Here is a 113,182-nt window from a genome sequence, read left to right on the forward strand (position 1 = left end):
AGGCTGGTCATGATGCCCTCCATGGCCGGGCCGGGCAGCCGGTACGGGAGGGTGGTGGTGTCGATGGCGGCCGGGTCGAGCCGCATGCCCGCGAAGTGGCTCACCTCGCGAGGGGCCGGCGGCTCCTGTGCGCCGGGGTCCGCGCCGACCCGCTCCGGGTTCGCGCCTGAGGCTTTGAGCAGCTCTTCCAGCAGCCCGCGGCGGTAGAACGTCTCCATCGAGCCGGCGTTCAGGCCCCGCATCCCCAGCGGGAGCGCCTTCCACGGCGAGATCTTCTCCTGCTCGCGTTCCAGCACCAGGACCGAGCAGCGTGCCAGTGCCAACTCGCCGGCGAGGAACAGGCCCACCGGGCCCGCACCTGCGATCACCACGTCGTACATGTCGCGCCTAATTGGGCATCGACCTCGTCCTCACAGGCATCACCACGCTCCACGCGGGATCGCTCAGTCGTGGCGCGGAAGGCCCGACACCTCGTGGTCGGCGTGGAAGAGGATCTCCTTGACGAGGGAGCGGACGTGGGCGTCGCGGGCCCGATACACCACGCGGCGTCCTTCCCTGCGCGTCTGAACCAGTCCGCCGGAACGGAGCTTCGCCAGGTGCTGGGAGACCGAGGGGCGGGCCACGCCCAGGGTCGCGGCGAGGCTGCCGACGTCGTACTCACCGTGGGACAACAACCACATCAGCCGCAGCCGCGTGCCGTCGCTGAGCAGGCGGGACGCCTCCACCGCCGCGCTGATCTGCTCGTCGGTGGGCTGCTCGGGCGCGGCGCCGGGATGGGAGCCGTCGTCGGGTGCGTACATGACTACATATGCTCTCCCGCCGAGCCGCACCGGGCAAACAGAGCGTGCCCCTGGGCGGGTTACCGGTGGGTGAGCAGGGGCGCGTGGTGGTCGATCCCGTCCGGGCCGTCGGGGTCGGCGTGCACGGTGGCGGCCTTCAGCCTGGGCAGGTCGTGGATCAGCCGGTGCTCGGCCGCCACGGCCACGGCGTGCGCCTCGACCAGCGACAGCTCGTGGCCGACCTGGATGTCGACCTCGGCGCGCAGGGCGTGGCCGATCCAGCGCAGCCGTACCGTGCCGACGTGCCGGACACCGGGCACGCCGGCGAGAATGCGTTCGGCCCGCTCGACCAGCTTGGGGTCCACCGCGTCCATGAGGCGGTGGTAGATCTCGCGGGCGGCGTCGCGCAGCACGAACAGGATGGCGACGGTGATCAGCAGGCCCACGATCGGGTCGGCGACGGGGAAGCCGAGCGCGGCTCCGCCCGCGCCGAGGAGCACGGCCAGGGAGGTGAAGCCGTCGGTACGGGCGTGCAGGCCGTCGGCGACGAGAGCGGCGGAGCCGATCTCGCGGCCGACCTTGATCCGGTAGCGGGCGACGAGCTCGTTGCCCAGGAAGCCGACGAAACCGGCGCCGGCCACCCAGGCGAGTGCTTCGACGTTCTGCGGGTCGATGAGCCGTTTGACCGCTTCGTAGCCCGCGAGCCCGGCCGAGGCGGCGATGAGCAGCACGATGACGATGCCTGCCAGGTCCTCGGCCCGGCCGTAGCCGTAGGTGAAGCGGCGGGTGGCGACCCGGCGGCCGATCCAGAACGCGATGGCCAGCGGGACGGCGGTCAGTGCGTCGGCGAAGTTGTGCAGGGTGTCGCCGAGCAGCGCCACCGAGCCCGAGTAGGCGACGATGACCGCCTGTGCCGTGGCGGTGACCATGAGGGCCGCGAAGGAGAGGGCCAGCACCCGCATGCCGCGGGCGCTGGACTCCAGGGCCGCGTCCGTCTTGTCCGCGCTGTCGTGGCTGTGCGGGGTGAGCACCTGCTTGATCCCGCCCCACACCCGCCTGATGCCACGGTCATGCCCATGCCCGTGCCCGTGTCCATGCCCGTGCCCATGTTCGTGCCCGTGCTGATCCGACATATCCGCCCTTCCCGTCCGAATCGGACTATGGGCGGAGTATATGTAGTCATGTGCGCACGCGACAACGAATCAGGTGCCACCTATGCGCACCAGCACATGCCATGAACATGCAGGTCGGAATGACTCTCACTTCTGACAGAATCCTCGCGCCGGCAGTGCGGTCATGAAGAAAACTTTGAGCAGAATGATCAGAACGCTGACCTGCGGACACCTCGGAGTGAGAATCCGATCGTCAACACAAGATCGCGGGAGGTCAAGGCGGCTTTCCCGCCCGGGGCGCAATCCCTGCTCGGCATGAGCGAGGCGCGTACGCGGAGCGCCTTCCCATCGTGCCACCGGCCGGGATCGCGAACAACCATCCGTACCTACGACAGCGCCCCGACGACGCCGAGCAGCTAGTTGGCACACCCAGTAAGTTCCCCACCCTCACTGGGAGAGGTTCATGGACCCGCAGGATGAGTTCGATCTGCCGGAAGCCCGCTGGAATCGTTTACCAGAACCCGACACACCAGATCTTCCGGACACGTCGTGGAACGTCTTCCGGGACGTACCCAGACCTGAATCCCCGTGGCCGCGCCGCCTGGCGGTCGCTCTGTCGGTGGCCCTCGTGCTGCCCCTGGTCAACGCCATGCCCGCAGCGGCCGAGTCCCGATCGGCCCCGGCGGTGCAGAAGGAGACCCCGGTCAAGGGCACGAGCGTGCCGGTGCAACCGCCGCAGCCGGATCTCGTCGCCGAGCGGGTGTGGAAGGCGGCGCCGGCCGTCACCTGGCCCAAGCCGCAGAAGGCGGAGCTGAGCAGGAGCAAGGCGCCGGCCGGGTTCCCCGTGCAGGTGGCCGCGGACAAGAGCGGCAGCGACCCGGTGAGCGTGGAGCTGCTCGACACCGACCGCCTCGGCCTGGCGATGCGGGTGTCCCCGGGCCAGGGCGTCGCGGCGACCGCGAAGGCGGGGGACAAGAAGACCGAGCTGAAGATCGACTACTCCGGTTTCCGCTACGCCTACGGCGGCGACTACGGCGCCCGGCTCGGCGTGGTCAAGCTGGAGGAGTGCGCGCTCAAGTCGGCCACCGCCACGGCCGAGTGCCCGCAGCCGGAGCCGGTCAAGAGCAGCAACGACCCGAAGGCCGGCACGCTGAGCGCCGAGGTCGAGACCGGCGCCGTGTACGCGCTGGCCGCCGCCCCCTCCGGCCAGTCCGGCGACCACTCCGCCACCTCGCTCGGGCCCTCGGCCGAGTGGAGCGTCGGCACGCAGACCGGCGACTTCTCGTGGAGCTACGACCTGCGCACGCCCCCGTCGCTGGGCGGCGAGGAGCCGAACCTGTCGATCGGCTACTCCTCGCAGAGCGTGGACGGCCGTACCGCCTCCACCAACAACCAGGCGTCCTGGGTGGGCGAGGGTTTCGAGCTCGACCCGGGCGGCTACATCGAGCGCCGCTACAAGTCCTGCATGATCGACGGCAAGAAGACCGGCGACCTGTGCTGGGACCAGGACAACGCCGTCCTGTCACTCAACGGCTCGTCGATCGAGCTGATCAAGGACGGCACGTCCAAGCAGTGGCGGCCCAAGCGCGACGACGGCACCCGCATCGAAGCCCTCACCGGCGCCACCAACGGCGACAACAACGGTGAGTACTGGCGGGTCACCACCGCCGACGGCACCCAGTACACCTTCGGCCAGAACCGCCTGCCCGGCTGGGCCAGCGGCAAGGCCGAGACGAAGTCGGTGCAGACGGTGCCGGTGTTCGGCAACAACAGCGGTGAGCCGTGCTACAGCAGCACCCCGGCCAACGCCTGGTGCCAGCAGGGCTACCGGTGGAACCTCGACTACGAGGTCGACACGCACGGCAACGCCACCACGTACTGGTACGCCCAGGAGAAGAACTACTACGGCCGCAACAGCAAGCCCGAGCAGGGCACCGTGTACGACCGCTCCGCGTACCTGACCCGCATCGACTACGGCTACCTGGGCACCGAGCTGTTCACCAAGAACCCGGCGGCCAGGGTGCACTTCGAGACGGCCGAGCGCTGCCTGCCCAGCGGCACCGTCACCTGCGCGGCCGCCGAGCTGAAGAAGGAGACCGCGAGCCACTGGCCGGACGTCCCGTTCGACCAGATCTGCGACTCGGGCGTGAAGTGCACCGACCGGCTGGCGCCGACGTTCTTCACCCGCAAGCGGCTGACCAAGGTCACCACCCAGGTGCTCAACGCCGCAGGCCAGTACTACCCGGTGGACTCCTGGGCGCTGGCGCACCAGTTCCCCGCCACGGGTGACGGGCTGAGCCCGGCGCTGTGGCTGGCCTCCATCCAGCAGACCGGTCACGTGGGCGGCACGCTCACGCTGCCGAAGACCACGTTCAAGGGTGTGCAGCTGCCCAACCGGGTGGACGCCACCGAGGGCCGCGCGCCGCTGGTCAAGTGGCGCGTCCAGTCCGTCGACAACGGCACGGGCGGCGAGCTGCGGGTCAACTACAAGGCCGCCGAGTGCGCGGCCGGCGCGCTGCCCGCCGCCGACAAGAACACCAAGCTCTGCTTCCCGCAGCGCTGGGCCCCGCCGAACGAGGGGGAGGTCACCGACTGGTTCCACAAGTACGTGGTGGCGCAGACGGTCGAGGTCGACCGGGTGGCCGCCTCCCCGCACGTGGTCACCGACTACGAGTATCTGGGCGGTGCCGCCTGGCGCTACGCCGAGAACATCCTGGTCAAGCCCGCGCACCGTACGTGGTCGGACTTCCGCGGGTTCGACAGGGTGCGGGTGCGTCAGGGCGACGGTCAGGACACCAAGCGCACGCTGACGGAGTTCCGCTACTTCCGCGGCATGCACGGTGACAAGCAGGCCGACGGTTCCAAGCGCAGTGTGCAGGTCGAGGACTCCGAGGGCGTCAAGCTGGACGACCTCGACCAGTACTCGGGCTTCGAGCGCGAGGAGATGCTGTACGACGGCGACGGCGGCGCCCTGGTGAAGGCCGTCGTCGAGACGCCGTGGTCGCTCAAGACCGCCGAGTCCACCCAGGGCGGCGTCACCAAGGCCGCGTACGTGGTCGAGCCCGAATCCATGGTCAGCCGCACCGCGCTGCCCGGCGGCAAGTGGCGGCGTACCGGCGAGGCGCGTACGTACGACGCCAAGGGCCTGCTCATGACGGTCGAGGAGAAGGGTGACCTGGCCACCACGGGCGACGACAAGTGCACCCGCTACACCTACGCCCGCAACGACACGAGCTGGATGCTCGACTACACCAGCCGGGTCCAGAAGGTGGCCGCTCCCTGCACCACGTCCATGGCCAAGCTCGCCGACGAGGCGCTGATCTCGGACGAGCAGGTCCAGTACGACGGCAAGCCCTTCGGCCAGGCGCCGAGCAAGGGTGACGTGACCTCGGTGCAGCAGGTCGTCAACGCCGACGGCACCACGATCACCGACACCGCGCACACGTACGACGTCTACGGCCGCGAGACCAGCGAGACCGACACGGTCGGCACCAAGTCGGTGACCAGCTACACCCCGGCCACGGGCGCCCTGGCGACCGAGATCAAGGAGACCAACGACCTCGGCCACGTCGATCGCACATTCCTCGAACCGGCCTGGGGCGAGCCTGTCGCCGAGATCGACACCAACAACCGCCGCGTCGACATGGAGCACGACGCGCTCGGCCGGCTGACCAAGGTCTGGCAGGCAGACCGGAGCAAGGCCGGCGGGCAGTCGCCCAACACCGAGTTCTCCTACACGATGCGGGCCGACGGCCCCAGCGTCGTCACCACGAGGACGCTGCGCGCCGACGGCGGTTACACCGAGAGTTACGAGCTGTACGACGGTCTGATGCGCCAGCGTCAGACCCAGGAGCCGGCGCCGACGGACGATCAGACTCAGGACCCGGCGCTGCGTGACGGTCGTACGATCACCGACACCTTCTACAACTCCCAGGGGGAGGACTACAAGCAGAACACCGGCTACTTCGCCACGGGCGCGCCGTCCACCGCCCTGCTCGCGGTGGCGGACGCGGATGTGCCGAACCAGGTCGTGACGCTGTTCGACGGCGTGGGCGAGGCCCAGACCCAGCTGCTCAAGGCCAAGGGCGTGGAGAAGTACCGCGTCAGCTCCAAGGACGAGGGCGACCGGGTGCACGTGACGCCGCCGCCCGGTGGCACGGCCACCACCCGCATCGGCGACGCCGAGGACCGGCTGATCGAGCTGCGCCAGTACAAGGGCGCGACTCCGACCGGTGAGTACGAGTCCACCAAGTACACCTACGACCACGCGGGACGCCTGTCCACGGTCACCGACCCGGCGGGCAACGTCTGGAAACACCACTACGACTTCCGCGGCCGGGAGATCAAGACCGAGGACCCGGACAAGGGCGTCACGACGATGACGTACAACGACGCCGACGAGCTGGTCTCGACGACCGACTCGCGCGGCAAGACGCTCTGGTACGTCTACGACGCCCTGGGTCGTAAGACCGAGATGCGCGAAGGCTCGGCGACCGGCCCGCTGCTGGCCGAGTGGAAGTACGACGCGCTGGCCAAGGGCCACCAGAACGCCAGCATCCGGTACGTGGACGGGCAGGCGTACAAGGCGGAGATCAACGCCATCGACGCCGACTACCGCCCGCTGCGCGAGACCGTCACCATCCCCGAGCGTGAGGGCAAGCTGGCGGGCTCCTACCAGCTCAACACCCGCTACACGCTCGACGGCCAGGTGCAGTCGGTCAGCTTCCCGGCCGCCGGCGGGCTGGCCGAGGAGCAGGTCGTCTACAGCTACGACGGGCTGAGCCAGCCGGTCAAGGTCACGGGCCTGTCCACCTACGTGAACACGGCCCGCTACTCCAAGATGGGTGAGACCCTCCAGTACGAGCTGGGCGACAGCGGCAAGAAGACCTGGCTCACCTTCACCCACGACGAGTCCACCCGCAGGCTGACCAGCATGCGGCTGGACCGCGAGAACACGACCAAGACCGACCTGGACGTCAACTACAGCTACGACGCCGTCGGCAACATCACCAGGATCAACGACCGGGCGAACCAGGACACGCAGTGCTTCACCTATGACCACCTGCGCCGGATGACCGCGGCGTGGACGGCCACGGACGACTGCGCGACCGGCTCACCCCAGTCCGGCACGATCGGCGGCGTGGCCCCGTACGCGGTCAGCTACGCCTACGACGTCACCGGCAACCGGACGAAGGAGACCAAGCACGCCTGGGGCGGCGCCGCCGGTCAGGTGCGCGACTACACCTATCCCGCGGCGGGCGGCAAGCAGCCGCACGCGCTGAAGACCGTCGGGCAGGACCTGTTCGAGTACGACGCGGCGGGCAACACCACCAGGCGCAAGATCGGCGCCTCCGACCAGAGTCTGGTGTGGGACGCCGAAGGCAACCTGGAGTCGGTGACCGAGGCCGGCAAGGTCACCTCGTTCATCTACGACGCCGAGGGCGACCGGCTGATCCGCAAGACGCCCACGGACGCCACGCTCTACATCGACGACATGGAGTTGCGTCTCGACCTCGCCAAGAACACCGTCGAGCAGACCCGCTACTACACCATCGGCGACGACCCCATCGCGGTCCGTACCCCGGACAACCAGGTCTACTTCATGGCCAACGACCACCAGGGCACCGCGCAGGCCGCGGTGAACGCCGGCACCGGCGACCTGGCCGTCCGCAGGCAGACCCCGTTCGGCGAGGATCGCGGCGCCGCGCCACCCTGGTGGCCGGGGCAGCGCGGGTTCGTCGGCGGCACGAAGGACGCCTCGACCGGGCTCGTCAACCTGGGCGCCCGCGAGTACGACCCGAAGCTCGGCCGGTTCCTGTCGGTGGACCCGATCATCGACGACACCGATCCGCAGCAGCTCAACGCCTACGCCTACGCCAACAACAGCCCCGTCAGCATGAGTGACCCCGACGGGCAGTGGGTGTGGGTCGTGGTCGGCATCGGCGTCCGCGTCGGCGTCAAGTGGTGGCTGAAGAAGCAGGCCAAGAAGAAGGCGCGCGAGCTCGCGCTCAGGAAGGCCAGGGAGCTGGCCAGGAAGAAGGCGCTGGAGGAGGCCAAGAGGAAGGCCAGAGAGGAGGCCAAGAGGAAGGCCAAGGAGCTGGCCAGGAAGCGCGCGGCCGCCGAGGCCAGGCGCAAGCGGCTGGAGGCGGCCAAGAAGCGCGCGGCGGAGGCGAAGAAGCGGGCCCGCGAGGCCGTGCAGCGGCGCCGGGCGGCGGCCAAGGCCCGCCGGGAGGCGCGGAAGGCCGAACGCGAGGCGGCGGCCAAGCGCCGCGCGGCCAAGGCCGCCCGGGAGCGCAACCGCCGGGCCGGCCGGCTCCCCGCCGGCATCCGGGAGGCGCGCTCGCGTCCCGCCAGGCGGCCCACGAGCCATCGCTCCACCCAGCGGCAGTCACCGCCCAAGGCGAGCAGGCAGCCGGCACGGCCACGGCCGAGCCAGGTCTACCGCAACGACGGCAGCGTGCAGCCGACCCAGTCGTACACCGTGTACGGCAACGGCCGGATGTACCCGCAGGGCAGGCCACCGTCGAACCTGCCGAACGGCGGCGGCAGCGGCCAGGCCGAGCGGCAGATCTTCCGGCCCGACAAGATCGAGATGGAGGTCAACACCAGGCGAGGGGCCATGGGTCACCTGGGGATGCGTGGCGGGAAGCTGGGCGATGACATCGCCGACTTCTTCGACACCTTCCTGGGCGGCCTCGGCTGACCCCCATCTCGGAGCGACCGGCGCGGGACCTTCACGGTCCCGCGCCGGTGGCGCTCTCCGAGGAGACACCGACAGGCTGCAGATTACGCACGGTTGCACAGACGTGCGGCGTGCGTCATCCCACCGTGGTCACCTTGAACCGCCAGGTCCCGGTGCCCGGCGGGTTGATGACGTACGTGCACGGCCCCGGCGTGGTCCACGACGACCTGTACTTGGGCCGCTCCCGTTCGCAGTCGGCCTTCGTCGAGAAGGGCCCGACCCAGTAGGAGGCCGCGTGTGCCGGGCCGGAGAACATGACCGTGCCGATCGCCGCCGTCGCGATCGCGAGACCGACCACGCCGGTGCGGCGCCGGCCGGGCCGATGGATCACCATCATGGCCTCCGATTAATGTTGAGGATCCCGATGCGTAGCGAAGCATCCGGCGGTACACGGGCGGAATATCAGGCCATGTGCCGGCCATGTACCGAGGCCGGCGACCGCCACTACAGTTGAGGGAGTGGTCACTCGTACGAGCTCCGGCGGACGTCGTCAGTTCCTCACCCGTGAGATCGTCGTGGCGGCCGGACGCCGGGTCGCCGAGTCGGAGGGCGTCGACGGGCTGACCATCCGGCGGGTGGCCGCCGAGCTGGGCGCGGCCCCCATGGCGATCTACCGGCACGTCAAGGACAAGCAGGAGCTCGTCCTCGCGCTGCTGGACGACGTGGCGAAAGGGCTGCCGCCGCTCCCCGCGGACGGGGGCACGCCGCAGGAGCGGATCGTGGCCGCGTTCGCCGCCGTGGACGCCTACCTCGCCCGGCATGTGTGGGTCGTGGAGATCCTGCGGCAGGGCGAGCTCTTCGCGCCGCGCGCCGCCGCCCTGTTCGTGTGGACCCTCGACCGGTTCGCCGAGCTCGGTCTGGACGACCGCGAGGCGACCGAGGCGTACGCGAAACTGTGGTGGTACGTCCTCGGCCACCTGTGTTACCTGCCGGGAGTCGCTCCCGAGCGGCGCGCCGCGCGCGAGGAGCTGCTGGCCACCTCGGTCGCCGACCCGGAGCGGGCCCGCCGGGCCGTCCACGCCTTCGATCACCAGGCCGCCTTCGTGAGCGGGCTCCAGGCCCTGGTGCACGCGCTCGCGACCCGCTGATCACTTCTGCGTCGCCGTAACTATTTAGGTTTGCCTAATTTCTGTGTACTTTGTACGCATGACTCCTCCGAAGGCCGGGTGGACCCTGGCCGTCGTCTGCCTGGCCGCGGTCCTGCTCACCCTGGACATCACGATCGTCAACGTGGCCCTGCCCGAGATCGCGGGCGAACTGTCGGCCCGCCTGGACGGCCTGCAGTGGGCCATCAACGGCTACACGCTCGCGTTCGCCGCCCTGCTGCTCACCTCGGGATCGGTCTCCGACCGGACCGGCCGCCGCACCGTCTTCACCGCCGGGGTCGTTCTGTTCACCGTCGCCTCCGCCGCGTGCGGTGCGGCCTGGAACGCGGGCGCCCTGGTGGCCTTCCGCATCGCGCAGGGCGTGGGCGGCGCGATGGTCATGGGCACCGCGATGGCGCTCATCGCCGGCGCCTACCCGGCCGGCCGCGCCCGGCAGAGCGCGATCGGCGCCTTCTCCGCCGCCGGCGGCGCCGCGGCCGGGCTCGGGCCGCTGCTCGGCGGCCTGCTGGTGGACACGCTCGGCTGGCGCTGGATCTTCTGGATCAACGTGCCCGTCGGGCTGCTCGTGCTGGCCGGAGCGCTGCTGCGGCTGCGCGAGCCGGCCAGGGAGACGCCCGTAGGACGGATCGACGCGCTCGGCGCCGTGCTGGCCGTCGCCATGCTGTTCGCGCTCAACTACGCCCTGATCGCCGGTCCCGGGCAGGGCTGGGGCTCGCTCCCGACAGTGCTCACGCTGGTGGCCGGCCTGGTGCTGCTCGCGCTGTTCGTCGTGGTGCAGACCCGTCGCCCGTACGCCGTGCTGGACGTGCGGTTGTTCCGCGTGCCCTCGTTCACCGGTGCGGTGCTGCTGACGTTCCTGGCCAGGATCTGCAGCTTCGGCATCCTGCCGTACCTGATCCTGTGGTTGCAGGGCATGCTCGGCCACTCGCCGCTGGAGACCGGGCTGCGACTGCTGGCCCTGACGCTGCCCATCCTCGTCGTGGCCCCGTTGGCCGGACGGCTGGGGCAGCAGATCTCCGCCTCCCGCCTGATGGCCGCGGGCTTCGCCCTGATCATGGTGGCCTTCCTGCTGATGGCCAAGGTGGGCCCGGACAGCGACTGGTCGGTGGCGTTCCCCGGTCTGGTGCTGCTCGGCGTCGGCGGGGCGCTGGTCTTCCCGCCGCTGCTGGGCGTGACGCTGGACGTCGTGCCGCGTGAGCGGGCCGGGATGGCCTCGGGCCTGTCCAACACCTTCTTCCCGCTCGGCACCGCCACGGGGGTCGCCGCCTTCGGCGCGATCTTCACCGCGCGGATCGGCGCCGAACTCCCCGGCCAGGCCGCGGCGGTGGCCGGCGGCCGGTTCGACCGGGTCAGCGGGCCGGCCCTGGAGACGGCGAGGACCGCCTTCACCGGCGCGCTGTCCACGACCTGCCTGGTGGCGGCGGCCGCGGGCCTGGCCGGCGTGGCGATCTCGCTGCTCCTGATCCGCACCCACGACCTCGAACCCGAACCGGTGGCCGCGTGACGCCGCGTCCGTCGATGTCGTGTGCCAGGGCGTTTCGTCTATGCGCCGGCGGGTGGGGGACGGTGCTGTGCGAGCTTGGTGCCGTCGGAAACTGAGATGTCGTTCCGTGGGGGATCGATCGCAGGCGCCGATTCGGAAGACGCGTTCTCGTGGGCGGGTGGGATCTCGGACTGCCACCACGAGTTTTTGCGGGTGCTCACGGTGTAGTTCTCTTCGCCGTACAGGGATTCGTAGCGGATTTCCAGGTCGACGCGCTCCACGATGAGGTTCAGGAACGCGCTGTTCGCGGCCGGGTTGTAGTCGTCCACGGTCAGCAGGTAGTCGGTGAACCCGGGTGGGACGCCCATGCCGTCGGAGAGTGCGGACGCGCGTGGATAAGGCGCGATGTCCTTACGTAACTGGAGGAGGGGGCGGAGCGTGTGCCGATTGTGCAGGCGGGTGGCCTGAGCGGGCTCCGAGAGTTTCCCGGCGCGCCGGTAAATGCGTTGCGGGGCCGGAACGGGTGGGGCATGCTGGCCCGATCGAGCGGCGGGAAGCGCTGCCTGGACTAAGGAGGGCTGACGGATGGCCAACACCGTGCTGCGGCATGTCCGCATCAGTCTCACCTCTCTGTTCAGGAGCACTCCAGTTGTCTTCCGAGTACGAATTCTCTGACACCTACTCCGGCCCCGACCTCAGCCCGTCCGCGTACGCCGGTGACGATTCCCGGCCGGATCCGGCCGCGTCCTTCGTCTTCGCCTTCCATTCCGTCGACGAGGAATTGGGCCCCGATCAGCGGTGGTCCACCTGGCTGGACGTCGAGCGCAGTTGCCGCGGCCCGGAACCCCGCCCCTCGTGGGTGGTGACGGAACAGGCCGCGATCGACACCGAGCTCGGCATACTCAAGACCGGCAAGGAAGCCGACGTCTTCCTGCTGGAACGGGCCGTCGAAGCCATCGGTGACAGCCCGGCGAAGTCGTCGCTGCTGGCCGCGAAACGCTACCGCACCGAGGAACATCGCTCCTTCCACCGCAGCACGTCGTACGTCGAAGGCCGCCGTACCCGCAACAGTCGCGACAACCGGGCGGTGGCGAAGAAGACCTCGCACGGCCGCAGTGTCGCGGCCGGTCAATGGGCGTACGCCGAATGGGAGGCGCTCAACCGGTTGTGGCAGGCCGGCGTCCCGGTGCCGTATCCCGTGCAGGTGGACGGCATCGAGCTGCTGATGGAGTTCATCGACGACGGCGAGGGCGGCGCCGCGCCCCGGCTGGCCCAGGTCCGGCCGTCGAAGGAGCTGCTGGGCGTCTACTTCGAGCAGCTCCGCGACGGCATGCGGGAACTGGCGCGCGCGGGGCTCGCGCACGGCGACCTTTCGCCGTACAACGTGCTCGCGCAGGGCGAACGGATCGTGCTGATCGATCTGCCCCAGGTCGTCGACGTCGTGGGCAACCCGCAGGGCATGGACTTCCTGATGCGCGACTGCCACAACATGGCCACCTGGTTCACCAAGCGCGGGCTTGAGATCGACGAACACGAGCTGTTCGCCGATCTGCTCACGATGGTCCTCTGATCCGCGGCATTGCTCCGCTACTTGGTGGTACTTTATAGTGGTACATAGCGCCACAGAGTAGCGGAGCCCTGCGATGGACGATCTGACGGAGATGTTGAAAGGCACGCTGGAGGGCTGCGTGCTGCAGATCATCGGTGGTGAGGAGACCTACGGGTACGCCATCACGCGCCGGCTGAACGAGCTCGACTTCGCCGATGTCGTCTGGGAGTACGTCTCATCGCGCATCGACAAGCTCAGGGAAGGCGGGAAATGAACTTCTGGGAAACCATCACCGGCAGCGATATCACCAGGGAATGGACGGCGTTCGAAGCCAGGGCCGAGGCTTTGCCGGCCGGCCACAGGGCGGCGTGGGAGCAGATCAAGGCGCATCTCTCGGCCTACGGGGATTTCACCGGCCGCAACCTGATGCCGCTGTTCGACAACGCGCTCGGGCTGCTCGAAGAGACGGCGTCCGACGGGCTGAGCATTGACGAGGTGCTGGGCGACGACATCGGGGGCTTCTGCGCGGCGCTGGCCGGTGAGGAAAGGAGCCGGAGTCATCGCGACCGGTGGCGTGAGCAGTTGAACAGGAATGTCGCCAGGAAACTGGCCCGGTTGGGAGGCTGACGTGGGCATCCAGGACATCATCGAGGGCAAGAAGCAGTGGCGGGCGCATGTGGCGCGGGTGAAGGCGTTGCCGCCGGATTACCGGATCGTCTACAAGGAGATGCAGCGGTATTTCTTCAAGGTCGGGCCGGTCGACCTGGTCGAGGGGAATCTCCTTTCCGGGATCGTCGATTTCTTCGAGGAGGGCGCCGCGAGCGGCAAGGGAGTCCTGGAGCTCATCGGCACCGATGTCGCGGCCTTCTGCGACGGCCTGATCAAGGACACGCTCACGTACGCGGACCTTTATCAGCAGTCCATCGACCGCGCCACGGGCGACCGGTCGTGACGCGGCGGAGAGCGGATTTCCCTATGACAGCCGACGAGCCGGCGATTCAGGTGCACGGCCTGGAGAAATCGTTCAAGGAACTGCGGGTCTTACGCGGCGTGGACTTCGAGGTGGCGCGGGGCGGCATCTTCGCCCTGCTCGGCTCGAACGGAGCGGGCAAGACCACCGTGGTGAAAATCCTGTCCACCCTGCTCAAAGCCGACGCGGGCGCCGCCAGGGCGCACGGGTTCGACGTCGCCACGCAACCGCGGCACGTACGGGAGTCGATCAGCCTGACGGGCAGTTCGCCGCCGTTGACGAGATCCTCAGCGGGCGGGAGAACCTGGTGCTGGTCGCCCGGGCTCGACCCCCAGGCGCGCATCGAGGTGTGGCAGGCCGTCAGGGAACTCGCCGGCCGGGGCACGACGGTGCTGCTCACGACCCAGTACCTGGACGAGGCCGAACAACTCGCCGACCCACGATGAGCAAACATTTCTTCGGCGACACCGCCACGCTCGCAGGACGGTCCCTGCGCCACATCGCGCGCAGTCCGGACACCATCATCACGACCGCGATCATGCCGATCGCCATGATGCTGCTGTTCGTGTACGTGTTCGGCGGCGCGATCGACGTCGGATCGGCCTTGTACGTGAACTACCTGCTGCCCGGCATCCTGCTCATCACGGTCGCCTCGGGCATCGCCTACACCGCGTACCGGCTGTTCATGGACATGAGGGGCGGCATCTTCGAGCGCTTCCAGTCCATGCCGACCGCCCGATCGGCCGTGCTGTGGGCCCACGTGCTGACCTCGCTGGTCGCCAACCTGATCTCGCTCGTGGTGGTGACGCTCGTGGCCCTGCTCATGGGCTTCCGCTCGGGGGCGGGCGTGCTCGCGTGGCTGTCGGTCGCCGGTCTCCTGATCCTTTTCACGCTGGCGCTGACCTGGATCGCCGTCATCCCCGGCCTGTCGGCCAGGACCATGGAAGGGGCGAGCGCGTTCTCGTACCCGCTCATCTTCCTGCCGTTCCTCAGCTCGGCCTTCGTGCCCACCGCCACCATGCCCGGCCCGCTGCGCTTCTTCGCCGAGCACCAGCCGGTGACCGCCATCGTCAACGCCATCCGCGCCCTGTTCGCCGAGCAACCGGTCGGTGGCGAGCTCTGGATCGCGGTGGGCTGGTGCGCCGGCATCCTCGTCGTCGCGTACGCGCCATGCGCACGTACCGCCGCAGGATCTCCTGAACGGTTCCTGCGGCTGGATGGGATAGTGTGGACTATATAGTCCAAGCTATGGTGCTGGCGGTTCACCCGAAACCTTGTCACGCCTGGCAGGTCGAGGGAACCCGTCGCATCGCAAACCGCATCACCAGGAACGGGAGGCCACGATGACTTGGTCACTCGCAACCGAACCAGAGGGCGTCGTCGCGTCGCTCCTCGAGCGATTCAACTCCGGCGCGGCCGGCGCGATGATGGCCCTGTACGAGCCGGACGCCGTGCTCATCGCGAGAGACGGGCGCAGCGTCACCGGTCACAGTCAGATCGCCGCAGAACTCGAACGCGACATCGGTCTCGGCCTGCCGCTGCGGGCCGAGGCGCGCCACGTCTTCGTGTCCGGCGACATCGCGCAGATCGTGCTGGACTGGTCGATCGACGGAACGGGTCCCGACGGCGAGCCCGTGCACCTCGGGGGCTCGGCGAGCGACGTCGTGCACCGCGGCGCCGACGGGCACTGGCGCTACCTGATCGACAACGCGCTCGGGACGGCGGTCCGCCGGCCCGCCTGACGGGACACATGCCCGCCACCACTTCAGCTGGCGGGCATGTGGGGTAAATGGTCCAGTTCGTCAGAGCGGTCGCAGGATCGCCCTTGAGGGGCCGCTCGGCCCTACGGGCGTACGCGGATGATGGTCTTTCCCTTGGCCCGCTCGGCCGGGTTGAGGGCGGCGACGGCGTCGTCCAGCGGCGCGACGGTTCCGACCACCGTCCGCAGTCGCCCGTCCCGCACGCGCTGGGCGATCTCGCCGAGCTGGGCACGGTCGGACACGACGACGAAGTCGATCGCCAGGCCGTCGGCGGGCCGCGCCGGCGGCGGCCCGGCGATGCTGACCAGCGTTCCGCCGGCGCGGACGAGGCCCGCGGACCGCCGTGCGATGTCGCCGCCGATGACGTCGAAGACCAGGTCGACCCCGCCCACGTCCTCCAAGGTGTCGCTGCCGAGGTCGACGAACTCCTGGGCACCGAAGTCGAGCGCCGGCTTCCGGTCGGCGGCGCGTCCGGTGCCGATGACGTACGCGCCGGCCTCGCGGGCGAGCTGCGTCACCATGGAGCCGACCCCGCCGGCCGCGCCGTGGACGAGGACGCTCTGCCCCGCCTGGACGCGGCCGTGCTCGAACAGGCCCTGCCACGCGGTCAGGCCCGAGATCGGCAGGCTCGCGCCCACCGTGAAGTCGATGTCGCCCGGCAGCGGGGCGAGATCGCGTGCCTCGACCGCCGCGTATTCCGCCAGGGTGCCGTCACGGGTCCAGTCCGTGAGGCCGAACACCCGCTGGCCCACCGACAGCCCCGTTGTGCCGTAGCCGAGCGCGCTGACCACTCCGGCCAGCTCGTGGCCGGGGATCGACGGTGTCCGGTCCCGGCCGAGGCGGTCGGTCCACGTCGAGGGCCAGGTCAGCTCACCTGGCGTGAAGCCCGACGCGTGCACCTCCACCAGCACGTCGTTGATCGCCGCCTGGGGCTGGGGCCGCTCGGCCAGTGTCATCCCGGCCGTTCCCGCGGCCTCGTCAGTCACCACGATCGCCTTCATCCGGCGCCTCCCCGCATCCGGTCCTCACCGCCGTGCCGGCGGCGAGAACATTTGGACTATTTCGTCCATCATCGTATCAGGTCAAGAGCCTGGGGTCGGGTAATGGGTGCTCGGGTGGACTGACCGGTCCGTACGGTGGCCGTGATCGAACGAGGTAGCCTGGGAGTGTGAGCAGGCCGGAGAACGTACAGCCGGAGCGGAAGCTGACGGCCCGAGGGGCCAGCACCCGCGCGCGCATCGTGGCGGCCGCCGTCGAGCTGATGTACGTCAAGGGCGTCAACGCGACCACGCTGGACGACGTCCGGGCCGCAAGCAACACCAGCAAATCGCAGCTCTACAACCACTTCCCTGACAAGGAGGCGCTGGTCCGCGCCGTCGTCGCGTCGCGGGCCGAGCAGGTGCTTGAGCGTGAGCGCGGCAACCTGGAGCGGTTGAAATCGTTCCGGGGCCTGGTCCGCTGGCGTGACGCGCTGGTGCAGCGGAACGCGTTGCAGAACGGCGCCTACGGCTGTGCGCTCGGCTCCCTGGCCAGTGAACTCGCCGACCAGGACGACCAGGCCCGCGCCACGCTCGCCGAGTCCTTCGCGCAGTGGCAGGGGTTGCTCGCCGCCGGTCTGCGGCGCATGCGGGACAACGGGGTGCTCAAGCCGGACGCCGACCCGGAGCAGCTGGCTACGGGGCTGATGGCCGCGTTGCAGGGCGGATATCTGCTCGCGGAGACCGCGCATGACATCAAGCCCATGGAGATCGCTCTCGACATGGCGCTCGACCACGTGAAGTCCTACCTCACGGCGTGACGGCCCGCGTGAGCGGACGTTCCGCTGGGGGCGTCTTCCGCGTGCGCTCTTCCGGGTACGTCGGTGTTCTGTCGGATACGCCGGCGTTCCTCCGGACGCGTCGGCGCGCGGACCGGAGTCCGCGCGCCGCGAGAGGTCAGGCCGACGCCCGCTTCGGGAGCTTCCAGCCGGGACGAGGGAAGTGGCAGGTGTACCCGTTCGGATACTTCTGCAGGTAGTCCTGGTGCTCGGGCTCGGCCTCCCAGAAGTCGCCCGCCGGGGTGACCTCGGTGACGACCTTGCCGGGCCACAGGCCCGAGGCGTCGACGTCGGCGATCGTGTCCTCGGCGACCCGCTTCTGCTCGTCGTTCGTGTAGAAGATCGCCGAACGGTAGCTGGTGCCGATGTCGTTGCCCTGGCGGTTCTTCGTCGAGGGGTCGTGCACCTGGAAGAAGAACTCGAGCAGCGCGCGGAAGTCGGTCTGCTCGGTGTCGTAGACGACCTCGATGGACTCCGCGTGGGTGCCGTGGTTGCGGTAGGTGGCGTTCGGGACGTCACCGCCGCTGTAGCCGACGCGCGTCGACACGACGCCGGGCTGGTGGCGGAACAACTCCTCCATGCCCCAGAAGCAGCCGCCGGCGAGGATCGCCTTTTCGGTGGTCACGTCGTCTCCCTAGTTGTCGTCGGTGTCACTGGTGAACAGGGTGCGGTAATCGCCGTATCCCGGCCTTTCGCCGCATGGTCGGTGAACCAGGTGGAACACACCTGAACGTGCACGTAAAGACACTGCACACCCCCGATCTATTCCTGCGCACAGCAGCCGTGCGCGCCTCCTGCGCTTACGTCTGAGGTGCCGTCGCGAGGCCTGCGCCGGCGCGCGGCAGCCACATGACGAATCTTGCCCCACGCGGTGAGTCCTCGACCGTGAGGGTGCCACGGTGGGCCTGTGCGATGTCGCGCGAGATGGCCAGGCCGAGACCGCTCCCGCCGGGGTCGCGGCGGCGGCCGTCGTCCAGGCGGACGAACCGGTCGAAGACGCGCTCGCGCTGGGCGGGCGGGATGCCGGGCCCGTCGTCGGCCACCGTGACCGCGACCCCGTCGCGGGCCGGCTCGACGCTGACCTCCACGCCGGACTCGGCGTGCCGCAACGCGTTGGCGAGGAGGTTGTCCAGCACACGGATGAGCTGGATGCGGGAGCCGACGATCTCCAGCCCGGCGGGCGCGTCCACGTCGATCGGCACGGGCGAGATCTGCGCGCGCACCTCGGCGGCGACGAGCTCGCCGAGATCGACCTTCGCGGACGGCAGCGGATCGGCGGCCCGGAGCCGGGCGAGCACCAGCAGGTCGTTGACGATCGCCTCCAGCCGGCCGACCGTGGTCAACGCACTCCTGAGCGCGTCCCTGGCGTCGACGTCGTCCGGGTAGAGCAGCGCCTCCTCCAGTTGCGTGCGCATGCCGGCGATCGGGGTGCGCAGCTCGTGGCTCGTCGTGGAGGCGAACTGGCGCAACTGCTCCACCGCGCCCTCAAGCCGGTTGAGGGTGTGGTTGGCGGTGGTGGCGAGCCGGCTGATCTCGTCGTCGCCATGCGGTTCGGGCACGCGCAGGCTGAGGTCGCTCACCGTGATCTGCGAGATGCGGGCCCTGATCGCCTCGACGGGACGCAGCGCCCGCCCCACCAGCACCCATGCGGCCCAGGCGGCGGTCGCGGTGACCGCGACGATCCCGGCCGCGATGGCGTATTCGAGCTGATGGGTGGCCAGCAGGTCCGGCTCGGGGAGTCCGGCGTAGACGACACTCGCGTCCGGCGCCGGGGTCAGCCGGATGGCCTGCAACAGCACGCACCGACCGGTCTGCGGGCACTCGCGGTACGGCTGGAACCGGGCGTCCGGCGGCGGCCGGTGCCGGCTCAGCGGCACGGCCGTGGAGGCGTCGGAGCTGGAGTTCAGCACCCGGTTGTGGACGTCCACGACCTGGACGAGGCCGACGGGCGGGCCGGCCGGAATCGGCCGCGGCAGCTCGCCCTGGCGGGCGACCGGGCTCCACCTGCTCGCCACCTGCTCGGCCAGGCGGAAGGAGCTGGACTCGACGTGGGAACGGATCGCCAGGTCCAGGGTCGCGCCGAGCACCACGAGGATGGTGGTCGCGAACAGCCCCACGATGAGGGTGCACGAGGCCCGTACGGAGTGCAGCCGCGAGCCTGCCAGGCGGCGGCCGTCCGCGCTCGCCGGGGAACCCGCACCGGCCGGCGGCCGTCGAACCGGCGCCTGGCCGGCGTCCCGCGACCTCGTGCCGGCCGGGTCGGGCACCGGCCGGCACGTCTCCGTTCCAGCGGCTGTGCCGAGACTTCTGGCATCGCCGTTGTAGTCGGTGTCCGTGTCGTAGCTCATGACGATGTCCGCTCCTTCGCTGGAAGTGGCCCCGTGAACGGTGTGCCGTGGGCGTCGTCTCGATTTCGCTACTGGACTATATGGTCCTGTTTTCTGCCGTCCAAATCGATCGTCGGGCTCAACAGGCGGCCGTTCTCGTTCGGTCGGCCCCGGCGAAGGTCACGCCGAGCCCTTTCAGCGCAGTCACGACCTCAGCGTCGTCAGCGTCGTCGGCGTCGTCGGCGGCGGCGGCGGCCCACCACACATGGCCGTCGGGACGTACGAGGAGGACCGCGGCGGTCGTCCACGGCTGTTCGCCGGCGACCACGGAGATCCCCATCGCCGCCGCGAGAGCTCCGGCTTCCGCGCCCGGCGTGCCGAGCAGGACGGGACGGCCGGACTCCAGCAGCTCGAAGAGGCCCGGAACCCTCGTGCCGACCAGGGGATGCCCGGCCGCCGGGTACGCCACGTCCAGCGCGGACAGCTTGCGGGCCAGTGCCAGCGAGAATTCGGGCACCGTCGCGATCAGCCCGTTCAGCAGTGAGCGCAGGGCGGCGCCGTCCGGCGTGGTCGCGGTGATCAGCGCCGACTGGGCGAGCGTGTGCTCCGCGAGTTGCTCGCCGATCGGGTGGCGCTCGTCGTGGTAGCCGTCCAGCAGCGCGGGGTCCGCGTCGCCGCGGGCCACGGCGGCCAGCCGCCAGCCGAGGTTCATCGCGTCCTGCACGCCGACGTTGAGGCCGACGCCGCCCGCGGGCAGGTGCATGTGCGCCGCGTCCCCCGCGAGCAGGACCCGGCCCTCGCGGTACGTCCGCGCGACCCTCGTGGCGTTGCCGAACCGGGACAGCCAGCCGGGGTCGTGCATCCCGAAGTCGCTGCCCGCCACCCGGATCGTGGTCTCCCGCAGCGCCTCCAGCGTGAACGGGTCGGCCGCGCCGTTGTGGTGGGCGTCCACGCCGGCGATGCGGTGCCTGCCGCCGCGTACCGGAACGCTGATCAGGGCGCCGTGCTCGTTGTGGGCGCTGACCACGGCCGGATCCGTGAGACGCACCTCGCCGACGTACCCATAGGACGTCGTGTCCGTGCCGGGGAACGCGATGCCCGCCGCCTTGCGGACCGTGCTGCCCGCGCCGTCCGCGCCCACGACGTAACGCGCGGTGCGGGTGTACTCGCCGCGCGGCCCGGTCACGCGCAGGGTCACGCGCTCGTCGTCCTGGTCGAGCCCGGTGACGGCGTGGCCGCGCAGGATCCGCGCTCCCTTCCCGAGCGCGTGCTCCTCCAGCAGTTCCTCGGTGCGGACCTGGGGGATGGCGAGCATGAACGGGTACGGCGTGTCGAGCGCGCTGAAGTCGAGGCGGCTCTCCAGCATGCCGAAGTGCCATTTCGGCACCGGGACCCCTTCGTCGAGGAAGCGCCGGGCCAGGCCGCGCATGGCCAGCACCTCGATCGTGCGCGGATGGACGCCCAGGGCCTTCGAATGCGGGCTGCGTTCGGCCGCGCGTTCCAGAACTACGACCGAGACCCCCGCCAGCGCCAGCTCCGCCGCGACCCACAGACCGACAGGACCCGCGCCGACCACCACGACCGAATCGTCAATTGATTGTGTAGATTCACTATTCACAGTAGGGACTCTACAATGAATTGAGGAAGGTAAGATCCGGGCATGGGTGTGCGCGGCTACAAGTCACCGGTGCGGGCCAGGCATGCCGAGGACACGCGGCGATCCATCGTCGCGGCGGCGACGGCGCTGTTCGCCGAGCAGGGCTACGCCAGGACGAGCGTCGCCGCCATCGCGGCCGCCGCCGGAGTCGCCGTCAACACCGTCTACACCAGCGTCGGCAACAAGTCCGCGCTGATCATGGCGATGTCAGAGGACGGCGCCGCGGACGCCGTGGCCGTGGAGACCGAGCGCAGGATCGGCGCGTGCTCCGATCCGCGCGAGATCCTGCGCATCCTGGCCGAGGGCACCGGGCAGGTGCGCAGGCGCCGCCAGGACGCGCTGGCGATCCTGCTCGACAACAGGAACGCCGACCCGGACGTGGCCGCCGCGGCCGAGGTGGCGCTCCGCGCGGTGCGGGACAGACTCAAGGTCGCGGCCACCCGCCTGATCGCCGTCGGCGGCCTGCGGGAGGGCCTCACCGCCAAGCAGGTCGAGCAGACGTTGTGGTTCTACTTCGGCTTCGAGGCCTGGCGGACCGTCCGCGACTTCGGCTGGAGCTGGAAGGACGCGACGGACTGGCTCGCCGAGCAGGCCACACGCGCACTGCTGCCCGCCGACGGCTGACGGCTCGCGCCCGTGAAGGGCTGCCGACACCCTCACGTGAGCGCACGCCGAGATTCGCGGTATGCGAGGTCTTGGGGCCTGATTTGTCAGAACGATAGAGTCTGGCGGTGAAGCGGGGCCCGTGCCCGGGTTGAGGAGGGGATGTCCATCACGCCCTTGTCCCTGCCGCGGCCTCCCGTGCAGGCGCCGGAGTCCGGGCGAGACGCGCTGATCGTGTGCGAGAGCCTGGTGCGGATCTACCAGTCCGGGTCGGTCGAGGTGCAGGCGCTGCAGGGGCTGGACCTGGTCGTGGACGGCGGGGAGATGGTGGGCGTCGTCGGCGCGTCCGGGTCGGGGAAGTCGACGTTGCTGTCCATCCTGGCCGGGGTCGACGCGCCCACCGCCGGTCGGGTGCGGGTCGATCGGTGGAACCTCCTGGACATGTCGCGGGCCGATCGGGTCCGGTACCGGCGGCACACCGTGGGGCTGATCCGCCAGCAGACCGCCGCCAACCTCATCCCGTACCTGACCGCGCGCCAGATGGTCGACCTGCCGATGACGGCGGCCGGCACTCCCGGCCGGTTACGTCGCGAGCGCGCCGCCGAGCTGCTCGGCCTGCTCGGCGTCGCCGAGTGCGCCGAGCGGCGGCCCGCGCAGCTGTCCGGCGGGCAGCAGATGCGGGTGGCCATCGCGGTGGCCCTCGCCAACGAGCCCAGGGTGCTGTTGGCCGACGAGCCGACCGGGGAGCTGGACAGCGCCACGTCGGCCGCGGTCTTCGGGGTGTTGCGGGAGATCAACCGGCAGTTGGGCGTCACCGTCGTCGTCGTGACCCACGATCCCGCGGTCAGCGGTCAGGTGGAGCGGACGGTGGCGATTCGCGACGGGCGCACCAGCAGCGAGGTGCTGCGGCGTACCGCCACCGGGGACGACGGCGCGCAGCAGGTGATCGCTGAGGAGTACGCGGTGATGGACCGGGCGGGGCGGGTCCAGGTGCCGCGCGACTACCGGGAGGCGCTGGCGCTGACGCGACGGGTCCGGCTGGTGCTGGAGTCCGATCATGTTTCGATCCGTCCCGACGGCGGTGGGCCAGGATGACCGGTATGAGCGGCGAACCCCTGGTCAGGGTGCGGGGCGTGCATCGCCGGTTCGGCAGCGGTGCGACCGCCGTGCACGCGTTGCGGGACGTGACGTTCGAGCTCGCGGCCGGCACCATGACCGCCCTCGTCGGGCGGTCAGGCTCGGGCAAGACGACGCTGCTCAACGTCATCGGCGGCCTGGACCGCCCGGACTCCGGCACGGTCCTCGTCGACGGTACGGACGTCACGTCCCTCGACGAGGACGGCCTGTCCCTGTTACGGCGGGAGAAGGTCTCGTACGTCTTCCAGACCTTCGGCCTGATCCCGGTGCTGTCGGCCGCGGAGAACGTGGGCGCCCCGCTGCGGCTGGCCCGCGTACCGCCGGTGGAGCGGGAGCGGCGGGTCGCGCTGCTGCTGGAGCTGGTCGGACTGGCCGCCCACGCCGAGCAGCGGCCCGGTGAGCTGTCCGGCGGGCAGCAGCAGCGCGTGGCCATCGCGCGGGCGCTGGCCGCCTCGCCCCGGCTGCTGATCGCGGACGAGCCGACCGGGCAGCTCGACGCCGAGACCGGCCTGTCGGTGATGGCGCTGCTGCGCGGGGTGGTGGAGTCGGAGGGGGTGACGGCGCTGGTCTCCACACATGACCCGACGATGCTCGCGCTGGCGGATCGAGTGATCCGCATCAACGACGGGCGGCTCGACGACGATCTGGGGGCGCGGCCCGATGAACGCTCTGACGGGCGGCTGGACTTCACCGGCCGGGGCGACTCGTGAGTTGTGAGAGCCGCCCGTGCTGAGGCTGGTCGGCCGGCGCGCCCGTGCGCAATGGCCCCTGCTGGCAGCCCTCCTCGCCGTCGCCGTGGTCGGCCCCACGCTGCTCGGCACCTGCGCCCTTCTGCTCACCCGTACCGCCGAACAGGCGCTGGAGACCGCCGCCTCCCGCGCCACTCCCGACCAGATCGACGTCACCGCCTACACCGTCACCATCCGCGGCGAGCACGCCGGATCCGTCGCCGACGACATCCGCGCCGTGCTCACCTCGGCCCTCGCCCCGTTCGCGACGACGACGGCCGCGCGCGCGTCGTCCGTGATGCGGGCGTTTCCCGGCGCCGGTGCTCCGGCCGTGGCGTACCTGTCGGGGGTGGAGGACCTGCCGGCCCGCATCCAGCCGGCCGAAGGACGCCTGCCCAGGGCGGGTGCCGCGCGGGTGGAGTCGGTGGTCCTGGAGAGCACCGCGCGGCGGCTCGGCCTGACCGTCGGCAGCCGGGTCAGCCTCGGCAGGGAGCTGGCAGACGATCCCGACCAGGGGATCGAGGTGAGCGTGGTCGGGATCGTCCGCCCGCGGCCCGGGACCGGCTGGGAGCGTGACCCCCTCGCCGCCGCCGGCCACGATCCGGCCTATCGCGACGGCCGCTCCGCACAGCCGGTGCACGCGTACGGGCCGTTCATCGTCGACCTCGCCGATCTGCTCGGCGGCGGCTCCACCCTCGACCGGCTGGAGATCACCGCCCGCCCCGACCTGTCCGCCCCCGACCGCCGCGATCTCGACACCGTCACCCAGGCCGTGCTCGGCGCCGATCGCCGGTTGGGCGAGAAGCTCGGCGATCGGGTACGCATCCAGCGCGTCGCCTCCCGGCTGCCCGCGACGCTGCTGGCCGCGCACGATCAGCAGCGGGTCACCACGGCCGCCGTGCTCGCCGTCGCCGCCATCGGACTCGTCCTGACCGCCACAGCCCTCGCCCTCGCCGGCCGGCTCAGCGCCGGTGTGCGCGGCGACGAGACCGCCCTGCTGTCCGCGCTGGGCGTCGGCCGTGGTCAGCTCGCCGGCGCCGCGCTCGCCGAGGCCGGCGCCCTCGCCGTGCTCGCCGGCGCGGTCGCGATCCCGGCGTCGTCCGCCCTGCACGCCGGGCTGACCCGGCTGCCGCCCATGGCCGGGGCCGGCCTCGCCACGCCTTTCGGCGTGAACGCCGCACAGGTGCTGTCCGTGGCCGGCGGCGCGCTGGCGCTGGCGGCGGTGCTCGTCGTGCCCTCGCTGCGGACCGCCGCCACGGGGGTGCGCGGGCGGCGGGAACTGCTCGCCCGATCCGGTGCCGACCTGCTGCTCGTGGCCCTCGCCTGCGTCGGCTGGTGGCAGTTGCGCGACCAGCCGGCCGGTTCTGGTTCCCCGATCGACGCCGTACGGGTGCTCGCTCCCGCGCTGCTGCTCATCGCCGGATCGGCGGTGACGTTGCGCCTGGTGTGGCCCGCGTTGCGGGTCGTGGAACGGCTGGCCGCCCGGGCTCGCGGGCTGACGGTGCCGCTGGCCGCGTTCGAAGCCGCCCGCAGGCCACAGGCGGTCGCGGCGGGGCTGCTGATCGGGCTGGGCTGCGCGGCGGCCACGTACGGGATCGGGTTCGACGCCACCTGGCAGCGCTCGCAGCAGGACCAGGCCGATCTGTCGGTCGGCACCGATCTCGCGCTCACCCTCGCCGCGCCGGCCGCCGCCGGGCAGGGCCGGGAGATCGGCGCGGCCACCGGGGGAGAGGTGAGCCCCGCCACCGATCGGGGCATCGCGGTCGGGCAGTGGCTCGGCGGCGCCGGTGACCCGCCGCGGCTGATCGCCGTGGACACCACGCGGGCCGGAGCGCTGCTGCGCGGGCGGCTGAACGACGGCCGCACCTGGAACGCCGTCGGCGCCGCGCTCGCGCCGCCGGGGCGCGCCGGCGGTGTCCCCGTCCGGGCCGGAGCCGCGCTCTCCCTGATCGGGAGGGCGACCGGCGCGACGCCGCTCACCGTGACGCCCCGGCTGCTGCTGCAGGACGAGACCGGGCTGCGTACGCCATGCACCGGTGCGCCCGTTCCGCTCGACGGGAAGGCGCATCGGCTGCCGGACTGCGCGACGGCCGAAGGGCTCCGGCTGGTCGCGGTGTCGCTGCCGTTCGCGGTCGCGACGGGGAACGTAGGCACTGGCTACTCCGACGCGCTGGCCGAGCTCCCGTCCGGAGACAGCCGCGTCGCCGTGACCCTCACCGTGACGGGAACCGGCACCGGAACCGGCGCGGGACCCGGATCTGAGGCGTCGCCCTGGACCGCCACCTCGGCCGGGCCGGTCCCCGGTCAGCTCGGCACCCCCGCCGTCGCCGTGACCCCCACCTCCGCCGGCACCGAGCTCAAAATGACCACGACCGTCGCGCTGAAGGGCCCGCCGGACGCCGCCAGAACGCTGGTCGCCACCGCCTTCCCGGCTCCAGGGCCGGTGCCGGTCGCCGTCTCCGCCCGCTTCGCCGGTGAGGCGGGCGCCCGGCGCGGCTCCCGGCTCGACCTCACCGTCGGGCTCACCCCCGTCCAGGTCAGGGTGGTCGAGGTGCTGCCGGCCGTGCCGTCCGCTCCTGGCGCCGCGGCCGTCCTGGCCGACTTCGACGCCCTCTCCCGCGCCCTCGCCGTCACCGGCGACTTCGACGTGCCCGTGGACGCGTGGTGGGTCGGCCGTCCCGTCAGAGCCGACGTGGCCGAGCTCCGCCTCGGCGCCGTCACCACGCGCGCGTCCGAGACCGCCCGGCTCACCGGCGGCCCGTTGAAAGCCGGGCTGCCGGCCGTGCTCCGGCTGCTCGTACCGGCCGCGGTGCTGCTGATGCTCGCGGGGCTCGTGCTGCACGTGACGTTCGACCTGCGGGCCCGCGCCGTTGAGGTGGCGCGCCTGCGGGGTCTCGGGATGACTCGGCGCGAGATCCGTACCGTGCTGCTCGGCCAGCACGCCGGCATCCTGCTGCCGCTGCTCGCGGCGGGCGCGGTCGTCGGCGCGCTGGCCACCCGCGTCGTCGCGCCGCTGCTCGTCCGTTCCGACAGCGGCGCGGCCCCCGTGCCGGAGGTGCTGCCCGTCTGGCCGTGGGCCGCCGAGGTCGTCCTGCTCATCGGACTGCCGGCCGGGTGCGCGCTGGCGGTGAGCGCCGTGGTCGTGGTCCAGACCCGGCGCGCCGACGCCGCGTATCTGCGGGTGACGTCATGAGGATCCCGGCACCCCACTGGCCCAGCGTCGCCGGTCGCGCCCGCGCCGACGCCGGGCCGCTGCTCCTCGCCGCCGTCGTGGTGGCGGCCGTCACGCTGCTGGCCGGCGCGGTGCCGCCGCTCCTGTCCGCGACCGCCGACGCCCACGTACGGGAAACGGTCCGGGGGAACGGCGGCGACCTCCAGGTCCACAGCCGGATGGAAGCCGACGACGGGCCGAACGGCAGCCGCCTCCGGCACCCCCGCCTGGCCGAGGACGTCGACGACTTCATGGCCAGGGCGACGGACGAACTCGGCCCCGGCCTGCGCGCCGCCCTGCGCCCACCGGTCGCCACCGTCATCAGCCCCACTCTCAAGATCACCGATGGCAGCGTGCTGCGGACGTTCCAGCTCGCCTACGTGGCCCGCGCCGGCGGGCCCGGCGTGACCTGGACAGCGGGCGGCCCGCCCCGGCCCACCGCCTCCGAGACGGCGTCGGTGCCCTACGGCGCGCCGCCGTGGCCGGTGCAGGTGGGCCTGTCGGAGGCGGACGCCGCCGCGCTCAGGCTCCGTCCCGGCGCCCGCCTGCCGCTCGCCGACGAGCAGGGAAATGTCAAGACGGTCCAGGTCAGCGGCATCTTCCGGCCTCACGACAGCGCCGATCCCGCCTGGCGGGCGCTGCCCGCGCTGCTGAGCCCCGTCGCCGGCGCGGACGGCAGGGGCAGTACCCGGTTCGCCGGGCTGCTGTCCCGCGACTCACTGCCCGACGCCCGGCTCGCGTTCGGCCAGGACGAGTTGCGGCGTACGGTCCGGTTCACGCCCGACCCGTCGCGGCTCACCTGGGACGCGGTCCCGCCGGTCGCCGCGAAGGTGGTCGCGCTCAAGGCGGCCTCCGGCTCCTCCGGCGCCAGGGACGGCTCGCTGAAGTGGGAGACCCGGCTCGACAGTGTGCTGCGGACCGTGAGCTCGCAGGTCGAGGCCGCGTTCGCGCAGGCGTCCCTGCTGGTCGTGACGCTGCTGGCGGTCGCCGTCCTGGTCCTGCTGCTCGCCGCCGACCTGCTGGTGCGCCGCCGTGCCCGCGTCCTGGCCGCCGCCCGGCAGCGAGGGATGTCGCTGCCGGTGATCGGGGGCGAACTGCTGCTCGAATCGGTCGTGACGGCGCTGCCGGCCGCAGCGGCCGGGCTGGGTCTGGCCCGGGCGGTCGCGCCGGGGGTCTCCTGGGAGTGGATCGCGCCCGTGGTGGTCACGGCCGTCGCCGCCGGACCGGCGTTCGGGACGCTCACCGCCGCCCGCGCCACCCGTGATCGTCGCGTTCCGGCCAATCGGAGTGCGCGGCGGTGGCTGCGTGACACCGTACGGCTGCGGCGGGCCGCTCTGGAGGCCGGCGTGCTGGTGGCCGCGTCCGGCGCCCTTGTCGCTCTCCACCAGCGTGGGATCGGCGGGGGAGTGCTGGCCGCCGGCGCCCCCGCCCTCTGCGCGCTCGCGGGCGCGCTCCTGCTGGCGCGGGCACTGCCCCTCGCGCTGCGCTTCGCGCTCAAGCGGCTGCTGCGCTCGCGCCGGCCGCTGGCGGTCTTCGGGGCCGCGCGGGCGGCGGCGGCCTCGGGCCGGGTGCTGCCGCTGCTGGTGCTCGTGACCTCCGCGGCCCTGACCTCGTACGCGCTCACCTTCGCCGCCACCATGAGCTACGGGACCGCGGCCGTCGTCGGCCAGGGCACCGCGGCCGGGCCGCTGGCCACGGGCTTGCTCCGCTTGGCCTGGGTCTCGGCGGTGACGCTGCCGGCTCTGGGCCTGCTGGGACTCGCCCTCGGCACGGCGGCCGGCGCGCCGGAGCGCTGGCAGACCCTGACCCGGCTGCGCACTCTCGGCCTGCGGCCCCGCGAGGCCCGTTGGGTCGCCGCCGGAGAACTGCTGCCACCCGTGCTGCTCGCCGCCGTGGGCGGCCCGCTGCTCGGAGCGGTGCTCGCCCACCTGACGTTCGGCTCCCTCTCCCTGCACCAGCTCACCGGCACCGGCCCGGCCCCGGCAGCGCCCTGGTGGGGGCTCGGCCTGGTGGCGGTGGTGTTCCTGGCGGCGGTCGCCGTCGTGGTGCCGGTCGAGTCGGCGCTACGCCGCCGCCGACGCCTGAGCGAGGTGCTCCGCGCGGGCGACACCTGAGCCCTAGACCGCCGACGATGCCGTAGTTCAGCGGTGCGGCGGCAGAGATGTCATCGGGTGGTACGGGGTCTCGTCCAGGCGCTGATATGCGGCCTCGATCACGTTGTCGGCGTCGATGGACGCCTCAAGCAGCGTCATGCCCCGGTCGGTGCGCCTGGTCACGGCGCGTCGCCAGCGGTCGAGGTTCTCCCTGCTGAGTTCGAGGAACCGGCGGGCCGGGATCGACAGCGGGGAGGTCGAGGTGATGGCGTAGATCGCCCGTACGGTCAGCGGTTCGATCATGCGCAGGCTCGCCCCCCTGCGCCGGGCGTCCAGGGCCTGGCGCATCGGCAGGACGGCGGCCCCGGCGCCGGCGATGACCAGCGGGACCAGCCCGGCGGGTTCGCTGACGTCCACGACGACGGTGGACTCGACGCCGATGGAGTCGAGGTAGGCCCGCCCGAACCCCCGATCCACGATCATGGGCAGGCCGCCGAGCAGGGCGGCCGGCATCGGGTCGGGGAAGTCGGCGCGCCAGCTCGGCGGCAGCGCCAGCACGACCTCGCCCTCCCCGATGCGCACGCAGTCGATGCCCTGCCGGGACACCGGCGCGACCGCGTAGGCGAGCTCGGCCTCGCCCGACCTGATCAGGTGGACGATCTCGTCGGTGTCGCCGTCGTGCTGCTTGAGCCGGACCGTGAACCCGGGATGCTCGCGCCGGAAGTGGCCCACCCACGCGGCCAGGAAGTTGGCCGTCAGGGAGGTGGAGATCGCCAGGTCGACCCGTCCGCGTTCGAGCCCCCGGTACCCCTCGGCGACCTGGCGGGCATGGTGCAGGTCACGAACCACCTGGCGGGCCGGCCCGACGAGCGCCTCACCGGCCGGGGCGAGCACCAGCCCGCGCCCGACCCGGCGGAACAGTTCCACGCCGAGGTCGCTCTCCAGACGGCGGATGATCTGTGACAGGGACGGCTGTGCCAGGTAGAGCGCGGAGGCGGCCCGGGTGATGCTGCCCTGGTCGACAACGGCGAGAAAACATTCGAGCTCGCGGACGTTCATGGTGCGATCCAATGGGGGGCTCCCGCACCAGGTCAAGCGGTGTGCCAGCCGGGATCGTCCGAGTGGGCGCCGGCGCGGGGCACCGCCAGGTCCGCCTCGACGGTGACGCCGTCGAGGGTGAAGGGCAGCGAGGGCACGGTGAAGCGGTCGCCGTCCGGCCCGACCCCCGTGGTCAGAATTCCGCCGGCCAGCACGTCTTCCGCCCGCGCCACGTCCTGGTACGTGCGCACCTCCGCCGCGACGATGCCGTGCTCGGCCAGCAGCGCGAGGCACTCGTCCGTACGCAGGCCGCCGAGTGCCTCTGAGATCTCCGCCAGGAGCGCCTCCCGGTTGGCCACCCGGGCCGGGTTGCCGGCGAAACGGGGGTCGTCGAGCATCCACTTCCTGTCGATGAGCCGGCACAGCCGGGCGAAGTGCTCGGCGGTGTAGGCCGACAGGACGATGGTCCCGTCGGCGGTGCGGACGAGGTCGGCGGCCGGGGCCACGGTCGCCTGGCCGTTGCCCTTGCGCCGCGGCTCCTGCCCCGAGGCGTGCCATTCGCCCCACATCGCCGACTGAAGGTGGATCGCGGCCTCCAGCAGCGACACCTCGGCGACCCCGCCCTCACCGGTACGCTCCCGGCGCAGCAGCGCGGCGAGGACGACCTGGACGACCGCGTAGCTCGCGGCGACGTCGGCGATGGGGAAGCCGACCCGGAGCGGATCACCGCCGAGCTCGCCGTTGACCGACATCAGCCCGCTCTCGGCCTGCGCGGCGATGTCGAGACCGGCCCGCTGCGCCGAGGGCCCACGGGAGCTGAACCCGCGGATCGAGACGTACACGAGCCTGGGGTTGGCCGCTCGCAGGTCGTCGGCCCCGAGACCGAGGCGGGCCAGCGCGTCGGCCCGCAGGTTCTGCACGACGACGTCCGCCTCCGCGATCAGGCGCAGGGCGGTCTCCCTGTCGCCTGCCTGCTTGAGGTCGAGCACGATCGAGCGCTTGCCGCGGTTGTAGGCCAGGACGATGCCCTCGCCGTACGCGCCGATGCCGCGCGCCTGGTCGCCGGCCGGCGGCTCGATCTTGATGACCTCGGCGCCCAGGTCGGACAGCAGCTGGGTCGCCGCCGGCGCGGCGATGTAGTGGCCGAACTCGACGACGCGAACTCCCTCAAGAGGGGGGATCATGCCGCTCCTACTCTCCGGTGAAGACCGGTTTGCGCTTTTCCAGGAAGGCTTGGGCGGCCCGCCGCGCATCGCCACTGCGGGCACACTCGACCATACGGGGCACCTCTCGCCGCAGGTAATCGGGCAGCGTGGCCGATCCGGCGTCGGTCAGGTTCTCCTTGGCGTACCGCATCGCCTTCGGCGCCTGCGCGGCGAGCTTGCCGGCCAGCGCGCCGACCCTGGCCGCCAGATCGGCCGTGGTCTCGGTCACGAGCCCCAGGTCGGCCGCCTCGGACGCGGTGAGCTTGGCCGGGTCGAGCAGCAGCGCCCGCGCCCGGGCGCCGCCCACCGCGCGGGTCAGCAGCCAGGCGCTGCCCAGGTCGCCGGACACCCCGGCGCTGACGAACGCCGTGTTGAACACCGCCGTCCGCGCCGCGATCCGGAAGTCGGCGGCCAGCGCGAGGCTCAGCCCCGCCCCGGCGCAGGCGCCGTTGACGGCGGCGATCGTCGGCGCCGGGAAGTACGCGAGCGTCTCCACGATGGCCGAGGCCCGGCGCAGGCGTTCGCGGTCGTCGGCCACCGAACGTCCGCGCAGCGTCCGCGTCTCCTGGTCCTGGGCGTTGTCCGAGCCGACCCGCGCGAGGTCGGCGCCGACGCAGAAGTCGGCGCCGGCGCCCGTGACGACCAGGACGCGCAGGTCCTTCTCCGCGCCGGCCCGCTCGATGGCGGCGAGGAGGTCCTGCACGAGTGGCCAGGAGATCGCGTTGCGGCGCTCGGGCCGGTTGAGGGTCAGCGTGCCGATGCCGTCGCGGAGCTGGAACAGCACGGTTCCCGTGCCGATCGCCGTCGCGCTCATCGGGGCAGGCCCAGCAGGTCGCGGGCGATGATCGTACGCTGGATCTGGGCGGTGCCGCCGGCGATCCGCTGGCCGCGTACGTGGAGGTGCCGCCAGCGGAGATGCCCGCTCTCAGAGTCGGTGCGAGGCCGGTCGGGATGCCCGTCGTCGGACTCGCCGGGATGCTCGCCGCCGGGCTCGGTGCTCAGGTGGCCGTCCACGCCGAGGACGTCGGCGCCCAGGTCGGCTATCGCCAGTCTGGTCCGTGACCACAGCAGCTTGGTGACCGAGGCGTCGGCGCCCAGGTCCTGCCCCCGGGCCGTACGGCTCATCGCGTCGTAGCCGCGGACGCGGAGCAGCTCCAGGTCGGCCCGGCAGCGGGCGATCCCGGCCCGGACCCGCGGATGTTCGATGGCCGGACGGCCGTCCTTGCGGATGCGCCTGGCCGCGGCGATCACGTCGTCGAGCTCGTGGCCGAACTCCACGTACTGGCTGATCGGGGAGGCGTTCCGCTCCACCGAGAGCAGATACCGGGCCACGGCCCAGCCGTCGCCGATCCGGCCGACCACGTTGCCCTCGACGGGCACGCGTACCTCGTCGAAGAACTCTTCGCCGAACTCGTACGAGCCGGACATCTGCCGGATCGGGCGCACGCGCACCCCCGGCAACGTCAGGTCGATCAGCAGGAAGGTGATGCCGCGCCGCCGTTCCGCCGCCGGGTCGGTGCGGACCAGCGCGAACATCGCGTCGGCGTGGCGCGCCAGCGTGGTCCAGGTCTTCTGGCCGGAGACCACGAAGGCGTCGCCGTCGCGCCGGGCGGCGGTCGAGAGGCCGGCCAGGTCGCTGCCGCTCTCCGGCTCGGAGAACCCCTGGCACCAGATCGTCTCGCCGGACAGGACGCGCGGCAGGATCGTGCGTTTCTGCGCGTCAGTGCCGTAGCGCAGCAGCGTCGGGCCGAGCAGCGCGGTGCCGAGGTAGGTCAGGCCGAGGAACGGGCCGATCGGCGCCCGGGCCCGCGCCATTTCCTCGTCGTGCACCGCCCTGATCTCGTGATCGGCCCCGCGCCCGCCGTACTCGGCCGGCCAGTCGACACCGGCGAAGCCGTGCTCGAACCGGTCCTTCTCCCAGCGCCGCCGCAGCTCCAGGGACTCCTCGCTCCCGTCGAGGCCGATCCAGAAACCCGGCTCGCGCCACGCCGCCGGCACGGACTCCGCCAGCCATCGACGGATCTCCCGCCGGAACCGCTCCGCCGCCGGCGAGTATCGAAGATCCATGCCGTGCACCACTCCTCGTCCGATCCGGCCCTGTCGCCCGCCCATCCTGAGCCCATCCTGAGCACCGTCGTTCTGGAGCGTCAAAGAGCAAAACCCATGACCGACTCATTGGGAAACGCAATGAGTCGGGGTGAATTCACGTCTTTGACGTACTTCACACCTGCACGGTGAACTGTGTGCCATTCGCGAAAGTGGACCGGTGACATGGACTTCAGCCTCAGCGAGGAGCAGGTGGCGATGGGCGGCGCCGTACGGCGCTGGCTCGATCGCCATCTGGACCTGGCGAGCGTGGCGCGGTACGCCGACACGCCCGCGGCGGGCTTCGACGCCGGGCTGCGACGCGCGGCGGCGGATCTCGGCTGGCTCGGGGTGACGGCCGCGCAGTCGGACGGCGGGCTCGGGCTCGGGCTGCTCGACCTCGCCGTGGTCGCCGAGGCGCTGGGGGCCGGGCTCGCGCCGGCGGGCGTCGGAACGGCCATGGCCGCCTGCGACGTCGTCGCGACCTCGATCGATCCGGAGCAGCGGCGCCGCTGGCTCGCGCCGATGGTCGCGGGCGACCTGGTCGGCGCGACCGCCCTGCGCGCTCCGGGCGGCTCGTGGGACCGCGCCGGCATCGCCGTCACCGTGACCGGCGGCGGCCTGCTCAACGGGGACGCCGGCATCGTCAACCATGCCGAGGACGCCGATCTCCTGCTGGTCGCGGCCACGACGGCGGCAGGACCGGCCGTGTTCGTCGCGGCGGCCGGGCATCCCGGGGTGTCGATCCGCGCGGTCGAGACCGTCGACCGGACCGTGCGCGCCGCCCGGGTGACCCTGGCCGACGTACCGGCCGAGCCGCTGCGCTGGGCGAACGACGACGTCTTCGAGAACGTCGTCCGGCGGCTGACCGTGCTGGTGAGCGCGGACCTCGTCGGCGCCGCGGGCACGGCGATGCGGATCACTCTCGACCACCTCCGTGCGCGCCGGCAGTTCGGCCGGGCGATCGGGAGCTTCCAGGCGATCCAGCACGAGCTGGCCGAGCTGTACGTCGACTGGACGACGATCACCCAGGCGTTGTGGTACACCGCCCACGCCCACGACACCGGGCGCGGCGACGCGACGCTGATGACGTCGGTGGTCAAGAGCCGCGCCGCCGACCTGGCCCGCCGGATGTCCGCCGCTTTGGTGCAGTTCCACGGCGCGATGGGCTTCACCTGGGAGCACAGCGCGCACCTGTTCTTCAAACGGCTGCACAGAGACGCCCACGACTTCGGCGACGACGGCTGGCACGACCCGATCATCGCCACGGCCGCCATCGGGCCGGGAACCCGTCCTCCCCAGTCCCTCCCAGGAGGTGCCCCATGAGTGTTGTTCCGCCAGGCGGCCGTGCCGCGTTGCCCGCGCTCCTCGCGGCCGTCGTCCTCGCCCTCGCGGCGTGCGCCGCGCCCGCTGCCCAGGGCGGCTATCCGACCAGGAACGTCCAGCTCATCGTGCCCTATCCGGCCGGCAGCGCCATCGACGCGACGGCCCGCGCGCTGGTCGAGATCGTCAACGGCGAGGGCAAGCTCGGCCGGCGCGTCCAGGTGGTGAACAGGGAGGGCGGCGCGGGCGCGGTCGGCACCACGGCGACGCTCAGCGCCAAACCGGACGGGCACACGATCGGCCTCGTGCCGGACGGCCCGCTGACGCTGCTCCCGCGGACCGAGAAGGTCTCCTACGACCCGGTGGCGATCTCGGTGATCAGCGAGGTCACCACGTCGCCGGTGCTGTTCGTGGTGCCGGGCGACTCGCCGTACAAGAGCGTCGCCGATCTGGTCACGGCCGCCAAGGCCAAGCCCGGAGCCGTCACGATCGCCGAGGGGCCGCTCAACTACGCCATCCCGGCCGGGAAGTTCGAGCAGCTCACGGGTACGCGGTTCAAGCACGTCAAGTTCGACGGCGACCAGGCCACCGTCACGGCCCTGATCGGCGGCAACGTCGAGGTGGGCGTCATGCAGCTGGCCGGCGGGATGGCGCAGCTGAAGGCGGGCAAACTGCGCGCGCTGGCCATCGCCTCCGCCGAGCCCATCGAGCTCGCCCCCGAGATCAAGACCTTCAAGCAGCAGGACGTCGCTCTGGAGTGGGAGGCGTACAACGTGGTGATCGCGCCGAAGGGACTGCCCGGCGACGCCCAGCAGAAGCTGAACGAGGTGTTCGGCGCGGCCGTCAAGAGCCCGAAGTTCGCCGAGGCGGCGCGGAAGCTCGGGCTGGTCGTCAGCGGGGCCGACGGTGAGACGGCCAAGGCGCGGCTGGCCAAGAAGACCGCTGAGGCGGCGAACCTGGTCACGGTGAAATGAGAAGATCGGGTCTTGTGCGAGAGAGCGCCAAGCCGGAGGTGATCGTCGCCGGCTCGCTGCTGGCGCTGGGTCTGCTGTACGGCGCGCTCGCCCTCGGTGAGGGCCTGGGGACGATGGCGGACACCGGGGCGGGCTTCTTCCCCTTGATCGTCGCGCTCGTGCTGGCCGTCGCCGGTGTCGTCGTCCTGGTCCAGAGCCGGCGGCGGACGCCGGGCGACGTCACCGCGCCGGGCGCCGGCGACGTCACCTCACCGGGAGGCGGTGATGTCAGCGTGGAGGACGGGGGCGACGGCGAGGTGCGCTGGTGGCGGATCGCCGGTGTGCTGGCCGCCGCCCTGCTGGTGCCGGCGGTGGGTGACACCGTGGGGATGGTCGTGACGTTGTCGATCTCCTTGGTCCTGATGGCCAAGATCATGGGGGTCTCCCGGTGGAGCAGCGCCGTGCTCTTCGGCCTCGCCTTCGGCGCGGCCACCTGGCTGATCTTCGTTCGCTGGCTGGCCGTCCCGCTGCCGAGCGGCACGCTCGGCCTGTTCTGACCCGGCCTGATGTGAACGGAAGGACGCCCCGTGGGTGACGCGATCGACAACCTCGGCGCGGGCTTCGCCACCTTCGCCGATCCGGCCTACCTCGTCCTCGCGCTGGTCGGCGTGGTGCTCGGTACGGTGGTCGGCGTGCTGCCCGGCATCGGGCCGATCGGCGCGATGTCGGTCCTGCTCGGGATGACCACGCAACTGGGCCCCACAGGATCGCTGATCCTGTTCGCCGGCATCTATTTCGGCTCCACGTACGGCGGGTCGACGACCTCGATCCTGCTCAACGTGCCCGGTGAGGCGTCGTCGGTGGTCACGGCGCTCGACGGCCACGCGATGACGAAACGGGGCAGAGCAGGGCCGGCACTGACGATCGCGGCGGTCTCCTCGTTCCTGGCGGGCACCATCGCCATCTTCGGTCTCATGATGTCGGCGCCGTGGCTGAGCGGGCTCGCGGTCAAGCTCGGTCCGCCCGAGTACCTGGCGCTGTGCGTCGCGGGACTCCTGCTGCTGGCGGCGCTCGCCGAAGGCTCCGCCGCGAAGGCGATCGTGATGATCTGTGCCGGCCTGGCGATCGGCACGGTCGGGATCGACCCGGCCGGCGGCCAGTTGCGGTTCACCATGGGGTCCGACGCCCTGGCCGAGGGCTTCAGCTTCATCGCCCTGGTCATGGGGGTCTTCGGCGTGGCGGAGGCGCTCACGATGGTCGGCCGGCACCGGCGCCCCGAGCCGGTCAAGGCCCCACGGCTCAGGGAGCTGCTGCCCAGCGGGGAGGAGTCCCGGCGGGCGGCTCCCGCGGCGGTGCGCGGCTCGGTGATCGGCTTCCTGCTGGGCCTGGTGCCAGGACCGGCCGCCGTACTGTCGACGTTCGCCTCGTACGTCACCGAGCGGAAGATCTCCAAGGACCCCGGCCGGTTCGGCAAGGGCGCGGTCGAGGGGGTGGCCGGTCCGGAGGCGGCCAACAACGCGGCGGCGGGCGCGGCGTTCGTCCCGCTGCTGGCGCTCGGGATCCCGTTCGCGCCGACCATAGCGCTCGTGCTCGCCGCGCTGCTGCTCAACGGCATCGTACCGGGGCCGACGTTCGTCGCGGACCAGCCCGAGCTGTTCTGGACCGTCATCGCCGCGATGTACATCGCCAACCTGATGCTGCTGGTGCTCAACCTTCCGCTGGTGGGGATCTTCACCCGCCTGCTGTCGATCCCGCCGCAGGCGTTGATGCCGTTCGTGATCGGGCTGTGCGTCGTGGGCGTGTACGCCGAGAACAACTCGATGTTCGACGTCGTGGTCATGCTGGTCGCGGGGCTGCTCGGCTTCGTGCTGCGCCGGGCCGGGTACAGCATGGCGCCCTTCGTGCTGGCCGTGGTCCTCCAGCCCACGCTCGAAGTCTCGCTGCGCCAGACTCTGGCCTTCTCCGACGGAAATGCCGGGTACGTGCTCGGCCGGCCTGTCACGATGGTGATCCTCGGTCTCGTCGTCCTGGCCGTGGCCCTGTCGGTACGGCGAGCGTTCCGCGCGCGGCGAGCCGTGAGCCCACGCCCCGGCCGGGTCCCGGATGAAGAAAGGGCGTCATGACTCAGCAAGCGGGATGGTCCGGTTTCGGCGGGGATGGCTGGGCCGATCTCGCGGCGATCCGGGCCCGGCTGGCGGCGGGCGCCGACCCCGGCTCGGGTGTCTACGCCTTCGGCGGTTACGAGGGGAGACCGCTGCACTTCGCGGCCGAGTGGGGCACTCCTGAGACGGTGGCCGAGCTGGCCCGTCACGTCGCCGACGTCGATGCCGAGTTCGACGACAGGACCGCGCTGTGGACGGCCGTGTTCGCCCATCGCCTGGACCACGCCCGTGCCCTGGTCGCGGCCGGGGCGGATCCGTGGCGGCCGATGATGGCCGGATGGTCTCCCGGACGGCTCGCCCTCGCCGGTCCGGCACCCGGCCTGTTCCCGTTCCCCGCCGGTCACCCGGGCCTGACCTCCGATGAGGCCGCGAAGGTCGCGGAGGCGCGACGGCTGATCGCCGCGCTGGCGGATGTCGGCGAGGACTACATGGGCGTGGCCTGCGTGGCGGAGCTCACCGCGGCCGAGGCCGTGCGGCGGCTGGAGGCCCGGCCGGCCGACGCCGCCGCCGTCGAGGCGGCCCTGGCCGATCCCTGGGCCGATCACGATGCCCACCTGGGGATCGTCGGCATCACCGATGTGCCCGGCGGATGCGTCATCACCCAGCCCTGGGGAGACGTCCCCTCTACCCCAGAAGTGACCGTGCCGCTGTCCGTGGGAACGATCTGCCACAGCTTGTTCGCCAACCCCAAGAGCGGTAACCAGGGGCTGGTGAGCCGCGACGGAGCGATCGAGGACTCCGACACCTCCCCCGGCGGCGGCCACCCCGGTGGACACCTGACGGCCGCCGAAATCCTCACCGAATACCTCTACCAGGGCGAGGCCGTGGCCTATCTGTGCGTCATGGCGGGACTGCGCCCGGATGACGCCCGGGCCGTCGCCGGCCCGCCGGATCTGTGGATACGCCTGCCGGACCGCTGAGGCCGAGCCCATGATCGCGCCCGTCAGCGCCGCCCGCGGAAGGCGTCGGCGGCGGACCCGTCGACGGTCGTCAACTGGGCGTGGACCTGGTCGAAGGCGGACGGATCGAGGTCGCGCAGCAGGGCACGGGCGTGCCGCCACTGCTCGCCGGCGGCCGGGCGGTCGCCCGCGAGGTGGTGGCAGGCTCCCAGGTGCGCGAGCGTGCTGGCCTCGCCGTACGAGTCGCCGAGCTCCCTGAACACGTCGAGGGCCTGACGGTAACAGGGAATGGCCCCGGCGGGGTCGCCCTGCTGGAGGCGGAGGTCGGCGAGACATGACCACGTGTGCGCCTCGTAGGGGCGGTTGCCGAGCTTCTGGTGCCGGACCAGGGCCTGCTCGCACAGGTCGAGGGCCTGACCATGGTCTCCCAGGCGCCCGTGGTACCAGCCGAGGTCGGTGAGCGCGACGGCCTGCCCGACCTCGTCGCCCAGTCGTTCGAAGAGGTCGTGGGCGCGGCGGGCGGCATCGAGCGCGTCGGCCTCCCGTCCCTGGAAGCCGTACACGAGATCACGGAAGTAGTGCGTCCACGCCTGGCCGGAGGGGACGTCCTGTTCCAGGGCGGCGTCGAGGTGGTGGTGGGCGTCGTCGAAGCGGCCCAGGTCGGCCAGCGCGGCGGCCAGGTTGCGGCACGCGCGCGCCTCCTCCACCGGGTCGCCCAGCCGCCGGGCAGCAGCGACGGCGGCCCGCTGGGTCTCGGCCCGGTCGTGCCAGCGTCCCCGCCGGTGCAGGAAGACGAACAACGCCCCCGCCAGCCGGCAGACCTGCCGGTCGAGCCCCAGGCCGGCGGCCAGGTCGAGGGCGGCGAGCAGGGCGGGGCGCTCGTTCTCGAACCAGGCCATCGCCGCGTCCGTCCCGGCGAAGCCCGTCACGCTGACGCCAGGGCGGGGCGCGGCGAGGGCGATGGTCTCGGTGCGCCCGTGCAGGTGCCCCGCGGCGGCGAACGCGGACTGGACGTAGTGGTCCACGACGCGGTGTCGTGCGGCGTCCCGGTCGTCGTCGCGGGCCGCGCAGAGTTCGGCGGCGTACGCGCGCAGCAGGTCGTGGCACGCGTACCGGCCCGGGGTGTGCTCGGTGAGCAGGTTGGCGCGGGTCAGCTCCGCCAGCGGCGCCCGTACCCGCTCGACCGGGACGCCCATCAGGCTGGCGGCGGCGTCCGGCGTGCACTCCGGACCGGGATGCAGCCCGGCGACCAGCCGGAACGTCCGGGCCGCCGCCTCGTCCGTGAGCGTCTCGTACGACCAGGAGAAGATCGCCCGTACGTCGACGGCACGGTCGAGTGCGCCGAGGGCGTCTCCGAACTCGGCGGCGAGCGCGCTCAGCGGATGCGCCGGATGGATCGCGGCGCGGGCGGCGACGACGGCCAGCGCCAGCGGCAGCCCGGCACAGCGACGGACGATCTCCTCGACGGCTTCGGGCTCGGCCGCGATCCGGTCGTGGCCGAGCCGGGCGGCCAGCAGCCGCCTCGAGTCCTCGGGAGACAGCAGGTCGACGGTGAGCGGATACGCCCCGTACGTCATCACCAGCCCGGTGAGGTGATCGCGGCTGGTCACCACGACCAGGCAGCCGGGCGCCCCGGGCAGCAGCGGGGCCACCTGGGCGGCGTCGCGGGCGTTGTCGAGCAGCACCAGCATGCGCCGCCCGGCCAGCAGGCTGCGGTAGAGCCCCGCCTGCGCGGCCGGACTGTCCGGCATCCGGTGCGGCGGCACCCGCAGCGCGTCGAGGAGCTCGCGGACGGCCGCCGCCGGGTGTACGGCCTCCTGTGATGGGTCGTATCCGCGCAGGTCGATGTAGAGCTGGCCGTCCGGGAAACGATCGGCGACCCGGTGCGTCCAGTGCACGGCGAGCGTCGTCTTCCCGACCCCGGCCGTACCGGCGATCACCACGATCGAAGGCGACCGTGTCCCGTCCGACTGGGGGAGCAGTGCGTCGAGCGCCGTCAGCTCGGCCTCGCGTGCCGCGAACCCGGCGACCGCGGCGGGAAGTTGCCGGGGAACCGCGCGGGGGACGGGCGGGGCGTCGCCGGTGAGCAGGCGGGCATGCACCTGCCGCAGCTCGGGGCTGGGATCGGCGCCGAGTTCCGCGGCCAGCCGGCGCCGGATCGTCTCGTACCGTTCCAGCGCCTCGGCGGGACGGCCGGCCGATTCCAGGGCCCGGAGCAGCCGTACCCAGAGAGATTCCCGCAGCGGATGCCGCTCGGCCAGATCGGCCAGGTCGGTCAGGACCTGACCTGATCCTGCCGCGAGGTCCAGGTCGATCCGCCGCTCCAGCGCGGTCAGGTACCGCTCCTGCAGAGCCGGGCCCACCGACCGCTCCAGCCAGTCCGAACGGATCCCGTCGAACGGAGTGCCGCGCCACAGCGCCAGCGCGGCGGCCAGCCGGGATCGCTCGGCCGCCGGATCCGCCGCCGCCTCGTCGAGCAGGCGGCCGAAGCGGAGCGCGTCCACCCGATCGGGGTCGGCCGTCAGCAGGTAGCCGCCCGGCCGGGCCTCGATCAGCCGCTCGCCGGCGGTGCCCAGGGCGCGGCGCAGCCGCTTGACGTTCGTCCGGACGTTGGCCCCCGGGCTCCCACCCGCGCCCGTGCCTGTGCCCCACACCGCGAGCGCCAGCCGGTCCGTGCCGACCGTACGGCCCGCCGACATCGCCAGCACGGCCAGCAACGCGCGCAACCGCCCGGCCGGGAGCTCGACCGGCCGCCCGTCGACCGCGACCCGCAGCGGCCCGAGCAGCTCGACGGTGACCACGCGGTGCGCCTCCTTGCCTGGCCGGCGATGAGTTTCACCAGAGTGACACAACTCTGCCACTCCCGGTCCGCCAAGCTGGTGATCATCCCGAACGGGGGAACTCCATGACACGGCAACCACTTTGAGAGGGACAGGCCATGAGCAAGGTCATCGCGGGGATCTCGATGTCATTGGACGGGTTCGTCACCGGGCCTGACGTCACCAGGGAACACCAGCTGGGCGAGGGCGGCGAGGCGCTGCACCAATGGCTGCACGACCCGCACCAGCTCGACAGCGAACTGCTGGCCGGGATGCGCGACGGCGCGGGCGCGATCCTGATGGGCCGGCGCTCCTACGACCTGGCCGGGGGCGACGGCGGATGGGGTGACGGCGGCCCCGCCGGCCAGGTGCCGTGCTTCGTGCTCACCCACAAGCCGCCGGCTCCCGAGACGGTCCGGGCGCCGTCGGTCTTCACCTTCGTCACCGGCGGCATCCACGACGCGGTGGAGCGGGCCAGGGCCGTGGCGGGGGACAAGGTGACCGCCGTCCACGGCGCCAGCGCCGCGCAGCAGTGCCTCGCCGCCGGTCTGCTGGACGAGATCCAGATCCACCTGGCGCCGGTGCTGCTCGGGAGCGGCACCCGGCTGTTCGAGCGGGCGGGAGGACCGTTCCGGCTGGAACGCGTCCAGGTGGTCGACTCCCCGAACGTCACCCACCTGCGCTTCAAGGTGATCCGCTGACGGCGTCCCCGGAGATGCGCTTCAGGGTGATCCGCTGACGGCGTCCCCGGACTCGTGGATCAGCTGCGCTTCATGGTGTTTCGCTGACGGCGTCGCCGGACTCGTGGAGCAGGTGCGCTCGGCGGAGCACGTCGATCTGCGCGGGGTTGTAGAGCGCCCTGAGGGCGTGACCGGCGGCCCGCCGCGCCGCCTCGGCCTGGCCCGGCGTACCGGCGCGCGGCTCCAGCGTCACGCCGTGCTCGGTGGCGCCCGGGACGAGGAAGGGCGCGAGCCGCTCGGCGAGGGCCTGCCGGGTGGCCTCGTCGGCGTCTTCCCGCAGGTCGCGGAACGCCTCGTCGAGCTCGTCGTTCGGGTGCGCCGCGAGCGTCCCGCGCAGGGCCTCCATCGACTCGTCCGAGAAGAGCTGGGCGTAGATCGTCAGCAGGGCGCGGTCGTTGTCGCGCAGGTCCTGGGCGAGGCCGCTGAAGCCGGTCGGCACCTCCGGTGACGCGCCCGGTTGCGCCAGGGCGGCCAGCTCCCGCCGGATGTTCTCCAGTCGCCGGACCGTCGCCTCCAGCTCGGCGTCCACGGTACGGAAGACCGCGGCCAGCCCTTCGCCGCTCGTGCCCATCTCGGCCACCTGAGCGAGCGGCACACCGAGCCCGGTCAGGCGCTTGATCTGCAGCAGGCGGGTCAGGTGGTGCACCTCGTAGCGCTTGTAGCCGTTGGACCCGCGCTCGGGCTCGTCGAGCAGCCCGATCTGGTGGTAGTAGCGCACCGTCTTCACGGTGGTGCCCGCCAGGTCGGCGATCTCGCGTGTGCTCCAGGTCATGGGGTCCTCACCTCGTCGTCCCGCGCCCCGTTCCAGGTCGTCCTTCGTGTACGTCGTTCGCGCGCCCAGACCAGGGCGACCATGGCGACGTTGACGGCGGCGAGGATCAGCAGGGCCGCGTCACCGGTGTCGGTGGACCGGTCGATGGTGTAGCCCTCGCCGTCCGCCATCAGCGTGTTGACGCTGGAGAACAGGACGTTGTTGGCGATGTGGAACGCGGCCGGCGCCTCGATGCCGCGGCTGATGATCGCCATCAGCCCCGTGGCGACGCCGATGAAAGTGTAGTAGCCGAACAGCCAGGGGTCGCTGGAGCCGTGTGCGAGCGCGAAGGCCAGGCTGGAGACCACCAGGCCGACGGCCAGGGCCGGGCGGACCGCGCGTACCCAGGAGGCGGCAGCGGGCAGCGCGGCGGCGCGGAACATCAACTCCTCGCCGACGGACTGGATCGGGGTGCTCAGCAGGGTGATCACCAGCATGAGGATCGTCGTCCCTGAGACACCGAACGCGACCCAGCCAGGGGACTCGGGGGCGACCAGCGCCACCACCCCGATGCCGGCGACCACCAGCAGGGCCGCGCCGAGCAGATACCGCACCAGGCGCCGAACGTCGAACGCCCGCGGCGAGCTGATCAGGCGGCGCCACGGCACCTTCGCCAGCCGCGCCAGCAGCAGGATCGCGACCACGCCCGAGATGCCCACGCTCAGGTTGACAGCCAGCAGCTTCAGCGGGGTGAAGGTGGCGGACATCGGATCGTCACTGCCCTCGATGACGCCCACGACCTGGTACAGCAGGATCTGCAGGAGCAGCATCACGACCGGCGGCACGAGGAGGACGACCAGCGGCCGCCACCAGCTCATGCGCACGTGGGCGCCGAACGGCCGGGAGTCGTCCAGCCCCGGCCCGCGACGTCCGGACACCGGGTCACCGAACAGCCGGGAGTCGTCGAGGCGCGGCCCGCGACGTCCGGCTGCGGGGTCGCCGGGCTGGTGCGGTGAGCTCGGGTGCGCGGGCGTGGCCGGGGTCTGGCCGGATCCTGGCACGGACATCGGGGTCCTCCTGGGTCGAGACGGTCGTTCCACGCCCCAGCGAACACCGTGCCCTGGGGGCACACTCAAGCCCGTGCCCTGCCTTCCCGCGCCGCGCCCGCCTCAGGGCAGCACGGCGATGGCGTCGACCTCGACCAGGTAGCCCGGCGCGGCCAGCGAGGTGACCCCGATCCAGGTGCTGGGTTGCTGGATCTCGACGCCCAGCGTCGCGGCCGCCCGCTCGCGCCCGGCGACGAACTGCCCGGCCTTGGCCTCGTCGAGGTCCACGATGTACACGGTGACCTTTGGCGAGCTCGGCGAGCATCGCGCCGCCGAGCGTGTACATCAATGACCGACCTTCGCCGGAAATTCCTGACATCAGGCAAAACCATGCCTTGGGGTCAGGGCCAACCCGGCCCGGCAAAGCGCCCACGACCCCGGAGAGCTCAGCGCGGCCCGGGGACGGATCGGTCCTTGCTCATGCGCAGGATCAGGTCGACGGCGTGCTCCGAGTGGGAACCCGGGGTCAGGATTTCCTGGAGGAGCAGGCCGCGGATCGCGGCGATGGTGACGGTGGCCGTGGTCAGCGCCTCCTCGGCCTCAAGCCCTTCGCGTTCCGCCAGTGAGGCCAGCATCCTGGTCAGGTCGTCGAGCGAGTCGATGAACTCGCGAAAATCCTCCGGCCGGTACGCGGCCAGCCCCACGACGTGGAAGAAGCCCCGGACCCGCGACAACTGCTCGGGCCGGGTGTACGTACGCCAGATCGCCACCACGAACTCGTCGAAGGTCCCCTGCCGGGCCGCGGCGAAAAGGGCCTCGTTGTCGCGGGAGCGCTGGGCCTTGAGCATGGCCGCCAGAACGCCAGGAAGCGACCCGAAGTGGTAGCGCAGCAGGGCGTGGCTGGTGTCGATTCGGGCGGCGATCTCGCGCAGCGACACCTCCGGTGAGGGAAGGGCCTGGTCGAAGGCGTCGAGGAGCCGGGCAAGGAGACGCTCGCGGGCGTCGCCTCTGCGTTCCGAGCTTGACAGGATCACTCCCACAGTTTATCCATTGGAAAAGATTGCCGGCGGCGGTCAGGGGTGCTTCAGTCCATGGTCGCAGCCGGTTCGCGACGGCGGAGGGAAACGGCTGGTGGGACGTTTGCAGGTGGTCGGCGCGATGGTCGCGGACGGGTCGGGGCACGATCCCGTGAAGGTCGGGGTCACCGTCGAAGACGGGCGGATCAGCCGGCTCGGCGGCTCCTCCACCGGACCAGGCGAGCGCCTTGATGCCGAGGGGCTGACGATGACGCCCGGTCTGATCGACGCGCACGTACACCTGGGTCTGTCGAGCCCGATCGAGCCGCAGTTCTCGTTCCGGATCAGTGCCGCCGAGATCGCGGCGGACATCTTCGCCACGGCCGGCGCGGCGCTCGACGGCGGCTTCACCACTGTCAGGGACACCGGCGGGATCGACGGCGGCGTCGTCACCACGATCGCGAAGGGCAAGGTCAGGGGGCCGCGCGTCCTGTCGTGCGGACCTGTGCAGTGCCAGATCGGCGGGCACGGCTACTACGGAGCCGAGTGGGAACCCACCGAGCTGTGGAGCAACCACCACATTCCGGGTCTGAGCGCCCTGTCGATGATGTCGGGCAACGCGGACGAGCTGCGCGGCAACGTACGCGAGGCATTCCGCCGCGGAGCCACGTTCCTGAAGCTCTGCGTGACCGGCGGAGTGGTGAGCGCTCACGACCACCTGACCGACACCCAGTTCACCGTGGAGGAGATCGCCGTCGCCGTCCAGGAAGCCGCGGCGCGGGGCACCTACGTGACGGTGCACGCCCACAACAACCAGGGCATCCGTAACGCGGTCGAGGCCGGGGCGCGCTGTGTCGAGCACGGCACCGACCTCGACGAGGCCACGGCCACCCTGATGGCCACGCATGGGGTCGCCCTGGTGCCCACGTTCGCCGTCGTCGAGCGGCTGCTGCACGATCCCGCGGAGGCCGGCCTCGGCGAGTCGGCCCGTGAACGGGTGCTGGGCGTCCGGGAGCGGATGGCGGGGGCCCTCGCCGTCGCCAAGGAGGCCGGCGTGCGGGTCGGGCTGGGTTCCGACCTCATCGGCCCGGCGCAGGACCGCCGGGGCGAGGAGCTCACGTTGCGCGCGGAGCTGGAGACGTCGATGGAAGCCCTTGTGGCGGCCACCAAGACCAACGCCGAGATCCTCGGCCTGGCGGACGAGGTGGGGGTCATCGCGCCCGGCATGCGCGCGGACTTCGTGCTCTGGAACGGCGACCCGCTCGAAGACCCGAAGCTCTTCGCCGACCCCGCCGCCGCCGTCCTCGTCGTCCAGGCCGGCCGCATCGTGAAGGACCTGCGATGACCGCCATGTGGCAGGGCTGCCTCGCCGACACGGACTACTTCGAGCTGCGTTCCGGCGGCGGGCACGACTACGGCGTCTGGGTCACCACGCCACCCGGCTACGACCCCGCCACGACGCCGGCGCCCGCCGTCTACGTGATGGACGGCAACTGGGCGGTGGGCATGACGGCTCCGCTCATCGTCACCCAGCTGGACCCCATGGAGCAGATCCAGCCGTACGTCCAGGTCAGCGTCGGCTACGCGGGCGAGGAAGCGCAGCACTGGGCCCGGCTGCGCAACAGAGACCTCGTGCCACCCGGCGAGCCCGTCGCCCCGGAGCTGATCGAGGCCGTGGAGAAGGGGTTCCAGGCGGGCGCGATGACCCGCGAGGCGGCCGACGCCTACCTCGCCGAATTGCGCGACACCCAGGCCGATGCGTTCCTCGGCTTCCTCACCACGGAGCTGCACCCGCGGATCGAACGCGACTACGGTACGGCCGCGACCGGCCACGGCCTCTTCGGCTACTCCTACGGCGGTCTTTTCAGCCTCTACACCTGGCTCTCCGGCTGCACGCTGTTCGAGAGCGTCGGAGCGGGCAGCCCCGGTGTGGCCGGTGCGGACAGCCAGGTCTTCGCCCAGCTCGACGAGATGGGGGAGAGCGAGCGCGCGGCCAGGCTGCACGTGACCTTCAACGCCCGCGAGCTGCTCGGCGACCTGGCCGTCTACCAGAGCATCACGAAGAACACGGCCACCCTCCTGCACCGCCTCACCTCACGCGGCGGCGCCGTCACCAGCGCGATCCTGGACGAAACGCACGTGACCGGTCTGCAGGCGTCATTCCTCAGCTACCTGCGGACCTGCCGTGCCCGGTGAACGGCTGCGCCGTGAGACCGGGCGGCTCCATCAGACCGGGCGGCCCCATCAGTGCGGCCAGGGGGCGGTGCCGCCGTCGACGCCGAGGGTCATGCCGGTGACGTAGCTCGCGCGGTCGCTGAGCAGCCAGGCGGCCGCTTCGGCGATCTCGTCAGGTTGCCCGGGGCGGCCCAGGGCGGCGAGGGCGCTCAGGCGTTCGACGATGCCCGGGTCGCGCTGCTGCCAGCCGACCATCATCTCAGTCATCGTGGCGCCGGGCGCGATGGCGTTGACGCGGATACCGTCCCGGCCGTACTCGGCGGCGGCGGCCCTGCTCATGGCGATGACGGCGGCCTTCGTCGCGCCGTACACGCTCTGCCCGGCGGCGCCGAACGTGCCGCCGATGCTGCTGACGTTGACGATCGAACCGCCGCCGGCGCCCTCTGCGGTCATCGCCCGCAATTCGGCGCGCATCGCCAGCCACACGCCCTTGAAGTTGACCTCGGCGACGGCGTCGAAGGTCTCGTCGGTGACGTCGGCCAGCCGGCCGCCGCCCTGGCTGCGGCCGGCGTTGTTGAGGGCGCCGTCGAGGCGGCCCCACCGCTCGACCGCCGCCGCGACGGCTCGGCTCAGGTCGTCGGCGTCGGTGGTGTCGGCCTGGACGGCGAGGACGTCGCCGCCGTCTCCGGCGATGCGCTCCGCGACCTGCTCGAGTTCGGCTTTGCGGCGGGCGGTGATGACGACGTGCGCGCCTTCGCGGGCGAACAGGTGCGCGGCGGACGCGCCGATGCCGGACGAGGCGCCGGTGATGAGGATGGTCTTGCCTTTGAGCAGGTCGGTCATCGGGGTCGCTCCCTGGGAAGTGGATTCCTTCTCACCGTGGGCCGGGCCGAGAAGGGGAGGGGTCGCGTACGTCGTCCGCGATGAGCGCGTGGATGAGCGCGTCGCGGACGACGGCGGACGTCCTGTCGTTGCCGGGGTCGCCGGGGTCGCCGGCGATCTTGAGTGCCACGCCCCGGAGGGCCGCGCGGAGCGCGCTCGTCGCGAGCGCCGCGGTGATCCCGGGACGGAGGGCGCCGGCTCGTTCGAGCTCGTCGAAACCGGCGCGCAGCAGGGCGCCGCTCCGTTCGAACTGGCTCGGCGGCGGGCCCGACGCCGGGTACATCGCGGGGTAGAGCCCCGGGTAGGCGCGCGCGAAGGCGATGTGCGCGTCCCATCCCGCGGCGACCCGGGCCCGCGGGTCCCCGTCATCGGGCGCGGCGGCGTCCTTGCGGTGGAAGTACTCCTCGAACGCCGCGTCGACCACCGCGCGGATCAGTCCCGCGCGGTCGCCGAAGTGGTGGTAGAGCGAGGGGGCCTGCACGCCTGCGGCGGTGCAGACCGCACGGGTCGTGACCGCGTCGGCGCCGTCGCGCCTGGCGATCTCGAACGCCGCGGCGAGCAGTCCGGCGCGGACGTCGGCGGCTGGGTTCTGTAGCATCGCTATAACTATAGCGCCGCTACATGCGGGTGTGCGCCGGGTGGGGAGGAGGTCAGGCGGTCGGGTCGGAGCCGAGTGCGAGGTCCAGCAGGTCGCCGAGCTGGTCGAGCTGCTCCTCCGTGAGGTTTCCGAACGACGCGTCCAGGACTCCGTCGGCGAGTCTCTGGCCGGCCGCGAGCAGTCGTTCTCCCTCGTCGGTGAGCCGGTGCCGCACCGCTCGGCCAGGTCCCGGTATCCGCTCGATCAGGCCTCGACTCGCCATCCGGGTCGCGAGCGACCCGAAGGACTGGTCGGTCTGGAACGTCAGCACCGCGAGGTCGTGCAGCGAGGCGTCCGGGTTGCGGGCGAGGTGCCGCAGCGTGTCCCACTGCACCAGGGAGATGCCGAGTGGCGCCAAGGCCCGGCTGAGCGCTCGATGGTGGCGGTGCTGCAAGCGCTTGACGGCGAGGCCGACGTCGCCGGGACGGTGTCGCATGCATGGCAGCCTATCCCACCGAAGTCAGTTTACTTATATAAGGAAGCTGATATAAAGTTCTTTAGGTAAGCAACCTGACTCGCTTAGGAGCGACCATGCCCTCCACCCCCGCGGCCGGCAGCCTCCGTACCGACGTCCACGCCATCGAGACCAGCGCGGGAGCGGTCGAGCTCACCGTGCGGGACCATGACCGCACCCGGCCGTTCCTGCTGCTGCACGGGGGTGGTGGCGTGGCGTCGATGGCCGGTTTCGCCGGTCTGCTCGCCGAACGCACCCGCTCGCGCGTCCTGCTGCCCACGCACCCCGGGTTCGGTGGCACGCCGAAAGCCGCCGGGCTCACCGGGGTCGGCGCGCTGGCCCAGGCGTACGTGGCGCTGCTCGACCGGCTCGACCTCGCCGACGTCACCGTGATCGGCAACTCCTTCGGTGGCTGGCTCGCGGCCGAGATCGCCCTGCTGGACAGCCCGCGCGTCAGCGGCGCGGTGCTGATTGACGCGATCGGCATCGAGGTCGAGGGGCATCCGCAGGCCGACATCAGGGGATTGTCCCTGCCCGAGATCCAGCAACTCTCGTTCCACGACCCGAGCAAGGCGCCGCGACCGCCGGCCACCGATGCCCCCGGACCGCGCGAGGCGTCGCAGCCGCCGGCCACCGGCACCACCGGTCCGAGTCCGGACGTGCAGGCTCTGGTCGGTTACGCCGGGCCCGCCATGGCCGACCCCACCCTCGCCGGGCGGCTCGGCCAGATGACGATCCCCGTGCACGTCGTGTGGGGCGAGAGCGACCGCATCGTCACCCCGGACTACGGCAAGGCGCTCGCCGCCGCGATCCCGGGGGCGACCTTCACCCTGCTTCCTCGCACCGGTCACCTTCCCCAGGTCGAGTCACCCGAGGAACTGCTCGGCACGCTGCTCGACCTCGGCGACCGCTGAACCTCCGTGAAACACCTCCGCCGTCAGCGCTGTCCGTACATCGAACGGTGGCGGAACCACAGGCGCCAGCCGGCCCCGTTCCGCGCGCCGGCCTGCTCGGCGACGATCCGGCGGGCCTGGTCGAGAGCTTCGTCGTCGAGGCCGGCGTAGAAGTCGTCCAGCGGCCCGGAGGTGGTGCAGTAGTCCCACACGGTGTCGAAGTCCGGGACGTCGATCATGTAGTCCGTCACCTGCGTGTACGCCGAGGCGAATCCGGCCCGCCGCAGCCCGGCGGACAGGACGTGGGCCGAGGCGCGTGAGCGAACCCGTTCGCGGATGTCCGGCAGCCCGGCGGCCTCCAGCGAGCCTGCGATGCCCTCGGCGACGGCGACTCCGCACCGCATGTACGGATTGTCGACGGCGTCGCTCCACATCGCGAAGGCGTAGCCGGCCCCCGGCCGCAGCACGCGTGCCAGCTCCGCCGCGCCATGGTCCATGTCGCCGAAGAGCAGGGCCCCCAGCCGCGAGATCGCGCCGTCGAAGGACGCGGTGGCGAAGGACAGATCGTGCATGTCCATCGTCTCGAACGACACGTTGTCCAGTCGCGCGACGCGGGCGCGGTCTTCGGCGAGTTCGAGTGAGGCCGGGTCGGAGTCGACCCCGACGACGGTGGCCTTGGGGTGGGTGCGGGCCACGTACAGGGCCGGTTCGCCAATTCCGCAGCACAGGTCGAGGATGCGCGCGCCGTCCGCGACCGGCCCCAGGTGATCGGCGAGGTTCATGGTCATCGGTTCGAGGTAGCGCAGGCGAGCCTCGTGCTGGGCGATGAGGCTGGTGTTCTCCGGATTGAAGGAGGTCACGGGGCGACCGCCTGCCGGAGGGAGCCGAGCCGCGGCACGGCGATCGAACAGGGGGTGGCTTGGCTCATCATCACACTCACAGGCTGCGTCGGTCGCGCTGGGAACTTTCTCGGACGCGAGCATAACCAGTCGTACGGGAGCCTTTGTTCCTCCTCCGTCGCGCCGACGGAAACCGGCGGATGGCCCGCGCAGGCGGGTCGCCCGTGGCCGCTCCAGCAGGGAACCCACGCCCGCGATCTACCTGAATCCGTACCCGCGACCACTCGTCCTTCCCCGGCCTTTGCCCGGCTTGGTACAGCATTGGCCGAATCCAAACCATCGATCTCTAGTAACCCCACGCTGCGTCGCTAGGTTGGGTTGCAGGGGATGACACATGCTGAGGCGAAGACCCGAATGGTCGGTGCGGACCAGGCTCACCTTGCTGGCGACACTGGTGATGACGCTGCTGTGCGCGGGCTTCAGCGCGCTGATCCTGACGAACGTCCACACCGAGCGGACGAACGAACGCAGCCGCCGCAGCCACGACGCGAACATGCGCGCGATCACCCTCCTCGCCCGTGGCGAGCTGTCTCCGGTGCATGCCGAGCGGGGAGTCGCCGCCCTCCAGATGATCGACCCGGCGGGCCGGATCGTGTCGGCGAGCCCGAACCTGCCGAGAGGGTCACCGATGGCCACGTTCGCCCCGATAGCCGGACGCATGGGACGGACGGAGACGCTGTGCGACATGCCCGTCTCCCCCGGCGACTGCATGCTCGTCTCCGCCACGATCGCCCCCAGGCACGACGGCAACTGGATCGGCTACGCCGCCGCCCCGGCCCACCCCTGGTACGTCAGCGGCCGGCTCCTGTCCGGGGTGCTGACCGGGTCCGTGCTGCTGATCGGGTTCACCGCGGCCGGCGCGTACCGGATCGTCGGCCGGGCGCTCAAACCGGTCGACACCATCCGCGCCCAGCTCTCCAAGATCACCTCGACCGACCTCGGGCACCGCGTACCCGTGCCCGGACCTCGCGACGAGATCCACGACCTGGTGTGCGCCGTGAACCAGACCCTGGACCTGCTGGAGGCGGCCCTGCAGCGGGAACGCCGATTCACCTCCGACGCCTCGCACGACCTGCGCAGCCCCATCACCGCCATGCGCGCGCAGATGGAGGAGGCGCTGCTGCATCCCGACGAGGCCGACTGGCCCGTCACCGTCACCAGCACGCTGGACAGTCTGCAGCGGCTGCAGGCCATCGTGGCGGATCTGCTGACCCTCTCCCGCCTGGAGGCCGGCTGCGCCGCCGCCTTCAAGCCGCTGGACCTGAGCGACCTGGTCACCTATGAACTGGACCACCGCCGCCGGCCGCTGACCATCACCCGCGACCTTGAGCCGGCCATGGTGCACGGCGCCCCCATCGAGCTCATCCGCCTGCTCACCAACCTGCTGGACAACGCCGAACGCCACGCCGCCGCCACGGTGACCGTCTCAGTGCGTGCCGAGGACGGGCAGGCCGTGCTGACGGTGACCGACGACGGCCCCGGCATCGCCGACGGCCAGCGCGAGCGGGTGTTCCAGCGCTTCGTCCGGCTCGACGACGCCCGCCTCAAGGACATCAACGGCACCGGGCTCGGGCTGCCGATCGCCCGCCAGATCGCCGAACAACACGGCGGTACCCTGACCGTCGAGGACTGCGAGCAGGGCGCACGCTTCGTCGCCCGCATCCCGCTGTGTCACGCTCAGGTGTAGCCGTGAGCCCGGTGGTCGCACTGCTGATCAGGAGCACCACCACCATGAACCACAGGCTGACGGTCAGTTGCACGCGTTCCCTGGGCGAGGTGTAGTCGGCGGCCAGGTCGTCGTAGGCGAAGATCCAGCCGAGAGCACCGAGGATCATCAGGCTTCCGACCCACGGTGCGACGGAGGGCAGCAGAGCGAGAGACATGACGGCAGCGGGCTCAGGAGTCGGGGGAAGTAGACCTGCACGACTCCGATGACGATCGTCACAACCAACTGATCGTGCTTAAGTCCACCGCGCCAGCGTGCCGCCGACCACCTCGACCGCCGCCGCCACGAGATCGTCCACGACGGTGCAGGCGGGAGTGTCGCCCCAGCTCTGCCCGGTGGCCCGGCCGTCGCCGGTGCGGACCAGGATCGGACGGACGCCGGCGGCGCGCGCGGCCGCGATGTCCGAGGACCGGTCACCGATCAGGAAACTTCCGGACAGGTCGAGGTTCAGTTCGGCGGCCGCGCGTCTGATCATGGCCGGGCTGGGCTTCGGCGGGTCACCCACGTTGTACCGGTCGGACACCGCACGTTCCCCGGCCACCGGACTGCTGTAGATCGCATCGACGGCGACGCCTTCGTCGGCCAGCAGCTCCGACAGCCGATCGTGCACCTCGTCGAGGGTGCCCGGCTCCGCGTAGCCGAGGCCGACGCAGGACTGGTTCGTCACGACGATCAGGGCGTAACCGTGGTCGCGCAGCAGCCGGAGCGCGGGCGCCGCGGCCGGCAGCAGGTGCATCGCCTCCGGGCCGTGCCTGTACGTCGGAAGCGTGTTGATGCACCCGTCCCGATCGAGGAACACCGCCTTCCTGGCGGATGCGTCACGCGCGAGATCGACCTGGGTGTGCCGGACCGCGCCGGCGCGATCGCCGTCGAGCGTGAGGTCGAAGATCCGGTACGAGTGCGGATGCTCGACGAGCGCCGGCGTGACGCTGAACGTGGTCGATCCGATCTTGGCCGGTTCGGCCCCCGGGTGGTAGTGCCCGGACAGCGACAGGACGACCCGGCCGGAGCCGCTGGTCCGCCGCTGGAGCTCTTCGCCCTCCGCGTACGTGTGCGGATAGCCGTCGTCCAGCCGCGGCGTGATGACGAAGTGCTGCAGATGGACCTGCGGACGCGGGCCCGGGTCGAGCAACGACGAGTCGAACCGCTCCCTTTCGGTCAGGCTGCGACGCGGCACGTTGCCGGAAGACTCGCGATCCCAGAAGCTGACGAAACGCAGCCCTCCGACATCACGGACGAAGGGGCCGGATCCCAGTTCCTCGGCGTGGACGCGGTAGCTGTCGTGATTGCCGGGCACGGCGATCCACGCCATGCCGCAGTCGTCCAGCATCCGCCGGACGAGGCGATAGTCCGCTCGTACGCGCTGCCAGACCTGCCGGTCCCGGGCGGTGTCGCGCTCGGGACCGAACAGGTATCCGGGAACGTCCACCACGTCACCGGTGATCGCGACCACGTCCGCGCCACGACCGCGGGCGTCGCCGAGCGCGGCGGCCAGCAGCTCGGGAGCCGTACGGCCGCGCCGAGCCGGCAGCGCGGGGTGGCCGGGGATATGGCTTCTGAGGTGAATGTTGGTGATGTGGGCGATGCGCATCGGGGGATGCTTCTCCTGTTCCTGCCGGCGCGTGACGTGAAAAGGTGACGTGAAGGGCCGGTGCATGTCGCATGACGTCGGCTGGCGTCGGTGGGATCAAGCCGCCGGGCGGGCCGTCGAGCTCCGGATTATGAGCTCGGCAGGAAGCTCCCGATGCGGTCGCTCGATCTCGTCCCCGTTCAGGGCCCCGATCAGCATCGTCGCCGCCTGCCGGCCGATCTCGAACCGATCGACCGCGATCGTCGTCAGGGCCGGCGCGAGCAGATGGGAGGTCGGCAGATCGTCATGACCGACCACGCTGAGATCGCGGGGGATCCACCCGGCCTCGGCCGCGGCGTCGTAGACGTAGTGCGCCAGCAGGTCGCTGTCGGTGATGACGGCGGTCGGACGGTCGGTCTTCGCGAGTGCGCGGACCACTCGCCCGATCGTCTCGTCGGCGGTGCTGCCGGCGATGACTTGGGGCGGCAGCCCCGCGGCCTTCATCATCCGGCGGAACAACGACACCCGCTCCGAGGCCGACGACAGCCCCGCGTTGGCGAGCAGGCCGATCCGGCGATGCCCGAGCCCGAGCAGATGGTCGACGGTCGACGGCTCGACCCGGCCCGCGATCGGCGTGAACGCCACCAACGCCCAGCTGCCGGTCAGCGATGTCGCGGTGTACGCGAACACCGTCCGAGGCGGCGGGTTCGGCTACAGCGCGAACGTCACCTTCAGACGGGAGCCCCAACGCTGACACCTCCAGGGCAGCGGATCGGCCGCGTGCGGGCAGGGTGAGCGATCGACGCGCTGTCCGCGCCGGATCGCTCTGCCAGGGACTACGGCCGGCCGCGGGCTCTACCAGCACTCGTCGGTATGCCGGAAAATGTCCGCCATGGGGTCTTCGTTGATTTTGGCCAGTCTGCCGTTCGCCATCGGCATCGTCATGCTCGGTCTGGGCCTCAGCCTCACCGTGGACGACTTCAGACGGGTGGGCCGGTATCCGAAGGCGGCCGTGGTCGCGTTGCTGTGCCAGGTCGTGCTGCTGCCGGCGATCTGCTTCGGCCTGGTGCTCGCCTTCCGGCTGCCGCCGGAGGCGGCGGTCGGGATGTTGCTGGTCGCGGCGTCGCCCGGTGGCCCCGCGGCCAATCTCTTCAGCCACCTGTTCGGCGGGAACGTCGCGCTGAACGTCACGCTCACCGCGATCAACTCGGTGCTGGCCGTGGTCGCGCTGCCGGTCGTGGTGAACCTCTCGGCCGGGTTCTTCCTGCCCGACGGGGCCGCCATCGGGCTGCAGTTCGACAAGATCCTTCAGGTCTTCTCGATGGTGGTCGTGCCGGTCGCGATCGGGATGCTCGTACGCGGGCGGGCGCCGGGGCTGGCGCGGCGGCTCAACCTGCCCGTCCGGGTGCTGTCGATCGTGGTGCTGGCCGCGGTCATCTACGCCGTGCTGTACGCGGAGCGGGACAATCTTTTCGGCTATTTCGTCGCGGTCGGGCTGGCCGCGCTGGCCTTCAACATCGTGAGCCTGCTGGTCGGCTATGGCGTGCCCCGCCTGGCCGGGGTCGATCACCGCGCGGCGACCGCGGCCGGGTTCGAGATCGGCATCCACAACACCGGTCTCGCCATCACGATCGCGCTGAGCCCGACGCTGCTGAACAGCGCCGAGATGGCCGTCCCCGGCGCGGTGTACGGCATCATCATGTTCTTCACGGCGACCGGGTTCGGCTGGTTGATCAGCCGCCGGCGCGGGGCGCAGGCCGACCGATCCGTCACGCCCGTCCGGCAGCCGACGTGACCGGGCCCGCCCACCCCGTCCGGCCCGGCGGCGAAGGCCCGGCCGGGGCCGGTTCGCTGCGGCTCCAGGTCCTCGGCCCGCTGCGGCTGTGGCGTGACGGCGCCGAGCTGGATGCCGGACCACGGCAGCAGGCGCAGGTGCTGGCCCTGCTCCTGGCCCGTGCCGGCCATCCGGTCAGCACGGGGGAGCTGATCGACCTGATCTGGGCGGACGACGCTCCAGCCAGCGCGCTCAACCTCATCCAGAAGTACGTCGGCGCCCTGCGACGCATGCTCGAACCCGGGGTCGCCGCCCGGGCGGCCGGTTCGTACCTGCACCACCGGGGCAACGCGTACGTGTTCAGCGCCGCCCCCGGCACGCTGGACCTCGCCACGTTCAGAGAACTCCGCGAAACCGCCCAGAGCGCCCTCGCCCAGCAGGCTCACACGGTGGCGCTCGACCACTACGTCGAAGCGATCGGCCTCTGGCGTGGCCCCGCCGGGGACGGACTGTCCTTCGGGCCGGCGGCGACCCCGATCCTGGCCGCCCTCGACGACGAGTTCTACGAAGCCTGTGTGGCGGCGGCCGACCTGGCCGTGGCGTCCCGCCGGCCGGAGCGGGTGATCCCGTCGTTGCAGCTCGCCGCGTCGATGGCGCCGTTCCACGAACCCGTGCACGCCGCTCTCGTCACCGCGCTCGGCGCCGCCGGACGGCAGGCGGAGGCGCTGGCGGCGTTCCACGCGGTCCGCGACCGCCTCGCCGAGGAACTCGGCATCGACCCCGGCCTCGCGCTGCGGGCCGCGCACCTCCGGGTGCTGACGCAGACCCCGGCGCCGCCGGTGGTGACGAGCACGAGCAGTCAGGACGACCGAGGATCGGCGAGGCAGACGGCCGGCCTGGTCGGCCGGAGCGAGGAGCTCGCCGTGTTGCGGCAGGCCATCGAGGCGGCGCTGACCGGCCGCACCGGGCTCGCCATCGTCGAAGGCGAGCCTGGCTCGGGCAAGACGCGCCTGCTGGAAGAGGCCACCGCCGGTCGGCATGACGCTTTCGTCGTCTGGGCTTCCTGCCTGGAAGGCGACGGAACGCCGTCGATGTGGCCATGGGAGCAGGCGCTCACCGTCGTCCTCGACAGCCTGCCCGCGTTGACGCGCGAGAAGTGGCTGGCCAGCGAGCTCGGCCGCCTGCTCGAAGCGCGCGACGACGACGCCGCGCCGCCGCTCTCCGGCGGCCGCGCCCAGTTCCGCCTGTTCGAGCAGGTGGTCACCTTCATCGGGCAGGTCTCGGCGGAACGGCCCGTGCTGCTCGTCCTGGACGATCTGCAGTGGATCGACGCCACCTCGCTCCAGCTGTTCAACCACCTGGCGAGCCGGCTGCCCGCCGGCACCGCGATCATCGGCGCCCTCCGCGACCGCGCGCCCGCACCCGGACCAGGCCTCTCGCGGGCGCTGGCCGCCGCGAGCCGGCTGCCCCATCACTACAGGATCCACCTCAGCCCGCTCGGCCTGACCGACGTGGCCGAGCTCATCCGCCGCGAGACCGGCCACGAGCCCGGCGCGGACATCGCCCGCAACATCCACGTACGCACCGCCGGCAATCCCTTCTTCGTCCGCGAACTGTCGCGACTCCTCAGCGACCGAGGCGCGCTCGGCGGCGATTACGGGGTCAGCGGCGATGACGCGCCGGCCCGGGCCACAGGGGTGCCGTCCACTGTGCGCGACGTCGTCCGCGATCGGATGTCGGGCCTCGACGACAGCGCTCGCGACCTGCTCAGGATCGCCGCTTTGATCGGCCGCGACGTCGACCTCGGCCTGCTCGCCCGGGCCGCCGGCATCGACGTCGCGGACTGCCTCGAACGCCTCGAACCGCTGCGCGCGCTCGGCCTGCTCGAAACCGGGCCGGAGGATCCGTTCTCGTGGCGCTTCGCGCACGACCTGGTGCGTGAATCGATCACCGAGACCACGGAGCAGCCGCGCGCCGTCCGGCTGCACCTGCGGGTCGCGGACGCGCTCGAAGACAGCCGGGCGGACGACGAGTCCATCACCGAACGCCTCGCCTTCCACCTGCGTGCCGCAGGTCCGCTCGCCGACCCGGCCCGTACCGTGGAGGCGCTGAAGCGGGCCGGCCGCCGCGCGACGACCAAACTCGCCTTCGCCGCCGCCGATCGGTACCTGGAGACGGCCGCCCAGATCGCGCGGAACGCCGGGCTGCCGGAGCTCGAACTGTCCGCCCTCTCCCTCCTCGCCATCGCCCCGCGCCGGCAGGCCGGATTCGGCGGCACCACGTTCGACCTGCTGGAGCGGGCGGAACTGCTGGCCCGCCGGCTCGGCAGGGAGGTCGAGGCCGCGGGCCTGCTCTTCGCCCGCCTCTTCGGCGCGTACACCTTCCTGGAGTGGGACCGCGTCCGCCTGGTCCGCCGGCTGTACGAGCAGGGGGAGGCGTCCGCCGACGCGGTCGTCCGGGTGTACGGCCGGCAGGCATGGGGCCTGCACCAATGGGACGTCGGCCAGATCGGCGCGGCGTTCCGCTGCTTCAGCGAGAACGATCCCGCCCTGCTCGACGGGGTCGTCTCCGCCCACAGCGAGTCCCCGATCCGGCGTGACGTCTCGGGGGAGTGGCCCGGCTGGCATGCCGTCGTCACGGCCCTGCACGGCGACGTCGAGGCGGCGCAGACCATCATCGACAAGTGGAACGGCCCCGACGACTCGTACGCGGTCGCGACCTGGGTCTACTACACCACGATCATCGCGTCGATGGCCGGGGACGCGGGCTGGGTGCTGCGCACGATCGATCGGTGGATGACCGCGGGCACCGGCCGCGCGGCCGTCCAGCAGGAGCACTACATCCGGCTGATCTGGAACTGGGCGTGTGCCCTCGACGGCGACGACCCGGCCGGTGTCGCCGCGGAGACCGACCGGCTCCTGGCCGCGACGCTGGTCGACCCGCCGCGCTGGGGCGTCGCCTACCACCACGCGCTGAGCGCCGAGATGTGGCTGGCGGCCGGGCGTCCGGACGCGGCGGGCGTCGCCCTCGACCGGGCGGACCAGGCCCTCGACGCCTACGGTCAGCGCTACGCCGAAGGACTGGTCCTGCTGCTGCGAGCGCGGCTGCTGCACGCCCGTGGCGAGTCCGCGGAAGCCGTGCGAACGGCCGCGGAAGAGGCCCGCGACCGGTCCCGTGAACGCGGCTCCCACCTGTTCGCCCGCCGCGCCGAGAAGTTCCTCGCCGAACTCTGACCGCCCTGTAAGCGTCTGCCCGCGTCTGTCCCGCGGCACTTCCTCACGACTGACCTGCCGGATTCAGTGATCGTCAAGTGCCCCGGACCTACGCTGACCTGCAATTCGAGGTGCATACGTGAAAGGACCACCACCATGACGAGCACTCGCCGGGCGGTGCTGGCCGGATCCGCCGCGGTCGCGACCGGTGCCCTGCTGGGGACGCCCGAGGCGCAGGCGCGGACCCGCCAGGAAGCCAAGCCCAAAGCCAAGCCCACCGTGGTGCTCGTGCACGGCGCGTTCGCCGACTCCTCCGGCTGGAACGACGTCAGTGCCAGGCTCATCCGCGACGACTTTCCCGTGATCGCCCCGGCGAACCCGCTGCGCAGCGTGGCCGCCGACTCCGCCTACCTGGCCTCCGTACTCGCCACGATCAGCGGCCCGATCGTGCTCGTCGCGCACTCCTACGGCGGGATCGTCGTCACGAACGCCGCGACCGGCAACAAGAACGTGAAAGCGCTGGTCTACGTGGCCGCCTTCGCGCCCGACCAGGGCGAGTCGCTGCTGGATCTGCAGACGAAGTACCCCGGAAGCAAGCTCGACGAGGCGGCGCTGGACTTCCGCCCGTACAGTGACGGCCTCGTCGACGGATACATCAAGAAGGACGTGTTCCACGACGTCTTCGCCAAGGACGTGCCCAGGGCGACCACCGACCTGATGCAGGCCGGCCAGCGCCCCGCCGACGCGCGCACGCTCGGGGAGCCGTCCGGGGCTCCGGCGTGGAAGAGCATTCCCTCCTACTACCTCGTCGCCAGGAACGATCAGGTGCTCCCCGCCGCCGCGCAGCGGTTCATGGCGCGGCGGGCCCAGTCACGGATCCATGAGGTCGGCGCCTCCCACGTCGCGATGATCTCGCAGCCCTCGGTGACCGCCGACCTCATCAGAAGCGCGGCGCGCTGACCTCCGGCCGCCGGAAAAGCCGCCGGAAAAGACGATGCATCAGCACGCGTACGAGGGCCAGTGCACCGCAGAAGAGGACCGGCACACCCTCGCCAGATCACCCGTCCGCAACCCGAGACCGGCCCTGTTCGCGCTGGCCCTGGGCACCTTCGCGATCGGCACCGGCGAATTCGGCAGCAACGGCATCATCCAGCTGTTCGCCGCCGACCTCGGGGTGTTCATCCCGGTCGCGACTCACGCGATCACCGCCTACGCCCTGGGAGTCGTGCTCGGCTCCCCGGCGATCACCCTGCTCGCCGCCCGGGTCAACCGGCGCACCCTGCTGCTCGGCCTGATCGTGCTGTTCCTGCTCGGCAACGGGCTCTCCGCGCTGGCGCCGAACATCGAGCTGCTGGTCGTCTTCCGGTTCGTCAGCGGCAGCGTGCAGGGCGCGTTCTTCGGCGCCGGCGCCGTCGTCGCCGCGTACCTGTACGGCCCCGGCCAGGGCGGCAAGGCGTTCGCCACCGTGATGGGCGGCCTGACCGTGGCCACCATCGCCGGCTCGCCGCTCGGCACGTTCATCGGCCAGAACGCCGGCTGGCGCGCCATGTTCTGGGCCGTCCTCGCCCTCGGCCTGCTGGCCGGCGCCGCTCTGCTGGCCTGGCTGCCGCGTACCGGCGACCTGCACGGCGGCTCCGTCACGAACGAACTGGCCGCCCTGCGCCGGCTCGACGTCTGGCTGATGGGGGCCGTCGCGGCGCTGGGCATCTCCAGCATCTTCGCCGTCTACACCTTCATCGGCCCGTTCGTCACCGACGCGGCGCGGCAGGACCCCGCGCTCATCCCGGTCGCGCTCGCCGTCTTCGGCCTCGGCATGGCCGCCGGCAACCACCTCGGCGGACGCGTCGCCGACCGGCACGGGCACCTCGGTCTGATCTGGGGGTACGGCGGCGTGCTGGCCCTGCTGGTGCTGATCGGCGTGGCCGGCGGTCATCTGGCGATCCTGCTGCCCTGCCTGTTCGGCGTCGGCGCGACCATGATGTTCGCGATCCCCACCATCCAGGTCCGGCTGACCGGCTTCGCCCCGGGAGCTCCGACCCTGATGGGCGCGCTCAACCTGGCCGCGCTCAACCTGGCCAACTCGCTCGGGGCGATCGGCGGCGCGCTCACCCTCGACGCCGGCTGGGGAACCCTGTCCACCGTCTGGGCCGGCTTCGCCCTCACCACAGCCGGCCTGCTGCTCTACCTCGCGACCGTCGCCAGGGCGAACCGGGCGGCCGGCTTCCCGACCCGGCGGGGCGCGCCACATCCCTCGAAGCAACCGTAAGGAGCGATCTCCCATGCCCACCCGAGTGAACCGGCAGACCGTCGATCTGTCCGCCTACCCCGATCTCCTCGTCCTCTACCTCGGCATGCGCGTGAACCACCTGTACGGGATCAGGACCTTCTTCAGCTTTGGCCGGAAGATCAGCGAGTCCGTCGCGGGCGAACCGGACGGGCTGCTCCTGCACGAGCCCGTGTACTACTCGTTCTTCCCGATGAACATGGGGATGCGCCAGTACTGGCGTGACCTGCCGTCGCTGCTCGCCTTCGCCCGGTCCGAGCCGCATCGGCAGTGGTGGCTGGACTTCCTGCGCGACTCGGGCGGCACCGGTTTCTGGCATGAGACGTACTCGGCCAAAGGCGGCATGGAGGCCGTCTACGACGACGTTCCCAAGCCGCTCGGGTTCGGCCGGTTCGCTGGGATCCAGCCGGCTCGTGGCCCCATGTTCGGCTCCGCGGCGCGCTTGAGACGTTCCGACGACGGGAGCCCGGCTCTCAGTGAGCGGGATCTCTACGGGCTCTAGCCGTTCGGACCCGCGCAGGGAGGTCCATCCGTGGGGAAATCGGCCCATGCGGAGATCGCGAAGCCGTCGCCGTCCGTTCGGACCTCGGCGGCTCCGTGCCCCGGCCAGTGGGCCGGGATGACGAGCTCGCGCAGCTCGGCGGCGCGGGCGAGGTGGGCGCGGCGCGTCTCGGCGGCGAGCCGGAGGTCGTCGCAGAAGCAGCTGTTCCAGCGGGGTTCGAGGACCTGGATGGGGCTGTGCAGCATGTCGCCGACGAAGACGGCGCGGTCGGCGCCCGAGCGCAGGGTGAGGACGGACGAACCGGGGGTGTGACCGGGCGCGGCCTCCAGCAGCAGGTTGCCGTCGATGCGGTGAGCGCCCTCCCACAGCACCGCCTGCCCGGCCCGCTGGACAGGGGCGATGCTGTCGTTGAAGACCAACTTGCTGCCCTCCCAGCGGATCCGCTCGTGCTCGTCGCGCGGAGCCCGGCGGCGGTGATCGCCGTCCGGGTCGAAGTAGAGGTGGTCGAGCCGGGGGATCAGGTACGTGGCGTTGGGGAACGTGGGCACCCACGCCTCGTCGCGCCACTCGGTGTTCCAGCCGACGTGGTCGTAGTGGATGTGCGTGTTGACGACGACGTCCACGTCCTCGGGCGCCACGCCGGCCGCGCGCAGGCGGGCGAGATAGTCGGTCTTGAGCCCGGCGAACTGCGGGACCTGCGGGCGCTCCCTGTCGTTGCCGACCCCCGTGTCCACCAGGATGACCTTGCCCTCGCTGCGCAGGACCCAGGTCTGGATGTGGCAGCGGTAGGCGTCGCCGGCCGGGGTCCAGAAGTCCGGCGCCAGCCATTCCTGGTTGCGCCGCCAGACCTCCTCGTCGCTGTCCGGGATGATGAAGCGGGCGGTACGGATGGGGCCGGACCACTCGATGACGCGGGTGATCCGGACATCGCCGAGAACGATGCTGTGCTCGGGCATGGACGGTTACTCCTCGAACTACGGGATGATGCGGGCGCGGGTCGGTCAGGGGCCGTAGCGGGCGAGGAACGTCCGTACGGCCTCCTCGATCACCACCTCCGTGGCGGGTTGGCCGGCGACCTCCTCGGTGAAGGCCATGACCCCCGGCCACACGAGGAACTCCTGCACCAGCCCCATGAACTGACGCGCCGCGAGGTACGTGTCCTGACACCGGAGGAGGCCACGCCCGGCCAGGTCGTCCAGGCAGGCGGCGAACGCCGCCGCGACCGGCCCCTTGCCCAGCCGGTAGAACTCGTCCGCGATCCACGGCAGCCGCCCGGACTCGGCGACCACGAGCCGGGCGAAACGGATCTGGTCGGTCTCGGTGGCGAAGCGCTGGAGCGACCGGGCGAACCCCCGCAGAACGTCCTCGGCGCTCGCGCCGCCATCCCACTCGATGCCCCGCCGGTCAGGCCCGTCGAAGGCCGCCCAGTGATGGCGGACCATCTCCCTGAAGACCGTCTCCTTCGCGCCGAAGCGGTTGTAGACGGTCTGCCGCGAGACACCGGCCCGCTCGGCGACCCGCTCCAACGTGACGCCGTCGTAGCGGTCGGCCAGGAAGAGCTCCTTCGCCGCCGCGAGGATCTTCTCGTCGGAGCCCGGCGTGCGCGCCCTTGGCCCGCTGCCGCTCGTCCGCTGCTCCTTCACGCCGTCGCGCTCCTCGCTCGCACACTGCCGCGCCGCCTGTTCGCTCCGAGCGGCTGTGCTTGTACTTTACAGTACAGTCCAATTTCGCTGCTGACTTCTGTCATACGGGACCGGTGACACAGCCCACTGACCTCCGCCGAGCGGAACGCTCATCCTGGGCGCCATGACCATTCGTCGATTCAGCACGTTCGCCTCGCGGCTGGGAGCCGCGACTCTGACCGCCGCACTGACCGCCGCACTGACCGCCGCACTGTTCGCGGCGGGACCCGCGGCCGCCGCCGAGGACGGTGGCCTCGACCGGCAGCGGCTGCGCCAGACGCTGGACGCCGTGCACGAGGCCGGCATGTACGGCATCTACGCGAACGTCGTGGACGGCCGGCGCAGCTGGAAGGGCGCCGCAGGCGTCGCCGACGCCGAGACCCGCCGCCCGGTACGTCCGGAGATGGTGCACCGGGCCGGGAGCATCACCAAGTCGTTCGTCGCCGTGGGCGTGTTACAGCAGGTCGGCAAGGGCACGATCGAGCTCGACGCCCCCATCGGCCGTTACCTGCCCGAGCTGATCCCGGGCGAGCGCGGGCAGCGGATCACCGTACGGATGCTGCTCAACCACACCAGCCACATCGCCAACCACGCCGACGTGATCTTCCCGACGGTCGAGAGCCTGGACGCCAACCGCTTCCGCGCCTTCCAGCCGGAGGAGCTGGCGCGGGCGGGGCTCGGCGCACCCGCGACCGGGGAGCCGGGGGCGACCCCCGGGTCGTACTCGAACACGAACTACGTCATCGCCGGCCTGCTGCTGGAGAAGGTGACGGGCACGAGCGCCGAGCGCTACATCACCGACCACGTCTTCCGCAGGGCCGGGCTGCGGCACACCTCGTTCCCGCGGACGCCGCACATCCCTGGGCCCAGCTCCAAGGCGTACGAGGCGCTGTTCGGCTACTTCGACCCGCCCCGCGACTACAGCGTCTACAACATGTCCTGGGCCTGGACGTCGGGCGCGGTCGTCTCGACGATGGAGGACCTCAACCGGTTCTTCCGGCTGCTGCTGCGCGGCGACCTGCTCGACGCGAGCCTGCTCGCCGAGATGCAGGAGACCGTGCCCATCCGGTCGCTCGCGGGCGCCGTGCTCGACTACGGTCTCGGGATCTACCCCCTCGACCTGCCGTGCGGCCGGTTCTGGGGGCACGACGGGAGCGTCCCCGGCATGGACACCTTCGCCTTCTCCCACGCCGCAGGCGGCCACCAGTTCGCCTTCGGCGTCAACCTGAGAAACTACCGGCAGCTCGACGAGAACGGCTTTCCCGTCGCGCACGCCATCGACTTCGCGATCGGCGACCACCTGCGGGAGGCGGCGTGCGGGTCCGGCGCGGGAACGGCGGCCAGGGCGGCGCGGCCGTTCCCGATGATCGGCGTGGACGGGGGCACGGCCACCCCGTGACCCGCCCGCTCACGGGCACGCTCACTGGCACGCTCATGGGCCCGCTCATGGGCCCGCTCATGGACAGGGAGGACGGTAGGGAAGACCGGGCAGGCGGCGGGCCCATTCCGCCGGGCTGATCACGGGATGGGCGAGCGCGCAGGCCTGCCGGGCGGCGTGGCCGGCGTCGGTCTCCCAGAGCCGGACGGTCGCGTCGACGCCGCCGGTGGCCAGCGTGCGGCCGTCCGGGCCGAACGCGGCGGCGTACACCCGATCGGTGTGGCCGCTCAGCGTGACCATGGCGTCGGTCCTGCCGGTACGCGTGAGGTCCCACAGGCGCACGGTGGCGTCGAAGCCGGCGGAGGCGAGCAGCCGGCCCCCCGGCTGGAAGGTCACGGCGGCGACGGAGCCGGCGTGGCCGGTCAGCGGCACGGGCGGCGACTGGGCGGGCCGGGCGGCGAGGTCGTGGAGCAGGACCACGCCGTCCGCGCCCGCTGAGGCCAGCCGGCGGCCGTCCGGGCTGAACGCCACGTCGTTGACGGCGTTGCGGTGGCCGCTCAGCGTGGTGGTGACGGCCGGGTGGCGGGTGTCGGTGACGTCCCACAGCCGTACGGTGCGGTCGGCGCTCCCGGTGGCCAGGGTGCGGCCGTCGGGGGAGAAGGCCACCGCGAGAACCGTGTCGCCGTGCCCGGTGACCGTCGCCAGCGGCCGGGGGTGGCGCGGATCGCTCACGTCCCACGTCCGCAGGGCGCGGTCGGCGCCCACGGTGACCAGCGTCCGCCCGGACGGATCGAAGGCGGCCGAGTACACGTTGTCGGTGTGGGCCCTGATGGTGGCGAGCGGGCCGGCGCGCCCGCCGGCGCCGGCCTGCCAGAGCCGGACCGTGAAGTCGAGGCCGGCGGTGGCGAGCACCTTGCCGTCCGGCCGCCACACCGCGCGGACGATGCCGTCGGTGTGACCGGTCAGTACGGCCTGCGGCGCGGGCGGATGCCCGGGGGTCAGGCTCCACAGCCGCGCCGTCCGGTCTGCCCCCGTGGCCAGGGTTCGGCCGTCGGGGCTGACGGCGACCGTGTAGACGGTGCCGTCGTGTCCCCCGATCAGCGGCGCCCCCAGGTGCCACAGCCGGACATTTCCCTCTCTGGAGGTGGTGGCGAGCGTGTCGCCGCCGGGCTGGAACTCCGCGGCGAGGACCGTGTCGGCGTGCCCGGTCAGGGTCAGAGGGCGGCTCGCGGGCCGCTGGAGGTCCCACAGCCGTACGGTCATGTCGTAGCCGCCGCTGGCCAGCCGCCGGCCGTCCGGGCTGAACGCCAGCGCCGCGACGCCGTTGGTGTGCCCGGTGAGGGTGCCGGCCGGCTTCGGCTCGCGCGGGCGGGCGACGTCCCAGAGCCGGATCGTGTTGTCGAAGCCGGAGGTGGCGAGCGTACGGCCGTCGGGGCTGAAGCGCGCGGCCAGGATCGCGGCGGTGTGGCCTTCGAGGGCGGCCAGGCGCCGGGGGCGGCGCGGATCGGCGACGTCCCACAGCAGCGCGGTGTTCCCGGGCCCGGCCGTGGCCAGGACGTCCGCGGACGGGGCGAAGACCGCCGTCGTCATCGTGCCGGGCTCGACGGGCAGCTCGGCGGCCAGGTGCGGATGCGAGGGGTCGGAGACGTCCCACAACCGGGGGACGCCATCGTGGCCCGCCGTCGCCAGGGTGTGGCCGCTCGGGCTGAACGACACGTGCCGGATGCCCTGGGTGTGGCCGGTCAGCACGGCCAGCGGGCGGGGCGCGCGCGGGTCGGTCGCGTCCCACAGCCGGGCCGTGCGATCGTCACCGGCCGTGGCCAGGAGGTGTCCGCCGGGGGCGAACCTCACCGCCAGCACCGCCCCGGCGTGACCGCGCAGCACCGGCAGGGCCTCCGGGCGATGCGGACGGCGTACGTCCCACAGCCGGATCGTCCTGTCGGTGCTCGCCGTGGCCAGCAGCCGTCCGCCGGCCTGAAACGTGGCCCCGTAGACGGCGTTCTCGTGACCGGTGAGCAGCGTCGCCGGCATTCCGGCCACCGCGCTGAGCAGGCCGCCCCTGGCCTCGGCGGTGGGTAACAGCCGGTAGGCGGCCAGGGCGAGCTGCGCGGCCAGGCCGGGATCGGTGGCGCGCAGGGCGCCGGCGTCCGTCGCGGTCTTGCGCGAGAGTGCCTGGTCACGCTGGTACGTGGCGGTGCGCTCCGCCTCGGCGGCGGCACGCTGGGCGCGTACCGCCAGGACGGACGCGACCAGGGCCAGCACCAGCAGGGTCGCGAGCGTGGCGACGACCTGGTGCAACCGGCGGGTCCGCCGCCGGGACTGGCGCACGCTCGCCTCCAGGAACTCCCGCGCGTCGGCCGGAAGCCGCCCGTCATAGCCGGCGGCCCACTCCTGCGCCGCGACCAGGCGCCCGCCGCGATAGAGCGCGTCGGGGTCGCGGCGCAGCCGCACCCAGACCGCGGCGTCGGCGGCGAGCCTGCGCGCGAGGACCAGCCCGGCACGGTCGGCGTCCACCCAGGACCGCAGCAGCGGCCAGGCGCGCAGCAGGGCCTCATGGCTGATCTCTACGGTGTCCGCGTCCGCGGTGATGAGCCGACGCGCGACGAACCGGTCGAGCACCTCCTCCATCTCGGCCGCCTCGTCGCCGTCGCAGCCGTCGAGCAGCTCCGCCACGGTGGCCCTGCGCCGGGTGTCGCCGGTGTCGGGCGCGACGTGCACCAGGTGCAGGAAGAGGCGGCGGGCCAGCTCGCGGCGGCGGCCGGAGAGCCCGTTGTGCACGGCGTCCGCGCTGGCCGCCACCGCGCCCTCGATGCCGCCCACCGCGCGGTAGGCGGCCACGGTCATGCTCCGGCCCTGGCCCTGGTGCCAGGTGGTGTAGAGGGCGTGCGACAGCAGGGGGAGCACGCCGACCTCGTGCGCCCCGCCGGCCTGATGCGCTTTGTTGTCGGTCTGGTACGCCCCGCCGCCGACCTCGGGTGCCCCGCCGCCCCCGGCCTGATGTGTCCCGCCGCCGGTCTGGTGCGCCCCGCCGCCCACGGCCGGGGCGACCTGCCGCAGCAGCAGCTCGACCAGGCCGTCCTCGATCTCGACGCCGGCGCGTCTGGCCGGCTCCACGATGGCCTCGCGCAGTTCTGGCTCCTCCATCGGGCCGACGGCGAGCTGGCCGTCCTGCGCGAGCGCGACCAGCTCGGGATGCCGCAACGCCGCCGCGTAGAAGTCGGCCCGCAGCCCCAGCAGGACGAGCGCGCCGCCGGGCGGCGTGGCCGCGGCGCGTACGGCGGCGATGAAACAGCGCCGCTCCGCCTCGTCCCCGCACGCGGTGAACACCTCCTCGAACTGGTCCACCACCAGCACCAGCGCCCCGCCACCCGCCCCTCCGGCATACCGGGCGGCGGCCGCGGGATCCTCGCGGACGGCCGCGGCGGCGTACCGGGCGGCGGCTCCGGGATCCTCGCGGATGGCGGCGGCGACCTCGTCCGCCGGCACGCCGGCCAGGGCCGCCAGCCGGACGGCCAGCTCGGTGACCGGCCGCGCACCAGGGACGATCACGACCACCGGCCAGTGCGCGGAACCGGGGATGGCGCCGTCACGGAGGGCCGCGACCACGCCGGCCCGCAGCAGGGACGACTTGCCCGACCCTGAGGGCCCCACCACCAGCCGCACGCCCCCGCCCGCCGCCCTCATCCCGGCCACCTGCTCGATCAGCCGGTCGGTCAGCGCCCGCCGCCCGAAGAACCAGCCCGCGTCCTCCGGCTGGTACGCGGCCAGCCCTCGATACGGCTCGGGACCGGCGACGCGGCGCCCGGGTGCCCGCCGTACCCGCCGCCAGGCGGCCAGCCAGGCATCGGTCTGTGCCGGATCGGCCACGCCGCACGCTTCGAGCACCCGTACCAGCAGGTCACGCGACGACGTCGAGGGCAGCCCCCGGCCGGCGAACCAGTCACCGAGGGTGCTGTGCGCGCCGTACGCGCCGGCCTTGGCCGCCACCTGCCGTACGGTCAGCCCGGCCCGCTCGCGCAGCGACGAGAGCTCGCGCCCGAACTCCTGACGGGTGGCGATCCTGCCCGGATCGGGACGATCCGGAACGGCGTGGGCGGATGGTGACACACGGCCTCCTCTGCAGTCGTGCGGCTACGCGCCGTCGTCCGGCGTCACCTGTATGTCGCCGGCCGATCACAACTGGTTACAACCACCCATCTCACCTTGTACGGCCTTGTACGGATGATTCGGCCCCAGTTGCGGCCTGGGCGCATGCCGCCGCACGGTCGGCCTATCGGCGGCCGGCGTAAGGAGCCGGCCGCGGCCGGCATTCAGAGCCGGCCACCCACGGTCTCGAACATCAACGGAGGGTCCACGCTCATGACAGCATCGACTTCCGCCCCCGGCCGGCTCGCCGCGCGGCTCCTACGACACCTGGGACGGCGAGGGGCGTCGTTCCTCACGTCCGCGCTGATCGTCGCGCTCGTCCTCCCCGCCGGCACGGCCCGCGCCATCGCGGACGTCGCCGTGAACCTGCACCTGACCGGCTTCTACGGCTCGGTGGCCGTCCACGTCAACGGGCCGCGCGTCGCCACCTGCTCCGTCTCGAACTGCGTGCACCTGGTCCCCTTCGGATCGAACGTGCGACTCATCCCCGACGGAGACGTCACCAACTGGGGTCCGGGGCCCTGCCAGTCCGTGTTCGGCACCGATCCCTGCGACTTCACGGCGCTGTCGAACATCGGCTTCCAGGTGTCCTTCCTCGGTTAGCGGACGATCTCACCCGCTGGCGCCGCCTCGCAGCCCGTCGATGACGACGGAGAGGATCGGCCCCAGCGGGTCTTCCTTTCTGCTCATGCACGCGGACATCAGCGCCCTGATGTCCGCGTAACCGACATCGGCCCGTACGTTGCCCGCCTTCTGGGCGGTGGCGAGCAGTTCGTGCAGCCGGCCGCACAGGTCGGCGCCCGCGCGTTGACCGAGGGCGTCGAGCCGGCGCTCGGTTCCGGCCAGTTCGGCGAGCCCGCAGTCGGACGCGCCCTCTCGTACCAGGGCGGTGAAGAGGGCGAAGAAGGCGGTGCCGGGGTCTTCCCTGCGGGCGATCTCGTCGGCCTCGGCGGTGAGCCGCACCAGCCGGTTGGACATGATCGCGACGAGGAGATCCTCTTTCGTGGGGAAATGCCGGCTCACCGTCCCGGTGCCGACCCCGGCGCGGCGGGCGATCTCGTGCACCGGTACGGACAGGCCCTCGGTGGCGAACACCTCGGCCGCCACCTCCAGGACGCGGGCGCGGTTACGCCGTGCGTCGGCCCGCAACGCGCGCTCGTCCGTCATGGTCGGCACCTCTCCGTCGACAAGCGGGACGGCCATCCCGTATAGTTCCAAACAAGCGGGACGCCCATCCCGATTCTAGGAGGTCCTCGCATGGCCGACCAACTCACTTTGGGGCTCATCGGCAGCGGCAACATCGGCGGCGCACTCGCCCGGCTCGCCGTCGACGCCGGTCTGAACGTCGTCCTCAGCAACTCCCGAGGCCCGGAAACCCTGGCCGACCTGGTCGCGGAGCTGGGCCCACGGGCCCGCGCCGCCACTCCGGCGCAGGCGGCGGCAGCAGGAGACTGGGTCGTGGTCGCGGTGCCGCTGAAGCACCACCGCCGGGTCCCGGCGGCGCCGCTGGCCGGCAAGGTCGTGCTCGACACCACCAACTACTATCCCGAACGCGACGGCTCGATCGCCGAGCTGGACGCCGAGCAGGTCACGACCAGCGAACTGCTCCAGCGGCACCTGCTGGACGGCGAGGTCGTCAAGGCGTTCAACAACATCTGGGTCAAACACCTGCTCTCACTGCCGCGCCCGGCCGGGGCGCCCGACCGTTCGGCGCTGCCGATCGCCGGTGACACGACGGAGGCCAAGGCCGCCGCCACCCGGCTGATCGACCTGCTCGGCTTCGACGTCCTCGACACCGGCCCGCTCGCCGACAGCTGGCGCTTCCAGCGCGACGCTCCCGCGTACGTCGGGCTGTACTTCAAGGATCAGCAGGAGATGACCGCGGATGACCCCGGCGGTCCGGTCACCGCCGACGAACTCCGCACGGCACTGGCAGCGGCCGTACGTCCGGGAGAAGCGGCATGAAAGCCGTCATCTACCGCAAGATCGGCGACCCCCTCCGTCCTGGAACTCATCGAGCGTGACGTGCCCGAACCCGGCCCCGGCGAGGTCCGCATCCGCGTCCACGTCTCGGGCGTCAACCCGACCGACTGACCGCCGCTGCCCAGACCGCCGTACAGAACCACGCGGTGGGCAAGGTGGCCGTCGACCCTCGCCAGCTTGGTCCGGGCATTCGCATGAATTCCCGACCGCCGGCTGCCAGAGCGGTATTGAAGAAGCGGTGGGAAAGGGACACGCGAACCCCTTTCCGCCGCACCAGGTCATACGACTTGGTCGTGTGTCGCCATGGTGACGGGGCCTCGATCTTCACCCAGCACGGTGTTCCGTCGCTACGGCGCCGGGGTGAAGCGGGCGCGGAGGTCGGGGCGGAGGTAGGCGGCGGGGGAGGCGATCGATAGGCCGCCGTCCACCGGGAGGGTCACGCCGGTGATGAACGAGGCCGCGGGCGAGGCCAGGAAGGCGACCGCTTCGGCCACGTCCTGCGGGGTGCCGGTGCGGCCGATCGGGTAGCCGTCCGCGGCGTGCTCCAGGTCTTCGCCGCCGATCAGGCCCGGGGCGACGACGTTCGCCCTGATTCCGGCCGGGCCGTACTCCAGGGCGATCTGGCGCATCAGCGCGTCCAGCCCGCCCTTGGCCGCCGCGTACGCGGGCAGGCCGGGAGCGGATAGGAAGGAGTTGACCGAGCCGACCGCCACCACCGCCCGCGTCAGGTGCGGCAGGGCCGCGCGGCACAGGTGGAAGGCGGCGTCCAGGGTCGCTCCGATGGCGGTCTGCCACTGTTCGTCGGTGGTCCTGGTGATCGGCGCGACCGGCATCACGGCCGTGGCCAGTACCAGGACGTCGAGTCCGCCGAGGGTGTCCACGGCCGTGCGGACCACCCGGTCGGCCTGCTCCGGGGCGGACAGGTCGGCCGTTTCGAAGCGGGTGTAGACCGGGTTGTCACAGGGGTCTAGGCCGGTGCCGATGACGCGGTGGCCGTCGCGGGCCAGGGCCTCGGCGATGGCGAGCCCGATCGGGGAGTTTCCGCCGGCGAGGAGGGCGGTGGTCATCCGGCCCCCAGGCGCGGGGTGGTGTTGCGGTCCTCCGTTGAGGGGCGGGTCCCGGTGCCGGCAGGGCGGGTCATGCTGCGCCCAGTTCCGGCAGGGCGGCCAGGACCTCGTCCAGGGCGGTCAGGGTGCCGGGGTCGAGGGGCCTGGCGGGGGAGCGGACGGTCGCCGACTCGATCAGGCCGCGCCGTACCAGCACCTCCTTGTGCACCGCCCAGGCCAGGCCGGGCTGCATGCCGAAGCGGATCAGCGGGAGCAGCCGGGCGAAGGCGTCCTGCCGGGGCTCCTTCAGTATCGGCGCGAGCAGGTCGGTGAACTCGCAGGCGGGCATCGTGCCGACCGCTCCGCGCGCGTACTCCTCCAGGCAGAACAGCGCGTTCTGGCCGCCGAACACCGCGAAGTCGCCGCCCACCTTGGCGGCGACGGCGCCGACCTTGGGCGCGGTGGGCGGGGCCTCGATCTTGACCGAGGTGACGCCGTCGAGCTTGCTCAGCTCCACGATCAGCGACTCGGGCATGGACACGCCGGTGGCGCCGGGCGCGTCCTGGACCATCACGTCGATGCCCGCCCGCTCGGCCACGACGCCGTAGAAGTCGACGAGCTGCGCCCCCGACGGCTTGACCAGGTACGGCGGCAGCACCATCAGGGCGTCCGCGCCTCCTTCCGCCGCGGCCAGGGCCTGCTCCACCGCGGTCGCCGTGCTGGTCGAGCCGACTCCGGCGACCACAGGGCGGGATCCGGCCGCCTGGCGCACCTCGGTCAGGATCCGGGCGCGCTCGGGGGTGGTGAGCGCGAAGCCCTCGCTGGCCATGCCGAACACCGCGACGCCGTCGGCGCCGGCGGCGAACTGCCACTCGGTCAGCCGGCGCAGGCTGGGCACGTCCAGCTCGCCGGCCGCGGTGAACGGCGTAGCCAGAATCGGGATAAGTCCGGAAATGGGCACTTACGACTCCTCTTTCAGGGTGGTGATGTCGACCTCCACGCCCAGCCCGGGACCGGAGGGAAGGGGAAAGCCGCCCGGACCGCCGGGCAGCGGCGCGGTGAGAATCGCGCCGGCCACCTCGCAGGTGGTGGGCTGGTACTCGAAGAGGGAAAGGTTCCCGAGGGCCGCGCTGACGTGCAGTCCCGCCGCCAGGGCGACGCCCAGCCCGGTCGAGTGGTGCGGCGCCACCGGCACGTGGTGCGCCGCGGCCAGCTCGGCGATGGACATCAGCTCGGTGATCCCGGTACGCCCGACGTCCGGCTGAGCCAGGCCCAGCGCGCGCCGCGACAGCCAGTGCGCGAACTCGTAACGATTGCGCAGCGTCTCGCCCACGGCGATCGGCAGCTCGGCTCGCCGCACGAGCTCCCGGTGCCCCTCCACGTCCTCGGGCGCGAGCGGTGCCTCCAGGAACAGGGCCCCGCGCTCGGCCAGGCCGCGCGCCAGCCGTACCGCCGAAGGCACGTCGTAGACCCAGTGGGCGTCCACGGCCACCCGCAGGCCCGACGCGGCGACCGCGTCCACGGTGGCCAGGTCCTCCTCGACGCCGTGGCCGAGGTGGAGCTTGACCGAGATGGCGCCCTTGGCGGCCCACTCCTTGGCCAGGGCCGCGCGTTCGTCGTCGGTCGGGCGGGGCAGGCCGCTCACGTACACGGGGACGTTCTCCCGGAACGCGCCGCCGAGCAGGGCCGCGACGCTCAGCCCGGTGAGCTTGCCGGCCAGGTCCCACAGGGCGATGTCGACGGCGGCGAGCGCGTCGGCCTGGTGCCCGGTCAGGTGACCGCGTTCGCGCATCAGGCCGCTCAGCCGCTCCCACAGCGGCCGGACCCGGGTGGGGTCCTGGCCGATCAGCGCGGGGGCGAGCAGCCTGTCGACGATGGCCGCCGGCACCTCGGGCGCGACGGGGGCCAGGGCCTCGCCCCAGCCTGTGGTGCCGTCCTCGCAGGTGATCGAGACGAGCAGCGTCTCGAACCGGGCGGAGTAGAGGCTGCGCCACGGCGGGCGCAGGAAGTAGCCCTCCTCCTGTGGCGGGGTGCCCAAGTAGGCGGCCTCGTGCCGGATCTTCACCGGGAAGCAGCGCACTTGACGGATTTGCGACATGTGCGCCACGATCCCACATAGTGCACGGCGATTGCAATGGAGACAGGATGGCATCCGATCAGGGCAATAATCAGAGCGTAGAGAGGGCGATCTCCGTGCTCCGGGCGTTCTTGACCGGTCGCCCCGAGCTACGCGTGTCGGACGTCGCGAAGGCCACCGGGCTGGGCACGTCCACCGCGTCGCGGCTGCTCGCCACGCTGGAGACGCTGGAGTTCGTCGAGCGCGACGAGGTGAGCGGCCTCTACCGGCTCGGCACCGCGCCGATCACGCTCGGCGGGGTGGCGCTGAACCAGCACCCGGTCCACCGCGAGGCGCGGCAGATCGCGCAGGACCTCGCCGCGGCCCTCGGCCTGGGCGTGAACGTGGCGATCAGGCGGGACGACTCGATGTTCTACCTGGCCAACTTCGAGGGCAGGCTGGCTCCGCGCTCCTTCGTCCTGACCGGCCAGCGCAAGCCGCTGTACGCCACGGGCATCGGCAAGTGCCTGCTGCTCGGCCTGACGGCGGCCGAACGCCGCGCGTTGCTGCCCGAGATGCCGCCGTTCACCCCGAGCACGATCACCGCCCACGACCGCCTGGACGAGGAGCTGGCCACCGTGCTCGGCCGCGGCTACGCGACCGAGGTCGAGGAGCTGGCCTTCGGCCGCGCGTGCGTGGCCGCGCCGATCCGCGACCGGTCCGGCGCGGTGGTGGCGGCTATCTCCATCTCCGGGCCGCTGTCGGCGATCGACCTGGCGGCCCGCGAGGCCGAACTGGCCAGGACGATCATCGAGACCGCCGACTCCGTCAGCATCGGCCTGGGGTACGTCGGCCCCGCCCACCTGCTGGGCAGCCGGACATGAGGAAGCTGACCAACGGGCAGTTCGCCTGGTTGCTGATGGCGCCGGGTGTGGCGCTGTTCCTCGCGATCATCGCCTACCCCCTGGTGTCCGCGCTGGTCACCGGCTTCTTCGAGCAGAGCCTGGTGCGTCCTGGACGGACGTTCGTCGGTCTGGCCAACTTCGCCGACCTGCTCGGCGGGGACTTCTGGCCGGTGCTGCGCAACACGCTGGTCTTCACCATCGGCGCGAGCGTGATCCCGTTCGTGCTCGGCTACATCCTGGCGCTCGCGCTCAACTCCGGGCTGCCCGGCTGGCTGCGCGGCGTGTTCCTGTTCCCCTGGGTGATCCCGGCCGTGGTCGTGTCGTTCCTCTGGCTGTGGATCTTCAACGCGAACTACGGCGTGCTGAACGGGCTGCTGGGCACCGAGATCAGCTGGCTGGGACAGCCCGGCACGGCGATGGCCGCGGTGATCGTCACCAAGACGTGGGCCAGCTTCCCCTGGATGATGGTCATGCTGCTCGCGGGTCTGCAGACGATGCCGAAGGAGCTGCACGAGGCCGCCTCCGTGGACGGCGCGGGCACGATCCGCCGGTTCAGGTCGGTCACGGTGCCGCACATGAAGGGCATCGCCGGGATCGTCTTCCTGCTGGAGTTCATCTGGAACTTCCAGCACTTCGACACCATCTACGTGCTCACCGGCGGCGGCCCGGCCGGCGCCACCAAGACGTTCGCGGTGGCCGTCTACGACACGGCGTTCAAGGGGTTCGACCTGGGCCACGCCACCGCCCTGGGCGGGCTGTGGATGGTGCTGCTGCTCGTGCTCATGGTGTTCTACCTGCGCAAGGAGGCGTCATGACGGTGACACTGAGTGCGTCCGTGCCGGCGACCAGGGCCGGGCGGCGAAGGCCGGTCAACCGCTCCCGCGTGGCGGCCTGGATCGCCGTCCTCGTCATCGGCCTGTTCGGCCTGGCGCCGGTCTACTGGCTGGTGGTCACGGCGCTCACCCCCGACGAGCGGGCCTTCAGCTTCCCGCCGTCGCTGATCCCGACCGAGATCACCTTCGAGCACTTCGCCCGGCTGGCGGAGAACCAGCAGCTTTTCCGATATCTGGCGAACAGCGTCATCGTGTCGGTGATCACCGCGATCCTCAGCGTGATCGTGTCGGCGTACATGGCCTACGCCTTCTCCAAGTTCCGTTACCGAGGCCGCAAGTCGCTCATGCACCTCGTGCTCGCCTCGCAGCTCTTCCCGCAGGCGCTGCTCCTGGTCACCCTGTACGCCGTCTTCAGCGCCACCGGCCTGCTCGGCAGCTATGCCGCGCTGATCCTGTCGTTCACCACGTTCACGCTGCCGCTGTGCGTGTGGATGCTGAAGGGCATCTTCGACACGGTGCCGTCCACGCTGATGGAGGCGGCGGCGATCGACGGCGCCTCGCGCTGGCGGACGCTGCACACGATCGGGCTGCCGCTCGCCGCGCCGGGGCTGATCGCCGCGGGCCTGTTCGCGTTCGTCCGCGCCTGGAACGACTTCATCTTCGCCCTCACCCTCGCCGACCCCGAGCGGCAGACCCTGCCGCCGGGGCTGGTGCACACATACCTCGGGGAATTCCAAACCGCCTGGCCAGACCTCATGGCCGCGTCGTTCGTCGTCTCGCTTCCTGTCATCGCCGCGTTCATGTTCCTGCAGCGATACCTGGTGGGCGGGCTCACGGCCGGCGCGGTCAAGGGATAGGAGATCCATGAACACGCTCAACCGCCGGGACGCCCTGCGGCTGCTCGGCCTGTCGACCCTCGGGGTGACCGCGCTGGCGGCCTGTGCCCCCGACGCCTCAGGCGGCGCCCCTCAGGGCGACACCGCTGCCAAAGCCTTCGGTTTCACCTCCTGGTCACTGAACGAGGAGGCGCAGAAGGCCGCGGTGCAAGCCATCGTGGACGGTTACGCCGGCAGCAAGGGCGTCAAGATCACCACGGCGTCGTTCCCGTACAACGAATACCTCAACCAGGTGACGCTGAAGCTGCGCGGAGGGCAGCTCACAGGGGCGATCCAGCTCGACGTGGCGTGGCTGGGCGCCCTGGCCGCGATGGGCAAGCTGCGCGACCTCGCCGCGCCGGCGGCCAAGGGCGGCTACACGGACGTGGCGCTGTCCAGCGGCCAGAGCGGCGGCAAGCAGCTCGGGCTGCCCTGGACGACCGGCTCGATCGGCCTCATCGCCAACACCGCGCTGCTGGAGAAGGCCGGGGTGGACGGCGTGCCCGCCACCGTCGAGGAGTTCGAGGCGGCGCTGAAGAAGGTGGCCGCGCTCGACGGTGTCATCCCGTACGCCGCCGCCACCAAGGCGGCCCAGCTCAAGGACATCCTGCCGTGGATGCGCACGTTCGGCAGCCCGCTGCTGGACGGTGACACGATCACCGTCGGCGACGAGCAGTCGGTGGCGGCCGTGGAGTGGTACAAGAAGCTCTACGACGCCAAGCTGATCGCCCCTGACGTGGACCGCTTCGACGCCCGCGCCCTGTTCGCCCAGGGCAAGGCGGCCTTCTACGACGACGCGATCATCGCGCGCGGCGTGGTGGCGAGCCAGGCGCCGGACAAGTCGCTGACCGAGAAGATGGCGCCGCTGTCGCGGCCCGTGCTCAAGGCCGGCGACTCGCCGCAGGCCCTGCTGTGGGGGCACGTGATCGCGGTGGTCGAGGGCGAGGGCGCCGACGCCGCCGTGGAGTTCGCCGCGCACGCCACCTCCGACACCGCCACCGTCGCCACCTTCTTCGAGCAGGTGAAGCTGCCGCCGACGACCACCGCCGGCCTGGCCGACCCCAAGGTGTCCGGCGACGCGTTCACCACCGAGTGGACCGAGAAGATCACCAAGACCGCGACCGCCAACCCCTTCTGGCGGTACGCCGGATATGCCCAGATCGAGACGGCCATCGCCGAACAGGTGCAGGCCGTGCTCGTCGGCGACTCGTCCGCGAAGGAGGCATTGGCGAAGGCCGCCGAGACCGCCAAGGGTCTGCAGAAGTAGAAGACCGCCCGGGGGCGGGCGTGTTCCGTGGAACGGCATTTCCGCGGTCCCGCCGGCACCGGGCGGCCCCCTCACACCCCCTGCCCGTCACGACAGTGGTGCACGGTCCATGCTCGCATGCTCCCGCCCTCCGGCGGGCTGCGGGCGTGGACGCCTTCGGCGCGATCCCGCGCGGTCCGCACCAGCCGCGCACATGCCCGAACCGACCCCCCCGAGGACGACTCATGCGTCGCTTCCCCTCACTCATCCCTCTTGTCCTGCTCGCCACCGTCGCAGCCACGGCGCCGGCCGTACCGGCCCAGGCGGCTTCCGGCCCGATCACCGACACCCGCGACACCGTCGTCATCACCGGCGACAGCTACCGCATGACCATTCAGAAGACCGGCTTCCGGTACTCTTTCGCCCGGCGCGACGGCACCGTGATCGCCCCCGCCCACGCCGAGTCCGGCCTGCGCGTCGGTGACGCCGACGCCGCCACCACGAAACTCGCCGGCCGGGCGGGCGGCGCGGCCGTGCTCGACGTCACCTTGGAGACCGGCGCGAAGTTGCGGGTCAAGGTGCAGCCGTCCGCCCGCCACGTGAAGATCACCGCCGATCGGGGCGCGGACTTCCGCACCGGGCCGGTGGCGCCCGCGTACGGGCTGGGTGACTACGGCGCGCACGCCGACGGCCAGCCCGACCAGGACACCCCGTGCAGCGGCCAGGTCGAGGCGCGCCGGACGACCGAGCTGACCGGCATCGTCCTCGACAACCTCACCAACGAGGGCAGCTGCAAGCGGTTCATCTCCACCTTCGTGGTCTTCCCCAAGCAGCGCTTCGCCGAGGTGCTCTTCGACGAGGGGCAGAAGCGGGTCGGCCTGACCACGTCGGAGAACCGGCTGGGCAGCGTCGATCCCGCGCAGGGCCTCTACTACTTCGCCGCCCCCGACCTCAAGCGGATCTACGCCGACTACCGCGACGTACGGAACCGGCACGGCTACACCGACGTCCGGCCCCGGCCGGAGATGTTCGGGCTGGGCTGGGAGGCGTACGGGGCGCTGGCCTGGAACACCTACCAGTCGTCGGTGACCGAGACCGTCAAGGCGTTCAAGGAGCACGGCTACCCGCTCCAGTGGGGCGTGGTGGGCTCCGGCTTCTGGCCGGGCCCGCGCGGCGACGCCTCCGAGGGGACGACGAACAGCTTCGGCATGTGGGACTCGAAACCCGAGCCCGGCCGCGACGACGGCCTGCCCAACCCGCGCTACCCCGACCCGGACGCGCTGAAGAAGCTCTTCGCCGACAACGGCATGGTCCTGCTGCTCGGCGCGCGCAACAACTTCAAGGTGGCGCCCAACGCCAACGACGGCCCGTTCACCGCCGAGGCGCTGGCCAAGGGCTACTTCCTGCCGGTCAAGGTGACCAAGTCGCAGTTCCCGCAGGGTGAGACGTACGTGCTGGACGCCTCGAACCCGAAGGCCGTGCGGTGGTACGTGGAACAGACCCGCAAGTGGGGCGTGGACGGTGTCAAGGAGGACACCATGCTGTACGCGCCCAACCTGAACCGCGACGGCAACTGGAACGCCCTGCAGAAGGCGCTGCACGACGACGGTGACCTCGTCGTCGTCCGCAACGCCGCCTACTCGGTGCCCGGCGACTTCGTCCGCATCAACGACACGATCTACGGCCGCGGCGAGGTCTTCCACGAGGACCCCGACCGGATCCCGGTGAACATGCTCAACATCGCCGCCTCCGGCCCCGGCAACGTCTCGCCCGACATCGTCGGCGGCACGCCCAAGGCCTCGCTGACCGACCCGTCCTACCGGCGCTACTTCTGGCGCAACGCGCAGTTCGCCGCGCTGACGCCGGTCATGACCTTCGGCAAGGGGCCGTGGGAGCTGGAGGACCCCGACCTGGCGGCGTCGGTGAAGCGGATGTCGCTCTGGCACGACGCGCTCCACCCGTACATTTACGACGCGGTGCTCGACGGCTACGAGTCCGGCTTCCCGTACGCGATGACGCCGCTGCCCATCGCCTACCCCGACGCCGACCCCGGCTCCGCCGGCCACGAGTGGATGTTCGGCGAGTCGCTGCTGGCCGCGCCGCTCTTCGGCCGGGACTTCGACACCGCGCAGACGCGCGACGTCTACCTGCCGGCGGGCAAGTGGATCGACTACGACACCGGCGCCGTCTACCAGGGGCCGCGCACCCTGAAGGACCACGCGATCGGGATGGACCGGCTGCCGGTGTTCGTGGGCGGCAAGGGCGTGCTGATCACGCGCAAGGGCGCGGAGGTGTACCCGATCGCGCGCGGCTCATCCTTCGACTCCCAGGGCACCAGGATCGTCAACGCGAACACCGGCTGGGACCCCGCCAAGCTGGTCGTCACCGACACCAGGACCGGCCGCCGGGTCTCCTTCACCGTGGACGCCAAGACGGGCGCGATCCGCTTCCCCGTGGTCAAGGGGCACCAGTACGTGCTGTCGGGCGGCGGCAGGGCGGCGCACCCGTTCCCGATCGAGACCGACGTCCCGGCGGCGGCGCCGGCCGGGCTGTCGCACGAGGGCATGACGCTGTCGTGGTCGCCGGTCAAGGGCGCCCGCGGGTACGTCGTCACCGGCGGCTGCGCCTCGTCCGTGGTCGGCAGCACGACGGGGGCGACCAGCCTCGCCGTGGCCCCCGGCGAGTACCGGGTCGCGGCGACGAACGCGGCCGGCACCGGCCCCCTCTCCGAGCCTCACACCGTGCCGGCCCCCGTTTCCACCGACCCGGTCGTCGTGACCAACGAGGGCGGCCCGGCCACCTGCTCGGACACGCAGCCGTACCGGGAGACGGGGACCTGGTCGTCGAGCAGCCTGAAGGGCTTCGACGGCTCCGGCACCCGGTTCAGTTCGACCGAGGGCTCGACCGCCACGTGGTCGGCGCGCCTGCCGGCCGGCTCGTACGAGGTGGCCGTCTGGTTCCCGGCGCACACGGCCAGTACCAAGCAGGCGACGTACCAGGTGGGCGGCCAGGACGTGGTCGTGGACCAGACCACGTCGGGAGGCGCGTGGCACTCCCTCGGGACGTGGCCCTTCGACGGCTTCGCCTCGGTGACCCTCACCGTCAACGCCGCCGGCAACCACCGCGCCGACGCCGTCCGCTTCACCCCCACTCCACAATGACCCCATCCACCCACCTCAGAAGCACTTTCCTGGGCAGGTGATCAACCCACCTCACCGCCAGAGCCCGGGACGCTTGTCCCAGTCCTCCATGGCCTGGCCGATGTGGGCCGCCATGAACGCGGCCGTGGCGGCGGGGCTGGTGCAGGGTGCCTTGCGACGGTCGTCTGCCACCGGGATGAACGACGGCAGGCAGACGGCCGTCGACGGCGCCGTGGGCGGCAGGGCGTCGGCGTCGTGCAGGACGAGCAGGTCCGCCACGAACGCGGTGACGTTCCCGCCGGCGTCGCGGCCGGAGGCGTCGAGGAAGCAGCCATCCCCGTGTCCACGCCGAACCCGGAGAACTCGCCGTCATCGAGCAACCGGCCGTCCTGCCCCGGCAGCAACGCGAGCTCCCAGCTGACGGCCGGCCGGTCGAGGATCCGCACCATCGCGGCCGGGGGTCTCGCCCTCTTCGTCCGTCCCCTCCCAGCGCATCGAGGCGATCAGCACGGCGTGGTCGCCAGGCGTCACGGTGACGGTGAAGGGATCGGCGCCAATCAGAAAGAAGGGATCGGCCGCGATCACCGAGCCGGTGGGCAGACGGAGCCGTCCCGTGTAGGCAGGCTCAGTGATCAACGCCACCCGCCCGTCGCCGGAGGCCAGGCGGCTGCCAGGGATGAAGAGCGCCTCAAGATTGCGGGGGCGCATCGGCTGCGGGGCGGACCATCCGGGCGCCGTGCTCGCAGCCGTTCCTTCCACCCACCGGTACGGGGGCCGGCACCAGGGCGATCGGGTCGCTCAGCCCGAGCAGTCGCGCATCGACGTACGCCGTCCACACGCCGAACTCCGCCTTGGCCACCGAACGGTGCTCAACCGGGACGCTCACTCCGGTGGCACTCGACCCGCCGACATCCCGCAGAACCCGCTCGGCGCGGCCGTCCGGATCGATGGTCATCGTGAAACGCCAGCCGCGTTCAGGGGACTCCTCAGCGGCGTCGGAGGTGTGGCGCCGCTCCTGATAGCGCCGCAGGCGCAACCGTCCCGGCGCCAACTGCCGGTATTCCCACTCCCTGGTGCGTCGCGCGTACTCATCGAACAGGAACATCCCGAGATGACCGTGACCCCGGTCGACATGAAACAGGGCTTTCGGCCTACCTCGGACGGACAGCAGGACGGCGTACTGCTCCCCTGGCCCGCTCTCGGGGGGCTCAGTCGCGTACCCAGAAGGAGGCCGGTAGTTCTTCGAGTTCGGTCACGGCCTGTTCGAGGTTGGCGGCGAACGGCAGGAGCGCCTGGTGGGCGGGCTCGCCGCCGGCGGCGAGCCGGCGGATGACCTCGGCGTTCTTGAGCGCCCGATCGGCCACCTCGTCGCCGAACGTCGAGCGGTCGCCCTCGTAGCCGTAGGCGTCGAGCAGGAGGTGCAGGCGCCGGTGCCGGTCGTCGAACGCGGTGAATCCCTGGGCGGTGACGACGTGCCGGGCGTGCAGCGGAACCCAGGTCAACGCGCAGTAGGCCAGGTCGCGCTCCCGGGGGAACGGGCCTGCGGTGTCCCAGTCGACGAACCCGACCAGGTCGTCGCCCTGCCAGACCGCGTTGTAGGGAGAGGCGTCGTTGTGCGTGATGACCAGCCCCGGCTGCCACGGCCGGGCGACGAACCAGACCGCGTCGGGCTCGGGCACGAACGACGCCGTCGCGTCGTGCAGCCGCCTCAGCCAGACCCCGACCTGCTGGAGCGCGCGGTCCGTCCACGGCCACGCGGGCCAGGGATGCTGCTCGCCGATCGTGTCGCCGTGCAGGTACGTCAGCACCTCGCGCCCTCGCTCGTCGAACCCGAGCACCCTTGGCGCCCCCTCGAACCCGACCTTCTCCAGATGCGCCAGCACGGTGTGAACGCTGCGCGTCCACGGGTTGGCGGTCCGGTGGACGGTCTCACCGATGCGTACCGCGCCGACATGCCTGCCGCCTGTCAGGGGCTGCTCGTCCATGACACCGTTTGTACGCCTGGGCTGCCGGTCATGGCACCTGGTTTTCGGGGTGTCCGGGGCTTGCGGCAGGTCGGGATCGGGCGGGGGATCTCGTCTACGGGGGCGGCCTCGTGTCAGCGGCGTCCTCTGCCCTTGCCTTTGCCGGGGTGGCCGTCGCTGTGGCCGGGTGGGATGTTGGTCGCCTTCTTGGCCTGGCCCGATGGGATCCAGACGTCGGCTGAGGAGGTTGCGCGCGCGGCGGTGGTGGAGCGGCGCTTGGTCGGGAGCTGCTGATCTTGGGGCACTTTGGGGGGAGTTGTCGTCGGCGTCGCCGTGGGGGTGGACTTAGGTGACGACCGCTGCGGTGTTGGGGTTGGGGCGGGCGTGGTGGCCGTGGTGGTGGGTGCGGCCTGGAGTCGGTCGGTGGGTTGGGGTGTGGCTGGGGGCGGTTCGGGTGGGGCTTCCGGCCAGAAGCTGACGGCCAGTGCTCCGACGGTGAGCGCGGCCGCCACGACCACATGCCGGATCTGGGCGCGTCGCTCCGTGCCGGGTGCAGCTGAAGGCGTGGCGTCGGATTCGGCTGGAGGCGCGGGCCAGGCGGTGGGCGTGACGTCGGGTGCGGCTGACGGCGAAGGGACGGGGTCGGGTGCGGCGGGTGGCACCACGTCCCCGGTCTGCGGCAGGAAGTCGGTCGGCGGGGCGCAGATCTCCTCAAGCTGCCGCCGAGCCGCGCGCGTGCCGATGCGCTGCTCAGGGTCCTTGGCCAGCAGGCTCGTGAGCAGGGGAGCCAGCGGCCCCGCGCGCTCGAACGGAGCCGGCTCGGCGGTCAGTACGGCGCTGATCGTGGCCAGCACGCCGCCCTGGCCGAAGGGGCAGCGTCCCTCCACCGCCGTGTACAAGGTCACGCCCAGCGACCACAGGTCGGTCAGCGGGGTCGGCGGGCCGCCGCGGGCGCGTTCTGGAGCGATGAAGGCGGGCGTGCCGACCACGATGCCCACCCCGGTGAGGTCCACCGGCCGCTCCACGCTGGTGGCCAGGCCGAAGTCCGTAAGTACGGCGTGGCTCTCGCCGGCGTCCAGCAGGATGTTGGCGGGTTTGACGTCGCGATGCACGACCCCGGCGGCGTGCGCGGCCTGTAAGGCGTCCAGCACCTGCAGCCCGATCCGGGCGACCACCACGGGCGCCAGCGGCCCCCGCTTGGCCAGCACCCTGGCCAGGGTGGGAGCCGAGACCAGTTGGAGCACGATCCACGGCCGCTCGTCGGCCTCCACCACGTCGTAGACGGTGGCGATGTTCGGGTGGGAGAGCCGGGCGGCCAGCCGGGCCTCGGTCATGGTGCGGCTGAGCAACAGCTCGCGTTCGGCCTGCGGCCGCTCGTCGAGGGTGACCTCCTTGACCGCGACCGGGCGGTCCAGCACCTCGTCATAGCCGCGCCAGACGCGGCCCATGCCGCCGCGCCCCAACTCGGCCTGGAGCCGGTAGCGTCCGGCCAGGAGCCAGCCTTCACACCGCGAAACCGACATAGCGTCCGGCCTACCCGATCACCGGATGCTCATGCAACCCTCTCAGCGGAAGAGGCTGAAGGCAGCGGAACGACGGCCACGTCGGCGATGCCGCAAAGGGAGCCGGGTCGCGCCGTACTTCGGCGACGACACAAGGGCCGCCGGGTGTGCTCGGCAGCGACCGGTTGCCCGGCAGCGACCGGTTGCCCGGCAGGCTAGGAGTACCGCACCCAGGACAAGCGCGGTCGTGGACCTCATCATGTGACCATGGCCGCCACCGCACCCGTCCTCGCCCCCGCCCCCGGCGGACCTGGGCTCGTCGCGTGGCCGTGGCGCTGTGCGCGGCGCGGGCAGTATGGATCACGGGGCCGCTCCGCCCAGCGCCGGCGCGGCCTGCGACCGCCACCGTTCACCCGATCCCACGAGCCTCGACACAGGCGCCATCTCAGGGAGCATCCATGTCCACGCTGGTGTTGGTCCACGGTTTCTGGCACGGCTCCTGGTGCTGGAGCGAAGTCGTCCCGTACGTCGTGGCCGCCGGACGCCCGGCCGTGGCGGTGGACATGGCGGGGCACGGGCTGTACGCCCGCCGGCCCCGGTGGTTCACCGGGCAGCCGTACGACCCCGAGACGGTCGGAGCCGAGGTCTCACCCGTGGCGGACGTGAGTCTCGACGACGCGGCCGACCTGCTGACCGCGCAGATCAAGCGGATCGGCGGTGGCGCGCCGGTGACGGCGGTCGCCCACAGCGCGGCCGGCCCGGTGCTGACGCGAACGGCGCAGCGCACGCCCGAACTGGTCGCGCACGCGGTGTACCTCACCGCGTACATGCCGGCGTCGGACGTGTCCGCAGCGGCGTACACGCGGATCCCCGAGGCCGCCGACGGCCTGGTCGCGCCGCTGTTACGCGGCGATCCGGCCCGGACGGGCGCGCTGCGGCTCGACTTCGCCACGGACGACCCGGCCTACCGGCGGCGGCTGCGCGAGGCGTTCTACGGCGACGTCGACCCGGCCCTCGCCGAGGCCGCCACCGGCCTGCTGACGCCCGACGGCCCGATCGGCATCATGCTGGGCACCACCACCTTGACGCACGACGGCTGGGGGTCGGTGCGGCGCACGTACATCGTCTGCACGCGTGACCTGGCCCTTCCGCCGGCCGTGCAGACGATGTTCATTGCTGAGGCCGACGCGGCGTTTCCCGACAATCCGACCTCCGTCGTCACGCTCGACGCCTCCCACTCGCCGTTCCTCTCCATGCCCGGCGACCTGGCCGAGATCATCGTCCCGCTCGGCTGACGCGAGAGCCACCAGCGCCGATGGCCGGTTCCGTGCCGTGCCCGGCAAAGAAGCGCCTAGCGCAGGGCGCGGTGGAGTTGGGTCATCGTGCTCTGGACGCGGCTCTGGTTGCCGACCACGATGTACGTCTCGTAACTGGCCTTCTCCCCCTTGTCCATGGCCCCGCTCGGGCTGGTGACCTGGATGGTGTTCTCGCCGAAGTGGCCGTTGTAGTCCATCGGTGGGCGGGACATCGTGTAGTAGTACGCCTTGCTCCCGAGCACGTCGGGCCGGACGTACATGCCGAGGCAGTAGTCGCCGTCCGCGGTGCAGCGGACCATGGGGTCCTTGCTCGTGTGGGAGTCGGCGGGCTTGGCCGACAGGCGGCCGGTGGCCAGGCTGTAGGAGAAGACCTTGGTGAAGTCCGGCTGCAGATAGGCGACGAAGACGCCGTCGAAGTGGTCGTGCCGTTCGTCCTCCGAGGTGATCGTGGCGGAGGTGCGGAAGACGTTCTCCAGCTTGGGCACGTCGTGGTCGGGCGCGAGTTCGATCGAGGTCTGCAGCCAGTACGGCGACAGGCCCATGGTGAACGGGACCTTCTTGGGCTGGAGGTCGGCGGCGCGGCAGTCGCCCCAGCCCGGCTTCGGGTCGTCGAGGGTGACGAAGAACGCGGGCCTGCCCGCCGTGCGGATGGAGGCGCCGGACTTGGCCATGGTGTAGAGCGCGCTGGTGCTGGGGCCGTGGTACGGCGGCGCCTGGCGGTCGTCGTCCTTGCGGGCGCCGGCCTGCGTGGGGTTGTAGCACTCGCTCGGCGACTCGCCCTGCTGCCAGGCGTGGAAGGCGTACTGGAAGGCCGCGCCGTGGCCGCCGCTGGAGATGAACTCCTTGTCGTTCACCTTGACCGACGCGATCGAGCCGGCCAGCGCCGTGGACGTCGTGACCGACAGCTTGTTGCGCTTGTCGACCAGGGTCGACACCGTGACGTCCGAGAACGTCCGGTCGTAGTTCTTCTTCGCGGCACATTCGGACTTGTACGAGAGCACGAAGTCGTTGTAACCGGTACTGCCGCGGGCCGGCGCCTCGCACGAGACCGGCGCGGCCGTCGCCGCCACGGGAGTGATCACGGCCGTCATGACCGTGGCCGCGGCCAGTAAGGCGCCCTGTCGGAGAGATCTCATACGCGCATCAAAGCGGGATCGGGCGATGCGTCAGGATCTATTCGAAAAAAACGGAAATGTTGGGGCGGCTGGCTGGAAGCCGACGTGGCGTTCGCGGAGGCGGCCGGTCGGCCCGTGCCCGTCAGCAGGCTGATCGAGGCCGCGTGGGGTGAGGCGCCTCCGGAGAGCGCCAGGAACCAGTGGCGCCAGCCCTCCCTATAGCGCGGTTAAAGCGATCGTCTCTACGCTGCGGCCCCATGATCGAACGAGCGAAACCCCTCTGGGCGGCCGTGGCCGCGGCGCTGGTCATGCCGTTACTGCCGCTGCCCGCCGCCGCGGCGACGGAGCTCCGCGCCATCTCGTGAACATCTGCGGTGAGGCGGGCGGGCAGCGTGGCGACGCCGGCTACTGCCCGTACCGCAACGAACCCGACAAGAAGGTGGCGCAGATCGCCGGCCTCGTCTCCAAGCACCGGGCCAACGTGCTGCTGCTGCAGGAGGTGTGCGGCGGCGCCCCCGGCAGCCACCTGGAACTGATGAAGGCGGCCCTCGGCCCCGGCTGGTCCTTCGCCAGGGCGCAGGGCGCCCGCCCCGGCGGCCGGGTCGACTGCCGTGGCTCGCTGTCGGGCGACCTCGGCCTCGGCATCGCGGTGAAGGCGCAGATCACCGACACCACGGTCACGCAGACGCTGCCGTCCGATCCCACCGGGCAGAGCAAGCAAACCCTGCCGACGCTGTGCGTACGCACCGACACCTGGGCCGGCACCCGGATCTGCACCACCCACGTGCTCGCCGACCCCGCGGATCCGCGCCGCGCCCAGCACGTCAAGAACATCAAGACCGGCACGAGCCGGCGCTTCACCTGGTGCGACGCCGACCAGTCGCTCATGGATCGCACCGAGAACGAGCCGGACAGCGGCCCGCCGAACGGGTACTCCGACCACGCGCCCCTGATCGGCTACCTGCCGGGGGCGTGACCCGGGATCACGACGCGGGCGGTGGCCGATCGGCAGCCGTCGCCCGCGTCCCGGAAACCCTTTTAGCTACTGTGGCGTCGCTAAGATGGGTGGGTGACCGACACCTCCGCTCGTCCCAAGCGGCGCGGCCGCGAAGTGCTGCTCCAGGCGGTACGCCAGGCGATGCTGGACGAACTCGTGGAGCGCGGCTACGGAGAGGTCTCGATCGAGGGCGTGGCGGCCCGCGCCGGGGCGGCGAAGACCTCCGTCTACCGCCACTGGGGCACCAAGGAGGGCCTGGTCATCGACGCCCTCAGGCACGCCCTGCCGGTCCCCGACCAGCCGGCGGACACCGGTCACGTGCGTGAGGACTTCCTGGTGATGCTCCGCCGCATGTCCGCCTCGCTCGACGGACTGACCGGCCAGGTGCTGCTGACGGTGGCCGGCGAACGCCGGCGCCATCCCGAGATCGCGGAGGCGGTGGTGGACGAGATCGTCCGCCCGCGCCAGCGCCTGTTCCTGGCGGCGCTGGAACGGGCCGCCGAGCGAGGGCAGATCTCCGGCGAGGCCGTCACGTCCATCCCGATCGAGGTGGCGAGCAGCCTGATGTTGCAGCACTACATCTACACGGGCACGCCGCCCGGCGAGGAGCGCATCCAGGAGTTCCTCGACCGGGCCATCATGCCCCTGGTGACGTACGCTCGTGCGTGATCATCACCAGGTCACGGGGAGCCGGTGCACGCCGTACACGGTCATGTCGGTGCGCATGGGCACCTCCGCTGCGGGGACGGCGAGGCGCAGCGCGGGGAAGCGTTCGAACAGAGCCGTGCAGGCGATGCGCAGCTCGATGCGGGCGAGCTGCTGGCCGATGCACTGGTGCACGCCGTGGCCGAAGCTCAGATGGCCGGAGGCGTGGCGGGTGAGGTCGAGCACGTCGGGGTCGTCGAAGTGCTCAGGGTCGCGATTCGCCGCCGGCAGGGACACGGTGACGACCTCGCCCGCCTTGATCACCTGGCCGTCGATCTCGACGTCCTCCATGACCTGGTCGGGGGTGGCCTCGATGCTCATGATCACGGCGGTGTCGCGCTGGAACCGGTCGCGGTCCGCGTACGGGACGCCGAGCAGCTCGCAGATGACCAGCGACGGGATGGGCAGCGCGAACAGCTCCACCAGGTCGGCCGGTGGGCCGTGCCGTTCCATGGCGTCGAGCCGGACCGCCGTGATCTTCGCGATGCCGGGCTCCAGCCGGCGCATCCGGCGCAGCGTGAACTGCGGGGTCAGCAGCCGCCGGTACCGGGTCTGCTCCGGCGGGTCCAAGTGGATGAACATCCCCGGCCGCGTCATCTCCTCGCCCAGACCGGCCTGCCCCATGGGGATGGGGCTGCGCTTGAGGTCGCCGCGGGCGCTGAAGCGGGGGTGGGAGAGCACGGCGCGGGCGGCGGCGTGGCTCGCGGCGATCATGACGGGCCGGCCCGGCCGGCCGGACGGCACCTGAGCTCCCGGAGTCACTGTGCGCCGGTGATCAGGCGGCGTTCCAGGTCGATGACCGGCTCGATGCTCCGCAGGTCGTAGTTGCTCAGGATGACGGCCGTCCAGTCCAGGTCGAGGTAGAGGGACCAGCTCGTCGAGATGCCTCCGGCGCCGCCTCCGTGGGTGATGATGCGTTGACCGTTGAAGGTGGGGGCGATCGGCCCGTACGCCTGGAAGGTCTCCCCGCGCAGGGAACCGCCGGAGGGGTCCTCTTTCATGGGTTTGGCGGAGATCTTCCCGTTCACGTACAGCTCGGTGTACGGCCGGGAGGCGAGTTTCCCGGCCTGCAGTGCGGTCGCGAACCGGACCAGGTCGGGGGCGCTGGCGAAGCCGTTGCCGCCGCCCGTACCCATCCAGCCCCTGGCGGAGTTGCTGCCCTGGCCGGCGTCGCCGTACACGGAGCCCTTGTCGAGGTTGCGGACGGCGTCCACCCGCGTGCCGTCCGCCTGATACATGTACGGATGCGCGATGCGCCGGTCGGTCAGCCACTGGCGGCGCGTGTAGTAGGCGGAGTCCTTCATGCCGGCCGGCAGGAAGATGTGCCGGCGGACGTATTCCTGGAACGATATGCCGGCGACCCTGGCCACGAGCTCGCCGAGCAAGGTGTAGCCCATGCTGCTGTACGCCTTCTTCGTGCCGGGAGCGAACTCCAGCTCGAAGGTCCGCAGGCTCGCCCAGAAGTCGGCCATCTGCGCTTCGTAGCTGTCGTAAATCTTCTCCGGCGGCGGCTTCTCGCCGGGCCGCCGGGCGTCGCCCAGCCCGCTGGTGTGCGTCAGGAGATGGTGCACGGTGATGCGCTCGGCCATCGGCGCCGGCAGGCCGTCCAGGTGTTTGCCCACCAGGTCGTGGAACGCCAGCTTGCCCCGCTGGGCGAGCTGGACTACGGCCAGCCCGGTGAACAGCTTGGCCGTGGAGGCCAGGGCGTAGATGCCGTCGATCCTGTTGCGGACCTGGTTCTCCTTGTCCGCCCAGCCGTAGGCGCGGGCCAGGACCGGACGGCCCCGGTGGGCGATCAGCACGGTGCCGGAGAACTCCTCCTTGTCGGCCAGTTCCTTGACGTACCGGTCGAAGGCCCCTCCAGGACGCAGTCCCGGCGGGACCTGGCCAGGTTGTGCCGGGACCGACGTGTTCGCCGCGGCGACCCCCGGCGCGGCCGCCGCCAGCGGCAACGCGCCCAGCAACCCTCCGAGGGTGGTCCGGCGCGAGAGGCCGTGGCGGGGCGAGGAGTGCGGTGATGCCATGGAATCTCCTGTCACGAGAACGGATGCGACAGGGAGACAATCACGACCCTTGTTTCCCGGGCGTTTCCACGGCACGCCGGCGTTCCACAGCACCCCGGCGTTTCGTGCCACCCGCGGCGTTTCCACGGCGCCCGCGACCGGGCGGCCTACGAGGCCAGGCCGGACTCGTAGGCGGCGATCACCAGATGGACGCGGGCCGTGCCGCCGAGCTTGGTCAGCAGGCGGCTCACGTACGTCTTCACCGTGGCCGGGCCGATCTGCAGCCGGGCGGCGATGTCGGCGTTCGACAGGCCCTGAGCGACCAGCGCGAGGACGTCGGTCTCGCGGTCGGTCAGCTCGGGCATGGTCCGGGCCGGCGCGGGGGCCGGTGCGGTGGCGAACACCTCGACCAGGCGTCTGGTGATCGACGGTGACAGCAGCGACTCTCCCGCCATGACGACGCGTACCGAACGCAGCAGCTCCTCCGGCGGCGTGTCCTTGAGCAGGAAGCCGACGGCGCCCGCGCGCAGCGCGGCGAAGACGTACTCGTCCAGCCCGAACGTCGTCAGGATGATGACGCGCGTGTCCGACAGCCCGGGATCGGCCCTGATCCGGCGGGTGGCCTCGATACCGTCGAGCACCGGCATCCGCACGTCCATCAGGACGACGTCCGGCCGGGTCGCGCGGACCAGGCGCAGCGCCTCCTCACCCTGGCGGGCCTGGCCGACCACCGTCATGTCCGGGGCGCCGGACAGCAGCGCCGCGAACCCGGCCAGCACCAGTTCCTGATCGTCGACGACGACGACCCGTACCGGCTCGTTCATGCCGGCGCCCCTTCCGCTCGCAGCACCGCGCGTACGCTGAATCCACCTCGGTCATCGGCTCCGGCATCGAGGGTGCCGCCGAACATGGCCACCCGCTCCCGCATCCCGGCCAGCCCGAATCCGGAGGACGTGCCCGGCGCGGGCGTCCCGGCCGGCGGCTCATTGTCCACCTGGACGACCACGTCGGGGCCGTCCAGGACGATCCGCACCACCGCCGCCGACCCCGCGGCGTGCTTGCGCACGTTCGTCAGAGCCTCCTGGACCAGGCGGTACGCGGTCATGCGCAGGCTCTCCGGCGCCGTCTCGACGCCCGGATCGACGGTGAGCTCGATCGGGCCGCAGGCGGCGCGGTGGGCCGAGGCGAGCAGCCGGATCTCGTCGAGCCCCGGGCTGGGCGCCAGGCTGGCCGGTTCGCCGGGCCGCTGCGCGTGCAGCGCGCCGAGCATCCGGCGCAGGTCCGTGAGCGCGGAGCGGCTGGCCGTCTCGATGGCGGCCAGCGCCGGTCCGGCCGGGTTGTCCGGGCCGGCCAGACCGTGCCGGGCCACGCCCGCCTGCACGCTGATGGCCGAAAGGGTGTGCGCGATGACATCGTGCATCTCTTCGGCGATCCGCAGCCGCTCGGCGATGACGGCCTGCTCAGCGGCGCGGGCGGTACCACGTTCCGCCTCGATGGTGCGGCGCATGGCCGAGTCCTGTTGCCGCCGCCACCGGCGGACGATCAGCCCCAGTCCGAAGGGGATCAGGACGCCGGCCACGGTGGGGTCCACGCTCGGGTCGTAGTGCGCCGTGTCCACGAACGCGCCCGCCGCCTCGACGGCGAGGTGCAGGACCATCGCGCCCAGTGCGACCGGCAGCGACCGCCAGGCGGTCACCGAGTACACGGCGACGTAGGAGCACAGGAACGGCATGTCGGAATCCCAGCCCCCGATGGCGGTCAGGACGCCCGTGGCCAGGGTCACCACCAGCACCGCGACCGGCCAGCGCCGGCGCACCGCCAGCGAGAGCGTCGCGGCCAGCAGCAACAGCACCGACCACCAGGTCGGCTCGGTGTACTGCTGGGCGGCGGCGGGATAGGTGAAGACGACCATGACGAGCCCCAGCACGGCCAGCACGACGGCGATGGCGAGGTCCACCACCCACTCGCGCACCCATGCCGGCGCCGGGGCGGGGAGTGCGGCGAGTGCCGGGTCGGGGTCCTGGTCCGGTTGGGCACGCAGGAGTCCGAGCATGCGGCGCAGGTCGTCCAGCGCCGACCGGCTCGCTCGCTCGATGACTCCGAGAGCCGACGCCACCGGGTCGGCGGCGCCCTCCCTCTGGTAGCGGGCCACCCCCGACTGCACCGCGATGACCGAGAGCGTGTGCGAGACGACGTCGTGCAGCTCACGCGCGATGCGCAGCCGTTCGGCCAGCACCGCCCGTTCGGCGGTGACGGCCCTGGCCCGCTCGGCGGCCACGGCGTTCGCCTGGGCGACCTCCGTGAGCTGGCGGCGCCGCCGCATCACCCGGCCCGTTCCCCAGGCGATGGTCTGGGCGAGCACGTCGACCAGGATCAGCGGATGGTCGAACGACGGGGCGCCGAGCACGGTCAAGGTCACCATCGACGCGTACGCGGCCCCCAGCCCGACGGCCGCCGCGCGGCGCTCACGCCAGGCGGCGACCGCGTACAGCGCCGCCATATGGCAGAACGGGGTGATGCCCGGCGCCCAGCGCAGCGCCGTCAGCAGCAGGATCGCTCCGGTGACCGTCAGTGAGACGGTGAGCGGCCGGCGGCGCCGGGCCGCCAGCGGCAGGCTCGCGGCGAGACCGAGGAGGACCGTCCAGCCGTTGGGCGGGCGGTAGGCGTGCGTGAAGATCGGCTCCGGTGCCGTCACGCTGATCACCACGAGCACCGCCAGCGCCACGGCGATGATCGCGTCGACCAGCGCCTCGCTCGGTCGCCACGCGTGCGTCGCCGCTCCGCCGGCTGCGAGATCGCTCACATCAGCAGCGTACGGCCGAGGCGCTCGCGTGGGATCAGCCCTGCGGGGGCATTCCCCGTTCCCCCGTAGGGCGGAACGGGAGCCCGCCTTCACCCGCACGGCGGCAGGAACGAACCCGCCCCACGGCCGCTGTGCGGACGAGAACGGCTCCCCACACTGAAACCGGACAACCACCGTCCCCGACCGAGGAGCAGCCATGCCGACCGCCTCCAGCACCGCATCACCGTCCGTCTCCCCGGGGACCGGCACCCGTACCGCCGTCACCGCGGCGGCCCTCGTCGGTGCGATCGCGTCCGCCGGGTACCTCGCCGGCCTGTTCCTGCTGTCGGGCCTGACCGACGCCGAGGCGCAGCGCGCGCCGCTCACCGTCGCCGAATCCCTGCTGGCAGGGGTGGCCCACCTGGTCCTGGCCAGCACCCTCGGCGGGCTCGCCGGGGCGACCCGGTTGCCGCGCTGGGCGCTCACCTTCGCCGCCACAGGCTGCGGCCTCATCGCCGTCCAGGCCTGGGCGTACGCCAGCCTCATCCCGGACCTGGCCCGGCTGCTACCCGCGCGGCAGTTCAGGGACGTGGCGGACCAGGCCGTCCTGATGCACCTGCTGTTCGTGCCCATGGGTGTGGTGTGCCTGGCCGGCTTCACCACGCTGGCCGTGCTCGGCTGGCGCCGCCAGACGATGCCGAAGGGCGCAGCCGTCCTGCTGATCCTGGCCGGCGTCGCGTCGCTGCTCGGCCCGTTCCCGCCGGTCGGGCTGCTGAGCGGGCTGGCGCTGGCGTGGCTGGCCCGCTCGGCCCGCCCCGGCCCGGCGACGGTCCGTTCCTGTTCGGCGGCATCGTGCCCTGGCTCGGCGACGTCATGACCCGGCTGGGCGACGTCGTGACCCTGTCCCTCATCGAGAAACGGTGACGACCATGGACATTCTCCTCGGGATCTTCCTCACGGCCGGGATCGTGGCGACCCTGACGGCGTACCTCGGCTCGCGCAGGCGGCGGAACGGCGGTTCGCCGCCGGGTGAGGCGGGGATCCGGGCGGCCGTCCCCATCTTCCGGGTGGTGGCGCTGGGTCTGCCGGGGTCGGGCAAGACGCTGCTGCTGGCCAGCATGTTCAACGAGCTGCAGACGCCGTCGCGGCAGAGTTACTACCTTTCGGCGGCGGAGGGTGACGTGGCCAGGTTGACCGGCTGGTTCGCGCAGATGGCCGACACCACGCGGGCCGATCAGTGGCCGCGGGGCACGTTCACCAGCGAGACCCGGCACTTCTCCTTCGGGGTCAAGGCCAGGGCCGGGGACACGGTGCACGAGGTGCTCCGGCTGGACCTGCTGGAGTACGCCGGCGAACTGCTCACCGACGCCGCCGAGGCCGAGTCCGGCCGGCATACGGAGCTGTTCGACCAGGTCCGCTCGGCCCACGCCTTACTGGGCATCATCGACGGCGGACGCATCCGCCAGCATCTGGACGGCGACCCGCAGGGCTGGACGGAACTGCACCGCACCCTGAACATCCTCGTCCCGCACCTGATCGGCGCGAGCTGCCCGGTCAGCTTCGTGGTCACCAAATGGGACCTGCTGTCACACCTGCACGAGGACGAGAACACCCGGCTGGCCCTCGTGCGCGACCTGCTGATGTCCAACGAGCACTTCCGCACGCTGGTCCGGCTGCACAGCGACCGGCGTGTGGTCCGGCTCATCCCGGTCAGCGCCGTCGGGCCGGGTTTCGCCTCCGTGGACACCTCCGGCCACGTGGTGAAGATCCGCAGTGCCCAGGCCCGGCCCGCCTACGTCGACGTCCCGCTCTCGGCCGTGGTCCCCGACCTGTTCGACCAGGCCGAGATGGGATTGGACGCCACACTCCGCGCGGCACTCGACGAAGAGGCCCGCCGCCACCTCTGGCGAGCCCCGCTGGAACGCCTCCGCTCAGCCGCCATGCTGACCTTTCAAACCTCAGGACGCGCCCTCCTGTACGCCCTCGGCCCGCCCCCCGCGGCCGTCGCCGGCGACGTGCTCATGGGCATGTTCTTCGAGTCCCGCGCATTGACCGCCGGTCAGGAGCAGGCGATCCCCGGTCCACACGCGGGCGAGGCGGAGCGGCGGGTCGATGAGTTCGTCCACGTCCGGCGGCAGGTGCTGCAGGACATGCGCGCCAAACCGGCCATGCTGGAAGGCCGGCTGCCCAGCTCCCGCCTGTCGGGGAGCTGACCATGGACGCCCAAGGGTGGCCGAAGACGATGGACGCCCAAGGAAGGCCGAAGACGATGGACGCCCACGGATGGCCGTTCCTGATCGGCCGCGGGCACCGCGCCGGTTACCGCACCCTCCTGGCGCCCGCGCCGCTCCTCGCCGTCGGCGACCACACTGTGCTCGCCGACCACGTCGAGCCCGGCGCTGCGCCCGACCGGCCCGGCGTCATCGAGCTGAAAACCCCCTCCGGGCGGCCGATCAGCGTCGTCCACGCCACCCACCAGGTCTCCGCGGCCGACCTCGGCCAGACCGACGCCCCCAGGGACGAGCACGGCCGCCCGCTGCACCTCCTCTACGGATTCGTCTGCCCCCGCGCCCGCACCATCAGACCCGACGAAGCCGACCTCCGCACGGCGTTGATCACCGCCCTGGCCGTCTATCGGACGTTCCTGGCGAACGAGAACGGCTTCGCCACCGAAGCGGCGAAGCCGTTCCCGCTGCGATCCGCCCTCGACACGACCACCCCCGGGCGGCATCGGGCCGTGGCCCGCATCGCGGTGGCGGCGGCCCTGCTCGCCGTGCTGCTTCTGGCTCTGCGGTGGGTGGGCCTTCCGGACGACCCCGCGCCGTCCGGGCCCGTCCCCACCGGGATTCCGTCGCCAGGGCCGTGCACGACCGGAAGCGCTGAACCGGCCGCCCGGAATTTCCATCTGCTCACAGCAGATCCGCCCCAGGCGGATCGCGTCGACTTCGGGTCTGAGCGCCTCACATGATGGACACATGAGCGAAGAATCAAAACTTCCCCTGTTCAACGCGCGGGTGCGACGCGAACTCTACGAGCAGCGAGTTCTCGTTCTCGACGGCCCGCTCGACGACGACAACGGGACCCTGCTGGCCACGCAGATGATGGCGCTCGCCACGCATGACACGTCGGCCGACATCGCTTTGTGGATTCATTCCCCGGGCGGTTCCGTTCCCTCGATGCTGGCGATCCGTGACGTCATGCGCATCATTCCCTGTGACGTTTCCACCCTCGTGCTGGGAATCGCCTACAGCGCCGGGCAATTCCTGCTGTCATCGGGGGCCAAGGGAAAGCGTCGTGCCCTGCCGCACGCACGCGTTCTGATGCACCAGGGGTCGGCGGGCATCGGCGGCACCGCGGTCGACATCGAGTTGCAGGCCGGTGACCTGCGGCATACGCGTGACACCGTGCTCGGCCTGATCGCCGAGGACACGGGCCAGCCGGTCGAGCGCATCTTCGAGGATTCGCTGCACGACCGCTGGTACACGGCGCAGGAGGCGCTCGACTACGGCTTCATCGACGCGATCGTGCAGACCTTCGACGAAATAGCGCCGCAGCATCGCCCCCGTCCCGGATTCGGCGTCACCGAAGGAGTAGGCCAGTGAGCACCTATACGATCCCGAACGTCATCGCGCAGAATCCGCGCGGCGAGCGCGTGATGGACGTTTATTCGCACCTGCTCACCGAGCGCATCGTCTATCTGGGCACCGCGATCGACGCCGGTGTGGCGAATGCGCTCATCGCGCAGCTGATTTTCCTGGAGTCGGACAACCCCGACGCGGAAATTCAGTTCTACATCAACTGCGAAGGCGGGGATCCGAGCGCGATGCTCGCGATTTACGACACCATGCGGCACATCCGGCCGCGCGTTTCCACGACGTGCGTCGGACAGGCCGTCGCGGTGGGTGCCGTGCTGCTCGCCGCGGGCGCCGAGGGGAAACGGGCCGCCCTTCCGCACGCGCGGGTCATCCTGCACCAGCCGGCCGCCCAGGGGCGGGGCGCGATCCCCGATCTCATCCTGCAGGCCGACGAGGTCGTCCGCGTACGGGCCGACATCGAGCGCATCCTGTCACGGCACACCGGTCAGAGCATCGAGACCCTGCGCGCCGACACCGACCACGATCGGGTGTTCACCGCGACCGCGGCCATGGAGTACGGGCTCCTCGACCAGATCATCGAGGAGCACTCGTAAGCCCGCGCGCCACCCCGGCCGGTCGCGTCACGCCGCCAGGGCGTACGCGACCGAGCCGGCGGCGGTAAGCGGTCGAGCAGGCCGAGCCGGTCGTGCTACGCCGCCAGGGCGTACGCGGCGGCCGAGCAGGTGGCGCCCCTCGACGTGCTGTGCTGGGCGGAGCGCAGGTTGTCGGCGACGGCGAGGGTCAGATCGATCAGGGTCACGTCCAGCGCGCCGGCGACCGCGGCGATCATCTCGCTCGACGGCTCCTTGAGGCCTCGCTCCATCTCGGAGAGATATTGCGGCGAGACCCCGGCGCGGCTCGCCGTCTCGCTCAGCTTCTCGCCCCGCTCGTGACGGAGGCCACGCAGGCACTCACCGAGCACGTGCCGCCACAGCGGCTCGCCGACCGGCGACGGCGTGGGGACGGTCCTGTCGATGGCTGGGCGCAGCGGCGGGATGGTGGAGGCCATAATTCACCATAGACAGGCGGGGCGTTCGCGTGCCGCCTGCTTCGCGTAGAGCGGAACGCCCCCCGCCTCCTTCCCCCTGCCGCGAGCCTCTGCCCACGCCTCCTCCGCCCGGCCGCGAGCCAATGTCCCGGCCTCCTCCGGTCGACCTCCTTCGCCTGGTCGCGACCCTCCTCGGGTCCACGCCCGCTCGTATCGCCGACGCCGGACGGCCGGATGATCGACATCCCGCCAGCAGTAGCTACGTTTGCGTGTCTATCTAACGCCCGCTATGGTCGCGTAGATACGTAAAAGTTGCTAAAGGAAGCCCGACACACCATGTCTCAGATCGTCTGGAGCACTCGCGCGGAGACCGAACAGGACGTTCCGGCGATCCGCGAGATCCTGCTGGCGGCGTTCCCCACCGCGCTGGAGGCCGACCTCGTCGACGCCCTGCGCAAGGATCCCGCCTGGATCCCGGCCCTGTCCATCGTCGCCACGACCGCCGAAGGACCCGCCGGATACGCCCTGCTCACCCGCTGCCACGTCGGTGACGCGCCCGCTCTCGCCCTGGCCCCCTGCGCAGTGCTGTCCCGCCACCAGCGGCAGGGCGCCGGCTCGGCCGCGATCCGCGCCGGGCTGTCCGCCGCCCGCGACCTGGGTGAGAACCTCGTCCTGGTGCTCGGCCACCCCGCGTACTATCCGCGGTTCGGCTTCACGCCCGCCTCCGCCTACGGCATCCGTCCCCCGTTCGAGGTCCCCGACGAGGCGATGATGGCGCTCACCCTGGACCCGGCGGCCCCGGCGCCGGACGGCGGCTCCATCGTCTACCCCGCCCCGTTCGGCGTCTGACCGCGACCTCGGGCCGCAGGCGGACGCCGTCCGTGCTGTCCCACGGCTCCTCGGTGACGGTCACCGTCATGCCGCTCTTCCTTCCTCGGTACGGGCCTCGGCACGGGCCTTGGCCAGCCTGCGTTCCCGCACCGTGCACGCGAGGCGGACGACCACCGAGCGGACGGCTTCGGCGGGGCGGTTCGACGGCACGAACAGTTGCTGCTTCACCCGGGCGAGGTGCTGGTGCCTGACGACGGACGGGCGCAGCCGTGACTCCCAGGCGGTCAGTGCGGCGCCGAGATCGCCGGGGCTCGCCCGCAGTTCACGGCCGAGCTCGGCGCCGCCGCGGAGGGCGAACGTGGCGCCCATGCCCGAGTAGAGGTTCAGGCACCACGCCGCGTCGCCCACGAGCACCACCCTTCCCCGGCTCCACCTGGGCATCTTCACCTGGTGCACCGAGTCGAACAGGAAGTCGGGCGTCTCCTCCAGCGAGTCCAGGGCGTGCCGCACCACCGGGTCGTCCATGTCGGAGAACGCGGCGCGCAGCCGTTCGATCCTGGATCCGGTGAACTCTCCTTCGACGTCCTCGGTCCGGTAGGTCAGCAGGGCGGTCGGTGGCCGGTCGGCGAACCCGAACACCCACGCCCCACGGCCGGCCCGGGCGCTGATGATGCTGTCCGCCCCCTCGAACGACGGCACCTGTTCCCTGAGCTGGAACGCGCAGATCATCGCGTTCCACCCGGTCAGGTAGTTCTCGGGCGGGCCGAAGACCATGCGGCGCACGTTCGACCGCATGCCGTCGGCGCCGACGACCAGGTCGAAGCGCTCGCGCCGCCACACGCCGGCTTCTTCGAGCAGGACGCGGACGTCTGCGCCGGTGTCGTCGATCTCCACGGGTTTCATGGCGAAGTGCACCGGGATGGGGTCGTCCGTTCCGATCCCGCTGATGCCCTCCCAGAGTGCGGCCTCGATGTCGCCCCGGACCACCGCCGCCGGGTCGCCGGGCTGGTGCAGGAACCCCAGGCCAGGCTCAAGGTTCCCGCGCCGGTTCAGCGACCACGCCTTTCCGCCGCCGGGCGGGTTGCGGGTGTGCAGGTGGTCGCGGATGCCGAGGTCGGCGGCGGCCTGTCGGCCTTCGGGCATGAGACCGACGAAATAGCCGCCCCTCCGGCGTTCCGGAGCCTTCTCCACGATGACCGGGTGCCAGCCGGCCTGCCGCAGCCCGATCGCCGCGGACATGCCGGCGATGCCGAGCCCGACCACCAACGCGCGTTTCCGCATGATGTTCGTTCCTCTCTTCAGTGGTCAGCCGGGGACGACGACGGCGCGGGTGCGCCCCTGGTGCGCCCAGGCCGCGCCGACGCGGCTGAGCGGGTAGGTCGTGTACGACGCGTCGAAGGTGCCGTCGGCGAACCGGGTGATCATCTCGGGGAACTCGGCGATCATCTCGGCCTTGGAGACCGAGCCCATTCCGCTGCCGGTGATCCGGATCCGGCGGCTGCGCAGGAGTGCCGCGGGCAGTGCCGCCTCGGTCCCGGCGAGTGAGCCGATCTGGACGTACGACGTCGCCGCGCTCTCGTCGTCCGGGCGGACACTGCTCAGCGCGGTGAAGACGGCCTCGGCCACGGGGCCCCACACGAAGTCGAGGATGAGCGAGGGCTGCGCCTCAGCGAGGGTGGCGGCGAGTGCGGTCTTCATGGTGTTGGGCGCCGGGTCCGCGAGCGGGACGGTGACGGCGCCGAGGTCGCTCAGTCGTTCCAGCGCCTCGCGGTCGCGTCCGGCCGCGACGACCTGCTTCGCCCCGAGCGCCAGCGCGGCCCGTACGGCCAGGCTGCCCGACATGCCGGTCGCGCCGAGCACCAGCACGGTGCCGAGCTCGCCCGCCTCCCTGCGGTGGGCGACCAGCGGCATCCAGCCCGCCGAGGCGGGGTTCATACCGGCGGCGACCGCGAGCGGGTCGGCTCCGGCGGGCAGGTCCACCTCGAACGGGGTGACCATCGTTTCGGCCATCGTGCCCCAGGGCGACCGGGCCAGGCCCGTGTAGACCAGCCGCCCGTCCTGGGTCTTGGCCACGGCGTCCACGCCGGGGACCAGGGGGAACGCCTTGCCGCTGTGGTAGTGGCGGCCGGTGGCCATGCCTCGGACGACGTGGTGCAGCCCGACGCCCACGAGGCTCAGCGGGGGGCGGCCCGGCTGTGGTTCCGGGGCGGGGAAGTCCGCGCAGACGGGTGTCGCATCGGCGGAGTTGACGACGGCAGCACGCATGAAACGCTCCTGAACTAAGTTCAATTCGGACGTCACCAACCGTGCCTGAACTTTGTTAAGGTGTCAACTGTGGCGAAGGGCATCACTCGGGAGCGGATCGTGGCGGCGGCCCTCGACCTGCTGAACGACAAGGGCATGGACGCGCTCACCGTCCGCGCGCTCGCGTCCCGGCTCGGCGTGGGAGCCCCGGCGCTCTACTGGCACGTCCGCAACAAGCAGGAACTGCTCGACGAGATGAGCACGTTCGTCATGCGCCGCGTCACCGGCGCCCTCTCCGAGATCGCGCCCGGCGCGGGCTGGCGTGACGACGTGGCCGCCTACGGCCGCGTCCTGCGCTCCGAATACCTGCGGCACCGCGACGGGGCGCGCATCTTCAGCGGCACCCGCTTCTCCGACCCCGACGTGGTGAAGGCGAAGGAACGCTGGCTCGAACGCCTGACGGGGGCCGGGTTCTCGCTGGCTGAGGCGGACGACACCCTCGACCTGGTCACCGCGTTCGTGGTCGGCTTCGTGATCGAGGAGCAGGAACGCGGCCAGTCAGGCGGAGGCGACCCGGACCGCTACTCGCTCGCCGAGCGGGACGCGTGGCTGGGGGAAGGCGCCGAGCTGGTCAAGGCGGCGGGGCATCTGCGCGACGACGGGGACCAGAGGTTCGAACGGCAACTCGGCGTCGTCCTCGACGGGCTGGCGGCCCGGCTGCCCTGACGGTTCGTCCGTGCTGGTGGCCGGGCCGCGGTGACGGCCCGGCCCTTGCGTCACTTGCTGTGGCGGAGCGCCGCGCGTACGGCGGTGTAGATGACGATCCAGAGCACAGCCACGGGGATGATGAAGGCGAAGACCAGTTCCGGGACACCGATGTTGGGCATGTCCGCACCATAGGGAGGCCGGATCAAGAAGCGCTTGACGATCACTTGCGGGCGCGGGAAGGCCGAAGGTTCCCGGTGGTGACAGCCGCCGGAGTTGGTGGGACTGTGAAAGGCAAGGTGACCTGCTGGAGGAGATCGTGGCACACGCTGAGCTGAACACGGACGTGGTCCTCGCCGCCATCCGCGACAACGGATTCGCCGCTTACGACGTCCTGGTCAAGCAATACCCGTCCGACGCGGTGATCACGGAGTTCACGCGGGCGGCCAGGGAGGGGTTCACCACCTTCGGCGTGGCGGTGCACCTGGCGTCGCTGACGGACAAGGGGAGCAAGCGGCTCGACTCCCTCTGATGACCTCTGCGCGGCTCAGCTCAGGAGAGCTGGTTTCGGAGTGAATGCTCGCACCGAGTCCCTCTCGAAATGGGGGACGATGTCCACTGGGTCGCTCAGGACGTCGGCCCACGCGCTCGATCCGGAGACGTGGATCGCTCATGGGCAACAGTGTGACCCCGGCGCGAGGGGCTGAACAGCTCACGCCGGGGGCCGTTCACGTGCCGGCTCGTCAGGCCGCTCCGGTGCGGAGTTTCTCCTTCGGGACGACCTGGCGCACGATGCTGGGGCTCGACCAGTGGAGCTGGGCGATGGCGTCGAAGCCGCCGTCGTAGAACTCCATCCTGATGTCGTGCGCCCCCGCCGTCAGGGCGATCTGCCCGGTGTCCTCCCGCTTGGAGTGGTCGGTCCAGTTGTCCACGAGCAGCGTCCCGTCCACCCAGAGGCGGACGCCGTCGTCGCTGGTGGTGATGAAGGTGTACGTCTCGGCGCGGTCGGCGATCACCTTGCCCGTCCACCGCACGCTGAACGTGTCCGGCTCCAGGGCCGGGTCAGGGGAGGCGGACCCCCAGTCGAAGTCGACGTTGGGGTCGACGCGGGTCACCTTGGGGTTGGTCAGGTCGGCGTTGTCGAAGTAGGTGGCGTTCAGGCCCTCCTCCTCGACGACCAGGGTCGTGACCGAGGCGGCGGGCAGGGTGAGCGTGGTGGCGCCGCCCGCGACGGTGGCGGAGCCGGCGCGGTGCGGGGCCCACGCGTCGGAGGTGCTGCGCCAGACGGCGGCCGTGGCGGCGGTCAGGCCGGTGAACGACAGCGTGGTGGGCAGCGGCTCGTCGCCGACGTTGACCAGGACGATGTTCTTGGCCGCGTCGGAGGCGAACACGTGCAGCGCGTCGTCGTCGGACGTCGCCGTCACCATCGTGGCGCCGAACGGCCGGAACAGTTCTTCGCCGGTGAACATGCCGATGCCGTGGTAGATGGGCAGCGGCTCGTTGCGCGGCACTCCGCCCTCGCCGTCGGTGCTGGTCAGGCCGAGCTGGCCGTTCTTGTCGCCGTACTGGTAGGCGGCCGCCCCCGCGTGCAGGATCTGGCCGAGCGCCGCCGCGCCCCACAGCGTGTTGAAGTGCGTCAGCGTACGGTGGCCGTCGTCGTCCTGCCAGTCGGAGTTGAACTCGCCGATCTGCAGGTCGATCTCGTGGCCGAGGATCGACCTGGCGAGCGCGGCCACCTCCTTCAGGTCGGTCTCGTACTGGCGGATGACCGGGCCGAGCAGCTGCTCGTCGGTGACGGCGTCGTTGCCGCTGCCGTAGTCGTGGTAGTCGAGGAAGTCGACGCGGTCACCCGACACGGTGAGGAACGTACGCAGATAGTCGAGCTTGTTCGACGACGTGGCGGGGCCGCCGAGCCGCACAGCCGGGTCCTTCGCGCGCAGGGCGTCGGCGATCAGGTTGAAGCGCCTGCTGTACTCGGCGGCCGGGATCTCCGGCTTGCCCGGCACGCAGCTGCAGTCGGTCTCGTTCCCCACGATGAATCGCCGCACCGGGTCGCCCGTGGCCGCGAAGTGCTCGTAGAGCGCGACCGCGTCGTCCCGGTTGACCTCGGCGCTCTGGCGGGCGTCCACCGGCAGGATGATGACCGGCTCGGCGCCCAGGTCGCGGATGGCGGTGATCCAGGCGTCGCCGGTGATCTTGGTGTCGCAGAAGAAGCCGCCGCAGACGATCGGGCTGTCGTGGTCGCCGGGCACCTCGTAGTGCAGCTCGATGCGCATCCGGCCGGGGCCGAGCCTGCGGATGAGCTCTCGGTGCCGGGCGTCGTTGGTGATGTACGACTGGTTGCCGTACCCCGTGATGCCGATGCCGTAGTCGGTGGCGGACAGCGTACGGACCGGCCTGGTGAAGTCGACCGAGACGGACGCCGGCGCGGCGGCCCGCTCCTGGGCGTAGGCCGGGGAGGTCGCGACGGCGACGGCCAAACCGCCTGCGAGGACGGCGCGCAGCAGGCGGCCGGCTAAAGCGATCATCGTGCTCCCATCGCAGATTCGAGATATTGGATGATCATGGCATAGAGATCGTTACGGGGTGGTTACCTGGGCGTGGAGGGGGTGGACGGCGGGGTCAGGTGGGGAAGGTCAGGTAGGCGTGGGGGCGGAGGTGGTCCGGTGCGGTGGGGTCCGGGGTGACGCGGATGCGGGTGTGGGAGGTGGCCGGGTCCGGGGGATGGGGTAGGTGGTTCAGCCGCAGGTGGGTGACCTTGGCGAGGAGGCCGTCCAGGGTGGCCTCCGCGATCAGGTGGTTGACGTGGATCAGGTACGCCTCGATCGGGAGCGCCGTCACGGGGATGTCCAGGTGGGCCGTCGTGGGTGTGGCGGGTTGGTTCGGTAAGCGGATCTGCTGGGTTCGCGGGGCGGGGAGGGCGTGCGGGCCGCGGAACGGGCGCAGCAGGCGGCGGAGTCCTTCGCGGGACGACAGCGGAGCGGGGGCGTACCAGGCGATGGAGCCGTCGGGGGAGAGGTGGTCGAAGGGGTGGCGGGTGGCCAGGTTGGCGGGGTCGCCGGCCAGGAAGATCGTTCTGGTGAAGGCGGCGTACCAAGGGGCGCTTCGCGACTGGGGGAGGGCGGAGGCGAAGGCGTGCGCGGACGTGATGAAAGTGGCGGGGTCGAAGGTGCGCAGGACCGCGATCACGCCGGTGTCCTGGGCCGGGGCCGGGGGGTCGTCGAGTGTTGTGCGGAGGGATCTGGCGTGGCGGACGCGGGCGAGTCTCGCGTCGAGGTGGGTGCGCAGCAGGTGCTGTTCGGGGGCGGGTGTGGTCATAGGCCGGCTGTCCTGGCGATCTCGGCGGCCACCTCGTGGGCGGGGCGGTGGCCGACGACGATGCGGTGGACCCTGGTCGAGGTGAACGCCTTTAGAGCCTCGTCGTAGCCGTCGCGGATGAGGGGGAGCAGGTCGGCGCGTTCGTGGGGTTCCGGGCGGCGGTCGCGGGCCTGGACGCGGCGGGCGGCCTCGGCGGGGTCGAGGTCGAGCAGGATCGCCACGTCGGGGGGTGACACGGCGTATCGGGTGGTGAGTTCGGTCATCAGGGCTGCTGAGGGCAGGTCCAGGAGGGCGATCAGTTCGGTGGCCAGGGTGTCGAGGCGGGGGACGCGGCCGCGGTGGCGCGGGGCGAGGGTGCGGCACCAGCCCAGGGTGGCCTGGACGGCTGGGGTGGGCAGCCGGGTGAGTTGCTCGCGCAGGGTGTCGGCGCGGTCCGGGATGGGGAACCGGTCGTGTTGGGCGGGCGTGCCGTTCGGGGTGGGGGTCTGTGGGTTCGGGGTGATTGTCGTGGTGATGGCGTTTCGGTAGAGCGGCAGGTAGACGAGCGTGTCGATGAGGGGGTGGCGTTCGGTGATGAGCGCGGCTGCCGGGCGGGCAGTGAAGAAGCGCTCGGCCACGCCGTACGTGCACATCTGCAGGTAGAGGACGGCGAGCTTGAGATCGGGGCTGCCGAGGTGGTCGGCGGCCGAGGACAGGGTGTCGAGGTGCCGGGACAGCTCGTGCAGCGGGCCGCCGGGGTTCTCGTGCGGGCGCAGGCAGGACAGGACGACGTGGGGGCGGTCGGCGGAGGAGCGCTGGGCGAGTAGACGGGCGCAGGTGCTCTTGCCTGAGCCGTCGACACCGAGCAGCGCGACCCGGACCGGACCCGCGGCAGGCGCCGGGGCCGGGGCCGGTGGCATGCTCGCGGCGGGTGGCGGGGTGGGCGGTGTGGTCCGGGCCGGCGCAGGGTTCCCCCGGGTCGGGATGGCGGTGCGTGCTGGGGCATGGTCAGGGGTCATGGGTGCTCCGCGGCGGCGTCCTCGATGGCGATCAGGCGTAGGGTCGTGGCCGCGACGCGGGGCAGGAACGGCAGCTCCCGCTGCGTGTGCACCATCGCGTACAGCAGCAGCCGGGTCACGGCGAAGTCCCACAACGCGAGCCGATGACCCTCGCGCCAGACCCGACGCTCTTGCCCGTGGCCCACGGCCTTGCGGTGCAGGTCGAGGAGGGCGGTGACCTGCGACTCGCCGGCGTCGGGGGGAAGGACGAAGGCCAGCAGCTCCGCCAGGTCCCGCTGGGGCACGTGCAGCGTGGCGAGCTCCCAGTCATAGGCCACCAGGGAGAGGGCCGACCCCGTGCGGCGCAGGGCCAGGTTGCGGGGGTTGAAGTCGTGGTGGACGAGGGTGCGGGGCAACTGCTCCAGCCGGCGCCACCACTGCGGGATCTCCTCGATGATCCGGCCGAGCCGGTCCGCCCCGGCGGCGGGCAGGAGTTCGGGATGTTCGGACGCGGCGTGCTCCAGCAGCGCCGACCACAGCTCACGCATGGACGTCATGCGCTCGGCGCTCTGCACCGGCGCCAGCCAGGTGCGCAGCTCGTCGTCGCGGCCGAGGAAGGCGGCGTGCACGGCGGCGATCCCGCGTACGGCCGCCTTGAGGTCGGCGGGGCGCCACCGTTCGGGGTGGTCCGCGCTGTCCAGGTGCAGCACGTCAGGGCCGAGGCGTTCCATGGCGATGACGTACGCCTCGCGCCCGGCGTCCTCGTGCACCCCGTACGCCCGCGGCAGCACCGCCCGCAACGCCGGCTCGGGATGACGGTAGACGGCGAGCTCACGCGTGTGCAGGCCCGTGAAGCCGGTCCAGTCGCGCCAGCGCGGATACAGGTCGGCCACCCGGCCCCCGCACAGCGAGGCGAGCTTGGCGGCCTCGATGACGACCTCCTGGTCGAGCGGCTTGACCTTGAGCACCAGGTCCGTCTCGCCGTCGCCGCCGTCCCACTTCCAGGCCGCGCGAACCGGGAGGATCCCCGTGACCTTGCGGCGTTCCGATCGGGAGGTGAGCTCCGTGATGAGGCTCGATCCCGGGTCCTGGTCGAGCCAGACGACGTCGGTGACCTCCAGGCCGGGCGCCTCCAGGGCGCGGGCCAGCATCGGGCTCAGCATGGGGGCACCGAGGTCGTCGCGGCCGAGCCAGTTCACCCGCCGGCTCCGGCCGAGCCGCTCGTGCGCGTCGGCGAACTGGCCGCCGGCCACCGCCGCCATCGTGGACAGGTTGAGCGCGAGCGCGAACCCGCAGATGATCTCCGCGAACCGGGCGGCGTGGCCTTCACCGCGGCAGCCGAGCACGTCCAGATAATCGCTCTGGCGCACGAGCCTGGTGCCACCCCCGACCACGCCGGTGACCAGGCTCGGCAGGACGAGCGTGGCGCGCAGGTCGCCTTCCGACACGTCCACGGAGAACAGGCCGGTGCCGGACTCGTACACGCTGGCGATGTCCTGGCCGGTGGCGACGAAGATGGCCGCGATGACGTTCGCCGCGTCGATGTCGTGACCCGCCATGCCGGCCTGCTGGCCGGCCAGCACGCTGTGCCGGTAGAGCCGGTCCACCGCCTCCGGCGTGCTCTTCAGCACGCGCCGCAGGGTCTCGCGGTCCAGGACGCACTCGGCGGCGACCCGGGTGCCGCGCCCTGAGATCATGTTCAGGTGGGTGAACTTCTTGTCGCCGCTCAGGTTCGCCTCGATCGCGAACCAGGTCGGCGCGAGCCCCGGCATGACGGCCAGCCGGTCGTTGATCCATTGGCAGGCCCGCCAGGTGGCCGCCGTGGTCATGTTCTGGCCGCCAGCGTCGGCGGTCTCGTACACGAACCGCACGTGTACGGCCCGGCCGAGCTGCACGGGATCGACCGCCGTCAGCCGCGAGTGGGCCGACACCTCGGCCACCCGCCGGTCCAGGTCGGCCTTGCGGGTGACGATCCAGCGGGCGAACTCGGCCGCCGCGCCCAGCCCGGCGAACTCGAACACCGGCGCCCTGGTCATCCGCTGCGAGATGACCTGGCTGGTCACCCCGCCCGCCAGCGTGATCGCCTTCGCGCCGCGCGCGACCGAGGCGACCAGGGCGCCCTCGGTGGTGGCCAGCGGCGCCGTCACCATGCCCTGGGCGTGGCGGCCGGTGAACAGCAGCGGCCCCGCCAGGCCGACGGGGACCTCGACCACGCCGACGTAGTTCTCCAGGTTGCCCGGGAGTGTGCGCGGGTCGATGGTCGAGTGCTCCAGGGCGGGCAGTGCGGCCTTCGTGGTGGTTCGTAACCAGGCCAGCAAGTCCCGGCGGGCGCGTTCGGTGTACTGGCCGCGCCCCGGCAGGGTCGGGTACGGCGTCTCGCGCAGCGGCCCGGCCTGGGGCTCGGCGGTCAACGTCGTCCTCCAGCGAACGAGAGCACGCGCTGCCACGCGGCCGGATCGTCCCTGAACACCCGGTCCTTGACTCTGGTGGGCCGTTCGCCCTCCTCGACCCGGCGCCGCCACTCCCGCCAGAACGCCTCCACCGGCACCGCGTGTACCAGCGGCGCGGCCAGGGCTCCCGAGCGGCGGGCGGCGGCGTAGCCGGGCTCCTCGCGGCACAGGGCCTGGTCGAGGGTGTCGCGGAACGGAGTGAGGTCCGCCGGCGGGGCGGCGAAGGCCACGGCCGCCTCGTGCCGGGGCAGGCCGGCGAAGGCGGCGGCTTCGGGTTGGGGCGGGCCGGCGGAGGTGTCGGCCGTCTGGTGTCCAGGCGGGCCGGCGTTCGGGCGCGCTCGGTACATCACCTGCTGGACGGGCAGGCCGGTCGTCTCGCCGGCCGCCGCGACCGCGCGTAGCACGTGTGACTCGCGGACGCGCTCGCCCGCCTCGGAGACCCGGCCGTCGCGGCAGGAGTACTCGACGATCGGCGTCGCCCCGGCGAACCCCACCACCCGCACGATGTCGCGCACCGCGCACCGGTACAGGCCGCCGACGTGCGAGACCACGACGTGGTACTCCTCGCCCTCCTGGAGCTCGTGCGGCTCCAGGGTGTCGCTCCACGGCTCGATCCGGTCGCCGGCCGGGATGAACTCGTACAGGCAGCCGGAGACCATCAGCGCCCCGCCCGACGATCGCCCGGCCAGGGGGACGGCCAGCGGCCCCTCCGACGAGCCGATCGGCGCGGGACGGATCCGCAGCCCCGCACCGTACTCCTCGCGCAGCGCCGGCAGGTAGAGCCGGGACACGTAGGTGTTCCAGGTCAGGAGGAGCTCCAGCCTGGGCCAGAGATCGGCGGGGCGCAGTGTGCCGCGGCGGGCGGCGACGCGTTCCAGCTCGGCCGCCCGGCCGGGGGCGGGCGGACGCAGCGGTATGCCGCCGACCGTTCCGTTCCTGATCTCCTCGACCATGCGGGGCCACCACTCGCGGAGCTGGTGGGGGAGTGCCGCCGCGATGGCCGGGTTGACGGCGATGATCCCCCGTACGTCGTGCTCGGCCGCCATCCGCAGCCGCAGGTAGGCGCGTTCCCACGGGCCGGCGCCGCCCAGCTCGGCCGGGAGCCGGCTCCAGGGCGCGCGGTTGCCGAGGCCGACGGCGAGGTCCTCGCCCGCCTTGGCGAAGTCGAGCTGACTCGGGCCGAGGTGCGGCCGGCCGTCGCTGGTCCGGCCCGTGGGCGAGTGGGGGTCCTGCCACAGGTTGAGCACCGCGTCATCGCGGGCGGGCAGATCCGGATGATGCCGTACGAGCTGTGCGAAGCCCGCGAAGTAGAACGGCAGGAAGCAGCGGCGCAGGAACCCGGCCGTCACCGGGATGCTCTTCTCCCCGCCGGTCGTGCCGCTGCTGGCGAAGAAGGCCGTGGGCTCCTCGCTGGTCAGCACCTGCCGCTCGCCGGAGTGCACGCGCTCCAGCCAGGGCCGGAACTCCTCGTGCCCGCGGATCGGCGTCGCCCGCCGGTAACCGGCCGCGTCGCGCACCGCGGGCAGGCCGTGCTCGCGGCCGAAGGCGGTGCCGCCGTTCGTGGCGAGCAGCTCGGCCAGCACCGAGGACTGGGCGGCGCGCGGGTCGTCCAGCGAGGCCAGGGCCTTGCCGCTCTCCAGCAGGACCCGCCGCCGGTACGCTTCCGCGCGCACGGCCGCGGCTCCGGCGTCCCCCGTGGCGTTCCCGGCGGAGGAGGCGAAGGAACGTTCGGTGGTCATGGCCCTCCTGGTGATCGTTCGTGGGTGGTCGGTGGTCGGTCGATGCGCGTCACAGGTAGACCTGCTTGAGCAGGTCCGATGAGGGTCGCCGGGCGAACAGGCCGTCGGTGAGGCGGTAGGGGTCGATCCAGCCCCCCGGAGCGGCGAATCCACCCAGGTACGCCAGCAGATCGTCCCCGTCGCCGGCCCCGCCGGCCTCGTCCAGCATTCGGGCGGCCCGTCTCATGGCGCGGCGCAGCAGGTCGGGGCGGAACGGTTCGGCGGCTGTGCGTTTGAGCATCGCGATGAAGTACAGGCGCATCCCCAGGCGGTACACGGCCGGGTCGAACTCCCGCAGGCACAGCTCCGCCAGCCGGCCGAGGGAGTGCCCGTCCCATCCGCCGTACCGGCTGGAGCGGGCGGCGCGCCCGATCGGCACCCGTCCCAGCGGCAGCCGCGACGGCCGCGCCCCCAGCTCGCCCAGTACCCGCGCGAGCAGCGCGTAGTCGTGGGCCAGGTCGTCGTCATAGACGAGCAGCGCCTGGCCGCCCTCGGCCAGGCGGGGGAGCAGGTCCCGCAGGATGACCAGGAGGTAGTTGGCGTGCCCGTCGGCGCCGATCACCGGGCGCAGCGGCATGCCCCAGCGGGTGCCGTCCAGATAGGCGGGGCCGCCGTGCCCGCGGTGGTCCACGCACAGGTGCCGCCGTACCAGCAGCTCGACGGTCTCGTCGATCGAGGCGGCGGCGGGCCGGTCGGCGGTCAGGCCGGGGTCGTGCACGCCGAGCAGGCCGAGCTGCCGCTGCCAGTCGCGGGTGGCGGCGAGCGTGGACGGGTGCACCCAGCCCTCCCGCTCGACGCGCTCGGTGTAGTGGCGCAGGCGGTCCATCGGGCGGGCGTCGCCTGAGGCGTGGAAGCGTACGTAGAGGTGACCGAGGTCCTCGACGGACAGCGTGTCGTGGTCGAGGTCCGGATGCCGGCGGTCGAGATGGTCCCAGAACTGGATCGTCTGGCCGGTCAGGTTCGCGGCGCGCGGGTTCCAGTAGTACTCGAGGTCGCGGACCAGCCGGGTGCTCCGGAAGAGCGTGTCCACCCAGAGGAAGCCCTTGACGTGCGTGGGCAGCAAGGGCTTGGTGGCGGTGATGGTGACGGGTGCGAGCAGCAGCCGCCGGGAAGGACCACGCACGCGCGCTCCTCTACGACTACGACGCGGCGGGCTTCGGGAGCGCCCGGTCGATCCCGGACCATAGACGTTCGGCGCCGCCATGAGCCACCGCGCGAGCACGCCCTTGCGCAAAACACCGCCCCGGACGTAATGACGTTTCCGTCAATACGCCCGCGCTTTCGAGCGTCCGGCCGCCGCATTACGCCCGTGACTCCGGCCGTCGCATTGCGGCCGCGTTTTCGCGTGTCCAACCGCCGCATTACCGCGGCGTTTTCCGGCGTTCAACTGCCGCGCCGCCTCAGTTGAACGGCGGGTGGGTGTTCAACAGGCCCGCACCTTGCCGCGGAAAGCACCGCCCCGTCATTCTTTCATCGCCGGCGCCTGAAGTGCGGGACCCCGATCACCCGGTAACTCGTCCGATTCTCACGGTCCGCCGCTGTGCCATGCGCGAGACCTGCGCAGCACACCCGTGCGCCCCGGGCCGGTTCACGATGTCGGTTCTCTCGGAGGGAGCGCGTTGATGGCTGAAGAGCAGCTGTTCCTGAAGTCCAAGGTCATTGTCGAACCGCTGGTGGACAGGTTCTTCGCCTGGCCGCACACGATCGCGCCGGTGCAGGCGGCGCTGAACCTGGCCCGGCTCCAGGTGCCGTTGCTGGAGTCGTACCTGCAGTCGCCGCAGGTGCACGTGGCGGCCAGCAACAACCCCGAGCTGCGCGGCGGCTACTTCATCAACATCCCGGAGAGCCGCGTCGACGAGGTACGCGACCTGCTCGACACCATCAAGCGCGACCGCGCCGGCATGCTGCGCTTCGCCGACGCCGTCATGGCCGGGCAGGAGATCCTGCGCGCGAGCGCCACCGGGTTCGACCTGACCCCGCTCTACCCGAAGCTGCCCGCCGAGCTCGCCGGCCTGGTCGAGCTGGCCTACGACACCGACAACCAGGCGCAACTGCGCTTCATGGAGCCGCTCGTCTACAAGAGCGACGCCTACACCGAGGCCCGCCAGTCGGTGCAATTGTCGTTCGAGACCGGCATCGAGCGTCCCTTCATCCTCAGCACCCCGCGGCTGCCGTCCCCGGACGTCCTCGAACTGGCCATCCCCTTCCGCCACCCCGGCCTGGAGGAGCTGTTCAAGGCCCGGGTGCGGCCGACGACCCTGAGTCACCTGCGCGAGGCGCTGGAGCTGGACGACGCCCAGGCGGCCCGGCTGTCCGGCATGCTCAGCGACCGGCCCAGCCTGTCGCCCGACCGGCACATCGAGTCCGGCGGCCGGATCCGCTACTTCGGCCACGCCTGCCTGGTGCTCCAGACGCCCGAGGCCGCCATCGTGACGGACCCGTTCATCAGCGCGGACAGCACCGC

At 71.7% G+C, this 113,182-nt stretch carries 101 protein-coding genes (1 of these 101 cut by a window edge); 51 read left to right on the forward strand and 50 right to left on the reverse strand.

Features of this window, described 5'->3' with window-relative positions; translation table 11 throughout:
• The 3 genes from AB0C27_RS49795 to AB0C27_RS49805 all read right to left on the reverse strand — a co-directional run.
• A partial coding sequence (locus tag AB0C27_RS49795; protein ID WP_357861142.1) for an FAD-dependent monooxygenase occupies positions 1–380 on the reverse strand: 380 nt, incomplete at its 3' end.
• Positions 381–443: 63 nt separating this feature from the next.
• Entirely contained in the window at positions 444–800 is a 357-nt protein-coding gene (locus AB0C27_RS49800) for a metalloregulator ArsR/SmtB family transcription factor (RefSeq protein WP_357861147.1), read from the reverse strand.
• A 59-nt stretch (positions 801–859) separates the two neighbouring features.
• Positions 860–1,831, reverse strand: coding sequence for a cation diffusion facilitator family transporter (locus AB0C27_RS49805; protein ID WP_357861150.1), 972 nt, complete (start codon positions 1,829–1,831; stop codon positions 860–862).
• 523 nt (positions 1,832–2,354) lie between these two features.
• Between AB0C27_RS49805 and AB0C27_RS49810 the strand changes: the two genes are divergently transcribed.
• The gene (locus AB0C27_RS49810) at positions 2,355–8,594 is read left to right on the forward strand and encodes an RHS repeat-associated core domain-containing protein (protein ID WP_357861153.1); all 6,240 of its coding nucleotides are present in this window, start codon (positions 2,355–2,357) and stop codon (positions 8,592–8,594) included.
• A gap of 115 nt (positions 8,595–8,709) precedes the next feature.
• Here AB0C27_RS49810 and AB0C27_RS49815 read toward each other — a convergent pair whose 3' ends face one another.
• Entirely contained in the window at positions 8,710–8,970 is a 261-nt protein-coding gene (locus tag AB0C27_RS49815; protein ID WP_357861156.1) for a hypothetical protein, read from the reverse strand.
• A gap of 121 nt (positions 8,971–9,091) precedes the next feature.
• Here AB0C27_RS49815 and AB0C27_RS49820 point away from each other — a divergent pair, with 121 nt between their 5' ends.
• Positions 9,092–9,721 carry a TetR/AcrR family transcriptional regulator gene (locus tag AB0C27_RS49820; RefSeq protein WP_357861159.1) on the forward strand — a complete coding sequence of 210 codons (630 nt, stop codon included), beginning with the start codon at positions 9,092–9,094 and terminating at the stop codon, positions 9,719–9,721.
• Between the two features lie 58 nt (positions 9,722–9,779).
• Positions 9,780–11,243 carry an MFS transporter gene (locus AB0C27_RS49825; protein WP_357861162.1) on the forward strand — a complete coding sequence of 488 codons (1,464 nt, stop codon included), beginning with the start codon at positions 9,780–9,782 and terminating at the stop codon, positions 11,241–11,243.
• 38 nt (positions 11,244–11,281) lie between these two features.
• Here the strand turns inward: AB0C27_RS49825 and AB0C27_RS49830 are convergent, their stop codons facing one another.
• Positions 11,282–11,590, reverse strand: coding sequence for a hypothetical protein (locus AB0C27_RS49830; RefSeq protein ID WP_357861165.1), 309 nt, complete (start codon positions 11,588–11,590; stop codon positions 11,282–11,284).
• 281 nt (positions 11,591–11,871) lie between these two features.
• On the opposite strand from AB0C27_RS49830, the gene AB0C27_RS49835 reads away from it, so the two are divergent.
• The 7 genes from AB0C27_RS49835 to AB0C27_RS49865 all read left to right on the forward strand — a co-directional run bounded on the left by AB0C27_RS49835 (position 11,872) and on the right by AB0C27_RS49865 (position 15,483).
• Positions 11,872–12,792, forward strand: coding sequence for an RIO1 family regulatory kinase/ATPase (locus AB0C27_RS49835; protein ID WP_357861168.1), 921 nt, complete (start codon positions 11,872–11,874; stop codon positions 12,790–12,792).
• Positions 12,793–12,865: 73 nt separating this feature from the next.
• Positions 12,866–13,045, forward strand: a complete 180-nt coding sequence (locus AB0C27_RS49840; RefSeq protein ID WP_357861171.1) for a hypothetical protein — start codon at positions 12,866–12,868, stop codon at positions 13,043–13,045.
• Positions 13,042–13,398 (forward strand): DUF1048 domain-containing protein, encoded by a 357-nt coding sequence (locus AB0C27_RS49845; RefSeq protein WP_357861174.1) that lies wholly within the window; start codon positions 13,042–13,044, stop codon positions 13,396–13,398. The genes AB0C27_RS49840 and AB0C27_RS49845 overlap by 4 nt, the downstream gene beginning before the upstream one ends.
• Position 13,399: 1 nt before the next feature.
• Positions 13,400–13,723: a DUF1048 domain-containing protein gene (locus AB0C27_RS49850; protein ID WP_357861177.1), complete on the forward strand. Its 324-nt coding sequence runs from the start codon at positions 13,400–13,402 to the stop codon at positions 13,721–13,723.
• A 23-nt stretch (positions 13,724–13,746) separates the two neighbouring features.
• The gene (locus AB0C27_RS49855; protein WP_357861179.1) at positions 13,747–14,187 is read left to right on the forward strand and encodes an ATP-binding cassette domain-containing protein; all 441 of its coding nucleotides are present in this window, start codon (positions 13,747–13,749) and stop codon (positions 14,185–14,187) included.
• Positions 14,184–14,981 carry an ABC transporter permease gene (locus AB0C27_RS49860; protein WP_357861181.1) on the forward strand — a complete coding sequence of 266 codons (798 nt, stop codon included), beginning with the start codon at positions 14,184–14,186 and terminating at the stop codon, positions 14,979–14,981. Before AB0C27_RS49855 ends, AB0C27_RS49860 begins: the two co-directional genes overlap by 4 nt.
• A 103-nt stretch (positions 14,982–15,084) precedes the next feature.
• A complete protein-coding gene (locus AB0C27_RS49865) occupies positions 15,085–15,483 on the forward strand; it encodes a DUF4440 domain-containing protein (RefSeq protein ID WP_357861184.1) in 399 nt (132 codons plus the stop codon).
• Between the two features lie 101 nt (positions 15,484–15,584).
• Here the strand turns inward: AB0C27_RS49865 and AB0C27_RS49870 are convergent, their stop codons facing one another.
• Positions 15,585–16,502, reverse strand: a complete 918-nt coding sequence (locus AB0C27_RS49870; protein ID WP_357861187.1) for an NADP-dependent oxidoreductase — start codon at positions 16,500–16,502, stop codon at positions 15,585–15,587.
• 167 nt (positions 16,503–16,669) lie between these two features.
• On the opposite strand from AB0C27_RS49870, the gene AB0C27_RS49875 reads away from it, so the two are divergent.
• The gene (locus AB0C27_RS49875) at positions 16,670–17,299 is read left to right on the forward strand and encodes a TetR family transcriptional regulator (protein ID WP_357861189.1); all 630 of its coding nucleotides are present in this window, start codon (positions 16,670–16,672) and stop codon (positions 17,297–17,299) included.
• Positions 17,300–17,435: 136 nt separating this feature from the next.
• Here the strand turns inward: AB0C27_RS49875 and msrA are convergent, their stop codons facing one another.
• The 3 genes from msrA to AB0C27_RS49890 form a co-directional block, all read right to left on the reverse strand.
• Positions 17,436–17,942, reverse strand: a complete 507-nt coding sequence (msrA, locus tag AB0C27_RS49880; RefSeq protein ID WP_357861192.1) for a peptide-methionine (S)-S-oxide reductase MsrA — start codon at positions 17,940–17,942, stop codon at positions 17,436–17,438.
• Positions 17,943–18,117: 175 nt separating this feature from the next.
• Positions 18,118–19,665 (reverse strand): HAMP domain-containing sensor histidine kinase, encoded by a 1,548-nt coding sequence (locus AB0C27_RS49885; protein ID WP_357861195.1) that lies wholly within the window; start codon positions 19,663–19,665, stop codon positions 18,118–18,120.
• Positions 19,666–19,783: 118 nt separating this feature from the next.
• Positions 19,784–21,223 (reverse strand): FAD-dependent monooxygenase, encoded by a 1,440-nt coding sequence (locus AB0C27_RS49890; protein WP_357861197.1) that lies wholly within the window; start codon positions 21,221–21,223, stop codon positions 19,784–19,786.
• An 81-nt stretch (positions 21,224–21,304) separates the two neighbouring features.
• On the opposite strand from AB0C27_RS49890, the gene AB0C27_RS49895 reads away from it, so the two are divergent.
• From AB0C27_RS49895 to AB0C27_RS49915, 5 genes are all read left to right on the forward strand, one after another.
• Positions 21,305–21,925, forward strand: coding sequence for a TetR family transcriptional regulator (locus AB0C27_RS49895; protein WP_357861200.1), 621 nt, complete (start codon positions 21,305–21,307; stop codon positions 21,923–21,925).
• Between the two features lie 141 nt (positions 21,926–22,066).
• The gene (locus tag AB0C27_RS49900) at positions 22,067–22,999 is read left to right on the forward strand and encodes an ABC transporter ATP-binding protein (RefSeq protein ID WP_357861203.1); all 933 of its coding nucleotides are present in this window, start codon (positions 22,067–22,069) and stop codon (positions 22,997–22,999) included.
• A gap of 5 nt (positions 23,000–23,004) precedes the next feature.
• Positions 23,005–23,751, forward strand: coding sequence for an ABC transporter ATP-binding protein (locus tag AB0C27_RS49905; protein ID WP_357861206.1), 747 nt, complete (start codon positions 23,005–23,007; stop codon positions 23,749–23,751).
• Between the two features lie 16 nt (positions 23,752–23,767).
• The gene (locus AB0C27_RS49910) at positions 23,768–26,962 is read left to right on the forward strand and encodes an FtsX-like permease family protein (protein ID WP_357861209.1); all 3,195 of its coding nucleotides are present in this window, start codon (positions 23,768–23,770) and stop codon (positions 26,960–26,962) included.
• Entirely contained in the window at positions 26,959–29,094 is a 2,136-nt protein-coding gene (locus AB0C27_RS49915; RefSeq protein ID WP_357861212.1) for an FtsX-like permease family protein, read from the forward strand. Before AB0C27_RS49910 ends, AB0C27_RS49915 begins: the two co-directional genes overlap by 4 nt.
• 27 nt (positions 29,095–29,121) lie before the next feature.
• Here AB0C27_RS49915 and AB0C27_RS49920 read toward each other — a convergent pair whose 3' ends face one another.
• The 4 genes from AB0C27_RS49920 to AB0C27_RS49935 are packed head-to-tail and all read right to left on the reverse strand — an operon-like array spanning position 29,122 to position 33,383.
• Complete coding sequence (locus AB0C27_RS49920; protein WP_357861215.1) at positions 29,122–30,132, reverse strand: LysR family transcriptional regulator; 1,011 nt, start codon at positions 30,130–30,132, stop codon at positions 29,122–29,124.
• 32 nt (positions 30,133–30,164) lie between these two features.
• The gene (locus AB0C27_RS49925; protein ID WP_357861217.1) at positions 30,165–31,295 is read right to left on the reverse strand and encodes a CoA transferase; all 1,131 of its coding nucleotides are present in this window, start codon (positions 31,293–31,295) and stop codon (positions 30,165–30,167) included.
• Positions 31,296–31,302: 7 nt separating this feature from the next.
• Positions 31,303–32,130: an enoyl-CoA hydratase-related protein gene (locus tag AB0C27_RS49930; RefSeq protein WP_357861220.1), complete on the reverse strand. Its 828-nt coding sequence runs from the start codon at positions 32,128–32,130 to the stop codon at positions 31,303–31,305.
• Complete coding sequence (locus AB0C27_RS49935) at positions 32,127–33,383, reverse strand: acyl-CoA dehydrogenase family protein (RefSeq protein ID WP_357861223.1); 1,257 nt, start codon at positions 33,381–33,383, stop codon at positions 32,127–32,129. Before AB0C27_RS49935 ends, AB0C27_RS49930 begins: the two co-directional genes overlap by 4 nt.
• A 204-nt stretch (positions 33,384–33,587) precedes the next feature.
• Here AB0C27_RS49935 and AB0C27_RS49940 point away from each other — a divergent pair, with 204 nt between their 5' ends.
• The 5 genes from AB0C27_RS49940 to AB0C27_RS49960 are packed head-to-tail and all read left to right on the forward strand — an operon-like array spanning position 33,588 to position 38,759.
• Positions 33,588–34,727: an acyl-CoA dehydrogenase family protein gene (locus tag AB0C27_RS49940; protein WP_357861225.1), complete on the forward strand. Its 1,140-nt coding sequence runs from the start codon at positions 33,588–33,590 to the stop codon at positions 34,725–34,727.
• Positions 34,724–35,698, forward strand: coding sequence for a tripartite tricarboxylate transporter substrate binding protein (locus tag AB0C27_RS49945; RefSeq protein ID WP_357861228.1), 975 nt, complete (start codon positions 34,724–34,726; stop codon positions 35,696–35,698). The genes AB0C27_RS49940 and AB0C27_RS49945 overlap by 4 nt, the downstream gene beginning before the upstream one ends.
• Positions 35,699–35,712: 14 nt before the next feature.
• The gene (locus AB0C27_RS49950) at positions 35,713–36,234 is read left to right on the forward strand and encodes a tripartite tricarboxylate transporter TctB family protein (RefSeq protein WP_357861231.1); all 522 of its coding nucleotides are present in this window, start codon (positions 35,713–35,715) and stop codon (positions 36,232–36,234) included.
• A 30-nt stretch (positions 36,235–36,264) separates the two neighbouring features.
• The gene (locus AB0C27_RS49955; RefSeq protein ID WP_357861234.1) at positions 36,265–37,800 is read left to right on the forward strand and encodes a tripartite tricarboxylate transporter permease; all 1,536 of its coding nucleotides are present in this window, start codon (positions 36,265–36,267) and stop codon (positions 37,798–37,800) included.
• The gene (locus AB0C27_RS49960; protein WP_357861237.1) at positions 37,797–38,759 is read left to right on the forward strand and encodes an ankyrin repeat domain-containing protein; all 963 of its coding nucleotides are present in this window, start codon (positions 37,797–37,799) and stop codon (positions 38,757–38,759) included. Before AB0C27_RS49955 ends, AB0C27_RS49960 begins: the two co-directional genes overlap by 4 nt.
• A 23-nt stretch (positions 38,760–38,782) precedes the next feature.
• Here the strand turns inward: AB0C27_RS49960 and AB0C27_RS49965 are convergent, their stop codons facing one another.
• Positions 38,783–41,539, reverse strand: coding sequence for a BTAD domain-containing putative transcriptional regulator (locus tag AB0C27_RS49965; protein WP_357861239.1), 2,757 nt, complete (start codon positions 41,537–41,539; stop codon positions 38,783–38,785).
• A gap of 137 nt (positions 41,540–41,676) precedes the next feature.
• Here AB0C27_RS49965 and AB0C27_RS49970 point away from each other — a divergent pair, with 137 nt between their 5' ends.
• The gene (locus tag AB0C27_RS49970) at positions 41,677–42,258 is read left to right on the forward strand and encodes a dihydrofolate reductase family protein (protein WP_357861241.1); all 582 of its coding nucleotides are present in this window, start codon (positions 41,677–41,679) and stop codon (positions 42,256–42,258) included.
• A 70-nt stretch (positions 42,259–42,328) separates the two neighbouring features.
• Here the strand turns inward: AB0C27_RS49970 and AB0C27_RS49975 are convergent, their stop codons facing one another.
• The 4 genes from AB0C27_RS49975 to AB0C27_RS49990 form a co-directional block, all read right to left on the reverse strand.
• Positions 42,329–43,069, reverse strand: a complete 741-nt coding sequence (locus AB0C27_RS49975) for a MerR family transcriptional regulator (RefSeq protein WP_357861244.1) — start codon at positions 43,067–43,069, stop codon at positions 42,329–42,331.
• Positions 43,066–44,115 carry a CPBP family intramembrane glutamic endopeptidase gene (locus AB0C27_RS49980; protein WP_357861247.1) on the reverse strand — a complete coding sequence of 350 codons (1,050 nt, stop codon included), beginning with the start codon at positions 44,113–44,115 and terminating at the stop codon, positions 43,066–43,068. Before AB0C27_RS49980 ends, AB0C27_RS49975 begins: the two co-directional genes overlap by 4 nt.
• A 102-nt stretch (positions 44,116–44,217) precedes the next feature.
• Entirely contained in the window at positions 44,218–44,391 is a 174-nt protein-coding gene (locus tag AB0C27_RS49985) for a hypothetical protein (protein ID WP_357861250.1), read from the reverse strand.
• A gap of 149 nt (positions 44,392–44,540) precedes the next feature.
• Positions 44,541–45,128 (reverse strand): TetR/AcrR family transcriptional regulator, encoded by a 588-nt coding sequence (locus AB0C27_RS49990; protein ID WP_357861252.1) that lies wholly within the window; start codon positions 45,126–45,128, stop codon positions 44,541–44,543.
• Positions 45,129–45,225: 97 nt separating this feature from the next.
• Between AB0C27_RS49990 and AB0C27_RS49995 the strand changes: the two genes are divergently transcribed.
• Both AB0C27_RS49995 and AB0C27_RS50000 read left to right on the forward strand, forming a co-directional pair.
• Positions 45,226–46,455, forward strand: a complete 1,230-nt coding sequence (locus tag AB0C27_RS49995; protein ID WP_357861255.1) for an amidohydrolase family protein — start codon at positions 45,226–45,228, stop codon at positions 46,453–46,455.
• Positions 46,452–47,306 (forward strand): alpha/beta hydrolase-fold protein, encoded by an 855-nt coding sequence (locus tag AB0C27_RS50000; protein WP_357861258.1) that lies wholly within the window; start codon positions 46,452–46,454, stop codon positions 47,304–47,306. The genes AB0C27_RS49995 and AB0C27_RS50000 overlap by 4 nt, the downstream gene beginning before the upstream one ends.
• Positions 47,307–47,354: 48 nt before the next feature.
• Here the strand turns inward: AB0C27_RS50000 and AB0C27_RS50005 are convergent, their stop codons facing one another.
• From AB0C27_RS50005 to AB0C27_RS50015, 3 genes are read right to left on the reverse strand one after another with little or no spacing between them, the layout of a single operon-like run.
• Entirely contained in the window at positions 47,355–48,128 is a 774-nt protein-coding gene (locus AB0C27_RS50005) for an SDR family NAD(P)-dependent oxidoreductase (RefSeq protein ID WP_357861261.1), read from the reverse strand.
• A gap of 31 nt (positions 48,129–48,159) precedes the next feature.
• Positions 48,160–48,765: a TetR/AcrR family transcriptional regulator gene (locus AB0C27_RS50010; RefSeq protein ID WP_357861263.1), complete on the reverse strand. Its 606-nt coding sequence runs from the start codon at positions 48,763–48,765 to the stop codon at positions 48,160–48,162.
• 52 nt (positions 48,766–48,817) lie between these two features.
• Positions 48,818–49,240 (reverse strand): MarR family transcriptional regulator, encoded by a 423-nt coding sequence (locus tag AB0C27_RS50015; RefSeq protein WP_357861266.1) that lies wholly within the window; start codon positions 49,238–49,240, stop codon positions 48,818–48,820.
• A 95-nt stretch (positions 49,241–49,335) separates the two neighbouring features.
• On the opposite strand from AB0C27_RS50015, the gene AB0C27_RS50020 reads away from it, so the two are divergent.
• Positions 49,336–50,172, forward strand: a complete 837-nt coding sequence (locus tag AB0C27_RS50020; RefSeq protein ID WP_357861269.1) for an alpha/beta hydrolase — start codon at positions 49,336–49,338, stop codon at positions 50,170–50,172.
• Positions 50,173–50,195: 23 nt separating this feature from the next.
• On the opposite strand, the gene AB0C27_RS50025 is transcribed toward AB0C27_RS50020, so the two are convergent.
• Positions 50,196–51,011 carry a methyltransferase domain-containing protein gene (locus AB0C27_RS50025; protein WP_357861272.1) on the reverse strand — a complete coding sequence of 272 codons (816 nt, stop codon included), beginning with the start codon at positions 51,009–51,011 and terminating at the stop codon, positions 50,196–50,198.
• A gap of 373 nt (positions 51,012–51,384) precedes the next feature.
• Between AB0C27_RS50025 and AB0C27_RS50030 the strand changes: the two genes are divergently transcribed.
• Positions 51,385–52,737 carry an ATP-binding protein gene (locus AB0C27_RS50030; RefSeq protein ID WP_357861275.1) on the forward strand — a complete coding sequence of 451 codons (1,353 nt, stop codon included), beginning with the start codon at positions 51,385–51,387 and terminating at the stop codon, positions 52,735–52,737.
• 274 nt (positions 52,738–53,011) lie between these two features.
• On the opposite strand, the gene AB0C27_RS50035 is transcribed toward AB0C27_RS50030, so the two are convergent.
• Both AB0C27_RS50035 and AB0C27_RS50040 read right to left on the reverse strand, forming a co-directional pair.
• Complete coding sequence (locus AB0C27_RS50035; protein WP_357861278.1) at positions 53,012–54,367, reverse strand: HAD-IIIA family hydrolase; 1,356 nt, start codon at positions 54,365–54,367, stop codon at positions 53,012–53,014.
• 96 nt (positions 54,368–54,463) lie between these two features.
• Positions 54,464–55,036 carry a substrate-binding domain-containing protein gene (locus AB0C27_RS50040; RefSeq protein ID WP_357861281.1) on the reverse strand — a complete coding sequence of 191 codons (573 nt, stop codon included), beginning with the start codon at positions 55,034–55,036 and terminating at the stop codon, positions 54,464–54,466.
• A 202-nt stretch (positions 55,037–55,238) separates the two neighbouring features.
• On the opposite strand from AB0C27_RS50040, the gene AB0C27_RS50045 reads away from it, so the two are divergent.
• The 5 genes from AB0C27_RS50045 to AB0C27_RS50065 all read left to right on the forward strand — a co-directional run bounded on the left by AB0C27_RS50045 (position 55,239) and on the right by AB0C27_RS50065 (position 62,118).
• Positions 55,239–56,141: a bile acid:sodium symporter family protein gene (locus tag AB0C27_RS50045; RefSeq protein ID WP_357861284.1), complete on the forward strand. Its 903-nt coding sequence runs from the start codon at positions 55,239–55,241 to the stop codon at positions 56,139–56,141.
• Positions 56,138–59,353 (forward strand): BTAD domain-containing putative transcriptional regulator, encoded by a 3,216-nt coding sequence (locus tag AB0C27_RS50050; protein WP_357861287.1) that lies wholly within the window; start codon positions 56,138–56,140, stop codon positions 59,351–59,353. The genes AB0C27_RS50045 and AB0C27_RS50050 overlap by 4 nt, the downstream gene beginning before the upstream one ends.
• 135 nt (positions 59,354–59,488) lie before the next feature.
• A complete protein-coding gene (locus tag AB0C27_RS50055) occupies positions 59,489–60,292 on the forward strand; it encodes an alpha/beta hydrolase (protein WP_357861290.1) in 804 nt (267 codons plus the stop codon).
• A 34-nt stretch (positions 60,293–60,326) separates the two neighbouring features.
• Positions 60,327–61,598, forward strand: a complete 1,272-nt coding sequence (locus AB0C27_RS50060; protein ID WP_357861293.1) for an MFS transporter — start codon at positions 60,327–60,329, stop codon at positions 61,596–61,598.
• A 13-nt stretch (positions 61,599–61,611) separates the two neighbouring features.
• On the forward strand, positions 61,612–62,118 hold the full coding sequence (locus AB0C27_RS50065; RefSeq protein WP_357861296.1) for a DUF4188 domain-containing protein: 507 nt from the start codon (positions 61,612–61,614) through the stop codon (positions 62,116–62,118).
• Here AB0C27_RS50065 and AB0C27_RS50070 read toward each other — a convergent pair.
• Both AB0C27_RS50070 and AB0C27_RS50075 read right to left on the reverse strand, forming a co-directional pair.
• Positions 62,115–63,074, reverse strand: a complete 960-nt coding sequence (locus AB0C27_RS50070) for an MBL fold metallo-hydrolase (protein ID WP_357861299.1) — start codon at positions 63,072–63,074, stop codon at positions 62,115–62,117. The genes AB0C27_RS50065 and AB0C27_RS50070 overlap by 4 nt on opposite strands.
• A 45-nt stretch (positions 63,075–63,119) precedes the next feature.
• A complete protein-coding gene (locus AB0C27_RS50075; RefSeq protein ID WP_357861302.1) occupies positions 63,120–63,761 on the reverse strand; it encodes a TetR/AcrR family transcriptional regulator in 642 nt (213 codons plus the stop codon).
• A 163-nt stretch (positions 63,762–63,924) separates the two neighbouring features.
• Here AB0C27_RS50075 and AB0C27_RS50080 point away from each other — a divergent pair, with 163 nt between their 5' ends.
• On the forward strand, positions 63,925–65,199 hold the full coding sequence (locus AB0C27_RS50080; RefSeq protein ID WP_357861305.1) for a serine hydrolase domain-containing protein: 1,275 nt from the start codon (positions 63,925–63,927) through the stop codon (positions 65,197–65,199).
• Positions 65,200–65,256: 57 nt separating this feature from the next.
• On the opposite strand, the gene AB0C27_RS50085 is transcribed toward AB0C27_RS50080, so the two are convergent.
• A complete protein-coding gene (locus AB0C27_RS50085) occupies positions 65,257–69,285 on the reverse strand; it encodes a helix-turn-helix domain-containing protein (RefSeq protein WP_357861307.1) in 4,029 nt (1,342 codons plus the stop codon).
• 252 nt (positions 69,286–69,537) lie between these two features.
• Between AB0C27_RS50085 and AB0C27_RS50090 the strand changes: the two genes are divergently transcribed.
• Positions 69,538–69,927 (forward strand): hypothetical protein, encoded by a 390-nt coding sequence (locus AB0C27_RS50090; protein WP_357861309.1) that lies wholly within the window; start codon positions 69,538–69,540, stop codon positions 69,925–69,927.
• Positions 69,928–69,936: 9 nt separating this feature from the next.
• Here the strand turns inward: AB0C27_RS50090 and AB0C27_RS50095 are convergent, their stop codons facing one another.
• Positions 69,937–70,491 (reverse strand): helix-turn-helix domain-containing protein, encoded by a 555-nt coding sequence (locus AB0C27_RS50095; protein ID WP_357861312.1) that lies wholly within the window; start codon positions 70,489–70,491, stop codon positions 69,937–69,939.
• Between the two features lie 90 nt (positions 70,492–70,581).
• On the opposite strand from AB0C27_RS50095, the gene AB0C27_RS50100 reads away from it, so the two are divergent.
• Positions 70,582–71,289 carry an NAD(P)-binding domain-containing protein gene (locus AB0C27_RS50100; protein ID WP_357861315.1) on the forward strand — a complete coding sequence of 236 codons (708 nt, stop codon included), beginning with the start codon at positions 70,582–70,584 and terminating at the stop codon, positions 71,287–71,289.
• Between the two features lie 365 nt (positions 71,290–71,654).
• Here AB0C27_RS50100 and AB0C27_RS50105 read toward each other — a convergent pair whose 3' ends face one another.
• From AB0C27_RS50105 to AB0C27_RS50115, 3 genes are all read right to left on the reverse strand, one after another.
• Positions 71,655–72,374, reverse strand: coding sequence for an SDR family NAD(P)-dependent oxidoreductase (locus AB0C27_RS50105; RefSeq protein ID WP_357861319.1), 720 nt, complete (start codon positions 72,372–72,374; stop codon positions 71,655–71,657).
• A 70-nt stretch (positions 72,375–72,444) separates the two neighbouring features.
• The gene (locus AB0C27_RS50110; protein WP_357861322.1) at positions 72,445–73,314 is read right to left on the reverse strand and encodes a dihydrodipicolinate synthase family protein; all 870 of its coding nucleotides are present in this window, start codon (positions 73,312–73,314) and stop codon (positions 72,445–72,447) included.
• Positions 73,315–74,451, reverse strand: coding sequence for a mandelate racemase/muconate lactonizing enzyme family protein (locus AB0C27_RS50115; RefSeq protein ID WP_357861325.1), 1,137 nt, complete (start codon positions 74,449–74,451; stop codon positions 73,315–73,317).
• 47 nt (positions 74,452–74,498) lie between these two features.
• Between AB0C27_RS50115 and AB0C27_RS50120 the strand changes: the two genes are divergently transcribed.
• The 5 genes from AB0C27_RS50120 to AB0C27_RS50140 all read left to right on the forward strand — a co-directional run bounded on the left by AB0C27_RS50120 (position 74,499) and on the right by AB0C27_RS50140 (position 81,429).
• Entirely contained in the window at positions 74,499–75,293 is a 795-nt protein-coding gene (locus AB0C27_RS50120; RefSeq protein WP_357861328.1) for an IclR family transcriptional regulator, read from the forward strand.
• The gene (locus AB0C27_RS50125; RefSeq protein WP_357861330.1) at positions 75,290–76,129 is read left to right on the forward strand and encodes a sugar ABC transporter permease; all 840 of its coding nucleotides are present in this window, start codon (positions 75,290–75,292) and stop codon (positions 76,127–76,129) included. Before AB0C27_RS50120 ends, AB0C27_RS50125 begins: the two co-directional genes overlap by 4 nt.
• The gene (locus tag AB0C27_RS50130; RefSeq protein WP_357861333.1) at positions 76,126–77,004 is read left to right on the forward strand and encodes a carbohydrate ABC transporter permease; all 879 of its coding nucleotides are present in this window, start codon (positions 76,126–76,128) and stop codon (positions 77,002–77,004) included. Before AB0C27_RS50125 ends, AB0C27_RS50130 begins: the two co-directional genes overlap by 4 nt.
• A gap of 7 nt (positions 77,005–77,011) precedes the next feature.
• Positions 77,012–78,289: a hypothetical protein gene (locus AB0C27_RS50135; protein ID WP_357861336.1), complete on the forward strand. Its 1,278-nt coding sequence runs from the start codon at positions 77,012–77,014 to the stop codon at positions 78,287–78,289.
• 224 nt (positions 78,290–78,513) lie between these two features.
• The gene (locus AB0C27_RS50140) at positions 78,514–81,429 is read left to right on the forward strand and encodes a TIM-barrel domain-containing protein (protein WP_357861339.1); all 2,916 of its coding nucleotides are present in this window, start codon (positions 78,514–78,516) and stop codon (positions 81,427–81,429) included.
• A 41-nt stretch (positions 81,430–81,470) separates the two neighbouring features.
• Here AB0C27_RS50140 and AB0C27_RS50145 read toward each other — a convergent pair whose 3' ends face one another.
• The 5 genes from AB0C27_RS50145 to AB0C27_RS50165 form a co-directional block, all read right to left on the reverse strand.
• Positions 81,471–81,857, reverse strand: coding sequence for a DUF4241 domain-containing protein (locus tag AB0C27_RS50145; RefSeq protein ID WP_357861342.1), 387 nt, complete (start codon positions 81,855–81,857; stop codon positions 81,471–81,473).
• Entirely contained in the window at positions 81,778–82,116 is a 339-nt protein-coding gene (locus AB0C27_RS50150) for a hypothetical protein (RefSeq protein ID WP_357861430.1), read from the reverse strand. Before AB0C27_RS50150 ends, AB0C27_RS50145 begins: the two co-directional genes overlap by 80 nt.
• Positions 82,097–82,513, reverse strand: a complete 417-nt coding sequence (locus tag AB0C27_RS50155; protein ID WP_357861344.1) for a hypothetical protein — start codon at positions 82,511–82,513, stop codon at positions 82,097–82,099. The genes AB0C27_RS50150 and AB0C27_RS50155 overlap by 20 nt, the downstream gene beginning before the upstream one ends.
• Before the next feature lie 103 nt (positions 82,514–82,616).
• Positions 82,617–83,393 (reverse strand): phosphotransferase, encoded by a 777-nt coding sequence (locus AB0C27_RS50160; protein ID WP_357861347.1) that lies wholly within the window; start codon positions 83,391–83,393, stop codon positions 82,617–82,619.
• 113 nt (positions 83,394–83,506) lie between these two features.
• Positions 83,507–84,895, reverse strand: a complete 1,389-nt coding sequence (locus tag AB0C27_RS50165; protein ID WP_357861350.1) for a serine/threonine-protein kinase — start codon at positions 84,893–84,895, stop codon at positions 83,507–83,509.
• Between the two features lie 437 nt (positions 84,896–85,332).
• Between AB0C27_RS50165 and AB0C27_RS50170 the strand changes: the two genes are divergently transcribed.
• Positions 85,333–86,169 carry an alpha/beta fold hydrolase gene (locus AB0C27_RS50170; RefSeq protein ID WP_357861353.1) on the forward strand — a complete coding sequence of 279 codons (837 nt, stop codon included), beginning with the start codon at positions 85,333–85,335 and terminating at the stop codon, positions 86,167–86,169.
• A 56-nt stretch (positions 86,170–86,225) separates the two neighbouring features.
• Here the strand turns inward: AB0C27_RS50170 and AB0C27_RS50175 are convergent, their stop codons facing one another.
• Positions 86,226–87,326: a hypothetical protein gene (locus tag AB0C27_RS50175; protein WP_357861355.1), complete on the reverse strand. Its 1,101-nt coding sequence runs from the start codon at positions 87,324–87,326 to the stop codon at positions 86,226–86,228.
• A 340-nt stretch (positions 87,327–87,666) separates the two neighbouring features.
• Here AB0C27_RS50175 and AB0C27_RS50180 point away from each other — a divergent pair, with 340 nt between their 5' ends.
• Both AB0C27_RS50180 and AB0C27_RS50185 read left to right on the forward strand, forming a co-directional pair.
• A complete protein-coding gene (locus AB0C27_RS50180) occupies positions 87,667–88,281 on the forward strand; it encodes a hypothetical protein (protein WP_357861358.1) in 615 nt (204 codons plus the stop codon).
• Positions 88,282–88,374: 93 nt separating this feature from the next.
• Positions 88,375–88,971 carry a TetR/AcrR family transcriptional regulator gene (locus AB0C27_RS50185; protein WP_357861361.1) on the forward strand — a complete coding sequence of 199 codons (597 nt, stop codon included), beginning with the start codon at positions 88,375–88,377 and terminating at the stop codon, positions 88,969–88,971.
• 3 nt (positions 88,972–88,974) lie between these two features.
• Here the strand turns inward: AB0C27_RS50185 and AB0C27_RS50190 are convergent, their stop codons facing one another.
• From AB0C27_RS50190 to AB0C27_RS50205, 4 genes are all read right to left on the reverse strand, one after another.
• Positions 88,975–89,751, reverse strand: a complete 777-nt coding sequence (locus AB0C27_RS50190; RefSeq protein ID WP_357861364.1) for a cytochrome P450 — start codon at positions 89,749–89,751, stop codon at positions 88,975–88,977.
• 14 nt (positions 89,752–89,765) lie between these two features.
• Positions 89,766–91,031, reverse strand: coding sequence for a serine hydrolase domain-containing protein (locus AB0C27_RS50195; protein WP_357861367.1), 1,266 nt, complete (start codon positions 91,029–91,031; stop codon positions 89,766–89,768).
• Positions 91,032–91,177: 146 nt separating this feature from the next.
• Positions 91,178–91,834, reverse strand: a complete 657-nt coding sequence (locus AB0C27_RS50200) for a response regulator transcription factor (RefSeq protein WP_357861370.1) — start codon at positions 91,832–91,834, stop codon at positions 91,178–91,180.
• Positions 91,831–93,813 carry a histidine kinase gene (locus AB0C27_RS50205; RefSeq protein ID WP_357861374.1) on the reverse strand — a complete coding sequence of 661 codons (1,983 nt, stop codon included), beginning with the start codon at positions 93,811–93,813 and terminating at the stop codon, positions 91,831–91,833. The genes AB0C27_RS50200 and AB0C27_RS50205 overlap by 4 nt, the downstream gene beginning before the upstream one ends.
• Positions 93,814–94,009: 196 nt before the next feature.
• Between AB0C27_RS50205 and AB0C27_RS50210 the strand changes: the two genes are divergently transcribed.
• From AB0C27_RS50210 to AB0C27_RS50230, 5 genes are read left to right on the forward strand one after another with little or no spacing between them, the layout of a single operon-like run.
• On the forward strand, positions 94,010–94,669 hold the full coding sequence (locus AB0C27_RS50210) for a hypothetical protein (RefSeq protein WP_357861377.1): 660 nt from the start codon (positions 94,010–94,012) through the stop codon (positions 94,667–94,669).
• Between the two features lie 52 nt (positions 94,670–94,721).
• Complete coding sequence (locus tag AB0C27_RS50215; RefSeq protein WP_357861380.1) at positions 94,722–96,005, forward strand: hypothetical protein; 1,284 nt, start codon at positions 94,722–94,724, stop codon at positions 96,003–96,005.
• 2 nt (positions 96,006–96,007) lie between these two features.
• Positions 96,008–96,760, forward strand: a complete 753-nt coding sequence (locus AB0C27_RS50220; protein ID WP_357861383.1) for a hypothetical protein — start codon at positions 96,008–96,010, stop codon at positions 96,758–96,760.
• A 7-nt stretch (positions 96,761–96,767) separates the two neighbouring features.
• Complete coding sequence (locus AB0C27_RS50225; protein ID WP_357861386.1) at positions 96,768–97,394, forward strand: ATP-dependent Clp protease proteolytic subunit; 627 nt, start codon at positions 96,768–96,770, stop codon at positions 97,392–97,394.
• Positions 97,391–97,981: an ATP-dependent Clp protease proteolytic subunit gene (locus tag AB0C27_RS50230; RefSeq protein ID WP_346109961.1), complete on the forward strand. Its 591-nt coding sequence runs from the start codon at positions 97,391–97,393 to the stop codon at positions 97,979–97,981. Before AB0C27_RS50225 ends, AB0C27_RS50230 begins: the two co-directional genes overlap by 4 nt.
• A 95-nt stretch (positions 97,982–98,076) precedes the next feature.
• Here the strand turns inward: AB0C27_RS50230 and AB0C27_RS50235 are convergent, their stop codons facing one another.
• Positions 98,077–98,436 carry a helix-turn-helix transcriptional regulator gene (locus AB0C27_RS50235; RefSeq protein WP_357861389.1) on the reverse strand — a complete coding sequence of 120 codons (360 nt, stop codon included), beginning with the start codon at positions 98,434–98,436 and terminating at the stop codon, positions 98,077–98,079.
• Positions 98,437–98,751: 315 nt separating this feature from the next.
• On the opposite strand from AB0C27_RS50235, the gene AB0C27_RS50240 reads away from it, so the two are divergent.
• A complete protein-coding gene (locus AB0C27_RS50240) occupies positions 98,752–99,264 on the forward strand; it encodes an N-acetyltransferase (RefSeq protein ID WP_357861392.1) in 513 nt (170 codons plus the stop codon).
• Positions 99,265–99,330: 66 nt separating this feature from the next.
• On the opposite strand, the gene AB0C27_RS50245 is transcribed toward AB0C27_RS50240, so the two are convergent.
• Both AB0C27_RS50245 and AB0C27_RS50250 read right to left on the reverse strand, forming a co-directional pair.
• The gene (locus AB0C27_RS50245) at positions 99,331–100,527 is read right to left on the reverse strand and encodes an FAD-dependent monooxygenase (protein WP_357861395.1); all 1,197 of its coding nucleotides are present in this window, start codon (positions 100,525–100,527) and stop codon (positions 99,331–99,333) included.
• Positions 100,528–100,551: 24 nt separating this feature from the next.
• A complete protein-coding gene (locus AB0C27_RS50250) occupies positions 100,552–101,511 on the reverse strand; it encodes a hypothetical protein (protein WP_357861398.1) in 960 nt (319 codons plus the stop codon).
• Positions 101,512–101,580: 69 nt separating this feature from the next.
• On the opposite strand from AB0C27_RS50250, the gene AB0C27_RS50255 reads away from it, so the two are divergent.
• Both AB0C27_RS50255 and AB0C27_RS50260 read left to right on the forward strand, forming a co-directional pair.
• A complete protein-coding gene (locus tag AB0C27_RS50255; RefSeq protein ID WP_357861401.1) occupies positions 101,581–102,216 on the forward strand; it encodes a TetR/AcrR family transcriptional regulator C-terminal domain-containing protein in 636 nt (211 codons plus the stop codon).
• 298 nt (positions 102,217–102,514) lie between these two features.
• Positions 102,515–102,727 carry a hypothetical protein gene (locus AB0C27_RS50260; RefSeq protein ID WP_346109955.1) on the forward strand — a complete coding sequence of 71 codons (213 nt, stop codon included), beginning with the start codon at positions 102,515–102,517 and terminating at the stop codon, positions 102,725–102,727.
• Between the two features lie 211 nt (positions 102,728–102,938).
• Here AB0C27_RS50260 and AB0C27_RS50265 read toward each other — a convergent pair whose 3' ends face one another.
• The 6 genes from AB0C27_RS50265 to AB0C27_RS50290 all read right to left on the reverse strand — a co-directional run bounded on the left by AB0C27_RS50265 (position 102,939) and on the right by AB0C27_RS50290 (position 111,841).
• Positions 102,939–104,723: a PA14 domain-containing protein gene (locus AB0C27_RS50265; RefSeq protein ID WP_357861405.1), complete on the reverse strand. Its 1,785-nt coding sequence runs from the start codon at positions 104,721–104,723 to the stop codon at positions 102,939–102,941.
• Positions 104,724–104,817: 94 nt separating this feature from the next.
• Complete coding sequence (locus tag AB0C27_RS50270; protein ID WP_357861407.1) at positions 104,818–105,513, reverse strand: DUF6182 family protein; 696 nt, start codon at positions 105,511–105,513, stop codon at positions 104,818–104,820.
• The gene (locus AB0C27_RS50275) at positions 105,510–106,412 is read right to left on the reverse strand and encodes a hypothetical protein (protein WP_357861409.1); all 903 of its coding nucleotides are present in this window, start codon (positions 106,410–106,412) and stop codon (positions 105,510–105,512) included. The genes AB0C27_RS50270 and AB0C27_RS50275 overlap by 4 nt, the downstream gene beginning before the upstream one ends.
• 95 nt (positions 106,413–106,507) lie before the next feature.
• Complete coding sequence (locus tag AB0C27_RS50280; RefSeq protein WP_357861411.1) at positions 106,508–108,901, reverse strand: hypothetical protein; 2,394 nt, start codon at positions 108,899–108,901, stop codon at positions 106,508–106,510.
• Positions 108,898–110,679 carry a GH3 auxin-responsive promoter family protein gene (locus AB0C27_RS50285; protein ID WP_357861413.1) on the reverse strand — a complete coding sequence of 594 codons (1,782 nt, stop codon included), beginning with the start codon at positions 110,677–110,679 and terminating at the stop codon, positions 108,898–108,900. The genes AB0C27_RS50280 and AB0C27_RS50285 overlap by 4 nt, the downstream gene beginning before the upstream one ends.
• A gap of 49 nt (positions 110,680–110,728) precedes the next feature.
• The gene (locus AB0C27_RS50290) at positions 110,729–111,841 is read right to left on the reverse strand and encodes a hypothetical protein (RefSeq protein ID WP_357861415.1); all 1,113 of its coding nucleotides are present in this window, start codon (positions 111,839–111,841) and stop codon (positions 110,729–110,731) included.
• A 499-nt stretch (positions 111,842–112,340) separates the two neighbouring features.
• On the opposite strand from AB0C27_RS50290, the gene AB0C27_RS50295 reads away from it, so the two are divergent.
• Positions 112,341–113,182 carry the 5' portion of an MBL fold metallo-hydrolase gene (locus AB0C27_RS50295; protein ID WP_357861417.1) on the forward strand. It continues 742 nt past the right edge of the window, so only the first 842 of its 1,584 coding nucleotides appear in the window; the start codon lies at positions 112,341–112,343; the stop codon falls past the right edge of the window.

The organism is Nonomuraea sp. NPDC048882 (assembly GCF_040649755.1).
Taxonomy (GTDB): Bacteria; Actinomycetota; Actinomycetes; order Streptosporangiales; family Streptosporangiaceae; genus Nonomuraea; species Nonomuraea maheshkhaliensis.

Bases quoted from the DNA above. Each gene is read 5' to 3' on its own strand.
- AB0C27_RS50200 (WP_357861370.1), bottom strand. From the start codon at position 91,834: ATGAACGAGCCGGTACGGGTCGTCGTCGTCGACGATCAGGAACTGGTG.
- AB0C27_RS50140 (WP_357861339.1), top strand. From the start codon at position 78,514: ATGCGTCGCTTCCCCTCACTCATCCCTCTTGTCCTGCTCGCCACCGTC.
- AB0C27_RS50225 (WP_357861386.1), top strand. From the start codon at position 96,768: ATGAGCGAAGAATCAAAACTTCCCCTGTTCAACGCGCGGGTGCGACGC.
- AB0C27_RS49900 (WP_357861203.1), top strand. From the start codon at position 22,067: ATGTCCATCACGCCCTTGTCCCTGCCGCGGCCTCCCGTGCAGGCGCCG.
- AB0C27_RS50275 (WP_357861409.1), bottom strand. From the start codon at position 106,412: ATGCCACCGGCCCCGGCCCCGGCGCCTGCCGCGGGTCCGGTCCGGGTC.
- AB0C27_RS49855 (WP_357861179.1), top strand. From the start codon at position 13,747: ATGACAGCCGACGAGCCGGCGATTCAGGTGCACGGCCTGGAGAAATCG.
- AB0C27_RS50020 (WP_357861269.1), top strand. From the start codon at position 49,336: ATGCCCTCCACCCCCGCGGCCGGCAGCCTCCGTACCGACGTCCACGCC.
- AB0C27_RS50115 (WP_357861325.1), bottom strand. From the start codon at position 74,451: ATGTCGCAAATCCGTCAAGTGCGCTGCTTCCCGGTGAAGATCCGGCAC.
- AB0C27_RS49885 (WP_357861195.1), bottom strand. From the start codon at position 19,665: ATGAGCTACGACACGGACACCGACTACAACGGCGATGCCAGAAGTCTC.
- AB0C27_RS50215 (WP_357861380.1), top strand. From the start codon at position 94,722: ATGGACATTCTCCTCGGGATCTTCCTCACGGCCGGGATCGTGGCGACC.
- AB0C27_RS49825 (WP_357861162.1), top strand. From the start codon at position 9,780: ATGACTCCTCCGAAGGCCGGGTGGACCCTGGCCGTCGTCTGCCTGGCC.
- AB0C27_RS49830 (WP_357861165.1), bottom strand. From the start codon at position 11,590: ATGGGCGTCCCACCCGGGTTCACCGACTACCTGCTGACCGTGGACGAC.
- AB0C27_RS50080 (WP_357861305.1), top strand. From the start codon at position 63,925: ATGACCATTCGTCGATTCAGCACGTTCGCCTCGCGGCTGGGAGCCGCG.
- AB0C27_RS49845 (WP_357861174.1), top strand. From the start codon at position 13,042: ATGAACTTCTGGGAAACCATCACCGGCAGCGATATCACCAGGGAATGG.
- AB0C27_RS50170 (WP_357861353.1), top strand. From the start codon at position 85,333: ATGTCCACGCTGGTGTTGGTCCACGGTTTCTGGCACGGCTCCTGGTGC.
- AB0C27_RS50240 (WP_357861392.1), top strand. From the start codon at position 98,752: ATGTCTCAGATCGTCTGGAGCACTCGCGCGGAGACCGAACAGGACGTT.
- AB0C27_RS49935 (WP_357861223.1), bottom strand. From the start codon at position 33,383: ATGGATCTTCGATACTCGCCGGCGGCGGAGCGGTTCCGGCGGGAGATC.
- AB0C27_RS50150 (WP_357861430.1), bottom strand. From the start codon at position 82,116: ATGCGCCCCCGCAATCTTGAGGCGCTCTTCATCCCTGGCAGCCGCCTG.
- AB0C27_RS49810 (WP_357861153.1), top strand. From the start codon at position 2,355: ATGGACCCGCAGGATGAGTTCGATCTGCCGGAAGCCCGCTGGAATCGT.
- AB0C27_RS49870 (WP_357861187.1), bottom strand. From the start codon at position 16,502: ATGAAGGCGATCGTGGTGACTGACGAGGCCGCGGGAACGGCCGGGATG.
- AB0C27_RS50220 (WP_357861383.1), top strand. From the start codon at position 96,008: ATGGACGCCCAAGGGTGGCCGAAGACGATGGACGCCCAAGGAAGGCCG.
- AB0C27_RS50000 (WP_357861258.1), top strand. From the start codon at position 46,452: ATGACCGCCATGTGGCAGGGCTGCCTCGCCGACACGGACTACTTCGAG.
- AB0C27_RS50015 (WP_357861266.1), bottom strand. From the start codon at position 49,240: ATGCGACACCGTCCCGGCGACGTCGGCCTCGCCGTCAAGCGCTTGCAG.
- AB0C27_RS49800 (WP_357861147.1), bottom strand. From the start codon at position 800: ATGTACGCACCCGACGACGGCTCCCATCCCGGCGCCGCGCCCGAGCAG.
- AB0C27_RS49865 (WP_357861184.1), top strand. From the start codon at position 15,085: ATGACTTGGTCACTCGCAACCGAACCAGAGGGCGTCGTCGCGTCGCTC.
- AB0C27_RS49920 (WP_357861215.1), bottom strand. From the start codon at position 30,132: ATGAACGTCCGCGAGCTCGAATGTTTTCTCGCCGTTGTCGACCAGGGC.
- AB0C27_RS49930 (WP_357861220.1), bottom strand. From the start codon at position 32,130: ATGAGCGCGACGGCGATCGGCACGGGAACCGTGCTGTTCCAGCTCCGC.
- AB0C27_RS50060 (WP_357861293.1), top strand. From the start codon at position 60,327: ATGCATCAGCACGCGTACGAGGGCCAGTGCACCGCAGAAGAGGACCGG.
- AB0C27_RS49915 (WP_357861212.1), top strand. From the start codon at position 26,959: ATGAGGATCCCGGCACCCCACTGGCCCAGCGTCGCCGGTCGCGCCCGC.
- AB0C27_RS50065 (WP_357861296.1), top strand. From the start codon at position 61,612: ATGCCCACCCGAGTGAACCGGCAGACCGTCGATCTGTCCGCCTACCCC.
- AB0C27_RS50010 (WP_357861263.1), bottom strand. From the start codon at position 48,765: ATGCTACAGAACCCAGCCGCCGACGTCCGCGCCGGACTGCTCGCCGCG.
- AB0C27_RS50030 (WP_357861275.1), top strand. From the start codon at position 51,385: ATGCTGAGGCGAAGACCCGAATGGTCGGTGCGGACCAGGCTCACCTTG.
- AB0C27_RS49980 (WP_357861247.1), bottom strand. From the start codon at position 44,115: ATGTCCGTGCCAGGATCCGGCCAGACCCCGGCCACGCCCGCGCACCCG.
- AB0C27_RS50120 (WP_357861328.1), top strand. From the start codon at position 74,499: ATGGCATCCGATCAGGGCAATAATCAGAGCGTAGAGAGGGCGATCTCC.
- AB0C27_RS49840 (WP_357861171.1), top strand. From the start codon at position 12,866: ATGGACGATCTGACGGAGATGTTGAAAGGCACGCTGGAGGGCTGCGTG.
- AB0C27_RS50125 (WP_357861330.1), top strand. From the start codon at position 75,290: ATGAGGAAGCTGACCAACGGGCAGTTCGCCTGGTTGCTGATGGCGCCG.
- AB0C27_RS50250 (WP_357861398.1), bottom strand. From the start codon at position 101,511: ATGCGTGCTGCCGTCGTCAACTCCGCCGATGCGACACCCGTCTGCGCG.
- AB0C27_RS50270 (WP_357861407.1), bottom strand. From the start codon at position 105,513: ATGACCACACCCGCCCCCGAACAGCACCTGCTGCGCACCCACCTCGAC.
- AB0C27_RS50005 (WP_357861261.1), bottom strand. From the start codon at position 48,128: ATGACCGACCTGCTCAAAGGCAAGACCATCCTCATCACCGGCGCCTCG.
- AB0C27_RS50235 (WP_357861389.1), bottom strand. From the start codon at position 98,436: ATGGCCTCCACCATCCCGCCGCTGCGCCCAGCCATCGACAGGACCGTC.
- AB0C27_RS50245 (WP_357861395.1), bottom strand. From the start codon at position 100,527: ATGCGGAAACGCGCGTTGGTGGTCGGGCTCGGCATCGCCGGCATGTCC.
- AB0C27_RS50285 (WP_357861413.1), bottom strand. From the start codon at position 110,679: ATGACCACCGAACGTTCCTTCGCCTCCTCCGCCGGGAACGCCACGGGG.
- AB0C27_RS49815 (WP_357861156.1), bottom strand. From the start codon at position 8,970: ATGATGGTGATCCATCGGCCCGGCCGGCGCCGCACCGGCGTGGTCGGT.
- AB0C27_RS49960 (WP_357861237.1), top strand. From the start codon at position 37,797: ATGACTCAGCAAGCGGGATGGTCCGGTTTCGGCGGGGATGGCTGGGCC.
- AB0C27_RS49945 (WP_357861228.1), top strand. From the start codon at position 34,724: ATGAGTGTTGTTCCGCCAGGCGGCCGTGCCGCGTTGCCCGCGCTCCTC.
- AB0C27_RS50165 (WP_357861350.1), bottom strand. From the start codon at position 84,895: ATGTCGGTTTCGCGGTGTGAAGGCTGGCTCCTGGCCGGACGCTACCGG.
- AB0C27_RS49975 (WP_357861244.1), bottom strand. From the start codon at position 43,069: ATGACCTGGAGCACACGCGAGATCGCCGACCTGGCGGGCACCACCGTG.
- AB0C27_RS50145 (WP_357861342.1), bottom strand. From the start codon at position 81,857: ATGGTGCGGATCCTCGACCGGCCGGCCGTCAGCTGGGAGCTCGCGTTG.
- AB0C27_RS50175 (WP_357861355.1), bottom strand. From the start codon at position 87,326: ATGAGATCTCTCCGACAGGGCGCCTTACTGGCCGCGGCCACGGTCATG.
- AB0C27_RS50100 (WP_357861315.1), top strand. From the start codon at position 70,582: ATGGCCGACCAACTCACTTTGGGGCTCATCGGCAGCGGCAACATCGGC.
- AB0C27_RS49925 (WP_357861217.1), bottom strand. From the start codon at position 31,295: ATGATCCCCCCTCTTGAGGGAGTTCGCGTCGTCGAGTTCGGCCACTAC.
- AB0C27_RS50155 (WP_357861344.1), bottom strand. From the start codon at position 82,513: ATGTTCCTGTTCGATGAGTACGCGCGACGCACCAGGGAGTGGGAATAC.
- AB0C27_RS49905 (WP_357861206.1), top strand. From the start codon at position 23,005: ATGAGCGGCGAACCCCTGGTCAGGGTGCGGGGCGTGCATCGCCGGTTC.
- AB0C27_RS49895 (WP_357861200.1), top strand. From the start codon at position 21,305: ATGGGTGTGCGCGGCTACAAGTCACCGGTGCGGGCCAGGCATGCCGAG.
- AB0C27_RS50090 (WP_357861309.1), top strand. From the start codon at position 69,538: ATGACAGCATCGACTTCCGCCCCCGGCCGGCTCGCCGCGCGGCTCCTA.
- AB0C27_RS50035 (WP_357861278.1), bottom strand. From the start codon at position 54,367: ATGCGCATCGCCCACATCACCAACATTCACCTCAGAAGCCATATCCCC.
- AB0C27_RS50055 (WP_357861290.1), top strand. From the start codon at position 59,489: ATGACGAGCACTCGCCGGGCGGTGCTGGCCGGATCCGCCGCGGTCGCG.
- AB0C27_RS50130 (WP_357861333.1), top strand. From the start codon at position 76,126: ATGACGGTGACACTGAGTGCGTCCGTGCCGGCGACCAGGGCCGGGCGG.
- AB0C27_RS50135 (WP_357861336.1), top strand. From the start codon at position 77,012: ATGAACACGCTCAACCGCCGGGACGCCCTGCGGCTGCTCGGCCTGTCG.
- AB0C27_RS49940 (WP_357861225.1), top strand. From the start codon at position 33,588: ATGGACTTCAGCCTCAGCGAGGAGCAGGTGGCGATGGGCGGCGCCGTA.
- AB0C27_RS50265 (WP_357861405.1), bottom strand. From the start codon at position 104,723: ATGATCGCTTTAGCCGGCCGCCTGCTGCGCGCCGTCCTCGCAGGCGGT.
- AB0C27_RS49860 (WP_357861181.1), top strand. From the start codon at position 14,184: ATGAGCAAACATTTCTTCGGCGACACCGCCACGCTCGCAGGACGGTCC.
- AB0C27_RS50070 (WP_357861299.1), bottom strand. From the start codon at position 63,074: ATGCCCGAGCACAGCATCGTTCTCGGCGATGTCCGGATCACCCGCGTC.
- AB0C27_RS50045 (WP_357861284.1), top strand. From the start codon at position 55,239: ATGGGGTCTTCGTTGATTTTGGCCAGTCTGCCGTTCGCCATCGGCATC.
- AB0C27_RS50105 (WP_357861319.1), bottom strand. From the start codon at position 72,374: ATGACCACCGCCCTCCTCGCCGGCGGAAACTCCCCGATCGGGCTCGCC.
- AB0C27_RS50210 (WP_357861377.1), top strand. From the start codon at position 94,010: ATGCCGACCGCCTCCAGCACCGCATCACCGTCCGTCTCCCCGGGGACC.
- AB0C27_RS49970 (WP_357861241.1), top strand. From the start codon at position 41,677: ATGAGCAAGGTCATCGCGGGGATCTCGATGTCATTGGACGGGTTCGTC.
- AB0C27_RS50195 (WP_357861367.1), bottom strand. From the start codon at position 91,031: ATGGCATCACCGCACTCCTCGCCCCGCCACGGCCTCTCGCGCCGGACC.
- AB0C27_RS50095 (WP_357861312.1), bottom strand. From the start codon at position 70,491: ATGACGGACGAGCGCGCGTTGCGGGCCGACGCACGGCGTAACCGCGCC.
- AB0C27_RS50160 (WP_357861347.1), bottom strand. From the start codon at position 83,393: ATGGACGAGCAGCCCCTGACAGGCGGCAGGCATGTCGGCGCGGTACGC.